The organism is Streptomyces sp. SID5464, assembly GCF_009862985.1.
GTDB classification, from domain to species: Bacteria; Actinomycetota; Actinomycetes; order Streptomycetales; family Streptomycetaceae; genus Streptomyces; species Streptomyces chartreusis_D.
Map to the genome: position 1 here is coordinate 16050 of NZ_WWIQ01000079.1, position 94882 is coordinate 110931.

Annotated in this window: 80 protein-coding genes; 44 read left to right on the forward strand and 36 right to left on the reverse strand. The window is 71.8% G+C overall.

Annotated elements, in window-relative coordinates:
- Positions 1-125 precede the first annotated feature (125 nt).
- The gene (locus GTY47_RS39590; RefSeq protein WP_010042419.1) at positions 126-947 is read right to left on the reverse strand and encodes a GntR family transcriptional regulator; all 822 of its coding nucleotides are present in this window, start codon (positions 945-947) and stop codon (positions 126-128) included.
- A 156-nt stretch (positions 948-1103) separates the two neighbouring features.
- On the opposite strand from GTY47_RS39590, the gene GTY47_RS39595 reads away from it, so the two are divergent.
- Positions 1104-1955: a (2Fe-2S)-binding protein gene (locus GTY47_RS39595; protein WP_010042422.1), complete on the forward strand. Its 852-nt coding sequence runs from the start codon at positions 1104-1106 to the stop codon at positions 1953-1955.
- Positions 1956-2268: 313 nt separating this feature from the next.
- Positions 2269-3309, forward strand: a complete 1041-nt coding sequence (locus GTY47_RS39600; protein WP_010042423.1) for a DUF2637 domain-containing protein — start codon at positions 2269-2271, stop codon at positions 3307-3309.
- A gap of 87 nt (positions 3310-3396) precedes the next feature.
- On the opposite strand, the gene GTY47_RS39605 is transcribed toward GTY47_RS39600, so the two are convergent.
- Both GTY47_RS39605 and GTY47_RS39610 read right to left on the reverse strand, forming a co-directional pair.
- Positions 3397-3879, reverse strand: a complete 483-nt coding sequence (locus tag GTY47_RS39605) for an ATP-binding protein (RefSeq protein ID WP_202459193.1) — start codon at positions 3877-3879, stop codon at positions 3397-3399.
- A 431-nt stretch (positions 3880-4310) separates the two neighbouring features.
- Positions 4311-4925 (reverse strand): hypothetical protein, encoded by a 615-nt coding sequence (locus tag GTY47_RS39610; protein WP_010042427.1) that lies wholly within the window; start codon positions 4923-4925, stop codon positions 4311-4313.
- A 233-nt stretch (positions 4926-5158) separates the two neighbouring features.
- Between GTY47_RS39610 and GTY47_RS39615 the strand changes: the two genes are divergently transcribed.
- On the forward strand, positions 5159-6433 hold the full coding sequence (locus GTY47_RS39615; protein WP_010042429.1) for a helix-turn-helix transcriptional regulator: 1275 nt from the start codon (positions 5159-5161) through the stop codon (positions 6431-6433).
- A 21-nt stretch (positions 6434-6454) separates the two neighbouring features.
- Here GTY47_RS39615 and GTY47_RS39620 read toward each other — a convergent pair whose 3' ends face one another.
- Entirely contained in the window at positions 6455-8197 is a 1743-nt protein-coding gene (locus GTY47_RS39620) for a pyruvate dehydrogenase (protein ID WP_010042432.1), read from the reverse strand.
- 66 nt (positions 8198-8263) lie between these two features.
- A complete protein-coding gene (locus tag GTY47_RS39625) occupies positions 8264-9892 on the reverse strand; it encodes a protein phosphatase 2C domain-containing protein (protein WP_102514769.1) in 1629 nt (542 codons plus the stop codon).
- Between the two features lie 212 nt (positions 9893-10104).
- Here GTY47_RS39625 and GTY47_RS39630 point away from each other — a divergent pair, with 212 nt between their 5' ends.
- Positions 10105-10587 carry a DUF456 domain-containing protein gene (locus GTY47_RS39630; RefSeq protein ID WP_029181357.1) on the forward strand — a complete coding sequence of 161 codons (483 nt, stop codon included), beginning with the start codon at positions 10105-10107 and terminating at the stop codon, positions 10585-10587.
- A gap of 10 nt (positions 10588-10597) precedes the next feature.
- On the opposite strand, the gene GTY47_RS39635 is transcribed toward GTY47_RS39630, so the two are convergent.
- The 7 genes from GTY47_RS39635 to GTY47_RS39665 all read right to left on the reverse strand — a co-directional run bounded on the left by GTY47_RS39635 (position 10598) and on the right by GTY47_RS39665 (position 18408).
- Positions 10598-11083, reverse strand: coding sequence for a methylated-DNA--[protein]-cysteine S-methyltransferase (locus tag GTY47_RS39635; RefSeq protein ID WP_010042439.1), 486 nt, complete (start codon positions 11081-11083; stop codon positions 10598-10600).
- Positions 11083-12498 carry an AlkA N-terminal domain-containing protein gene (locus tag GTY47_RS39640; RefSeq protein WP_010042441.1) on the reverse strand — a complete coding sequence of 472 codons (1416 nt, stop codon included), beginning with the start codon at positions 12496-12498 and terminating at the stop codon, positions 11083-11085. The genes GTY47_RS39635 and GTY47_RS39640 overlap by 1 nt, the downstream gene beginning before the upstream one ends.
- Positions 12499-12574: 76 nt before the next feature.
- Complete coding sequence (locus tag GTY47_RS39645) at positions 12575-12823, reverse strand: hypothetical protein (RefSeq protein ID WP_010042443.1); 249 nt, start codon at positions 12821-12823, stop codon at positions 12575-12577.
- Positions 12824-12896: 73 nt separating this feature from the next.
- Positions 12897-14003 carry a ribosome small subunit-dependent GTPase A gene (rsgA, locus tag GTY47_RS39650; RefSeq protein WP_029181358.1) on the reverse strand — a complete coding sequence of 369 codons (1107 nt, stop codon included), beginning with the start codon at positions 14001-14003 and terminating at the stop codon, positions 12897-12899.
- A gap of 203 nt (positions 14004-14206) precedes the next feature.
- Entirely contained in the window at positions 14207-15697 is a 1491-nt protein-coding gene (locus GTY47_RS39655) for a cellulose-binding domain-containing protein (RefSeq protein WP_010042447.1), read from the reverse strand.
- Between the two features lie 236 nt (positions 15698-15933).
- Positions 15934-17259: a radical SAM protein gene (locus GTY47_RS39660; RefSeq protein WP_010042448.1), complete on the reverse strand. Its 1326-nt coding sequence runs from the start codon at positions 17257-17259 to the stop codon at positions 15934-15936.
- A gap of 141 nt (positions 17260-17400) precedes the next feature.
- Complete coding sequence (locus GTY47_RS39665; RefSeq protein WP_010042449.1) at positions 17401-18408, reverse strand: hydroxyacid dehydrogenase; 1008 nt, start codon at positions 18406-18408, stop codon at positions 17401-17403.
- Between the two features lie 180 nt (positions 18409-18588).
- Here GTY47_RS39665 and GTY47_RS39670 point away from each other — a divergent pair, with 180 nt between their 5' ends.
- Positions 18589-19848, forward strand: a complete 1260-nt coding sequence (locus GTY47_RS39670) for a D-arabinono-1,4-lactone oxidase (protein WP_010042450.1) — start codon at positions 18589-18591, stop codon at positions 19846-19848.
- Position 19849: 1 nt separating this feature from the next.
- Here the strand turns inward: GTY47_RS39670 and GTY47_RS39675 are convergent, their stop codons facing one another.
- Positions 19850-20200, reverse strand: a complete 351-nt coding sequence (locus tag GTY47_RS39675) for a helix-turn-helix domain-containing protein (protein ID WP_029181359.1) — start codon at positions 20198-20200, stop codon at positions 19850-19852.
- Positions 20201-20336: 136 nt separating this feature from the next.
- On the opposite strand from GTY47_RS39675, the gene GTY47_RS39680 reads away from it, so the two are divergent.
- The 9 genes from GTY47_RS39680 to GTY47_RS39720 all read left to right on the forward strand — a co-directional run bounded on the left by GTY47_RS39680 (position 20337) and on the right by GTY47_RS39720 (position 32505).
- Positions 20337-21098, forward strand: a complete 762-nt coding sequence (locus tag GTY47_RS39680) for an ANTAR domain-containing protein (RefSeq protein WP_040903481.1) — start codon at positions 20337-20339, stop codon at positions 21096-21098.
- Between the two features lie 1191 nt (positions 21099-22289).
- Positions 22290-23537 carry an ROK family transcriptional regulator gene (locus GTY47_RS39685; RefSeq protein WP_029181360.1) on the forward strand — a complete coding sequence of 416 codons (1248 nt, stop codon included), beginning with the start codon at positions 22290-22292 and terminating at the stop codon, positions 23535-23537.
- Between the two features lie 220 nt (positions 23538-23757).
- Positions 23758-25020, forward strand: coding sequence for a sugar ABC transporter substrate-binding protein (locus tag GTY47_RS39690; protein ID WP_010042457.1), 1263 nt, complete (start codon positions 23758-23760; stop codon positions 25018-25020).
- Positions 25021-25040: 20 nt separating this feature from the next.
- Complete coding sequence (locus GTY47_RS39695; RefSeq protein ID WP_010042460.1) at positions 25041-26006, forward strand: sugar ABC transporter permease; 966 nt, start codon at positions 25041-25043, stop codon at positions 26004-26006.
- The gene (locus GTY47_RS39700; RefSeq protein ID WP_010042462.1) at positions 26003-26887 is read left to right on the forward strand and encodes a carbohydrate ABC transporter permease; all 885 of its coding nucleotides are present in this window, start codon (positions 26003-26005) and stop codon (positions 26885-26887) included. Before GTY47_RS39695 ends, GTY47_RS39700 begins: the two co-directional genes overlap by 4 nt.
- Positions 26888-26899: 12 nt before the next feature.
- Positions 26900-29770, forward strand: a complete 2871-nt coding sequence (locus tag GTY47_RS39705) for a glycoside hydrolase family 2 TIM barrel-domain containing protein (protein ID WP_010042464.1) — start codon at positions 26900-26902, stop codon at positions 29768-29770.
- 126 nt (positions 29771-29896) lie between these two features.
- The gene (locus GTY47_RS39710) at positions 29897-30892 is read left to right on the forward strand and encodes an ATP-binding cassette domain-containing protein (RefSeq protein WP_010042466.1); all 996 of its coding nucleotides are present in this window, start codon (positions 29897-29899) and stop codon (positions 30890-30892) included.
- 1 nt (position 30893) lies between these two features.
- The gene (locus GTY47_RS39715) at positions 30894-31697 is read left to right on the forward strand and encodes an ABC-2 family transporter protein (protein WP_010042469.1); all 804 of its coding nucleotides are present in this window, start codon (positions 30894-30896) and stop codon (positions 31695-31697) included.
- A gap of 1 nt (position 31698) precedes the next feature.
- Positions 31699-32505 (forward strand): ABC-2 family transporter protein, encoded by an 807-nt coding sequence (locus GTY47_RS39720; RefSeq protein ID WP_010042472.1) that lies wholly within the window; start codon positions 31699-31701, stop codon positions 32503-32505.
- Here the strand turns inward: GTY47_RS39720 and GTY47_RS39725 are convergent.
- A complete protein-coding gene (locus tag GTY47_RS39725; RefSeq protein WP_010042474.1) occupies positions 32495-33790 on the reverse strand; it encodes an MFS transporter in 1296 nt (431 codons plus the stop codon). The genes GTY47_RS39720 and GTY47_RS39725 overlap by 11 nt on opposite strands.
- A gap of 239 nt (positions 33791-34029) precedes the next feature.
- On the opposite strand from GTY47_RS39725, the gene GTY47_RS39730 reads away from it, so the two are divergent.
- Positions 34030-34806 carry a hypothetical protein gene (locus GTY47_RS39730; protein ID WP_010042476.1) on the forward strand — a complete coding sequence of 259 codons (777 nt, stop codon included), beginning with the start codon at positions 34030-34032 and terminating at the stop codon, positions 34804-34806.
- Positions 34807-34818: 12 nt separating this feature from the next.
- Here the strand turns inward: GTY47_RS39730 and GTY47_RS39735 are convergent, their stop codons facing one another.
- The gene (locus tag GTY47_RS39735; protein ID WP_010042478.1) at positions 34819-35199 is read right to left on the reverse strand and encodes a hypothetical protein; all 381 of its coding nucleotides are present in this window, start codon (positions 35197-35199) and stop codon (positions 34819-34821) included.
- 102 nt (positions 35200-35301) lie between these two features.
- Here GTY47_RS39735 and sigJ point away from each other — a divergent pair, with 102 nt between their 5' ends.
- The 4 genes from sigJ to GTY47_RS39755 all read left to right on the forward strand — a co-directional run bounded on the left by sigJ (position 35302) and on the right by GTY47_RS39755 (position 39235).
- Positions 35302-36216 carry an RNA polymerase sigma factor SigJ gene (gene sigJ / locus GTY47_RS39740; protein ID WP_029181361.1) on the forward strand — a complete coding sequence of 305 codons (915 nt, stop codon included), beginning with the start codon at positions 35302-35304 and terminating at the stop codon, positions 36214-36216.
- A gap of 122 nt (positions 36217-36338) precedes the next feature.
- A complete protein-coding gene (locus tag GTY47_RS39745; protein WP_010042482.1) occupies positions 36339-37658 on the forward strand; it encodes a jacalin-like lectin in 1320 nt (439 codons plus the stop codon).
- A 22-nt stretch (positions 37659-37680) separates the two neighbouring features.
- Positions 37681-38271, forward strand: a complete 591-nt coding sequence (locus tag GTY47_RS39750; protein WP_010042483.1) for a TetR-like C-terminal domain-containing protein — start codon at positions 37681-37683, stop codon at positions 38269-38271.
- Positions 38264-39235, forward strand: coding sequence for a phosphotransferase (locus tag GTY47_RS39755; RefSeq protein WP_010042485.1), 972 nt, complete (start codon positions 38264-38266; stop codon positions 39233-39235). The genes GTY47_RS39750 and GTY47_RS39755 overlap by 8 nt, the downstream gene beginning before the upstream one ends.
- A gap of 22 nt (positions 39236-39257) precedes the next feature.
- On the opposite strand, the gene GTY47_RS39760 is transcribed toward GTY47_RS39755, so the two are convergent.
- From GTY47_RS39760 to GTY47_RS39770, 3 genes are all read right to left on the reverse strand, one after another.
- Complete coding sequence (locus tag GTY47_RS39760) at positions 39258-40064, reverse strand: isocitrate lyase/phosphoenolpyruvate mutase family protein (RefSeq protein WP_010042488.1); 807 nt, start codon at positions 40062-40064, stop codon at positions 39258-39260.
- A gap of 62 nt (positions 40065-40126) precedes the next feature.
- Positions 40127-41848, reverse strand: coding sequence for a DUF2264 domain-containing protein (locus GTY47_RS39765; RefSeq protein ID WP_010042490.1), 1722 nt, complete (start codon positions 41846-41848; stop codon positions 40127-40129).
- An 82-nt stretch (positions 41849-41930) separates the two neighbouring features.
- Positions 41931-42974 carry a rhamnogalacturonan acetylesterase gene (locus GTY47_RS39770; RefSeq protein ID WP_010042491.1) on the reverse strand — a complete coding sequence of 348 codons (1044 nt, stop codon included), beginning with the start codon at positions 42972-42974 and terminating at the stop codon, positions 41931-41933.
- A gap of 190 nt (positions 42975-43164) precedes the next feature.
- Between GTY47_RS39770 and GTY47_RS39775 the strand changes: the two genes are divergently transcribed.
- Positions 43165-44826 (forward strand): rhamnogalacturonan lyase B N-terminal domain-containing protein, encoded by a 1662-nt coding sequence (locus GTY47_RS39775; protein ID WP_010042492.1) that lies wholly within the window; start codon positions 43165-43167, stop codon positions 44824-44826.
- A 15-nt stretch (positions 44827-44841) separates the two neighbouring features.
- Here the strand turns inward: GTY47_RS39775 and GTY47_RS39780 are convergent, their stop codons facing one another.
- Positions 44842-46251: an RICIN domain-containing protein gene (locus tag GTY47_RS39780; protein ID WP_010042493.1), complete on the reverse strand. Its 1410-nt coding sequence runs from the start codon at positions 46249-46251 to the stop codon at positions 44842-44844.
- 1 nt (position 46252) lies between these two features.
- Positions 46253-47350 (reverse strand): glycoside hydrolase family 43 protein, encoded by a 1098-nt coding sequence (locus GTY47_RS39785; RefSeq protein ID WP_010042494.1) that lies wholly within the window; start codon positions 47348-47350, stop codon positions 46253-46255.
- A 286-nt stretch (positions 47351-47636) separates the two neighbouring features.
- Here GTY47_RS39785 and GTY47_RS39790 point away from each other — a divergent pair, with 286 nt between their 5' ends.
- The gene (locus tag GTY47_RS39790) at positions 47637-48596 is read left to right on the forward strand and encodes an expansin EXLX1 family cellulose-binding protein (RefSeq protein ID WP_010042495.1); all 960 of its coding nucleotides are present in this window, start codon (positions 47637-47639) and stop codon (positions 48594-48596) included.
- Between the two features lie 89 nt (positions 48597-48685).
- Entirely contained in the window at positions 48686-50800 is a 2115-nt protein-coding gene (locus GTY47_RS39795) for an autotransporter-associated beta strand repeat-containing protein (RefSeq protein WP_010042498.1), read from the forward strand.
- Between the two features lie 3 nt (positions 50801-50803).
- Here the strand turns inward: GTY47_RS39795 and GTY47_RS39800 are convergent, their stop codons facing one another.
- Genes GTY47_RS39800 through GTY47_RS39810 form a run of 3 tightly spaced genes read right to left on the reverse strand, consistent with a single transcriptional unit; the run spans position 50804 to position 54192 of the window.
- Positions 50804-51631 carry an MOSC N-terminal beta barrel domain-containing protein gene (locus GTY47_RS39800; RefSeq protein WP_010042501.1) on the reverse strand — a complete coding sequence of 276 codons (828 nt, stop codon included), beginning with the start codon at positions 51629-51631 and terminating at the stop codon, positions 50804-50806.
- Between the two features lie 41 nt (positions 51632-51672).
- On the reverse strand, positions 51673-52788 hold the full coding sequence (locus GTY47_RS39805) for an aminoglycoside phosphotransferase (protein WP_010042503.1): 1116 nt from the start codon (positions 52786-52788) through the stop codon (positions 51673-51675).
- A 9-nt stretch (positions 52789-52797) separates the two neighbouring features.
- The gene (locus GTY47_RS39810) at positions 52798-54192 is read right to left on the reverse strand and encodes an amino acid permease (RefSeq protein ID WP_010042505.1); all 1395 of its coding nucleotides are present in this window, start codon (positions 54190-54192) and stop codon (positions 52798-52800) included.
- Positions 54193-54323: 131 nt separating this feature from the next.
- On the opposite strand from GTY47_RS39810, the gene mmuM reads away from it, so the two are divergent.
- Positions 54324-55235 (forward strand): homocysteine S-methyltransferase, encoded by a 912-nt coding sequence (gene mmuM, locus GTY47_RS39815; protein ID WP_010042507.1) that lies wholly within the window; start codon positions 54324-54326, stop codon positions 55233-55235.
- Between the two features lie 156 nt (positions 55236-55391).
- The gene (locus tag GTY47_RS39820) at positions 55392-56489 is read left to right on the forward strand and encodes a LacI family DNA-binding transcriptional regulator (protein ID WP_010042509.1); all 1098 of its coding nucleotides are present in this window, start codon (positions 55392-55394) and stop codon (positions 56487-56489) included.
- On the opposite strand, the gene GTY47_RS39825 is transcribed toward GTY47_RS39820, so the two are convergent.
- From GTY47_RS39825 to GTY47_RS39855, 7 genes are all read right to left on the reverse strand, one after another.
- Complete coding sequence (locus GTY47_RS39825) at positions 56442-58058, reverse strand: carboxylesterase family protein (RefSeq protein ID WP_010042510.1); 1617 nt, start codon at positions 58056-58058, stop codon at positions 56442-56444. The genes GTY47_RS39820 and GTY47_RS39825 overlap by 48 nt on opposite strands.
- Positions 58059-58181: 123 nt before the next feature.
- A complete protein-coding gene (locus GTY47_RS39830) occupies positions 58182-59429 on the reverse strand; it encodes an alginate lyase family protein (RefSeq protein ID WP_010042512.1) in 1248 nt (415 codons plus the stop codon).
- 26 nt (positions 59430-59455) lie between these two features.
- Positions 59456-62797, reverse strand: coding sequence for an alginate lyase family protein (locus GTY47_RS39835; protein WP_040903484.1), 3342 nt, complete (start codon positions 62795-62797; stop codon positions 59456-59458).
- Between the two features lie 19 nt (positions 62798-62816).
- A complete protein-coding gene (locus tag GTY47_RS39840) occupies positions 62817-64601 on the reverse strand; it encodes an Ig domain-containing protein (protein WP_010042525.1) in 1785 nt (594 codons plus the stop codon).
- A gap of 43 nt (positions 64602-64644) precedes the next feature.
- Positions 64645-65508 (reverse strand): carbohydrate ABC transporter permease, encoded by an 864-nt coding sequence (locus GTY47_RS39845; RefSeq protein WP_010042526.1) that lies wholly within the window; start codon positions 65506-65508, stop codon positions 64645-64647.
- Positions 65505-66500, reverse strand: a complete 996-nt coding sequence (locus GTY47_RS39850; RefSeq protein ID WP_010042527.1) for a sugar ABC transporter permease — start codon at positions 66498-66500, stop codon at positions 65505-65507. Before GTY47_RS39850 ends, GTY47_RS39845 begins: the two co-directional genes overlap by 4 nt.
- Positions 66497-67846, reverse strand: a complete 1350-nt coding sequence (locus tag GTY47_RS39855) for an extracellular solute-binding protein (RefSeq protein WP_010042528.1) — start codon at positions 67844-67846, stop codon at positions 66497-66499. The genes GTY47_RS39850 and GTY47_RS39855 overlap by 4 nt, the downstream gene beginning before the upstream one ends.
- Before the next feature lie 500 nt (positions 67847-68346).
- Here GTY47_RS39855 and GTY47_RS39860 point away from each other — a divergent pair, with 500 nt between their 5' ends.
- The 9 genes from GTY47_RS39860 to GTY47_RS39900 all read left to right on the forward strand — a co-directional run bounded on the left by GTY47_RS39860 (position 68347) and on the right by GTY47_RS39900 (position 79129).
- On the forward strand, positions 68347-69360 hold the full coding sequence (locus tag GTY47_RS39860) for a hydroxyacid dehydrogenase (RefSeq protein ID WP_010042531.1): 1014 nt from the start codon (positions 68347-68349) through the stop codon (positions 69358-69360).
- A 1067-nt stretch (positions 69361-70427) separates the two neighbouring features.
- Complete coding sequence (locus GTY47_RS39865) at positions 70428-71516, forward strand: LacI family DNA-binding transcriptional regulator (RefSeq protein ID WP_010042533.1); 1089 nt, start codon at positions 70428-70430, stop codon at positions 71514-71516.
- A 389-nt stretch (positions 71517-71905) separates the two neighbouring features.
- The gene (locus GTY47_RS39870; protein ID WP_010042535.1) at positions 71906-73243 is read left to right on the forward strand and encodes an extracellular solute-binding protein; all 1338 of its coding nucleotides are present in this window, start codon (positions 71906-71908) and stop codon (positions 73241-73243) included.
- Positions 73244-73251: 8 nt separating this feature from the next.
- On the forward strand, positions 73252-74136 hold the full coding sequence (locus tag GTY47_RS39875) for a sugar ABC transporter permease (protein ID WP_029181363.1): 885 nt from the start codon (positions 73252-73254) through the stop codon (positions 74134-74136).
- Complete coding sequence (locus tag GTY47_RS39880; protein ID WP_010042541.1) at positions 74136-75050, forward strand: carbohydrate ABC transporter permease; 915 nt, start codon at positions 74136-74138, stop codon at positions 75048-75050. Before GTY47_RS39875 ends, GTY47_RS39880 begins: the two co-directional genes overlap by 1 nt.
- A gap of 124 nt (positions 75051-75174) precedes the next feature.
- A complete protein-coding gene (locus GTY47_RS39885) occupies positions 75175-76773 on the forward strand; it encodes a glycoside hydrolase family 43 protein (protein WP_010042547.1) in 1599 nt (532 codons plus the stop codon).
- A 202-nt stretch (positions 76774-76975) separates the two neighbouring features.
- Positions 76976-78019 carry a substrate-binding domain-containing protein gene (locus tag GTY47_RS39890; RefSeq protein ID WP_010042550.1) on the forward strand — a complete coding sequence of 348 codons (1044 nt, stop codon included), beginning with the start codon at positions 76976-76978 and terminating at the stop codon, positions 78017-78019.
- A gap of 106 nt (positions 78020-78125) precedes the next feature.
- Positions 78126-78548, forward strand: a complete 423-nt coding sequence (locus GTY47_RS39895; RefSeq protein WP_010042552.1) for a RidA family protein — start codon at positions 78126-78128, stop codon at positions 78546-78548.
- A 149-nt stretch (positions 78549-78697) separates the two neighbouring features.
- On the forward strand, positions 78698-79129 hold the full coding sequence (locus GTY47_RS39900) for a helix-turn-helix transcriptional regulator (RefSeq protein WP_010042554.1): 432 nt from the start codon (positions 78698-78700) through the stop codon (positions 79127-79129).
- Between the two features lie 48 nt (positions 79130-79177).
- Here the strand turns inward: GTY47_RS39900 and GTY47_RS39905 are convergent, their stop codons facing one another.
- From GTY47_RS39905 to GTY47_RS39915, 3 genes are all read right to left on the reverse strand, one after another.
- Positions 79178-79717, reverse strand: a complete 540-nt coding sequence (locus tag GTY47_RS39905; RefSeq protein WP_010042556.1) for a peptidoglycan-binding protein — start codon at positions 79715-79717, stop codon at positions 79178-79180.
- A 282-nt stretch (positions 79718-79999) separates the two neighbouring features.
- Positions 80000-80323, reverse strand: coding sequence for a hypothetical protein (locus GTY47_RS39910; RefSeq protein WP_010042559.1), 324 nt, complete (start codon positions 80321-80323; stop codon positions 80000-80002).
- Between the two features lie 333 nt (positions 80324-80656).
- Complete coding sequence (locus GTY47_RS39915) at positions 80657-81064, reverse strand: SRPBCC family protein (protein ID WP_010042562.1); 408 nt, start codon at positions 81062-81064, stop codon at positions 80657-80659.
- Positions 81065-81189: 125 nt separating this feature from the next.
- Here GTY47_RS39915 and GTY47_RS39920 point away from each other — a divergent pair, with 125 nt between their 5' ends.
- The gene (locus GTY47_RS39920; RefSeq protein ID WP_010042564.1) at positions 81190-81594 is read left to right on the forward strand and encodes a VOC family protein; all 405 of its coding nucleotides are present in this window, start codon (positions 81190-81192) and stop codon (positions 81592-81594) included.
- Here the strand turns inward: GTY47_RS39920 and GTY47_RS39925 are convergent.
- Entirely contained in the window at positions 81574-82263 is a 690-nt protein-coding gene (locus GTY47_RS39925; protein ID WP_010042565.1) for a helix-turn-helix domain-containing protein, read from the reverse strand. The genes GTY47_RS39920 and GTY47_RS39925 overlap by 21 nt on opposite strands.
- 109 nt (positions 82264-82372) lie before the next feature.
- Positions 82373-83344 (reverse strand): AraC family transcriptional regulator, encoded by a 972-nt coding sequence (locus tag GTY47_RS39930; RefSeq protein WP_078602879.1) that lies wholly within the window; start codon positions 83342-83344, stop codon positions 82373-82375.
- A gap of 81 nt (positions 83345-83425) precedes the next feature.
- Here GTY47_RS39930 and GTY47_RS39935 point away from each other — a divergent pair, with 81 nt between their 5' ends.
- A complete protein-coding gene (locus GTY47_RS39935; protein WP_010042567.1) occupies positions 83426-84271 on the forward strand; it encodes an NmrA family transcriptional regulator in 846 nt (281 codons plus the stop codon).
- A gap of 471 nt (positions 84272-84742) precedes the next feature.
- Here the strand turns inward: GTY47_RS39935 and GTY47_RS39940 are convergent, their stop codons facing one another.
- Positions 84743-85897, reverse strand: coding sequence for a YihY/virulence factor BrkB family protein (locus GTY47_RS39940; RefSeq protein ID WP_029181365.1), 1155 nt, complete (start codon positions 85895-85897; stop codon positions 84743-84745).
- Between the two features lie 109 nt (positions 85898-86006).
- Here GTY47_RS39940 and GTY47_RS39945 point away from each other — a divergent pair, with 109 nt between their 5' ends.
- The 9 genes from GTY47_RS39945 to cysC all read left to right on the forward strand — a co-directional run bounded on the left by GTY47_RS39945 (position 86007) and on the right by cysC (position 94830).
- On the forward strand, positions 86007-87641 hold the full coding sequence (locus tag GTY47_RS39945; RefSeq protein ID WP_029181366.1) for an acyl-CoA dehydrogenase family protein: 1635 nt from the start codon (positions 86007-86009) through the stop codon (positions 87639-87641).
- 266 nt (positions 87642-87907) lie between these two features.
- Positions 87908-89200, forward strand: coding sequence for a GAF domain-containing protein (locus GTY47_RS39950; protein WP_231911108.1), 1293 nt, complete (start codon positions 87908-87910; stop codon positions 89198-89200).
- A 173-nt stretch (positions 89201-89373) separates the two neighbouring features.
- Positions 89374-90702, forward strand: a complete 1329-nt coding sequence (locus GTY47_RS39955; protein WP_010042578.1) for a hypothetical protein — start codon at positions 89374-89376, stop codon at positions 90700-90702.
- 44 nt (positions 90703-90746) lie between these two features.
- The gene (locus tag GTY47_RS39960; RefSeq protein WP_010042579.1) at positions 90747-91319 is read left to right on the forward strand and encodes a GNAT family N-acetyltransferase; all 573 of its coding nucleotides are present in this window, start codon (positions 90747-90749) and stop codon (positions 91317-91319) included.
- Positions 91320-91445: 126 nt separating this feature from the next.
- Entirely contained in the window at positions 91446-91529 is an 84-nt protein-coding gene (locus tag GTY47_RS42010; protein ID WP_310887545.1) for a putative leader peptide, read from the forward strand.
- A 130-nt stretch (positions 91530-91659) separates the two neighbouring features.
- Positions 91660-93357, forward strand: a complete 1698-nt coding sequence (locus GTY47_RS39965) for a nitrite/sulfite reductase (RefSeq protein WP_010042580.1) — start codon at positions 91660-91662, stop codon at positions 93355-93357.
- Entirely contained in the window at positions 93354-93533 is a 180-nt protein-coding gene (locus tag GTY47_RS39970) for a hypothetical protein (RefSeq protein ID WP_010042581.1), read from the forward strand. The genes GTY47_RS39965 and GTY47_RS39970 overlap by 4 nt, the downstream gene beginning before the upstream one ends.
- On the forward strand, positions 93530-94240 hold the full coding sequence (locus tag GTY47_RS39975) for a phosphoadenylyl-sulfate reductase (RefSeq protein ID WP_010042582.1): 711 nt from the start codon (positions 93530-93532) through the stop codon (positions 94238-94240). The genes GTY47_RS39970 and GTY47_RS39975 overlap by 4 nt, the downstream gene beginning before the upstream one ends.
- A complete protein-coding gene (gene cysC, locus GTY47_RS39980) occupies positions 94237-94830 on the forward strand; it encodes an adenylyl-sulfate kinase (protein WP_078602880.1) in 594 nt (197 codons plus the stop codon). Before GTY47_RS39975 ends, cysC begins: the two co-directional genes overlap by 4 nt.
- Positions 94831-94882 lie beyond the last annotated feature (52 nt).

Below are 94882 nucleotides of genomic sequence, written 5' to 3' on the forward strand. Positions count from 1 at the left end.
CGGGGTGCCGCTGCGCCCACCCGTGCCGCCCTTGGCAGCACGACTGCCCGCAGCTGGGGCGCAGCGGTCGGACACCCTCCGGCGCGGCCCCCACGCACAAGCCGGCCGCAGGCGCAGACGCGCGCTCAGCCGGCACCCGCGAAGTGCTCCCCCACCAGCGCCCGCACGACCTCGAGGTCCTGGGCGATCAACGCGTCCAGCAACGCCGTGTGTTCATGCGCGTCCGCCACCAGATCGGCCCGGCCCCGCATCCCCGGCCCGCTCCCCACCAGGGGCCACTGCGCCCGCCGGTGCAGGTCCTCCGCGATCTGGACCAGCTGCTCGTTCCCGGACAGGGACAGCACCGCCCGGTGGAACCCCCGGTCGGACTCCGCGTAGGTCGCGCGGCAGCCGGAGGACGCCGCGCGGACCGTCGCCTCGGCGAGGGGACGCAGCTCGGCCCAGCGCTCCGCCGACACCGTCCGGGCCAGCCGCAGCATCACCGGCACCTCGATCAGCGCCCGCACCTCGGCCAGCTCCGCCAGTTCCCGCGCTCCCCGCTCGACCACCCGGAACCCACGGTTCGGCACGACCTCGACGGCACCCTCCAGGGCCAGCTGCTGCATGGCCTCCCGCACCGGCGTCGCCGAGACCCCGAACCGCTCGCCCAGCACCGGCGCCGAGTACACCTCCCCGGGCCTCAGCTCCCCGGCCACCAGCGCGGCCCGCAGCGCATCCACGATCTGCCCGCGCACCGAGGACCGCTGAACGACGGCCCGCCCCCGCAAAGCAGCCGGCGGGACCGGCTCACTGTGCGTGTGCTCACCTCGCACCACCTCGGCACCGGCTCCGGGCCTCACCCGACCCGCGTCCGCCACCCCGGGCTGCCGCGGCACCCGGACCTGGCCCTCCGGCACCTCCCCCCTCGGCACCCCCGCCCCGGCGGAGCCCTGCGCGCCCTGCTTCACGGCTCCTCCTCCGGACGTATCGGTACTTGGGGTCATTACGGCGGGTTGTTACTCGTCCGTCAAGCACCATAAGCGCACCGGCCGCCAGTTCAAATCCCAGCGATCTTCGGTAAGGTAAGCCTTACCTTCAAACGACCCACGTGGACCGGTGATCACATGCCCCTGCCCCCTTCGGCCCTCTCCGGCGCGTACGCCCGTCTGGCCGAGGTCATCCCGGGGCTGGCCATCACCGAACTGACCGCCGCGGACGAGACCCCCCAGGGCGGCAACTGGACCACCGCCGCCGCGCTCGCGGAAGCCGGCCCCGGCCTCGACGCCTTCCTGTCCTGGGACGACGCCCAGATCCGCCGGGACTACGACCGCCAGGCACGGCCCGACGTGATCGCCAGCTTCGGCCTGCACCGGTACGCCTGGCCCGCCTGCCTCCTGATCACCGTCCCCTGGTTCCTGCACCGCCGCGTACCCCGCTACCCGGTGACGCACGTCTCGTACGACCGCACCGCCCCCGCCCACCCCGTCGGCCACCTGGCCGTCCGCCCGGCCGGCTTCGCCTGCCTGCCCGGCGACGAGGCAGCCGCGCTGCCCGGCGCCCGGGTCGTCCCGGACGAGGAGGCGCTGCGGGCCGAGGTGCGGTCGGCGGTCGCGGAGCACCTGGAGCCGGTCCTGGCCGGTTTCGGACCCCGGATGCGGCGCCGCGGCCGGGCCCTGTGGGGTATGGCGACGGACGAGATCGTCGAGGGGCTCTGGTACGTCGCCCAGCTGCTCGGCGAGATCGAGGAGCGGCGCGCGATGCGCGAGCTGGAGCTGCTCCTGCCGGGCGCGACCAAGCCGTACGTGGGCACGGCGGCCTTCCGCGAGCTGACCGGCCCCGGCGGCGAGCCGCTGCGCACCCGGGACCGCGCGAGCTGCTGCATGTTCTACACCCTGCGCCCCGAGGACACCTGCGCCACCTGCCCGCGCACGTGTGACGCCGACCGGGTCACCAAGCTGCTGGCCACGGCCGGTTGAGCAACCCCGGGCAGACACGGACGGAGCACCCCCGCCTCCCCGGTAAGATCATCACCGAACCGGCCACCCACATGCCCGCAGCCGATTCACAACTTCCTCACGTGTCACGGGAACTTTCCGGGGAACCACCCGTGCGGGTAGTCTTCTTCGAACTCAACTCTCGCCCCTCAAGCGGCAGTTCGAGCAGAATGTCGCCCTGGGCAATCCCTTGCACTTCCTTGGCGGCCTCTTGCCCCGAAACCCCCTGAGGGCCGGTGGGATTGGGCCACTATGGCGGGCGTTACGCCCTATCCCAATGCAAGGGACCACCCAGATGAGACTGACCGACATATCGCTGAACTGGCTGCTTCCGGGCGCCGTGCTTCTCCTGGGCATGCTGGCGGCGGTGGCGGTGCTCGCGCGCGGCAAGCGCTCCTCGGTCAAGGACACGAGCGCGGACGATTCCTGGGAGCGCAGCGAGGAGCGTCGCAGACGCAAGGAGGCCCTCTACGGCACCGTCTCCTACGTCCTTCTGTTCTGCTGCGCGGCCGTCGCCGCCGCGCTCTCCTTCCACGGCCTGGTCGGCTTCGGCGAGCAGAACCTCGGCCTCTCCGACGGCTGGCAGTACCTCGTCCCGTTCGGCCTGGACGGCGCGGCGATGTTCTGCTCCGTGCTCGCGGTGCGCGAGGCCAGCCACGGTGACGCGGCGCTCGGTTCGCGGATACTGGTATGGACGTTCGCGCTCGCCGCGGCCTGGTTCAACTGGGTGCACGCGCCCAGGGGCGTCGGCCACGACGGCGCCCCCCACTTCTTCGCCGGCATGTCCCTCTCGGCGGCGGTCCTCTTCGACCGTGCGCTGAAGCAGACCCGCCGGGCCGCCCTGCGCGAGCAGGGCCTGGTGCCGCGCCCGCTGCCGCAGATCCGCATCGTGCGCTGGCTGCGGGCCCCCCGGGAGACGTACAAGGCCTGGTCGCTGATGCTTCTGGAGGGTGTGCGCAGCCTGGACGAGGCCGTCGACGAGGTGCGCGACGACAAGCGCAAGAAGGACGAGGCCCGGCAGCGGCGGCGCGACCAGCAGCGCGTGGAGCGCGCCCAGTTGAAGGCGATCAGCCGCGGTCACCGCGGCCACTTCGGCCGTGGTGGCGGCCGGCAGCTGGAGGTGCAGGTGGAGCGCGGCTCCTCGCAGGTCTCCGCGGAGCCTGCCATATCCGCGCCGGAACAACTGCCCGTCCGCTCGCGTCCCTCCCTTCAGCCCGTTCGTCACGGAGCTGACCCGGTGACCGTCGATCTCACCGCGGAGGACGACACGCAGGCTCTGCCGCGTCTCGACTCCCTGGAGCGCAAACTCAAGGACCTGGAGCAGCAGTTCGGCTGACCGAGCCGCGCAGAGAAAGCGCCGGGAAGGGGCGTGGCCTGCGGGCCGCGCCCCTTTCGCCGTTCCCCTCTCTCCGCGCTGCTCCGTTCACGCCGCCTCGGTCTCCAGCTCGAACCAGACGGCCTTGCCCACTCCGTGCGCCCTGACGCCCCAGGCGTCCGCGAGGGACTGCACCAGGAACAGGCCTCTGCCGTTCGTACCGTCGTCGGCGACCGGTACGCGCAGCCGGGGTCTGCGGGCCACGAAGTCCCGTACCTCCACCCGTAGTCCACGGGGTCCGACGGTGGCCGTCAGGACCGCGTCGTGGTCGGTGTGGACGATCGCGTTGGTGACGAGTTCGCTGGTGAGCAGTTCCGCGACGTCCGATCGTGCGGTCCTCCCCCACTGCCCGAGCAGCTCTCGCAGGGCCCGGCGCGCCTCCGGCACGGCCCGTAGGTCCGCCCGCCCGAGCCTGCGCCTCAACTGAGGCGCCGCCGCCTGCTCCGTGACGTCTTCGGACTTGTCCTCCACCGTCTTCGCCGAGAAGGCCCCGATCGTTATGGGACCGCCTCCTCGTGCCTGCCTCTCCATGACCCCCGCCCGCGCGCCGATGTCGGTTCCCCTCCTGCTCGAACACGTTCACGGGGATCCATGCCCCGTCGGGCACGTGGCAGTCATGTCGGTTCGTCAACGACCGGGTGTTCGGCCATCCGGCCGGGACCGGCGGGCCGGGCGGCGGGGCCCTGAGCCGTACGGCGGCGCGGAGGAAGGGGACAAGAGGGTAGCCGGTGGGCGCCCCGCCGCGGATCCTGACCGCCGGAGATCGGACGAACTGCCGATGGCCGGCTGCCGATCCTTCCGTACGCGGCGAAGGCGTGGGGCTGCTGGTCCCGGTGCCCGCCGGCCTGGTGAAGTTGGCCGAAGTACGACGGTCCTCCCGGGGTTCCCGGCCGGTACGGGGCCGCCCTCCCCACCCCCGTGACGGGAGGACGGCCCCGGTCCTTTCCTTGGTGGCCGCCCGGTCAGTACAACTTGTCGACGGCGGTGGTCGTCGTCTTCTTGAAGGCGGCCACGGGCGCGTCGTCGAAGTCGCCCATCTGTCCCCACTCCACGACGGTGACGGTCCTGCCGTCCCGTCCGACGGACAGCAGCGCGATGTCCGTGGCCCCCCAGGACGTCTCGGTGTGCAGTCCGCGGACGCGGGCGCCCTCCTCGACCGGCAGCGAGCCGTAGTCCCGGCCCTCGGCCCGGACGTCCGGTGAGGACTCCTCGATACGGTCGGCGCAGGTGCGGACCGCGTCGTCGAAGCGCTTGGCGAGGGCCTTGGCCTTGGCGGCGGAGCCGGTCACGACGGTGACCTGTACGGCGCTGGTCTCCAGCTCGGTGCGGAACGCCCGGTGCCGGTAGTCGTATCCGGGCAGCTCCGCCAGGCAGGAGCCGAGCTCCTCCGGGAACCCGTCGGTGACCGGTCCGGCGGTCCAGCCCGAGGTCGGGTGCGGCGGCAGTTCGGAGGCCGACAGGAACCTGGGCGAGGCCTTCGGTGCGGCGCCGGCCGGCGGTGCCGTGAGGACCGTGCCGGCCGCGAGGGCGGCGACGGTGAGGGCGGTGAGCGCTCCTGCTCGGGTGCGCATGGGCATGGGTGTCCCCCCGTGGGTGAATGCGTGGATGTCGGATGCCGCCGCGACGCCGGTTGGTCGGCCCGGCCCTGGTCGGTGCGGCACCAAGAGCATCAGCGGTCACAGCAGGCGGGCGCAACAGCCCGCGCCCGATCCGGCGCGGTGGAACCATCCCAGCCCGTTTGACGTGCAGGTACGTGGGGTGCCTGGGATGCCCTCCGGGCCGGGTCGGACCGCACGAGGACGGGGGAACGGTGTCGGTACAGGAGGACGTCGACGACGTCGGGGAGTTCGCGGCGCTGCTGCGGGCGCTGAAGGAGCGCACGGACCGCAGTTACGGCTCACTGGCCCGCCGCCTGAACATGAACACCTCGACCCTGCACCGCTACTGCGCGGGCGAGGCGGTCCCCCTCGACTTCGCCCCCGTGGAGCGTTTCGCGGCCCTCTGCGGGGCGACTGCGGAGGAACGCCTGGAACTCCACCGCCGCTGGCTCCTGGCGGTGGCGGCACGCAGGCGGCCGCGTACGGAGACCGCGGCGGGTGACCCGGTCGCCGTACCGGGCCCGGACAGCGACCGGGAGGCCGGGCCGACGACCCGCCCCTGGTACCGCCGCAGACGCGTCGCGGTCGGTCTGGCCGCTGCCTGCGCGTTGCTCGCGACGCTCGGGAGCCTGTCCGCGCTCCCGGACGGGCGGCGGTCGTCCGACGACCGTGTCCGTACGGCCGGGCCCGCCCCGACCGGCACGACGGAAGCCGGGGCACCGAACCGGGACAGCCCCTCACCCACCCCTCCGAGCAGTTCCCCCACCGGCGAGCGGCCTTCCCCCTCCGCCACCCCGAAGAAGAAACCGTCCCCCGCACCCTCCACCCCGGGTGCCGGCCCGCCCACCGGCGCCGGCGGAGCGACCCCCGGCACACCCCTCACCTGGTCCGCCAACTCCCAGGCCTGGAAGCTCGGCTGCGGGCACGACTACGTCATAGCCAAGCCACCGGAGCAGGTGCCCCCACCCCCGGCACCGCAGGACGCGGGCACCTGGGCGGCCACGCAGGCCGCGGTGCACGGCGGCGAGACGCTCGTCGAACTGTCCGTACAGGGGCGAACGGACACGGCCGTCGTCCTGGAGGCGCTGCGCGTGCGCGTCGTGGGGCGTACGGCGCCCGCGCAGGGCAACGCCTACGCCATGGACCAGGGCTGCGGCGGTTCGATCACCCCGCGCCACTTCGACGTGAACCTGGACATGGACCGCCCCATCGCCCGCGCGGTCGCCGGGAACGATGCCGGCACACCGATCCCGGCGGTGCGCATGCCGTACCGCGTCTCCGCGCGGGACCCCGAGGTGCTGCTGGTGACCGCCCGGACCGGGACGTGCGACTGCCGCTGGTTCCTGGAGCTGGAGTGGTCCTCCCAGGGCCGCAGGGGCACCGTCCGCATCGACGACGCCGGCCGCCCGTTCCGCACCAGCGGCATCAAGGAACTGCCCCGGTACATGTACGACACCTCGGCACGCCGGTGGACGCCCTACCGCTAGCGCTCCAGGGACCGGCCACCCCTAGAGCCGGGGCACGTTGCGCAGGTTGGAGCGGGCCATCTGGACCATCCGGCCGACGCCGCCGTCCAGCACCATCTTGGAGGCGGACAGGGCGAACCCGGTCACCATCTCCGCCTTGATCTTCGGCGGGATGGACAGGGCGTTGGGGTCGGTGACGACGTCGACGAGGGCCGGTCCCTTGTGCTTGAAGGCGTCCTTCAACGCCCCGGCGAGGTCCTTGGGCTTCTCGACGCGTACCCCGTGGGCACCGCAGGCGCGGGCGACGGCGGCGAAGTCGGGGTTCTTGTTGGTGGTGCCGTAGGACGGGAGTCCGGCGACCAGCATCTCCAACTCGACCATGCCGAGGGAGGAGTTGTTGAAGAGGACGACCTTGACGGGGAGGTCGTACTGCACCAGCGTCAGGAAGTCGCCCATCAGCATGGAGAAGCCCCCGTCGCCGGACATCGACACGACCTGCCGCCTCCGGTCGGTGAACTGTGCGCCGATCGCCATGGGCAGCGCGTTGGCCATCGAGCCGTGGGAGAAGGAGCCGATGACGCGGCGGCGGCCGTTGGGTGAGATGTAGCGGGCGGCCCAGACGTTGCACATGCCGGTGTCGACGGTGAAGACAGCGTCGTCGGAGGCGACTTCGTCGAGTACGGACGCCACGTACTCGGGGTGGATCGGCACGTGCTTGTCGACCTTGCGGGTGTACGCCTTCACCACCCCCTCCAGCGCGTCGGCGTGCTTCTTCAGCATCCGTTCGAGGAAGCGGCGGTTCTTCTTCTCCTTCACGCGCGGGGTCAGGCAGCGCAGCGTCTCCCGTACGTCGCCCCACACCGCGAGGTCCAGTTTCGAGCGGCGGCCGAGGTGTTCGGGCCGGACGTCGACCTGGGCGATCTTCACGTCGTCGGGGAGGAAGGCGTTGTACGGGAAGTCGGTGCCGAGCAGGATCAGCAGGTCGCACTCGTGGGTGGCCTCGTAGGCGGCGCCGTACCCGAGCAGCCCGCTCATGCCGACGTCGAACGGATTGTCGTACTGGATCCACTCCTTGCCGCGCAGCGCGTGCCCCACCGGGGACTTGACCTTCCCGGCGAACTCCATGACCTCGGCGTGCGCACCGGCCGTGCCGCTGCCGCAGAACAGGGTGATCCTGTCGGCTTCGTCGATCATTTCGACGAGCCGGTCGATCTCGGCGTCGCCGGGGCGGACCGTCGGCCGGGAGGTGACGAGGGCGGTCTCGGCGGCCTTCTCCGGGGCGGGTTCGGCGGCGATGTCGCCGGGCAGGGAGACGACGCTGACGCCGGAGCGGCCGACGGCGTTCTGGATGGCGGTCTGGAGCAGCCGGGGCATCTGCTTCGGGCTGGAGATCAGCTCGCTGTAGTGGCTGCACTCACGGAACAGCTGGTCGGGGTGGGTCTCCTGGAAGTAGCCGAGGCCGATCTCGCTGGACGGGATGTGGGAGGCGAGGGCGAGGACCGGGGCCATGGAGCGGTGGGCGTCGTAGAGGCCGTTGATGAGATGGAGGTTGCCGGGCCCGCAGGAGCCGGCGCAGGCGGCGAGCTTGCCGGTGATCTGGGCTTCCGCCCCGGCGGCGAAGGCGGCGGTCTCCTCGTGCCGGACGTGGATCCAGTCGATGGCGGAGTTGCGGCGTACGGCGTCGACGACCGGGTTGAGGCTGTCGCCGACGACTCCGTAGAGGCGTTTGACTCCGGCGCGGGTCAGGATGTCGACGAACTGTTCCGCGACGTTCTGTTTGGCCATGTCTCTCGTCTGCCCCTTCGGTCTCCGGGGATCCCTCCGGGTTCCATCAAGTCACACGGGAAGCCGTCACGCCTCCCAAACGGCCGCGGCCGTACGGTCGTCCGCGTAACCCTTGACCCGTACTTGGGAGTCCGCGAGGAACGCGGCGAGTCCGGGCGGCTCGGGGCGGGACCACCGCTCGGCGAGGTAGTCGCCCAGTTCGGGTTCGCCGCGCAGCGGGTCGGCGAGGCCGCCGCTGCACACGAGGAGCGTGTCACCCGGGCGGGCGACGGAGGTACGGAAACGGAAGGGTTCGCGGGGTGGTTCCGGGGCCGGTTCGTAGGGGCTGGGCGGGGTCGGGATGCCGAGGTCCATGGTGAGCCGGTCGCCCTCGGGGGTCTCGGCGGGCGGCGATCCGAACCCCACGACGGGTTCGCCCTTGACCTCGGGGACCTGCGGTTCGATGTCCTGCCACTCGCCGTCCCGCAACCGGAACAGCCCGCCGGGCCCGACGCCGAAGAAGACACGCGTACGGCACTCGGGGTCGGCGGACAGCAGCAGACAGCGCAGGCCGGCCGCGTACTCCTCCGGGGCGACGCCCTGTTCGGCGGCGCTGGCGCGGAGCTTGCCGAGGCTGCGGTCGGTGAGGCGGTGCAGCCCGGACTTGAGGTCGCCGCGCCGCCCCGCCCTTATGTCCTCCACGAGCCGAGCGTGACTGCGCCCGACGGCCCGCCCGATCCAGTGACAGGCCTCTGCGGCGGCCCGGTGCGCCCCCGGCGTGGCCCGGGCCCCGGTCGCCATCGCCACCAGCAGCAACGCACGCTCGCCGGTGCCGAACCGCGCGGTCAGCAACGAGTCCCGCCGCGGCTCCCCCCGGTACCGCGCGGAGTCCCCCCGTACGGACACGGCCCGCAACGTGCAGGCCCCGTACCGGGCTCCGTCGAGCACGGTGTCCGCGACGAGGTCGTCCAGGTCGTCGGGGTCGGCGAGCGGCAGGGCCGTCGGTTCGGCGTCGTAGGTGGGCGGCCGCGAGCCGACGTGGCCGCGGGGCCGGGGGGAGGACGCGGGGCGCTCGAACCTGGGTTCGGGTTGCTCGGGCGGGAGATCGGCGGGCGGCGGATCGGCCGGGGCGGGGGACACGGTCCCGCCGGGGCAGGACTCGGCTGTCGGCCCCGTGGTGGGACCCCTGGGCGGGGCGCCGGCCGTGCTGGAGCGGGCCTCGGGGCTCGGCCGGAAGGGAGGGGCCGAGGGGGGCGGGGGGACCGTCGGTGGGTCGGAGGACGTCCCCGAGGCCGGGATCGTCGTCCCGGGAGTCTCCCCCGGACTGTCCGAGGGGCTGCCGGGCCCGGCCGGTGCGACCGCACCATCCGTGGGCGTCCGCTCTCGTCCCTGCCCTGGCCCCGCGGTCGGGAAAGCCGTCGGGAAAGTCACCGGTCCGGTGGGCCGTGCCGGCGGTGGTTCCCAGGGGGCGCGCCGTGGTGACGGACCGGAGGCACGTGGGCTGTCCATGAGGTCGTCGGCACCGGCCCGAGGCGCCGGAACCACCGGCTCGGAGACGGGAACGCCCCGGTCGCCCACCGCCCCCGCCGCCGAGGCGAAGCGGTCGTCGAGGGAATCGGGTGCGGGTGTGGGGCCCGTGTCGCCGGTGGAGTCGTCGTACAAGTGCCCCCACCAGTCGTCCTCGGGACCGGTGGGCCTTCCCCCCTGCTGGCTCATGCCCCTGATTGTCCACCGCACGGGCCGGATGAAAACGGGGCTTGTGGAAAAAACCGGCCTCTCACGGCACCACGAACGGCGCGTCGAGTGAGCCGTAGAACGGTCATGCGATATGGCGACGTCCCGGCGGCCACGAGCGGCTGACCTGCGGGTCTGGACCACGACTACGCTTGTGACCTGCACCTTCTCCCGTGTTCCGGCAGTCTGGTGAGATGGGAGTGTGGGACCTCCTGCTGGTCGGGCTGGTCATCCTGTTCGGTCTGTGCGGAGTGCTGCTGCCCGCGGTGCCCGGTTCGTTGCTGGTGTGGGCCGCGGTCATGTGGTGGGCGCTCAAGGACCCGCAGCCCGTCGCCTGGTGGATCCTGGTGGGAGCCACGGTCCTGATGCTGGTCTCCCAGGGAGTGCGCTGGGCCCTGCCTCCCCGGCGGCTGCGGGCGAGCGGCGCCACCCAGCGCATGCTGGCCTACGCCGGGGCGGGATCCACCCTCGGCTTCGTCCTGCTCCCCGTCATCGGCGCGATCCCCGGTTTCCTGGCCGGCATCTACCTCGCCGAACGCCTCCGCCTCGGCCGCCACGCCGAGGCCGTCGCGACCGTGCGCACGGCGATGCGCTCGGGCGGTTCCAGCGTGCTGGTGGAACTGTTCACCTGCCAGCTGATCGCGGCGGCATGGGTGGGGGCCGTTTTCGGGGCGTGAGAGCGCACGCTCACAGCACCCCTTCGTGCGTCAGCAGCCGTACCTTGCGCTCCAGGCCGCCCGCATAGCCGGTCAGTGTCCCGTCGGCCCCGATCACCCGGTGGCACGGTCGGACGACCAGCAGCGGATTGGCGCCGATCGCCCCGCCGACGGCCCGTACGGCCGCCCTGGGCGCTCCGATGCGCGCGGCGATCTCGCCGTAGGTCACGGTCGAGCCGTACGGGATGTCGTCCAGCGCGGCCCAGACCTTCTCCCGGAAGACGGAGCCGTCGGTGCGCCAGGTCAGCCGGAATTCCTTCAGTTCCCCGGCGAAGTAGGCGGCGAGCTGCTCCTCGGCCTCGCGGAACAACCCCCGGTCCTGCCGCCAGTCGTCCTGCACCACGCGTCCGCCCTTCTGCCCGGGCACGGACAGCGAGGTCAGCGCGCCGTCCGGGGCGGCGGTGAGGAGCAGCGACCCGAGGGGGGAGGCCACGTTCGTCCAGTACGTCGAGGTCATCACAACTCCCACTTCCCTGCTGCGCGCAGGTGGTTCAGGGCGTACGAGCGCCAGGGGCGCCAAGTGTCGGGGACGTCGGCGCCGGGTGGGGCCACGTCGGGGTCGCCGAGGGCGCGGGTGCGGATCTCGGCGATCGTGCGGGCGTCCAGGCCGGGCACCGCCCGCAGGGCGTCCTGCGCGTCGTCCCGGTCGGCGCCCGGGTCCAGGCGTACGGCGTGGTCGGCGAGGGCGGCGGTGAGCGCGCCGAGGGTGCCGCCGGGTTCGGAGCCGGCGAGGACGGCCGGCTCGGGGAAGAGGTGGGTGAGGCTGCCACAGGGGGCGTCGAGGGCCTTGCCGTACCGCCGTACGAGCCGTTCCGCCTCGGCCCTGCCGACCAGTGCGCGTACCGCGAGTTCCTCCGGGTCGGCGGTGCCCGGCGAGCGCAGGCCGGGCCGGGCGGCGACCAGGGGTGCGAGGTCCGGGTCGGCGCCGAGGCGCTCGTCGACGGCGTAGGGGTCGGCGTCGAGGTCGAACTGCCGCCGCAGCCGCTGCACGGCGGTGGTGAGGTCGCGGGGGTCGGTGAGGTGCAGCCGGGCGTCGAGCCAGCCTCCCGGGTGGGCTCCGGACCTGGCCTTGGCGGTGCGGGGGCGTTCGTCGACGGCGACGATGCCGGTGCCGTACGGGAGGCGGAGCGTACGCCGGTAGGTGCGCGCGCCGGGCGGGCCGCCGACCTCTTCGATTCCGGGCACGGCCTCGCGTTCCAGCAGGTCGAAGACGGGGCCGGCCTGGTAGGGGCCGCGGTGGGCGAGCCGGAGCGGGATGCCGGCGTTCGGGGTGGCCGTGCGTCGGGCCCGGCCGCTCTTCGGTGCGGCGGCGGCGCGCAGCTCGCTCGGGGTCGACGCGTACACGGCCCGGACGGTGTCGTTGAACTGCCGCACGCTGGCGAAGCCCGAGGCGAACGCGATCTCGGTGATCGGCAGGTCGGTGGTCTGCACCAGGACGCGGGCGGTGTGGGCCCGCTGGGCCCGGGCGAGCGCGACGGGCCCGGCGCCGAGTTCCGCGGTGAGCTGCCGCTGCACCTGCCGTGCGCTGTAGCCGAGCCGTCCGGCGAGCCCGGCGACGCCCTCGCGGTCGACCACGCCGTCGGCGATCAGCCGCATGGCCCGGCCCACCACGTCCGCGCGGACGTTCCACTCGGCGGAGCCGGGCACGGCGTCCGGGCGGCACCGCCGGCAGGCCCGGAAGCCCGCGCCCTGCGCGGCGGCGGCCGTGGCGAAGAACCGTACGTTGGCCCGCTTCGGGGTGACCGCGGGGCAGCTCGGCCGGCAGTAGATGCCGGTCGTCTCGACGGCGAAGAAGAAGGCGCCGTCGAAACGCCCGTCACGACTGCGTACGGCTTCGTACCTGGGGTCTTCCCTCGTGTCCTCGTCCCTCACGGTGTCCAGTCTCCGCCGTCGGCGGGCCTGCCGCTGGCGGAAATCGGACACGACGCTCCGGAGGCCGCTCCCGGTGCTACGGGACGTAGAACTGGGTGTCGTAGTACCAGTCGTCGACTCCGTTGAGCCGCAGCCGGCCGGCCACCACGCAGATGGACTCGTTGCCGACACGGACGGTCGGCGCGAGGCATCCGCGGGTGAAGCCGGGGTTGAGCGTGGACCTCGCGCAGTCCACGTTGCTGCCGAAGTTGCTGCTCACCGCGCCGCCGCTCACCGCCTGCCAGTTCTGCGCGGCGGCGACCACACCGAGAGCCTTGAAACGCATGCCGCCCCCTTGATCCGAACATGCGACCGCCCCTCGGGCGGCCGTTGATCATATCCGGTCGGCCGCGCGCCGGCTACGAACGCCAGTGCGGTCCGCGCTTCGCCTCCATCGCGGCCCTTCCGATCGCGCCCTTGCGCTTCCAGTCCTTGCGGATCTCGGCGCGGAGCCGGGCGTCCGTCTTGGCGACGATGCGCTGGTTCTCCCGCAGGAGCTTGCGGTAGCTGTGCAGCCGCCGCTCCGGCAGGTCGCCGTCCTCGACGGCCGCCAGCACGGCACAGCCCGGCTCGGCCTCGTGCGCGCAGTCGTGGAAGCGGCACCGCTCGGCCAGTTCCTCGATCTCGGAGAACACCTGCCCGACGCCGGTCTCGGCGTCCCAGAGCCCCACGCCCCGCAGTCCGGGCGTGTCGATCAGGACGCCCCCGCCGGGCAGCGCGAGCAGGTTGCGGGTGGTCGTGGTGTGCCGGCCCTTGCCGTCGACGTCCCGGGTGGCCTGGACGGCCATGACGTCCTCGCCGAGCAGCGCGTTGGCGAGGGTCGACTTGCCCGCGCCGGACTGCCCGAGCAGCACGGACGTCCCCCCGCCGACGATGGCCGCGACCACGTCCAGCCCGTCCCCGTCGACGGCACTGACCGGCACCACGGGCACGCCGGGCGCGCTGGTCTCCACGTCCTGGACGAGGTGGGCGACGGTGCCGGTGTCCGGCACGAGGTCGGCCTTGGTGAGGACGACGACGGGCTGCGCCCCGGACTCCCAGGCGAGCGCCAGGAACCGCTCGATACGGCCGAGGTCGAGCTCGCCGGCGAGGGGCACGGCGACGATGGCGTGGTCGACGTTGGCCGCGAGGATCTGTCCCTCGGACCGCTTGGAGGAGGTGGAGCGGACGAACGCCGTGCGGCGCGGCAGGTACGCGCGGACGTAGCGCGGGTTCCCGCCGGGTTCGACGGCGACCCAGTCGCCGGTGCAGACGACCCGCATCGGGTCGTGCGGCGTGACGAAGGCGGTGTCGGCCCGCAGTACGCCGTCGGCGGTGACGACGTCGCACTGCCCCCGGTCGACCCGGATCACGCGTCCGGGCAGGAGTCCTTCGGTGTCGTACGGGGCGAATTCGTCCGCCCACGCGTCGTCCCAGCCGTAGGGAGCGAGCGCGGAGGAAACGGATGCGGCAGAGCTGGAAGTCAAGGGTGACCCTTTCCGAGGTCGGCCCCGGCCCGACAGTCGGTCGGATCAGCCGGCGGCCACGGAGGTGGACTTGATGAACTGGATGCGGGCAGCGCTCATCGCAATGACAGCCATCGGTCAACACCTCCTCGGTCCTCGGCTCTTCGTGAGACTCGGGTCTTCGTGGAACCGCCGTCACGCTATCCCGTCACGGCTCAGTCGCGTCAACTGCTTTTCGCGCAGTCCTGGCCGTTCAGTGTGAAGTCGTACGGCGGGGAGTTCTTGCCGTGCCAGGAGGACAGGAAGCCGAAGGCCAGGTCGCCGCCCGCGGGGACCGACTTGTTGTAGTCGGCGGCGGTGGCGGTGACGCGGGAGCCGTCCTGGGAGACGGAGGCGTCCCACATCTGGCCGACCTGCTGGCCGTCGCGGAAGGACCAGGACACGCGCCAGGAGTCGAGGGGCTCGCTGCTGGTGACGGTGACGGTGGCCTGGAAGCCGTCGGGCCACTGGTTGACCAGGTCGTACTCGACCCGGCAGGTGGGCTTCTCGCTCTCGTCGTCTCCCGTGGGGGCGGAGGTGCCCTGTGGTTCCGTGTGGCGGCTCCTGCCCTCCGGCTTGGCGGGCTTCTCCGACTTGCCCGTGTTCTCGGTGGCGTTGTCGGCCGGCTTGGAGGTCGCGGGAGGCAGGTCGGGGGCGGACGGCAGGGGCGGGTCGGGGTTGGGGTCGGCCACCGGCTGGCGGCCGGCGTCGCCGCGTGCCCCGAGGTCGTCGCCGGAGCCGCCGAAGGGCATCATCGAGACGCCGAGCGCGAGGACGGAGACCAGGACGGCGGCGACGAGCAGGCCGTTGCGGGCGACGCGTGCCTTCTGCTCCCCGTCCTCCGGTTCTCCCGTCGCCTCGTCCGCCGCGTCGGGCCGGCCGGCGCCGAGCCGTACCTCGGCGGCGCGGCGGCGGCGCTCCAGGTAGGCGAGGCCGCCCCAGCCGATCACCCCGCCGGCCAGTGCCCCGGGCAGTCCGCCGCCGTGCAGCCGCAGACAGGCGGCGGCCTCGGCGCACTGGACGCAGGTGGCGAGGTGCCGGGAGAGGTCGCCCGGGGCGTCGGCGGCCGAGGAGCGGGTGACGGCGTCCAGCAGCCGGGCGTAGCTGCGGCACCGGGCGTCCATCGGGGTGTCGAGGTGGTTGCGGTGGCAGCGGTCCCGGAACAGGGTGCGCACCTGCTGGAGTTCGTCGGCGGCGGTGGCCGGGTCGAGGCCCAGGCGGCGGGCGACCACGGACAGCGGCAGCGCCTCCACCTCGGCCAGCCACAGCAGTTCGGCGTCGGCCTGCTGGAGGTCGCGCAGGCCGCGCAGCGCGAGCGGGCGCTTCAGGGGCGGGCCGGTGTAGCGGGCGGCCTTGTCCGAATTGAGCCACAGGCGCAGGTCGGGGTCGAGCTTGTGGCCCTGCCCCTCCTCTTCCCAGGCTGCGGCCGTGGTGCGTACGGCGGTCAGCAGCAGGGGTATCCGGGGCAGCCGGGCCGCGCGGCGGCCGGCGCTTCTGACCGGGCCGGTTTCGGCCGCACGGGCCTCGCGCGTGCCCTGCGCGAACGCCTCGCGGCCCAGCTGTGCGGCGGCGGTGGAGCCGGACGTGCACAGATCGGCGTACGCGAGGACCGCGTCCCAGCACTCGGAGAACAGCGCGGCCTCGGCGGCGTCCTGAGGGGTCGGCAGGTCGGGCATGGGTCTCCTGCATCCACGAGCGAGGCCAACTCACCACATCGGCAATGGAGTTGGGGGGAACCTCGCGGCAGGGAGAGAGCTTTTCACGCCACCCACACAACTGACAAGCGCCCTGTTCAGATGTCAGAACAGGGCGGCGGGGCCCCCTCGGCTCCGGCCTTTGCATGCCGTACGGGCACGGCCGCCCTGTGACTCAACGTCGTACCGCAATGAGGGACGACGTCATCGAAGCGTTATCAAACAGCGGTGGGTTCGTCCGCCGGCAGGCTGTCCATGAAGGAGCTGACGGAGAAGACCGCGTTGCCGGCGCCGGGGGGACCGTAGCCGGGGGGCGAGGAGAGGCCGAAGTCCTCCATGGTCTGCCGGTAGGCCTGGAGCAGGCGGATGTGGTACTCCAGCGGCGCGCCCTGGGGGTTGGCCTTGCCCAGCGGCGTCGTGGGCTCCGGGCACCAGGTGGTGAAGCGGGGCGTGATGCCGTGCGACATGAAGAAGCGCAGGCCCTCGGTGGTCGAGTCGATGGCCTCGTCGACCGTCTTGAAGCCGAACGGCTCGGCCATCTCCACGCCCGCCACGAAGTTGGGGATGACGTTGCGCGCGCCGAAGATCTCGGCCGAGTCGAGGATGCGCTTGTGCCACTCGTCGCGGCCGACGTAGCGCTCCTTGCCCGGGCAGTACATCTTGAAGAGGTACTCGTCCCACACCTCGTAGTTGGGGTGGTAGATCTGCACGCCGTAGTCCTTGAAGCGCTGGACGTCGTCGCGCGGCAGCGCCTGGGCCACGACCTTGCCGATCCAGCGGCCGGGGAAGCGCTCCTCGATGGCCTTGGCGTAGTGGCCGTAGAAGTCGGCCTCGTCACGGCCGGAGACCGTCTTGGTGATGGCGCCGCCGGTGAGGGTGTAGGCGGTGGAGGCCTTCGCCGTGTCGTAACGGTCGATGATCTCCAGGGCCTCCAGGACCTCCTCGACGTCCTTCACACCGGTGTACGGGCGCCCGGCGGCCTTGTGCTGGCGCCAGTTGTGGTTGATGTCGCAGTACTGGCACTCCTCCTTGGCGCCGAAGTACTGGCAGACCCGGAAGACGGTCAGGTAGATCAGGTAGCCCCACTGGATGGTCGGGGCCACCTCCATGACCGACTTCCCGTTCGCGAGGGTGTGCCGGTAGTACTCGGGCATCGGCGGCACGCCGACGTCGGAGATCCGCTTGCCGTCGAGGTAGAGGCCGAGCACGCCGTCCTCGTCGGCGGCGACGCGGTACGGCGAGGACGGGTTCACCCGCACCGAGACGACGGTCCGGCGCAGGTCGTACGGGCCGCCGGTGAGGATGATCTCCTCGGGCGGCCGGCGCAGCGCGGCCTCGCCCAGCTCGGGCAGGGTGCTGTGGTCGAAGGAGAAGATGAAGTACGACTTCGGCTTGACCTCGCCGCCCTCGTTGTCGCTGAGCGCCGACGGGTCGAAGGCCACGCCGCCCCGGAGCAGGTCCTCCTTGAAGACGGCCTCCCGCGGGACGTGCGGGAATCGCTCCATCAGATCCTCGACCAGCGCGGTACGGCTGCCGCTGCCCATCCCGTCTCTCCTCCCGGTTCGGACGTACGACTCCTCACGGTATGCCCATGGGTGTGCGAGGCCGGTACCGGGTCCCCCTGAGCCGGAAGAATGCCGCGTTTACTGGTTTTCCTGACGGTTTATCCGACCGTTTCACGGCCGTCAGGCCGCGCGCTCCAGCGCCGCGAGGTCGACCGCGTACGCCGGTTTCCCCCCGGTCAGCAGCCGTTCCGCCTCCTCCGCGACCGTCCGGCCGAGGCGGGCCAGCTCGTTGCCCTGGGAGCCCGCGAGGTGCGGGGTGACGAAGGCTCCGGGCAGGTCGTAGAGGGGCGAGTCGGCGGGCAGCGGCTCGGGGTCCGTGACGTCGAGGATCGCGCTCAGGCGCCCGGCGCGCAGTTCCGCCACGAGGGCGTCGTGGTCGACCAGGGCGCCGCGTGCGGTGTTGATCAGTACCGCCCCGTCGGGCATCAGGGCCAGTTCGCGGCGGCCGATCATGTGGTGGGTCTCGGGCGTCTCCGGGGCGTGCACGGTGACGATGTCGGACGTGCGCAGCAGGTCGTCCAGCGGCAGCAGGGGGACGCCGAGCGCGGCGGCCTCCCGCTCGTCGACGTACGGGTCGGTGAGGGCGGGCCGCAGGTCGAAGGGGCGGAGCAGTTCGAGGACGCGGCGGCCGATGCGGGAGGCGCCGATGATCCCGACGCTGCGGCCGTAGTTGCCGATGCCGGGGACGACACCCCAGCCGGAGGAGGTGCGGGTGGCGCGCATCCGGTCGCGGGCGGCGAGGACGTCCTTCCCGGCGAGCAGGATCATGGCGAGCGTGTACTCGGCGACCGGCAGCGCGTTGGCGGCGGCGGCCGAGGAGACGGCGATGCCGCGGCGCCAGATCTCGGGGGTGGCGAAGGACTTGACCGAGCCTGCCGAGTGCAGCACGGCGCGCAGCCGGGGAGCCGCGTCGAGGACCGCCTCGTCGAGCCGGGGACAGCCCCAGCCGGTCACCAGGATCTCGGTCCGGGCCAGCACGTCGCGCACCCCCGGGTCGGTGAAGTCCCGCGCCACGAGCGCCGGATCGATGTCCACGGACTCCCGCAGCCGGGCCAGCACCTCGGGCGGGAAGACCTGCGGCACGTTCTCGGCGGTCATGGCGAACAGTGCCTGGGGGCGCTGGCTCAAGGAGGTGACCTTCCGGCTCGGAGAAGGGCTGGGGCGACTCGTCGGAACACTGGTAGAAAACGCTCTCTACCGCCTCTCCACGGTAGACCGGGGCGGGCGGCAGCGGCAACGGACGGCGCCGGGGTAGGTTCCGGCGGGGGGCTTTCCCGGCCCCCCGCTGCCTCGGGGAAGGAAGACGCGATGGACGGGACCGTGACCAACTGGGCGGGGAACATCACCTACGCGGCCAAGGAACTGCACCGGCCGGGCTCGCTCACCGCGCTGCGCGCGCTCGTCGCGGACAGCGACCGGGTGCGGGTGCTGGGCAGCGGACACTCGTTCAACGAGATCGCCGAGCCGGGCGCCGAGGGCGTCCTGCTGTCGCTCGCCGAGCTGCCCCCGGAGGTGGACGTCGACACGGCGGCCCGCACGGTCCGGGTCGGCGGCGGCGTGCGCTACGCGGAGCTGGCCCGCCGGGTGCACGGCGAGGGCCTGGCGCTGCCCAACATGGCGTCGCTGCCGCACATCTCGGTGGCCGGGTCGGTCGCGACCGGCACTCATGGCTCGGGCGTGCTCAACGGCCCGCTGTCGGCGGTCGTGCGCGAGGTGGAACTGGTCACGGCGGACGGTTCGACGGTGACCATAGGACGGGACGAGGAGCGGTTCGGCGGGGCCGTCACCGCCCTCGGGGCGCTGGGTGTCGTCACCGCGCTCACCCTCGACCTGGAGCCGGCCTTCGAGGTCGAGCAGCACGTGTTCACGGAGCTGCCCTTCCAGGGGCTGGACTCAGGGACGTTCGAGACGGTGATGGCGACGGCGTACAGCGTCAGCCTTTTCACGGACTGGCGCGCGCCGGGCTTCCGGCAGGTGTGGCTCAAGCGGCGCTCCGACCAGCCGCTGCCCGCCTTCCCGTGGGCCGCTCCCGCCACCGAGAAGATGCACCCCGTGCCGGGTATGCCCGCGGTCAACTGCACCGAGCAGTTCGGTGTGCCGGGGCCGTGGCACGAGCGGCTGCCGCACTTCCGGGCGGAGTTCGTCCCGAGCAGCGGGGCGGAGTTGCAGTCGGAGTACCTGCTGCCGCGCGGGCACGCCGTCGAGATGCTGCACGCGCTCGACGCGATCCGGGAGACCCTCGCCCCCGTCCTCCAGACCTGCGAGGTGCGCACGGTCGCCGGCGACGACCAGTGGCTGAGCCCCTCCTACGGCCGGGACACCGTGGCGGCGCACTTCACCTGGGTCGAGGACACGGCGGCGGTGCTGCCGGTGGTGCGGCGGGTCGAGGAGGCGCTGGAGCCGTTCGGGGCGCGTCCGCACTGGGGGAAGGTGTTCACCCTGCCGGCGTCCGCCCTGCGCGGGCTGTATCCGCGGCTCGGCGATTTCCGGGCGCTCGCGCGGGAGTTGGACCCGGAGGGGACCTTCGCCAACGCCTTCGTGCGGGATGTGCTGGGGGACACGCCCTAGGTCAGGTCGTGGCGTGCGGCCGGCTGTGGTCGCCGGGGGTCGTGGCGCGGTCGGCCTCGTCCTTGACGAGCAGGGAGAGCAGCGACGCCACGGTGAGACCGGCCTCGGCGGGGTGACGCAGCACCTTGGCGGGGTCGATCCGGTAGGTGTTGGTGCGGCCCTCCCTGGTGTGGGAGAGATAACCGTCCTGCTCCAGGTCGGCGATGATCTTCTGGACGGCGCGTTCGGTGAGCCGGCAGTGGGCCGCGATGTCCCGGATACGGGCGCTGTGGTTGTCGGCGATGGCCGCCAGCACCCGGGCATGGTTGGTGAGAAACGTCCATCCGGTGTGTGGCTCGGGTACTCCATCCATGCCCCAACTCTACCGACCAGGCGTACACGTATTCAAAAACACGTACTGCGTTTCATGTATTGGTTGACGGGTGTGGGGTAGAGGGGCAACGCTGGAAAGACGGAGGCACGGCGAACGGACAAGGGAGAACAGGGCCATGCCGGACCCTGCGCGGTCTCATACGCAGGAGGGCGCCGTATCCGCGGCGGGCGACAGCGCGCCGACGGAGATCCCGCCGTGCATGGCGACCATGGACGTCGTACCGGACGGCGACCGGATGACCGTCACCGTGTGGGGTGAACTCGACCTGGGCAGCCGGCGGCTGCTGCCGGATCTGCACGACATCCTCACGCTGTCGGGCAGCGGCATCGACCTGCGGCTGGACGCGATCGGGTTCTGCGACTGCTCCGGGCTCAACATGCTGCTGGACCTGCGCATGCGCGCCCTCGACCAGGGCAAGACGGTCGCCGTCCGCTCCAGCGGCCGCGCGGTCGAGCGCCTGCTCGACCTGACCGGCACCCGGGCGCTGTTCGCGGTCCCGGGCCCGCACGAGGACGCCGTAGGCCCCACCGCCGCCGCGCCCGGCCCGGGGGCGGCCGACGACCAGGACCTCCGCGCCGAAGTCGCCCAGCTGCGGCGGGCGATGCAGACCCGGCCGACCATCGACCTGGCCCGCGGCATCCTGATGGCCTCCTTCAGCCTGAGCCCCGAGGCGGCCTGGAGCGTGCTGGTCAGGACCTCCCAGAACACCAACACCAAGCTGCACCATCTGGCCCGGGACCTGGTGGGCACGATCCACGGCAGCACGCTGCCCGAGCCGGTGCAGCAGCAACTCGCGGCGGCCGTAGCGAGCACGAGCCCCCGGACCGAGGCGACGGCGTGCCCGGCGACCGGAGCCGCGGCGGAGGACAGCGACTGACGCACACACCGGCGCGCACCCGCCCCGCACGCCCCCGGTTTGGCAGGCACCCGGCCCGGGTCGGCGGGCGACTCACTCGGGCCCTCCCCAAACAGCTCGGCGAGCGGGTCGCCGGGGGCCGTCCTCGGCGGGACCGGGCCGAATGAGGTGGCCGGCCCGACCCGCGCAGACTCGGCCCGCACGTGCGGCGGCGCCAGGCACCCATCTCCGGCCTGGGTCGGCGGGCTACTGGAGCTCTCCGCACAACAGCTCGGCGAGCGGGTCGCCCGGGGGCGCCGGGGCCGATTGCGAGGGGCCGGCCCGCGCACACTCGGTCCGCGCACGCACCCGACCCACGCGCACCCGGCCGGTGCACCCCCGGCCGACGCACACCGGCCCGCACGCGCGGCGGCGCCAGGCGGCCGTCCCCGGCACGGGCCGGCGGACGGCTCACTCCAACCCTCCGCAAACAGCCCGGTGAGCGGGTCGCCACGGGGCGCTCGGCGAGACCGGGGCCGATTGCGAGGGGCCGGCCCGCGCACACTCGGTCCGCGCACGCACCCGACCCACGCGCACCCGGCCGGTGCACCCCCGGCCGACGCACACCGGCCCGCACGCGCGGCGGCGCCAGGCGGCCGTCCCCGGCACGGGCCGGCGGACGGCTCACTCCAACCCTCCGCAAACAGCCCGGTGAGCGGGTCGCCACGGGGCGCTCGGCGAGACCGGGGCCGATTGCGAGGGGCCGGCCCGCGCACACTCGGTCCGCGCACGCACCCGACCCACGCGCACCCGGCCGACGCACACAGGCCCGCACGCGCGGCGGCGCCAGGCGGCCGTCCCCGGCACGGGCCGGCGGACGGCTCACTCGAACCCTCCGCAAACAGCCCGGCGAGCGGGTCGCCGGGGGCGTCCTCGGCGGGGCCGGGGCCGGTGAGAGCCAGCCCGCACACCCGGGTCCGCACGCATCCAGCCTCACGCCTCGCCCGCGCATCCCGCACACCCCGGACATACCCCCAGCCCTCGCCTGAGGCATCCTGAGCACGCTGGTGGTCGGGGCCATCAACCGGCCACCCCGTGCCCTCACCAGCCGCGCACTTTATAAAGCCCCTTTCCTAACCCCTTGTCGAAAGTCCCGGCAGCCCATAGCCTTGCGCCGCGCCGGTGCCGATGTCGACCCGGCCCGAGCCGGCCTGGGAAGGGATGGGCACCCCGGTGAAGCGCACGTCACGTGACATCCGCACCGCGAACCGCTACGAGGTGCTCCGCCAGATCATCGCCGAGTCACCGACTTCCCGGCAGGAGCTGGCGGCAGCCACCGGCCTCAGTCTCGCCACGGTCGCCACACTCGTCGGCGAGCTGCTCGACCTCCGCATGATCACGGAGGTCGGCTTCGAGGACTCGGCCGGCGGCCGCCCCCGGGGCCTGGTGGCGGTCAACTCCTCGGGCGGCGCGCTGATCGGCGTCGACATCGCCGAGACGTACGTCCACGTCGAGCTGTTCGACCTGGGGCTGAACGTCCTCGCCCGCGCCGAGGAGGACGTCCGCGCCAGCGAGAGCCTGCCGGAGCAGGTCGTGGGCCATGTGGCCACCGCGGTCGGCTCGGTGGTCACCCAGGCCGGCATCGAGGGCGCCCGGGTGCTCGGGGTCGGGGTGAGCGTGCCGGGGCAGGTGGACCGCGCCACCGGCACCTCGGAGTACGCGCCCAACTGGGACTGGCACGACGTACCACTGCTCGACCTGCTCACCGAGCACATCGCCTATCCCCTGTACCTGGACAACCCGCTGCGCGCCAGCGCGGTGGCCGAGTTGTGGTTCGGGGCCGCGCGCGGACGGGGGAACGCCGTCGTGGTCAACCTCGGGACCGGCGTCGGCGCCGGGCTCGTCCTGGGCGGCGGACTGCACCGCGGCGTGAGCAACAGCGCCGGCGAGTGGGGCCACACCACGATGGTGCTGGACGGACGCCTGTGCCGCTGCGGCAACCACGGCTGCGTGGAGACGTACGTCGGCGCGCGCGGCATCATGCTGAACCTGCGCGAGATCGGCCCCGACAGCGCGCTGCTGCACCCGGACGACCAGACGGCGACCATCGACGCCCTGGCCCGCGGGGTCGCGGCGGACGACCCGGTGGCCCGCCGGGCCGTTCAGGAGACCGCGCGCTATCTGGGCGCCGGCGTCGCCGACCTGGTGAACCTGTTCAACCCCGAGATCGTCGTGCTGAGCAGCTGGGTCGCCCGCACCCTGGGCGAACCGCTGCTGCACGAGGTGCGCGAGGCCGTCGCCCGGCACGCGCTCCCGCGGCCGCTGGCCGCCACCGAGATCGTCCTCTCCCCGATCCCCACCGACCCGGTGTGCCTGGGCGCGGCCACGTTCGCGCTCGAAGGCGCGCTCCAGGCCGTCGGGCAGAGAAACGGCACACGCACCACCCGCGCGAGGAGCCGCACCACCGCTCCACCCTCGTAGCGGCGGAAGCAACTCCTCCGCCACCCCCGCTCGTTCGAAATCGCGAACCGGACACAACGCTTCGAACAGACTTCGTCCAACCCCTTGCCGAAGCCTTAGCCGAAGCTCTAGCGTCCCGCACCGCACCTCTCTTTGAGCCATCTGGCGCGAGCCCCCGGGCCGTGAGCCATCAGGCAGTGAGCCGCAGAGCCGCAGCCGCACTCGAGACAAGGACGTCAGCATGTCGGCATCGAGCAACATGAACTGGGACCGCCGAAACGTACTGCGGGCCGCGATGGGCCTGGCCGCCGCCGGCGGGCTTGCCGCGTGCGGCAGCAACACCGGCCGGAGCAGCGGAGGTTCGGGCGACGGCCTCGTCCAGTACTTCCACGCGTACGGCGAGGCCGGCGTCGAGCAGGCCGTCAAGCGGTACGCGAAGGCGTACAAGGACGCCAACGTGACCACGCAGTGGATCACCGGCAACAACTACGAGCAGAAACTCTTCGCGGCACTGCTCACCAAGAACGCGCCCGACGTCTTCGAGTTCCACCCGCAGATCCAGCTCATCAAGAGTGGTCAGGTGGCCGACCTGACCGACATCATCGAGCCGGTCAAGGACGACTTCAACCAGGCCGACATCAAGTCGCACACGGTGGACGGCAAGATATACGGCGTCCGGATGATCGACGACCCGCAGTTCCTCTTCTACCGGCCTTCACTGTTCAAGAAGGCCGGGGTCGAGGTGCCGACCACCCTGGAAGAGCTGATCGAAGCCGCCGACAAGCTGACCACCAGCAAGGTCAAGGGCATCTTCCTCGGCAACGACCTGACCTCGATCGACCGCCCGCTGATCTGGTCGGCCGGCGCCGACACGCTCACCGCGGACAACAAGCCCGCCTTCAACACCGACGCCGTCGCCGAGGGCCTCAAGCAGCTGCGCGGTCTTTTCACCAGCGGCAACCTGCTCCTCGACGCCCCCGCCGACTCGTGGGACCCGTCGGCCTTCATCCAGGGCCTCACCGCGATCCAGTGGTGCGGCATGTGGGCCATGCCGGCCATGCAGAAGGCACTCGGCGACGACATCGGCATCTTCCCGTTCCCGAAGGTCGGCTCGGCCGGCAAGCAGTCGGTCTACAACGGCGGCTGGTCGATGTTCGTCAACGCCAAGAGCAAGAACGTCGAGGCGGCCAAGGAATACGTGAAGTGGCTGTGGATCGACCAGAAGCAGTACCAGGAGGACTTCGCCACCTCCTACGGCTTCCACATCCCACCGCGCGCCTCGCTCGCCGCGTCCGCGACCAAGCTGAAGTCCGGTCTGCCGGCCGAGGGGGTCAAGCTCTTCAACGAGTTCGGCCACTTCGACAACATCGGCTGGACGCAGGCCATGATCGCCGCGTTCTGGGACGTGATCGCCAACACCGTCCGCAAGAACGGCGACCCGAAGGCCCAGCTCGACGCGTGTGAGAAGAAGGTCAACGCCGAACTCAAGAAGCTCTTCGGATAGACCACCGGACGGATCTCGACATGTCGACCACCACCACACGCGGGGTCGCCCAGCCCGCCCCGGCCAAGGTCTCCAAGACCCGGCCGAGGCGGGGCCTGAGGGCGAACAGCACCTTCAACTTCTGGCTATTCACCGGGCCGTTCCTGATCGGCCTGGTGATATTCGTCTTCGTGCCGATCGGCTGGAGCATCTGGCTCAGCTTCTTCGAGGCGCGCTTCACCGTGACGCCGAGCGAGTTCGTCGGTTTCGACAACTACAAGCAGATCCTGACGGACACGAACTTCCGGAACTCGCTGGTCACGTTCACCGTGTTCGCCGCGTTCATCGTGCCCGCCACCTGGGCCCTCTCGCTGGGTCTGGCACTGCTGGTCAACCGGCTGCGGTTCATGCGGGCGTTCTTCCGGTCGGTGTTCTTCCTGCCGACCGCGGTCAGCTATGTCGCCGCCGCGCTGATCTGGAAGATGTCCATCTTCAACGGCGTCCGCTTCGGTCTGGCCAACACGGTCCTCGGCTGGTTCGGCATCGACAACATCGCGTGGCTGGCCAACCCCGACCCGCCCTGGTACTGGCTGGTCATCGTGACCGTCCGCCTCTGGCTCCAGTCGGGCTTCTACATGATCCTGTTCATCGCGGCGCTGCAGAACATCCCGCGGGAGCTGTACGAGGCGGCCGCCATCGACGGCGCCAAGCCGGGCTGGCAGACTTTCCGGCACATCACCCTGCCCCAGCTCAGGGCCACCTCCACCGCGGTGATCCTGCTCCTGCTGGTCGCCGCGTACCAGGCCTTCGACGAGTTCTTCAACCTGCTCGGCAAGGCCACCTGGGGCCAGCCCCCACTGGTCGAGCTCTACAAGATGGCCCTCGGCCAGAACCAGAACTACGGCGCGGGCAGCGCGGGCGCGGTCGTGCTGACCCTGCTCATCTGCGTCGTCACACTGCTCCAGGGCAAGATCATGGGCTTCGGAAGGGGTGAGGAGTCCAAGTGACCACCACAGCACCCGACATCAGCAAGGTGACGAAGCCGGCCAAGGTCAGGCGCGGCGGCGGCGTCATGGGCAGCACCGGTCTGTACATCGCGACGGGCGTCGCCGCCCTCCTCTTCCTGATCCCCTTCTATCTGATCGTCCGCAACGCGCTGATGACGGACCCGGAGATCACGGGTGAGAGCTGGAAGTGGTTCCCCACTTCCATCCAGTGGGGCAACGTCACCGAGCCGTTCGACGACGTCACCGTCGACTTCGCGCAGTCCCTGTGGAACTCCGTGGTCGTCGCCGTCCTCCACACGGCGGGAATCCTGCTGATCTGCTCGATGGCCGGCTACGGCCTCGCCCGCATCCCGTACAAGCACGCCAACAAGGTGTTCTACGCCGTTCTGGTGACCCTGATGGTTCCGACGGCGGTCACCTTCGTGCCGAGCTTCGTGCTGGTCTCGTCGCTCGGCTGGGTGGACAGTTACCGGGGTCTCATCATCCCGGGCCTCTTCAGTGGTTTCACGTGCTTCCTGTTCCGGCAGTACTTCCTGGGGTTCCCGAAGGAGCTGGAGGAGGCGGCGCGCGTGGACGGGCTCGGCTACTGGGGCGCCTACTGGCGGATCGTCGTGCCGAACTCGCTGAACTTCTTCGCGGCCATCGCCACGATCACCTTCATCAACGGCTGGAACTCCTTCCTGTGGCCCCTGGTCATCGGCCAGGATCCCAGCGCCTGGACAGTCCAGGTGGCGCTGTCGTCATATATGACGAACCAGACCGTCAACTACCACCTGATCTTCATGGCGACCGCCATCTCGATCCTGCCCCTGATCTTCGTCTTCCTCTTCCTCCAGCGCTGGCTGGTGCAGGGGATCGCCCAGACCGGCATCAAGGGCTGAGCTAGGAGACCGATGTCTTTCCGCACGACCCCATCCGTCGACTACGTCGAGGACGTCTCCCCGGGCAGCGGGGCCCTGCCGCCCCGCGCCTGGTACGCGGCCTCGGACGCGCAGTCCCTGTCCCTGAACGGCAGCTGGCGCTTCCGGCTGTCGGCGACCGTCGACGCCGAGGACGACTCGTTCGCCGAGGAGGGCTACGAGGCCGGGGACTGGGCCGAGGTCACGGTCCCCGGGCACTGGGTCCTCCAGGGTGACGGGGCGTTCGGGTCCCCGATCTACACCAACCACCTGTACCCCTTCCCGGTGGACCCGCCGCACGTCCCGACCGAGAACCCGACCGGTGACCATCTGCGCGTCTTCGACCTGCCGTCCGACTGGCCGTCGGACGGCGGGGCGGTGCTGCGGTTCGACGGGGTCGAGTCCTGCGCCCGCGTCTGGCTGAACGGCACGGAGCTCGGCGAGTTCAAGGGCTCCCGGCTGCCGCACGAGTTCGCGGTCGGGCACCTGCTGAAGCCGGGCGGCAACGTGCTGGCCGTGCGCGTGCACCAGTGGTCGGCGGGGTCGTACCTGGAGGACCAGGACCAGTGGTGGCTGCCGGGCATCTTCCGTGACGTCACCCTGCTGCACCGCCCGGCGGGCGGCGTGGGCGACTTCTTCGTGCACGCGTCGTACGACCACACCACCGGCGAGGGCACCCTGCGCGTCGACTCCGACGTCGACGGGCGGGTGACCGTCCCCGCCCTGGACATCGATGTCGCCACCGGCGAGACGGTGACGGTGGCCGTCGAGCCGTGGACGGCCGAGACGCCGAAGCTCTACGACGGTGTGCTGGCCACCGAGGGCGAGCGGGTGCCGCTGCGGATCGGCTTCCGCACGGTCGTCCTGGAGGACGGGCTCGTCAAGGTCAACGGCAGGGCCGTCCTCTTCAAGGGCGTCAACCGGCACGAGTGGCACCCCGAGCAGGGCCGCGCGCTCGACCTGGAGACCATGCGCGAGGACGTGCTGCTGATGAAGCGGCACAACCTCAACGCCGTGCGCACCTCGCACTACCCGCCGCACCCGGCCTTCCTCGACCTGTGCGACGAGTACGGCCTGTGGGTCATCGACGAGTGCGACCTGGAGACCCACGGCTTCACCGAGCAGGACTGGCGGGACAACCCGGTCGACGACGACCGCTGGACCCCGGCCCTGCTCGACCGTGCGGCGCGGATGGTCGAGCGGGACAAGAACCACCCGTCCGTCGTGATCTGGTCGCTGGGCAACGAGGCCGGCACCGGGCGCGGGCTCACCGCCATGGCCGAGTGGATCCACGACCGCGACCCCGAGCGGCTGGTGCACTACGAGGGCGACTGGAACTGCCGCGACACGGACGTCTACTCGCGGATGTACGCCTTCCACGACGAGGTCGAGAAGATCGGGCAGCGGCTCGACGGCGGTACGCACAGGCGCCGCGAACTGCCGTTCATCCAGTGCGAGTACGGGCACGCCATGGGCAACGGCCCGGGCGGGCTCGCCGACTACCAGGAGCTGTTCGAGAAGTACGAGCGGCTCCAGGGCGGGTTCATCTGGGAGTGGATCGACCACGGCGTCAAGCACGCCGAGCTGGGCTACGCCTACGGCGGTGACTTCGGCGAGGAGCTGCACGACGGGAACTTCGTCTGCGACGGGCTGGTCTTCCCGGACCGGACGCCGTCGCCGGGCCTCGTCGAGTACAAGAAGGTGATCGAGCCGGTCCACATCGAGGGCGACGGCGCGAACGGCATCGTGCGGATCACCAACAAGCAGGACTTCGCCGACCTGTCCGCGCTGGCCTTCGAGTGGTCGTGCCAGGTGGACGGGGAGACGGTCGAGTCGGGTTCGCTGTCGGTGCCGGCGCTCGCGCCGGGTGAGAGCGCCGAGGTGAAGCTGCCGGAGCCGCCCGTGGACGGCCGGGGCGGCGAACGGCAGTGGACGGTGCGGGCGCTGCTCGCGGACGACACGTCCTGGGCCGCGAAGGGTCACGTCGTGGCCTGGGGGCAGTTCGCCGCGGGGGCACGGCCGCTGCCGTCCTTCCCCGCGACCGACCGGCCCGTGCGCGACGGGAACCGGTTCACCCTCGGCCCGGCCGCGTTCGACGCCCGCACCGGTGCGCTGCTGTCGATCGGCGGGGTCGAGGTGAGCGCCCCGCGGCTGGACGTGTGGCGGGCGCCGACCGACAACGACGACGGCGCGGAGTGGCAGACCGACACCCGCTACGGAACGCTGTGGCGCACGCTCGGCCTGCACCGCATGCGGCACCGCCTGGTCTCGGTCGAGGCGGGCGACGACGCGCTGACGGTCCGCACCCGGGTGGCGCCGGCCGCCCGCGAGGTGGGCCTGGACACGGTGTACCGCTGGACGTCCGACGGCGAGCGGCTGCGGCTGTCCGTGTCGGTGACGCCGGAAGGCGACTGGACGGTGCCGCTGCCCCGGCTCGGCGTCCGGTTCGGGCTGTCGGAGGCCGACTCCGTGGAGTGGTTCGGCGGCGGCCCGGGCGAGGCGTACCCGGACACCCGGGCGGCGTCCATGGTGGGCCGCTGGCAGTCGACGGTGGACGGGCTGCAGACGCCGTACGTCCGCCCGCAGGAGAACGGCGCCCGCGCCGACGTCCGCTGGGTGGAGCTCGGCGGTCTGCGGATCGAGGGAGACCCGGAGTTCTGGTTCACCGCGCGGCGCTGGACCACCGAGCAGCTGGACGCGGCGCGGCACCGCACCGACCTCACGCCCGGCGACACGGTGTGGGTCAACCTCGACCACGGACAGCACGGCATCGGCTCGCAGTCGTGCGGCCCGGGTCCGCTGCCGCAGTACTTCCTGAAGGCCGAGCCGGCTCAGTTCGCGTTCGTGTTCTCGACCACCAGGTAAGAAACCCGATTAATCGATTGACCAATTGATCGACATTCCGACAGTGTCGGGACGTCATCCGCGGCCGGTCGGCCCTCGAAGCCGACCGGCCGCACTGCTTTCCCCACAAGGAAGTTGGTGGGTCGGTTGAATGTCGCCATCGAGGTCCGCGGGTTGACCCGGACCTTCCACACCACCGTCCGCCGCCCCGGTTTCCTGGGCGCCGTCAGATCCCTGGTCAACCCGGAGCGGGTCGCCAAGCACGCCGTCACCGACATCACCTTCGACGTGGCCCCGGGCGAACTCCTCGCCCTGCTCGGCCCGAACGGCGCCGGCAAGTCCACCACCATCAAGATGCTGACCGGCATCCTCACGCCCACGTCCGGCGAGGCCCGGGTCGCGGGCGTGGTGCCGTACCGGGAGCGCGAGCGCAATGCCCGCAACGTCGGCGCGGTGTTCGGGCAGCGCACCCAGCTGTGGTGGGACCTGCCGGTGCGCGAGTCGTTCGCGATCCTGCGGGACATCTACGAGGTGCCCAAGGCCGAACACGCCGCCCGGCTGAAGGAGTTCGACGAGATCCTGGACCTGTCGTCCTTCTGGGACACCCGGGTCCGCCACCTCTCCCTGGGCCAGCGGGTGCGCAGCGATCTGGCCGCCGCCCTGCTGCACGACCCGCCGGTGGTGTTCCTGGACGAGCCGACCATCGGCATGGACGTGGTGGTCAAGGAGCAGGTGCGGGAGTTCCTGCGCCACCAGGTCGAGCAGCGCGGCCGTACGGTGCTGCTGACCACGCACGACATGACGGAGGTCGAGCGGCTCGCCGAGCGGGTGGTGCTGGTCAACCACGGCCGGCTGGTCCTGGACGGGACGCTGGACGAGATCCGCCGGAAGTTCGGCTCGACCTGGCAGGTGCGGGCCACGCTCGCCGACCCGCACGCCGAGGTCGTACCGCCGCCCGGCATCACGCTGCTGCGGCGGGGTGGCGCGCAGGTCGTCTTCGGCCCCGACGGGGCGGACGCGCCCACCGTCCAGCAGGCGTTGAAGGCCGTGATCGAGCGGTTCGAGGTCACGGACATCGCCCTGGACGAGGCGGACCTGGAGGACGTCATGCGGGCCGCGTACGCGCATGCCGGGGAGGTCTGACATGGCCGTGCTGCACGCCTGGCGCGCCGCCCGGGTCACCCCGCTCGGCGAGCTGAGCGCCCCGCCCCGGATGACCGCCGTCGCGCTCCGGCTGGCCGTTCAGGTGGTGCTGGTCTGGTCGCTGTGGCGCGGCCTGTACGCGCAGACCGGCACCACCGCCGGGCTGAGCCGCGACCAGGCGGTGACCTACGCCGTGCTGGCCGTCCTGGCGTCCCGGCTGCGGGAGCTGGACCAGTACGCGGGCCGGGACACGGTCCTCCAGCACATGCACTTCGGCACGATCGTCTACTGGTACCTGCGGCCACTGCCGCCGCAGCGCTACTACGCCGTGCGGGCCGCCGGCGAGCAGCTGTACGGACTCGCGTGGGCGCTGACGGGTTACCTGATCTGCCTGGCCGCGGGGGTGGTCGAGCCGCCCCGCTCGGCCTCGGTGGCCGGGGTGTTCGTGGTGAGCATGCTGCTCGGCCAGTGGGTCCTGTACTACGTCATGCTCGTGCTCGACCAGTTGTGCTTCTGGACGGTCCGCAACACCGCCGCGATGCTCATCCTGCTGTTCGCGCAGAACCTGCTGTCCGGGGTGTACGCGCCGCTGTGGTTCTTCCCGGACTGGTTCGTGACGATGAGCGCCTTCCTGCCCTTCCAGGCCACGCTGAGCGTGCCGCTGTCGCTGTACGTGGGGCGGATCCCCCTGTCCGACGCGGCCTTCCAGCTGTCCGTGCAGGTGGTGTGGGTGGTGGTGCTGGCGCTGTTCACCCGGCTGCTGTGGCGGCGGGCCGCCCGGCGCGTGATCTCGCAGGGAGGCTGAGATGTCGGTGAAGGCTCTGCGGATCGTGTGGCGCGTCACGGCGCTCAACTTCCGCGCGCAGATGGAGTACCGCACCGAGTTCCTGCTGATGATCGCCATCGGGGCGATCTGGCAGGTGTCGGTGATCGTGTTCGCCACGGTGCTGTTGTCCCGGTTCGCCGGGATGGGCGGCTGGGACAGCTCGGACGTGCTGCTGATCCCGGCGACCCGCATGCTGGCGCACGGTCTGTTCGTGCTGTTCCTCGGGCGGATGCACTGGGCCGGCCGGCAGATCCAGGAAGGCCGGGTCGACATCTACCTGATGCGCCCGATGCCGGTCCACCGGCAGATCCAGCTGGCCTTCTTCCCCACCAACGCCATCGGGGACCTGACGGTCGCGGCGGGTCTGATGGTCGGGGCGCTGTCCCGCAGCGACCTGGACTGGACGGCGGGCCGGATCACGTACCTGGTCGCGGCCGTGCTGGGCGGCATGCTGCTGGAGGCGGCCCTGTTCACGGTCGTGGCGAGCGCGTCCCTGCGGTTCCCGGCCGCCGACATGTGGGGCCGCTGGCTGGAGGAACTCCTCGGCACGTTCGGCAGCTACCCGCTGAACGTCCTCCCCAAGGCGGTGGGCGGCTTCCTGACCTACGGGCTCCCGCTCGCGTTCGTCGCCTACTTCCCGGCGGCGGTCCTCACCGGCCACGGCCACACCACGGGCGTGCCGTACTGGCTGGCGGCGGCCTCACCGCTGCTCGGGCTGCTGGCGTACCTGGGGGCGCGGCTGCTGTGGCGGTGGAGTCTGCGGCACTACACCGGGGTCAACGGGTGAGGTTCCGGCCAGATCCGCGGATCGGGGTGAACAGGGCCGTCACGGCGAGCAGGACGCAGGTCGCTCCGGCGACCAGGGCGACCGGTGTCGTGCCCTGTTCCTCCGCGGCCCAGGTCAGCACGGCCGCGCCGATGGGCGCCGCCGCGTACTGAAGCGTCCAGAAGGCGGAGGTGACGCGGCCCAGGAGGTGTTCGGGGGTGACCTCCTGGCGCAGCGACAACGAGCAGGTGCCCGCCATGCCGACGCAGGCGAGGAAGGCGGCGCTCAGGGCCGCGACGGCCGGGACGTCGCGGGCCCAGCCGAGACCGGCGAAGGCCAGCCCGCACACCGCGACCGAGCCGGTCCACGTCGCGCCGAAACCCAGGCGGCGGCGGACCCGGGCCACGAGCAGGGCGCCGGTGATGGTGCCGAGCGCGCCGACCGCCATGACGGTGCCGACCGCTTGGTCGTCATGGCCGAGGTCGTGCTTGAGGTGGTAGATGACCAGGTCGTTCAGGCCGAGGGTGAGGAAGCTGAAGACGAAGAGGAGGGCGGTGAGCGAGCGCAGCACCGGGTGGCCGTGGAGGAAGGCGATGCCGGTGCGCAGGTCCTGCCACAGGCCCGCGCCGCGGCCCGGGTGCTCGTCCGGGGCGCGCTTGCGGAACCGTACGAAGAACAGGCACGCGGCCGACACCCCGAAGCTGGCCGCGTCCACACCGACCGCCGCGGCCGGGCCGGACCAGGCGGCGACCAGTCCCGCGCACAGCGGCCCGAGGACCCCCGCGGCGGCGGCCGTCGCGTTCAGCCGCCCGTTGGCCTCCGTGAGTCGCCCGGTGCCGACCAAACCTCGCACGACCGTGACGTAGCCGACCGCGAACAGCATCCCCACGGCCTCGCACAGCGGCAGCACCACGTACAGCAGCCAGATCTGCGGGCCGAACAGCCACACCAGCGGGATCACCCCGTACAGGCCCATGCGCACGAGGTCGCAGGCGATGAGCAGCCGGCGCCGGTCCACCCGGTCCACCACGGCCCCGGCGAACACCGCCGCCACGACCGAGGCGGCCCCGCCCACCGCCGTCAGCAGCCCCATCCGCGCGACCGACCCCGTGGCCTGAAGCACCAGCAGGGGCAGGGCGATCAGCGCGAAGGAGTCGCCGAGCACGGAGAGCGTCTGCGCGGTCCAGAAGATGCCGAAGTCCCGCTGCCGCCACAGCGGTCGGGTGCCGGGTAAGCCCTGGTCGGCGGCGTCCGGGGCGGTCCCGCCGCCGGGTTCGTCCTCACGCCGCGCCGCGCCGTACGTCATGCCCGCCTCCCCCCCCTGTCCCGGCCCCCTGGCTGCCCGGCAACCTTACGGCTCCCCCGTCGACCGAGGGTGTCGCACCCGCGCCCTCGACATCGCCGCGGGAGCGCAAGAAATCGCTACCGGCGTGCGGTGCGGACGGGGTAGCGTCCGCACCGTGAGGTGATCTCTCCCGCGGTGTCCCGGACACCGCAGACGCGAACCCGACCCGTACCCCTGACGTTCCGCGGGGAGACATCACCATGCACATCGCCTTGGGCGACACTCCTGACGACACGCTGGCCGCCTTCACCGCACGGGCGGCCGCCGATCCCGGCGTCGTCGGACTGGTCCTGAGCGGCTCCCAGGTCCACGAGGGCATGCCGACGGTCCACTCCGACTACGACCTGCATGTGATCCTGCGGGACCAGCACGCCTCGCCGATCGCCGGGTTGGACTGGTTCCGTTCCGCGCACCTGGACCTCGTGGTCATCGAGCTGGCGGAGTTCCGCACCCGCGGCATGCCCGGCCGGCCGGACCACTTCGCGCGCTACTCCTACGTCCACGCCAAGGTACTGCTCGACCGGCTCGACGGTGCCATCGCCCGGATCCTCGACGAGAAACGGACGCTGGGCGAAACCGAGGCCCGGGCCGCCGTCGACGGCTGGCTCGACGCGTACGTCAACCAGACCTACCGCTCCCTGAAGAGCTACCGCGACGGCCGCCCCGACATGGGCCACCTGGACGCCGCCGAGTCCGTCCCCTACGCGCTGGAGGTGCTCTTCGCCCTGCACCGCCGCGTCCGGCCGTACAACAAGTACCTCCGGTGGGAGCTGGAGCGGCAGCCGCTGGGCGAGCCCCGCTGGGACGCGAGCCGGCTCCTGCCGGTCGTCCGCCGCATCCTGGCCGACGGCGACCCGCCCACCCAGCGGGCCCTCTTCGCCGGCGTCGAGGAGACGGCACGGCGGGCCGGCCACGACCGGGTGCTCGACTCCTGGGGCGCGGATCTGGAGCTGCTGCGTCACCCACGTCGCCCATGAGTCACCCCGACCTCAGCGCCGGGCCAGCGCCAGCACGCTCAGACCGAACATCAGGACCCCCAGGGGCAGATGGACCGACGGGACGTGCGCGATGCCGAGCACGACCTGGACCGAGGCGAGCACGAGGAAACCCGACGCGTGCCAGACGGGCCGGGGCGAGCCGCCGCCCGGCTTCCACGCCAGTACCGCCGCGAGCAGGTACAGCATCGACGCCCCGTACATCACGCGGGCTCCGGCACTGTGCAGCGTCTCTCCGTAGGACGAGGTCAGCAGCAGTCCGGCGGAGACCGCCTGAAGGAAGATGGTCAGGGTCTGAAGGGCGATCGCGATCCGCAGGAACGCGGAGCCGCGCTGTGCGCCCGCCGTCGCCGTCGCCGTCACCTGAGTGGCCATGTCACAGTTCCCCTTGTCCGCCCTCGGGCAGTGGATCGATAAGGTCTCACCAGCCCGACGACGCGGGCCCGCGAAAGGTAAGGCGAGGGGGCGGCCGGAAGCATGGGGAGTGCCGGGGCCGGGACGGACGGGACAGCCGGAGAGCGGCGCCAACTGATGAATGTCGCTTACCGGTTGCTCGGTTCGGTGACCGAGGCCGAGGACGCCGTGCAGGACGCCTACGCACGCTGGTACGGGCTGCCCCGCAGTCGGCGGGAGGAGATCCTGTCCCCGGGCGCCTGGCTGACGACGGTCACCGGCCGCATCTGCCTGGACCTGCTCGGCTCGGCGCGGGCCCGCCGTGAACGCTATGTCGGCGCGTGGCTGCCCGAGCCGCTGCCCGACCGCACCGAGTGGGACCGCGCGGGCGGCGCCGCCCCCAACGGGCCCGCGGACCCGGCCGATCAGATCGTCCTGGACGAGTCGGTGTCCATGGCCTTCCTCGTCGTCCTGGAGTCGATGACGCCCGCCGAGCGGGTGGCGTTCGTCCTGCACGACGTCTTCCGGTATCCGTTCGCCGAGATCGCCGGCGTGCTCGGCCGGACTCCCGCGGCCTGCAAGCAACTGGCGGCCTCCGCCCGGCGGCGGGTGGGCGCCGCACGCGCTCCGGTGCCGGCGACCGGTCGGGCCGACGTGGTGCGGCAGGTCAAAGAGGCCTGGGAGACCAAGGACATCGCAGCCCTCGTCGGTCTCCTCGACCCGGCCGCCGTGATGACCGCCGACGGCGGCGGCATGGTCGGCACCGTCCTGCGCCCGGTCGAGGGCGGCGCCCGCATCGCCCAGTACATGGCCGCCATCGCCGACAAGGCTCCGGGGCTCGAACTCCTGGAGCGGACGGTCAACGGCGGGCCGGGCCTGGTGGCCCTGCGGGCCGGCCTCGTCATGACCGTGGCCGCGTTCGACGTCTCCGACGGGCGCGTCACCCGGATCTGGGCGGTCCGCAACCCGGCGAAACTGCGACCGTGGGCGCGGTCGTAGCCCGGTCCGCCGTTTCATCTCCCACTGTTTCCCCCATGTCCCTTGCGCATCACCCGAGTTGGCGTCGAACCTGAACATCGTTCATGTCCCGCTCCGCCTCCCCTACCGGAGACACCCCCACCATGAGACGACTCCTCGGCACCCTCGCCGCCGCCGCTCTGACCCTCACCGGACTGACCGCGACCTCCGCGGCGCCCGCCGCCGCCGCGGACTCCGGCTCCTTCAACGTGCTGACGTACAACATCGCGGGCCTCCCCCTCGGGCTCGGCGACAGCGACCCCGAGACCAACACGCCGCTGATCGGGCAGCGGCTCGGGCCGTACGACATCGTGAACGTGCAGGAGGACTTCAACTACCACGCCTCGCTGTACGCCAACGACAAGCACCCGTACCGCACGGCGACCAGCGGTGGCGCGGCCTTCGGTGACGGGCTCAACACCCTCTCCGACCACCCCTTCGAGGACTTCCAGCGGGTGAAGTGGAAGGACTGCACGGGCACCAACTGCCTGACGCCCAAGGGCTTTTCGCTGGCGCGGGTCAGGATCGCGGAGGGCGTCTTCGTCGACCTGTACAACGTGCACACCAACGCCGACTCGACCGACGACGCGCTCGCGGCACGCCGGGCCAACGTCGAGCAGCTCTCGGACTTCATCCAGGAGAACTCGGCGGGCAACGCGGTGATCGTCATGGGGGACACCAACACGCGGTACACCCGCACCGGCGACAACATCCGCACCCTGCTGTCCGAGAACGGCCTGACGGACGCGTGGGTGAAGCTGGTGAAGGGCGGTACGCCCCCGGCCCAGGGCGGCGACGCGCTGGTCTGTGACGCGGCGGCGCCGGCGAACGACTGCGAGGTCGTGGACAAGGTCCTCTACCGCGGCAGCAAGCTGCTGACCCTGACCGCGACCCGCTACGCCAACGACTGGAAGGCCTTCCTCCGCTCGGACGGCAAGCACCTCTCCGACCACTTCCCGCACACGGTCGACTTCTCCTACACCCTCAACCCCTCCCTGCGCGCGAGCGACTTCTTCGGCGGCCCGCACGGCACGGCCTTCAACGACGCGGACGACCTGCCGGCGAACCCCGCTCCCCGCACCCTCACCCTGCGCGGCGGCACCCGCCTGGACGCGGTGTCCCTGACCCACGACGGCGGGACGGCCCTCACCCACGGCGGCACGGGCGGCACGGCGGCCTCGCTGACACTGGCCCCGGGCGAGCACCTGACCTCGGTGAGGCTGACGCAGGGCCAGAAGGACGGCCGTACCCGGATCTTCTCGGCGACCTTCACGACGGACCGGAACCGCACCCTGTCCGCCGGCACGGCCACGTCCGACGCGAAGACCTTCACGGCCCCCTCCGGCTGGCGGATCGTGGGCTTCACGGGCCGCGCGGGCGGTGAGATCGACAAGCTGGGGGTGGTGTACGCGCCGATCCGCTGAGCTCGTACTACGCTCTTCCCTCATGCCCAGAGCCGGCCTCACGCCCGACCGCCTCGTCGCCGCCGCGGCCGACCTCGCCGACGAGGCCGGCCTGGACCACGTCACCCTCTCCGCCCTGGCCCGCCGCTTCGGGGTGAAGGACGCGAGTCTGTACACCCACGTCCGGAACCTGAAGGACCTGCGCACCCGCCTGGCCCTCCTCGCGGGCGGCGAGATGATCGACCGGATCGCGGCGGCGGTCGAGGGGCGGGAGGCCGGCCGGGACACACTCGGTGCCTTCGCCGGCGCCTACCGGGCCTACGCCCTGGAACACCCCGGCCGGTACGCGGCGACGCAGCTGGCCATCGACCAGGACCTCCTCACGGACTCCCCCGCGATGCGCCGCACGGCCGACGTCACCTACGGCATGCTCCGCGCGTACGGCCTGGAGGAACCCGACCTCACCGACGCCGTGCGCCTGCTGCGCAGCACCTTCCACGGCTACTGCGCCCTGGAGTCCACCGGCGCCTTCGGCGCGCCCCGTGACGTACAGGCGTCCTGGGACAGGGCGATCGACGCCCTGCACGTACTGCTTCGGAACTGGCCCCACGAGAAGAGGACAACCGATGCGTGACACAGCCGGCTCCATAGCGGAGACCTACACGCTCGGCACCGGCCCCTGGACGATGACGCCCGTCACCCGGGGCGCCCTGGGCCAGATCTGGAAGCTTTCCGGAAACGGCTCCTCCTGGGCCGTGAAGGAGCTCCTGTTCGGCTGTGACGAAGCCCAGGTCCGGCGCGAGGCCACGCTCCGGGACTGCGCGGCGGACCTGGGCATCGCCTCGCCCCGGCTCCACACCAACCGCCAGGGCGCGCACGTCTCCCGGCTCGGCCCCTCGGGCGGGTCGTACGTGAAGCTGTACGACTGGGTCGACGGCACCCGCGCGGACGCGTCCGACCCGGACGTCCTGGACTGGTTCGGCCGGGCCATGGCCCTGCTGCACCAAGCCGGTGAGGGCGCCGTCGAGACGCCGGGCGACTGGTACGAGCGGTGTCCCGACGACGCGGACTGGGAGGACGTCCTGAAGAAGGTGCGGGACGCCGGCCTGCCGTGGGCGGACGAGCTGGGCGGGTTCATCGCCACGTCGGCGCCCCGGCTGGCGCACTGGGTGACTCCGTCGGCCCCCGGCGGCCTCGTGACCTCGCACCTCGACCTCCAGCCCCAGAACGTCCTGGTCGGCCCGGCCGGGCCGGTCCTGCTCGACTGGGACAACGCCGGGCCGATCTCGGCGGAACGGGAGTTCGCGCGTGCCGTGTACGTGTGGTCGGGCCGCAACGAGGCGGACATCGCATCCGCCCGACGCCTCGCGCGGGCCTACCGCGATGCCGGGGGCCGGGCCCGGGTCACGGGCCCGGAGTCGTTCTCCATGCTCTTCGCCACGGACCTGAACTACATCCATGTGCAGGCGGAGTGCGCCGTCGATCCGGCGGTGACCGCGGCGCAGCGCGAGTTCGCGGGCCGGCAGGTCGTCACCTGCCTGCGGAGCCTGCCGGACCTCGCTGCCGTATCGCGGCTGGTCGCCGCGCTCGACACCTGACGGAGGCGGCCTACGCAACGACCTACGGATCGGCCAGCGGAACCATCTGACGGGCCACTTCCCCGTACGAGGGTGTCGGGCCCGTCGGCGTCCGGCCGGCCCGGATCTCCGCCGCCGCCTCCAGGGCCGCGCCCAGTGCCCGCCGGTACAGCAGCGAGCCGAGGCTGATCCGGCGTACGCCGGCGTCGGCGAGGTGAGCGACGGCGGGGCCACCCGGCGAGTAGAGGACGTTGAGGGGGGCGTGCACCCGGCGCACCAGGGCGGCGATCCGCCGCAGGTCGGTGAGGCCGGGGACGAACACGCCGTCCGCCCCCGCCTGCTGGTAGGCGTCGAGCCGGGTGAGCGTGTCCGAGGCGTCGCCGTCGCCGAGCCAGTGGGTGTCGGTGCGGGCGTTGACGAAGAGGCCGGGAGCGGCCTTCTTGACCGCGGCGATCTTCGCCGCGTGCCGGTCGACGGGCCCGAGTCCGTCCTCCAGGTTGATGCCGACGACTCCGACGGCGTACAGCTCGCGCGCGAACTCCGCCACCTCGTCCGGGTCGTCGCTGAAGCCGCCCTCGGCGTCGACGGACAGCAGCAACGGCTCCGAGCCGAGGGCGAGGGCCAGCCGGAGCGTCTCCTCCCGGGTCGCCCCCTCGCCGTCGGGCAGTCCCGCGGCCGCGGCCACGCCGAGGCTCGTCGTCCCGATCGCCCGGAACCCCTGCCCGGCGAGCGCCCGCGCGGACGCGCAGTCCCAGGCGTTGGGCAGCAGGAGCGGCTCCCCGACGTGGTGAAGGCCGGCGAAGGCGGTGCCGGCCCCCGGGTGCGGTGTCTGCTTCGGGTGAGCGGTCATGCGGCCAACGCTAGGTGCCGATCACTTCGGCGCGGACCGAAGTGCCGCCGGCAGAGGCCGGCTCATGCCGTGAGCGGCGCGACCTCCACTCCCGAAGCATCCAGCCTGGCCCGCACCCCGTCCCCGTCGCTCCAGCGGACCTCCAGCGCCCCGTCCTCGTCCGTCCGTACACCGGCCAGCTCCGCCAGCGGGACCGGGTGCGGCTCCCCCGTCAGCCGGGCCAGGGCGACGAAGAGGGTGGCGCCCTCGCCGGTGACGCCGGTGAGGGCGTCGTCGAGGCCTGCCACGGGCAGGAGTTCGGCCCGCAGGCCCGCCCCCGCCGGCCAGCCGGTCACCCGCACCGGCGTCCCGGCCTCCGTCCCCGTCACCAGGTGCGCCCGCACCTCCGCCGCCCCGCGCGCCAGCACCACGCTCGTCACCCGGGCTCCCCCGCCCGCGGTGTGCCGCGAGGCCGCCCAGCCCTCGCCGACGCCCAGCGGCCGAATGCCGGTGCGGCTCGGGTCGTCGCCGATGATCACGCTGTTGTCGTACGACAAGGAGGACGAAGCCGACGAGGCCGACGAGGACGGGGCCGTCACGGTCGAGTAGGCAAGCCGCGTGTAGTACGGGTCGTAGCGGACGTCCTCGCTGCCGTGGTTGTGCAGGCGGACCACGCCGTCGGTACGGGTGGACTGCAGCAGCCAGTTGGGCGGGCCGACGGGGGTGACGGAGTCCGCGCGTTCGACCGGGGCGGGTTCCTCCGCCGCCGTCCACACCTCGTGGCCGGGCGGCAGGAGCAGGCCGAGGAAGCCCTTGCTCGCCCAGTACGGGGAGGCCGGGCCCGAGTAGCCCTGGAGGACGGACTCGTCGGGGCCGTGCCAGCCCAGGGACAGCAGGCCCCGCTCGTCGACCGCGCCCCGGTCGAGGAAGTAGCGCAGTGCCCCCGAGGCCAGGCGCCGGGTCTCGCCCGGGGAGAGGGGCGTACGGCCGGTCAGCGCGCCCAGCCACAGCGGTGCCGTCGTCGCGAAGCGGTACGTCAGGGACCGGCCCTGGTGCAGGGGGGCGCCGTCGCCGCCGAACAGGCGGGCGTAGTCGGAGAGGTGGCGTTCGAGCCGCTCCCCGTACAGGTCCAGCAGGCGCTCGTCCCGTTCCAGCCAGGCGTGCAGCACCGGGTAGAGGTGCATCGCCCAGCCGTTGTAGTAGTCGAACTTGCGGCCGTCGCCGTCGGTGTACCAGCCGTCGCCCACGTACCACTGCTCGATGCGCTCCAGGCCGCGGTCGATCGCCGCGCGGGACGCGTCCGGCTCGTGTCCGATCTCGGCCAGGAAGCCGCCCACCGTGACCGGGAACAGCTCCCAGTTGCAGGGCCACGCCTCGGCGGTGAGCGCGTCGCCGAGCCAGCCCGCCGCCCGCTGCCGCACGCCGTCGTCCAGCCGGTCCCACAGCAGCTCCCGTGTCAGCCGCAGGGCGAGTGCGATCGACGCCGCCTCCACCAGGGGCTGGCTGCGGTCCTCGATGCGGGGCCAGACGCCCGAGACGCCGGCGGCCAGACCGTCGGCGTAGCGCTCCAGGGCCTTCTCGTCGCGGCGGAAGGCGGCCAGCAGCAGGGTGCGGGCGTAGCCCTCCAGGCCGTCGGAGAGGCGGCCCGACCAGCTGGTCCGGTCGCCGGGCAGGTGGTAGAGCGCGCGGTCCTCGCTCGCGTACGGCTCGACGGCGGTGAGCAGGGCGTCGGCCGCCGCCTCCCAGTGGGCGCGGGTGTAGCCGGTGAACGAGGAGGCCGTGCGGTCGTCGGGAGGCAGCTGCATCGCGTCTCTTTCGTGCTGGGACAGGTCGTCGGAACGGTCTGGACCTGGAGCGCCCCGGTTCCGGTCGGGGCGCCCCAGGGGTTCATCCCACCCGCACCTTGCCCTTCGGCACCAGATGCCGGGTGACGAGTTCGTCGCGGACGAGTTGCGCGTAGGCCGTCGCACCGCGCACGGAGGTGTGCGTGTTGTCCCGCTTCTCGTTGTAGAGGTACAGGGACTTGGAACCCTCCACGCCCAGGGACTCGACGAGCGCCTTCGTCTTGGCCGTGAGGTCGATCAGGGGCACGTCCTGCGCGGCGGCGACGGAGCGGGTGACCGCCGGGTGGTCGACGCCCAGGCCGTTGACCAGGAGCGCGGTTCCGTTGTTCAGCGTGCCGTCGGTGTTGAACCAGCGCCGCACGATGGGAGTGACAAGGACCGGCTGTCCGCCCCGCTCCCGGACGCCCGCCACCAGGGTCTCCAGGTTGGCCCGGTAGGTGGCCTCGTCCGTGGTCTTGTCGTTGTGGGCGAGCTGGACGAGGACCAGGTCGCCGGGGCGGATCAGGGGCCGTACGGTGGCCCACAGCCGCGGGTTCCCCAGATACGTGACCGTACTCTCGCCGGAGTCGGCGTAGTTGGCGACGGACACGCCCCGGCGGAGGTACTGGGGCAGTTGCTGGCCCCAGCCGGAGTACGGGTCGCCGGGCTGGTCGCAGACGGTGGAGTCGCCGACCAGGAAGATCTGTCGGTCGTGTCGGGCCGGGCTGACCTCGACGCCGGCCAGGGCGGGGGCGGTACCGCCGATGCGCAGGTCGAGGCCGGGGGTTCCGTCGGGGCCCGTGGGCTCGCCCTCCGGGGTGCGGACGTTCACGGTGAAGCTGCGGGTGACGCGCTCGCCCGCCGGTGCGGCCGTCTCCGGCAGCAGGGACCGGCGGGTCTCGCCGCTGATGCTGGTGGCGGACGCGGCCTTTCCGCCGAGCAGGACCCGCACGTCGTACGTGCCGGGCGGGACGTCGAAGTGGCAGGCGCTGTCGGTGCAGTGCGCGAGGCCGGGCCTCCCGCTCCCGTCGCCCGCGTGGGCGGGTACGGCGGACAGGGCGGTGCTCAGCGTCACGGCCGCCAGCACGGCGATGTTGAAACGTCTCACTCGCAACTCCTCCGTCACGGTGACAAGACCTGGCGGCTGAACGTATCGCCTCCGGCAAGCGCTTTCTAGCCTTCGACCCGATTTCGCAAAGATGCTGCCCCCCATGATGCGAAAGCCCTTTCGCGAAATCGATTCAACTGTCACTCTCGCTCACACCTCAGCCCCCCACCTCCCGAAGGAGCCACCCCCCATGCCCGGATCCGCGAACAGACCGGTCGGCCGCCGCGCCTTCGTCCTCGGCGCCACCGCCGCCGCCGGCACGGCCCTCACCGGCACGGCGCACGCAGCCGGCTTCGGCTGGAGCGACGACGGCTCGGCCTACGTCGTCGACACCGGCGCCCGGCTGGTCTTCAAGGTGAGCAAGTCCACCGGCGACCTGACCTCCCTGGTCTACCGGGGCACGGAGTACCAGGGCTACGGCGGCATGAACTCCCACATCGAGTCCGGCCTCGGCGCCTCCACCGTCAGCATCAGGCAGTCCGGCTCGACGATCCTGGTCTCGGTCACGCACGGCACGCTCAGGCACTACTACGCGGCCCGCAGTGGCGAGAACAACGTCTACCTGTGGACGAACAAGGCCGACACGTCCGTCTCCGCGACCCGGTACATCGTGCGCGTGAAGAAGGGCGCGTTCCTCAACGACGAGCCCGACTCGTACACGTACGCGCCCACCGCCATCGAGGCCTCGGACGTGTTCCGGAAGTCCGACGGGCAGACCCGCTCCAAGCACTACGCCAAGCGGCGCGTCATGGACTACGACTACATCGGCTGGTCCGCCGGCGGCGTCGGTCTGTGGATGGTGCGCAGCAACCACGAGAAAGCCTCCGGCGGCCCCTTCTACCGATCGCTGCTGCGCCACCAGAGCGCGGACGGCGGCGGCCTGTACGAGATCCTCTACTACGGGCAGAACCAGACCGAGGACCAGCGTTTCGGCCTCCAGGGCCCCTACGTCATCGCCTTCACCGACGGCGGCGCGCCCTCGTCGGCGCTGTTCCCGGGCACGCTGACCACGCCGTGGGCCGACTCGCTCGGCATCGCCGGGTACGTGCCGGCGAGCGGCCGGGGCAAGGTGGCGGGCGTCGGGATGTCCGGGCGGGACACGGCGTACCCGTACACCGTGGGGATCGCCAACGCGGCGGCCCAGTACTGGGGGTCGGCGCGTTCCTCGGACGGTTACTTCTCCCTGTCCGGTGTGCTGCCGGGGACGTACACCCTGACCGTCTTCAAGGGCGAACTGGCCGTGTACACCACGTCGGTGAGCGTGTCGGCAGGCGGCACGACCACGCTGAACACGATCGCGATCCCGTCCTCCAACGATCCCTCCGACGCGAGCGCGATCTGGCGGATCGGCGACTGGAACGGCACGCCGGCCGGGTTCAAGAACGCGGACCTGATGACGTACGCGCATCCCTCCGACGTACGGGCAGCGTCCTGGACGGGGAACGTCGTCATCGGCAACGGCGAGACCGCGGCCTTCCCCTGCTACCTCTGGAAGGACGTCAACAGCGGCATCCTCGTGTACTTCCGGCTGACCGCGGCCCAGGCGGCGACCGCGCACACCCTGCGCATCGGCGTGACGACGGCGTACGCGAACGGCCGCCCCCAGGTCACCGTGAACGACACCTGGACCTCGGCCGTCCCCTCCCCGCCCACCCAGCCGAACACCCGGTCGCTGACCAACGGTTCGTACCGCGGCAACAACCACACGTTCACGTACAGCGTCCCGGCGTCCGCCTGGAAGACGGACGCCGGTCAGTACAACGTGCTCAGTATCGACGTGGTGAGCGGGTCGGGGACGACCGGCTTCCTCAGCGCCGGGACGGCGGTCGACGCGATCGACCTGCTGGCCTAGGCGCACGCGGGGTCGTCAGGTCCCGCGCGTCCACTGCTGGTTGGTTCCGCCGTTGCACGTGTACGTGATGAGCGCGGCGCCGTTGGCGGTGGACGCGCCGTTCACGTCCAGGCACTCGCCGGACGCGCGCGACTTGACGTTCACGTACGAGCCGGTGGTGGTCAGCGACCACTGCTGGCTCGTCGCGGAGGAGCAGTTCTCCTGGGTGACCGTGCTCGCGTTCTCCTGCACGCACAGGGAGCTGTTCCTGACCATCAGCTGGTAGTAACCGCTTCCGACGGACTTGAACCAGTACTTCTGGTTGCCGCCGCCGTTGCAGTCGTACTGCTTGAGCTGGGCGCCCGCCCAGAGCGACTGGCTGGTCACGTCCGCGCACTTGGACGAGTGGCGGGCGACGAGGGTGTTGTAGGTGGCGCTCGTGCCGGAGACGGTCCCGGCGGCCGTGTCGATGGTGACCTCCGGCGACCAGGACATGGCCATCGTGGTCGAGTCGGAGAAGGTCAGCGGCAGCCAGACGTACCGCGAGTCGTTGACGGTCCCGCCGAAGGAGTTGCCCCACCGGTCACCCATGTAGAGGTACGAGGTGCCGGAACCGCCCTGGACCGGCAGTACGTACGCGGTCTGCGAGCCGTACGTCGTCGAGTCGCCGATGTTCTTCATGGCCGACCAGGGTCCGGCGATGTTCGTGGCCGTGGCGTACTGCTGCTGGTTGGGGTTCCAGCCGGTGGCGCCCGAGGTCAGCATGAAGTACACGCCGCCCCGCTTGAACAGGGCCGGCGCCTCGCGGTGGCCGCCCGGCCAGGGGTTGGCGACCAGGCTCGCGATGCCGGTGTAGTCGGCGGTGAGGCGGTAGATCTGGAGGTCGTAGTTCTCGCGCGCGGCGGAGATCATGTACCCGGCGCCGTCGGTGTCGACGAAGACCGTGATGTCGCGGGACATGTGCTGGCCGAGCGGGCGGAAGCTGCCCTTCCAGGTGTAGTTGCCGTCGACGGTGTCGGAGACGGCGACGGCGGCGCGGGCCTCGCTGTAGTCGGTGCCGTTCTCCTTGTGCATCCACATGACGAACTTGCCGGTGGACGCGTTGTACATGACCTTCGGCCGCTCGATGTTGGCGGTCGCCAGTTCCGGGTCGCTGGCCTCGGTCAGGACGTGGTTGCGGAACTCCCAGTTCTTCAGGTCGGTCGAGCGGTAGGCGTCGACGTACCGGAAGGTGTTGTCGGCGTTGCGGTGCTCGCCGAACCAGTAGTAGTAGGAGCCGACCTTGATCACCCCGCCGCCGTGCGCGTGCACGGGGTTGCCCGAGCTGTCGGTGAACTGGGTGCCGTTGGTGATGGTCTGGGGCGCGGCCTGGGCGGGGCCGGCGGTGGCGAGGGTGCCGAACACGCCCAGGCACAGGGCGAGGAGGACCGCGTACGCGCGTCTCATCTCAGCCACCCGCCTGCACGGTGTCGGCGACCGGGATGCCGAAGTCCGGGGTGCCGTCCGGCTTCCAGCCGAGCTTCTGGATCCGGGTGTGGCGGTTGGGGTCGTTCAGCGGGTCGCCGTTGATCTCCTTGTACTGGCGGGCGTGGTAGACGAGGACGTCAGTGCGGCCGTCCTCGGCGACCGTGAAGCAGTTGTGGCCGGGGCCGTACTGCTTGGTGGTGTCGTTGCTGGTGAAGACCGGCGTCGGCGACTTGGACCAGCTCATGGGGTCCAGGAGGTGGCTGTCGGCGTCGGCGGTCAGCAGGCCCATGCAGTAGTTGAAGTCGGTGGCACTGGCCGAGTACGTCATGAAGAGGCGGCCGTTGCGCTTGAGGACGTACGGGCCCTCGTTGACCTTGAAGCCGATGCACTCCCAGTCGTACTCGGGGGTGGAGAGCCGCACCTGCGGGCCCTTCAGGGTCCAGGGGTTCGCCATCTCGGACAGGAAGATGCCGGTGTTGTTGTCCATGCCGGGCTCGTGCTGTGCCCAGGCGAGGTAGCGCTTGCCGCGGTGGGTGAAGGTGGTGGCGTCCAGGGAGAACGTCTCCCAGGCCGTCTTCACCTGGCCCTTCTCCACCCAGGTGCCCTTGAAGGGGTCGGGGTGGGCGTTCTCCAGCACCCAGATGCGGATCGCCCAGACGTCCTCGGCGGGCGCGGAGGCGAAGTAGATGTACCACTTGCCGCCGATGCGGTGCAGTTCGGGCGCCCAGATGTGCGCGCCCATGTCGCCGGTGGGGTGGGCACGCCAGATCACGGACTCGGCGGCCGTGCCCAGGCCGTTCAGGGTGCGGGAGCGGCGCAGGATGATGCGGTCGTACTCGGGGGCGGTGGCGGTGAAGTAGTAGAAGCCGTCCTTGTGCCCGTGGATGTGCGGGTCGGCCCGGTTGCGGACGAGCGGGTTCACGAAGGGGGCCGGCTTCGGGGGCCTGGCCCCCGTGGCGGCCTGGGCCACCCCCGGGACGGCGGGGACGGCGGCCAGGGCGCCGGCGGCTGCGGCGCCCTTCAGCAGCAGTCTGCGGCTGGGGACTTCGGGCAGTGCGTGGTCGCGGTCGCGGCTCATGCGGAGGGGCCTGCCTCTCACTGGGGGACACACGGCGTTGTCTGATGCGTCGTCTGACATTTCGAACACCATCTGTCATTACGAACGCCGAAAAGGTAAGAGTGTGCCACGAGGAGGTCAACGGGTCTGACGGGACGAAGACGACCGGGTCCTTGGAAGACAGGGACGGCCGGGTTCTGAAAGGGGCGGCGATACGGATTTCCACTTACCCGGCAACCTTTCCGGCCCCGGCGACCACTGGTGAGTCGACAACGCGCATTCTCCTGAACCACGTAAGGACTCAGCCGTGGCATCCCGTTCCCACCGCCGTCCCCTCCGCAAGCGGCGCAGGGCCCTCGTCTCCGCCGTCGCCGTGGCAGCGGTGGGACTCCTCGTGTCCCTGGTGATGGCGCTCCGCCCCGGCAGCGAGCCGAACACCGTGCAATCCGCTGCCGCGTCCGCCGCCGGCCACCAGTCGGGTCCCCCGGCCACGGCACCGGGACGGAAGCCCGAACCAAAGGCCAAGCCGAAGCCGAACCCGTCCACGGCGTCCCCGACTCCGACGCCGGCCGCCACCACCCCGTCGGCGCGGCCCTCGCCCACCAGCGCCCCGCGGTCCTCACCGCGGCCGGTGTCCGGCACGGCACCGCTGGCGGGCCGAATCCAGCCCCAGGTCACCTACAAGGGAGTCGCCACCCACTACGACGCCGCGGACGGCGACGGCGCCTGCCTGTACGGCCCGAGCCCCGACCTCATGGTCGCGGCGATGAACCACACCGACTACGAGACGTCCAAGGCGTGCGGGGCGTACATCCTCGTCCGCGCGGCGAACGGCGCCTCCGTCACGGTCCGGATCACCAACGAATGCCCGCTGCCCTGCGCCCCCGGGCAGCTCGACCTCAGCAAAGAGGCCTTCGCCAAGCTCGCCGGCCTCTCCGCCGGCCGGATCCCGATCACCTGGAGCCTGCTGAGCCCCGGCACGTCCGACACCGTCTCGGTCCGCTACAAGACCGGCTCCAGCAGCAACTGGTGCGGCATCCAGGCGCTGGGCCACCGCAACCCGCTGGCCCGGCTGGAGGTCAGGACCAGCAGCGGATGGAGCCGGCTGACCCGTACCGAGTACAACTACTTCCTCTCCCCCGACGGCACCGGCTGCGGCGGCCCTCTGCGGCTCACCGACATCTACGGCGAACAACTCACCGTCGACGGCGTCGCACTCCGCCCGGACGCCGTCCAGCCGACCCGCGTCCAGTTCGCCCGGCACTGAGCGGTCCGCAGAAGGACGATGTCGGGAGCGGGTGAACGGTGACGGTCGATTTTCTGTTATCGGCCGCCCGCCGCCCGCGTCTCCGTCACGTGCGCAGCCTCACCCACACCACAGCAACGGCCGCCGGCGTCCTCGCGACGGTCGCCTCCCTGCTCGCCGCTCCCCCGGCGGTGGCGGCCGGGCCCCGGGACGTCACCGCCGACGTGCTGGCCGACCGGGACGTGACGCTCACCGGTGACACCGTCGTCACCGTGCCGCCGGGGACGACGACGTACGACGGCGTGTTCCGAGGCGAGGGCACGCTCACGGTCCGCGGCAGCGGGACGCTGGTCCTCACCCGGGACAGCGACTTCACGCTCCCGGAGTCCCGGCGGCGGCAGCGGGTGCGGACGCTGGGCGGGAACCACCCGTACGTCACCGTCACCCGCCCCGACCCGTCGGCGGTCACCTTGGAGCGCGGCGCGACGCTCCAGTACGGCGACGGCGGTACGACGGGACTGATCGGCCACTTCCCGTACAACACCCCGGCGTTCCGCCTCAACCAGGACAACATCAGGGTCGACGGCACCCTGCGGCTGTCGCTGAGGAGCGCGTACAACCTGGGCACCATCAGCGGCTCCGGGCTGATCACCCAGCCGAGGTTCCTCTGGGGCACCTGGGACCTGTCGGGCACGCACTCCTTCTCCGGGGTGATCGACAACGGCACGCAGCTGAACGCCGGCCGCCCGGAGTACGCGACCTCACTCCCGAACGTCCGCAAGGTCCTCAACCAGGGCACCTGGACCGTCGACACGCCCCTGGGCCGGACCGTCACGATGGGCATGGACTTCTACCAGCGCGAGTACGGCAGCGACATCAACGTCCAGTCGCGGCCCGGCGGCAAGGTGATCCTCACCGGCCAGTACAGCTGGTCGGACCGGGGCGGTGACAGCGACCCGTCGCTGAGCGACCCGGCCCTCAACTGGATGCCCGCCCGCAAGAACGTCAACAAGCGCGGCACCAATATCAAGGGCGCGAACGTCCAGTGGGGCGACGGCACCACGGACAAGATCTTCATGCCGGGCACCGCCGAGACGGTCTACATCAACCTCCTGGCCGCCCGCTCCCGTTCCCGCCTCACCCTCGACTACAACGGCCCGGTGACGCTCGGCGCTCCCATCGGCGGCGGCGACACCCTCTCCGCCCCCGGCGCCGGTGACATCGTCATCGCCGGGACCCCCGGCAACGACGTGACCTTCGCGGCCGTCCAGTACTACGACGGCTCCACGACGGTTCAGAAGGGGGCGGTACTGCGTCTGGGCAGCGGAAAGCGCGGCGGGGACGGCGGGCTGTACACGGCGGGCGCCCACTACAGGGTCGTCAACAACGGCTCACTCGTCCTGCGCAACACGAACCGGCCCCTCACCCTCTCCCGCATCGGCGGCAGCGGCTCGCTCACCCCGTCGGGAGCCGCTACGACGACACTGGCCGGGCCCGCCGTCACGTACACCGGGACGACCACCGTCTCCAAGGGCACACTGGCCCTGCGCAAGGGCGCCACGCTCTCCCGCAGCAAGGCCGTACGGCTCGCGGCCGGGGCCCGGCTGGACGCGGGCCCGGCAGGCGTGCGCGTCGCGACCGCGCTCACCGGCAAGGGCACCGTCGCCGGAGCGGTGACGAACGACGGTGCCGTCACGACCGGCCTCACCGTGAACGGCGCCTACACGCAGAGCCCGAAGGGTTCGCTGATCCTTCGGGACGGGCCGTTGAAGGTGACGGGTGCCGTACGGCTGGCCGGGGACCTCGACGTGTCGGACGTGGGAAGCCGGGCCCGGTCCGGCCGGTCCGGCACCCCCGTTCGTGAAATCACCGTCCTCGACCACCGGGGCGACGGCAGGACCTCGGGGACGTTCAAGGGGCTGCGGCAGGGCGCCCGTCTGAAGCTCGGCGACACCACCTACCGCATCGACTACCGGGCGGGAGACGGGAACGACGTCGCCCTGACGGCCGGAACCACCCCGAGCCCCTCCGCCACCGTGCCCGGGGCGTCCGCGTCCGGCGCCGTGGGGCCCCGGAGCGCCGGGGCGGGCGAGGACGTCGGCTTCGGCTGGTGGCCGTACGCACTCGGGCTGGCCCTCGCTGTCAGCCTCGCCGTACCGATGGCGAGGCGACGCGGCCGGCGCCACCGAGGCGGCGGCCGGCATGCGGCCCGCGCGCGGCAGTGAACCTCACTGCTCGGACTCCCCCCACGACGTGACGACCGCGTCGTCGCCGACGGACACCCTGCCGGGCCGCAGCACGGCGAACTTCGCGCCGAAGGCGACGCCGCCCTCGGCCGCGCGCCGGTAGCCGGCGAGGGTGCGCAGCGGTTCCGGGCCCGCCCTGGCCCCGGATTCCTGCTCGACCAGGGTGACGGCGCAGCGGATGGCGAGCTTGGCATAGCCCAGTTCGGTGTCGCCGATACGGAGGTGTCGGGCACGGTCCTCGGTGTGCGGTTCGTCCCAGCCGTCGAGCACGATGTTGGGGCGGAACCGGTTCATGGGCAGCGGGCCTGTGCCACGTTCGCCCAGTTTCCGGTCGAGGAGGCCGAGGGTGGAGCGCGAGACGACGTGCAGGGCGCAACTGTCGGCGTAGCCGGAGGTGCCGGGTGTCAGACCGTCCGTCACCCGGTCGTGTTCCGGCGGTACGCGCACGAGCCGGCTCCGGGCGCGCAGCACCTCCGAAAGCCAGTCGGCTGCCGCGTCGCCCTGGTCGATGCCCCGGTAGGCGGTCCCGAACAGGTCCACTGTCCGCCGGGTGCCGGTGGTGTCCACAGGGACGTGCAGGGCTTCGGTCCCCGGCGCGCTGAGCGTGAGGCGTTCGCCGTCGGCGGTGACGGCGGGCCGGATGACGGCCAGCCGGGGGTCCCGGCGCTGGGTCCGGTACACGCCCTCTTCGCTGACGACCATGAAGCTGCGGTCGTGCACCAGTCCGGCGGAGGTCAGCAGCGCCTCGGTCGCCGATGTCCCGGCGCATCCCTTGACGGGGTAGTACGACAACTCGACGACCCGGGCCATGCCCTTCCCTTCTCCCGGCAACGAGCGTGAGGCGCCCGGTGTCAGCGGCCGCTCGGCGCCTGCGGAAAGCCGAGCTGTGGTGCCAGCAGCCGGGCCTCGGCCGCCCGGTCGGCGAGGAAGGCGAGGGCCAGGGCGCGTTCGCGGTAACGGAGCGGGGCGGGGACGGTGCCCCGGCCGCCGTAGGCCGGCTGCTCGTCGCCCGCCCGGGCGAGCAGCAGTGCGGTGAGCCAGTCGTACTTCACGGCGGAGGCGCACACGCCGAGCCGTACGAGCCGTTCGTCGCCACGCCAGCCGCTCTCGCGCAGGCCGTGCAGGTAGGCGTCGTACGCCGCCTTGGCCAGGCCGGGGAGGTCGGCGGCGGGGACGAACAGGTCGAAGACGCAGTCGGGGAGGTAGTTGCCGAGGTCCTCGCCGAGCGCGCCGTCCCCGGCGAACGCCCAGTCGAGGACGACACTGTCGCGGCCGTCGGAACGGACGTTGGCCGGCCACTGGTCGAGATGGCTAAAGGCGCGCGGCAGGGACTCCATGACCGTGAGGAACCACTCGCGGTCGTGGTGGAGGCGGACCATGTCCTCGCGCAGGCCCGCCGGGAAGTGCTCCCGGACCAGGGGGTGTCGCCAGGCCTCGTCGTCATCGAGCAGGTCCTGGCCCGTCGTCCTGCCGGCCGTGTAGTCGCGCAGGAAGCGCTGCGACAGCCACGGCCGGTCCTCCCCCGCACCCACCGCGCCCTGCGCGGCCCCGAGCCGGTACGCGTGCTCGACGTGCCGGGCGAGCGGCCAGGCCGTCGCCGGTTCGCCCGGCACGTCCTCCAGCCACAACGCCAGGTCGCCGTCGGGGCGTTCGGCGCAGGCCAGCAGCCGGGGCGCGCGCAGGCCGTGCGGCTGCCAGACCTGGGCGAGCCCCGACCGGTAGACGTACGCCTCGCGGCGCCAGAAGTTCCAGTGCCGTGGGTCGTTGGAGGCGGCCCAGGTGACGCTGGTCTCCTTGGTCCGCGTCAGCACCTTCAGTACGGCCGAACGCCCGCCGGCGGTGACTCGCCACACTCCGGCCGTGACGCCGTTCCACGGGTTGTGCGTGAGCGGCTCGAACACCGCCTTCCCCGCCGGGACTCCCAGGACCTCACGTACTTCGGCATCAGCGACAGCGACCTCGGGCATGCCCCGATGCTATGCCGCAGCCTCCGCCTTGTCCGTCGCCTCCGCCTTGTCCTTGCGTCCCCGCAGCCACACGTACACCGGGATCCCGGCGAACAGGAACAGCACGCCCTGGTACACGGCGGCGTATCCGGCGCCCGCGATCAGCCAGAACGAGAAGCCGAAGGAGAGGACGGCGACGGACAGGTCGCGGACCAGGCCCGCCGGGCGGACGCGGTCGCGGGTGCCGCGGGCCAGCCAGTACAGCTGGGCCGCCGCGGACAGCAGGTACGGCACGCAGCCGGTGAACGTGGTGATCAGGACGAGGACGCGGAACGTGGTGTCCGGGCCCGCCGTGTAGTTGAGGGCGATGAGGAGCGTGCCGAGCACCGCGCAGGCCCAGACGCCGAAGCCCGGCACGCCGCCCTTGCCGACCCGGGCGAAGGGCGCGGGGAAGAGACCGTCACGCGCGGCGGCGTACGGCATCTGCGCGGCCATGAGGATCCAGCCGTTGAGGCAGCCGGTGATCGAGACGACGGCGACCAGGGCGACGGCCGTGCCGCCCCAGGAGCTGCCGGTGAGGGCGTTCACCGCGTCGGCGAACGGGGCGCCCGAGTCGACGAGCCGACTGTGCGGGACGAGACCGAAGACGGCGACGGTGCCGAGGATGTAGACCAGGGCCGAGGCCAGCGTGCCGAGGACGCTCGCCCGGGCGACGGTGCGCTCGGGGTCGCGGACCTCGCCCGCGCTGACCGCGGCCGACTCGACGCCGAGGAAGCTGTACAGCAGCAGCGCGGCGGAGGCGGCCAGCGCGCCGGAGACGCTCTGGCCGGAGGCGTTGAACGGGCCGAAGTTGTCCGTGTCGACGAAGAACAGGCCGATGGTGGCCAGCAGGAGCAGCGGTACGAACTTCAGGACCGTGGAGACGACCTGCACCGTGCCGACCCAGCGGGTGCCCGCGAAGTTGGCGGCGGCGGGCAGCCAGAGAGCGGCCATGGCGACGACGGCCTGGAGGACGTGGTTGCCGTGCAGAGGTATCAGGACGTCGACGTAGCCGACGACCGCGACGGCCAGGGCGGCGATGCTGACCCAGCACATCGTCCAGTACGACCAGGCCGACAGGAACCCGGCGAACTCGCCGAACGCGTCCCGCGGGTAGACGTACAGCCCGCCCGTGACCGGGCTGCGGCGCGCCAGACTGCCGAAGAGCAGGGCGAGGGCGACCGCGCCGACCGAGAGCACCACGAAGGCGAGCAGGCTGACCGTGCCGTAGGGGGCGACGGTGGCGGGCAGGGCGAAGATGCCGCCGCCGATGATGTTGCCCATGACGAGGGCCGTGGCGGCGGCGAGGCCGAAGGTGCGGCGGGGAGGGGGCGCCGGGGCCGGCTCGACGGGTTCGGCGGCCTCGGCGGGGCTGGGGACGGTCATGGGCGTTCCTGACGAGCGGAGAGGGGGAGGGCCGTGATCGTAACCCGCCATCCCACATGCTGGGCGACCTGTTCATGTACTGGACACAATCGGCTGGGGTCCGCGCCCGGATCTGGACTACGGTCGTCCGTATGACCAGCACCCTCACCCTCGCCGAAGCCCTCGCCGCCGGGACGGTCGTCCTCGACGGCGGCATGTCCAACCAGCTCGAGTCGGCCGGGCACGACCTGAGCGACGAGCTGTGGTCGGCGCGGCTGCTCGCGCAGCGGCCGGAGGCGATCACCGAGGCACATCTCGCCTACTTCCGGGCGGGCGCGGACGTGGCGATCACGGCCAGCTACCAGGCCACCTTCGAGGGCTTCGCCAAGCGCGGGATCGACCACGACCGGGCGGCCGAACTCATGGCGCTCAGCGTCGAGTTGGCACGGGAGGCGGCCCGGCTCGCCCGCGTCCCCCGCCCGCTGTGGGTGGCGGCCTCGGCCGGCCCGTACGGGGCGATGCTCGCGGACGGCTCCGAGTACCGGGGGCGCTACGGCCTCACGGTCGACGAACTGGAGCGCTTCCACCGCCCCCGCCTGGAGGTGCTGGCCGCAGCCCGCCCCGACGTGCTCGCGCTGGAGACGGTCCCCGACGCCGACGAGGCCGCCGCCCTGCTGCGGGCGGTGCGCGGGCTCGGGGTGCCGGCCTGGCTGACGTACTCCGTCGCCGGTGGCCGCACGCGCGCCGGGCAGCCGCTGGAGGAGGCCTTCGCCCTGGCCGCCGACGCGGACGAGGTGATCGCGGTCGGCGTGAACTGCTGCGCGCCCGAGGACGTGGACACCGCCGCCGCGACCGCGGCCCGGGTCACCGGCAAGCCCGTCGTCGTCTACCCCAACAGCGGCGAGACCTGGAACGCCGACGCCCGCGCCTGGACCGGCCGTTCCACCTTCACCGCCGGTCAGGTGAAGGGCTGGCAGCAGTCCGGCGCCCGCCTGATCGGCGGCTGCTGCCGGGTGGGCCCGGAGGCGATCTCGGGCATCGCGGGAACGCTGGGGGCGGCATAAGGAGCGACGTGCCGCCGCCGGGGCACCAGTCCGCGCACAACCCTCCTCCCGTCCCCGCCCCGCTGCTAGCCTCCGTCCAGGGAACCGGTTGCCATGGCGTTGCCGCAGTTCCCGAGGGGTGGGTGCGGACCGGCGCCCGGGAGAGACGAGGCAGTCATGACGAGGAAGAGCGGGGACGCGAGCCGCAGCACCATCCGGGACGTGGCGGCCCGCGCGGGGGTCTCGGCGTCGACGGTGTCACGAGTGCTCGGCGGTGTGTACCCGGTGAGCGCGGCGACGCGCGGACGCGTCATGCGGGCGGTCCGTGAGCTGGACTACGTCGCGGACGCGCGGGCGAAGGCGATCGCGGGCGTCGCCACGCCCACGCTGGCGTTCGTACTGGAGGACATCACCGGCCCGTCGTTCGCGCACATGGCGCACGGCGTGGAACGCGAGGCGACCCGTCTCGGCCACCTCTGCCTGGTGTGCAGCACGGAGGGCGACGTCCGGCACGAGCTGGAGTTCGTCGAGATGATGCGCGCCCAGCGCGCCGCCGCCGTGATCCTGGTCGGCGGCACCGCCGACACGCCCGAGTACCGCGAACGCACCCACCGCATGGCCGACTCCCTCGCCTCGGCCGGTTCCCGCCTGGTCCTCTGCGGCCGACCACCGCTGGACCCCGGTGCCCCGGTGACGGTCATCGAGTACGACAACGAGGGCGGGGCCTACACCCTGGTCGCCCACGTCCTCGCCCAGGGCCACCGCAGGGTGCTGTTCCTCGGCGGCCGGGCGGACCACACCACGGCGCTGGGCCGCGAACGCGGTTATCTCGCGGCCCACCGGGCCCGGGGCCTGACCCCCGACCCGTCCCTCCTCCTGCACGGCGACTTCACCCGCGACGCGGGCCACCGCCTCATGCAGCAGGCCCTCAAGGACGGCCTCGACTTCACGGCCGTCGTGGCCGCCACCGACATGGTCGCGGCGGGCGCCCTCACCGCCCTGCACGAGGCGGGCCTGACCGTCCCCGGCGACGTCTCCCTCGCGGGCTACGACGACATCTCCTTCGCCCGCGACCTGCACCCGGCCCTCACGACGGTCCACGTCCCCTACGAGGAACTCGGCCGCCTCGCCGTCCGCACAGCCCTCGAACACACACCGGGCGCCCCGGACGAACACCTGCTGCTGGGCACCCACGTGGTGGTGCGGGACTCGGTGGGTCCGCCGCCGTCAGTGCCGGCGGAGCGCGCCGGTGCGGCGCAGTCGCCGTACGGCTGAGCGCAGTTCCGCACTGCGGCTGGGCGAACCGTCGGCAGGGGCCGATGCCGGTGTGGATTCCTCGGGCGGGACGGCGGCGTCGGTCGCGTCGGTCGCCCAGAGGGCGAGTTCGCGGTCCCGGGGGCCGTACGCCGTGTAGGCCAGGCCGTTCTCGGCGTCCGGTGCGCGGTCTCCGAAGATCCGCACCGGGTGCGCCTCGTCCCAGCGCTCCCAGCCCGGGTCGCCGTCCGTGGCGAAGCGCACCCAGGCGGCGTGCATCTCGTCGGCCAGTTCCTGCGGGGCGCCCTCTCCGGCCAGTTTGCGGGCCTCCGGGACCTCCCCGGTGTCGAAGACGAAGCCGAGCTCCAGCGCGTGGCAGGAGCCGAGGTCGGGGAGGTTCGAGGGCCAGGCGAACTCGTAGACGTACGACGGTTCCCTACGGGCGTCGGCCAGGCGGTGCAGGGGCATGCGGAGGAGGTGGTCGGTGACCAGCTGGCCCACGATCTCCGCCGGGCCCGCCTCGGGGTGCAGGGCGCGGTAGCCGCGCGGGACCTCGCTGCCGCAGTGGCAGCGGGCCATGGCCCCCGCGAGGGCGACTGCTCCGAGGCGGTCGACGCGGTCCAGCAGGCCGCCCGGCACCAGCCACAGCCGGTACTCGTCGCGGGTCCAGCCCAGCAGCAGTTCGACGCCCGGGGCGGCGCCGCCCTCGGTGAGGGCCTCCAGGGGGTCGCGCGGGACGGTGTCGCCGTCGATGACGATGCCGAAGGCGGGGCCGCCGACCACCGGGCTGCTGAGCCTGCCCACCTCGGCCTGGGTGTGCAGCAGGAGGTCGCGGTCGACGGCGGCGAAGGCCTCGGCGGTGGCGGGGATCTTCAGCCGGGAGGCCATGCGGCGCACCATCCGCCGTACCTTGGCCCGCTCGGACGCCTCCGGCGGCCCGCTCTGGAGGACCGCCCGCCGCACCAGCCCCTGCGTCTGCGGGGCGGCGATGAGGGCGCCGATGCTGATCGCCCCGGCGGACTGACCGAAGAGAGTGATGCGGCCCGGGTCGCCACCGAAGGCCTCGATGGCCTCGTGCACCCAGGTCAGGGCGGCGATCTGGTCGCGCAGGCCGGGGTTCGGGGGCGTGTCCGGGAACAGTCCGTAGCCTTCGACTCCCAGTCGGTAGTTGACCGAGACGCACACCACGCCGTCGCGGGCGAAGGCATGGCCGTCGTAGACGGGGACGGCGGACGAACCCCTGGTGAGGGCGCCGCCGTGCAGCCAGAGAAGGACGGGGAGCCGGGCCCCGGGGTCCGGCTCCGGGGTCCAGATGTTGAGGTTGAGGCAGTCGTCGCCCGGCACGACCGGGTCGGACAGGTAGTGCGCGAAGGCCTCGGAGTACGGGGGCTTCGGCGGGGTGGGGCCGAAGGCACCGGCGTCGTGTACGCCGTCCCAGGGCGGGAGGGGCACGGGCGGGCGGAAGCGGCGGGGACCGAAGGGGGGCGCGGCGTACGGGATGCCGCGGAAGACCGCGACTCCCCGCTCGTACCGGCCGCGTACGGCCCCGTACGGGCTCCTGACCACGGGATCCGTCCGGCCTGCCGTCATACGCCCACCAGCCCTTCGCCGCGCTCGTGCACCGGGAACACCAGAGCACCACATCGCCCATCGGTATTCCGGTGCACGAGCCGGCTTGACCGCTATTTGGCGGACTCTTGGGCAGCGGACACGCTATTTGGCGTACATCAGGGTGCCGAAGCCGAGCTGGTCGAAGCCGCCGCTGGTGGTGCCGTAGTCGCCTCCTCCGCCCTCGGGGGCGACGGAGAAGCACATCTGGGCGATGTACTTGTCGTCGAGGAGCAGGCGCCGCCCGTAGTGGTAGTGGAGCATCGCCCACACCGGGCGGACCTGGCCGCGGGACCCGGAGCCGATCACGGTCTGTGACTGCTGGGAGCAGTTCTGGCCGCTGCCCCACGTGTAGGTCGTGTAGGGCACGTTCATGTTCAGGTTGTACTTGGCGACGTACTGGGCGGCCTTCATGAAGCGGCGGCCGTCGTAGGAGTAGAGGTCGTCGCCCTGGTTCCACGCCATCTCGCAGAGGGCGCCCATCTGCCCCATGCCCATGACGGTGTGGCCCTGGTCGCGGCCGGACTCCTGCCACTGGCCGAGGTCGTAGCCCTCGACGCCCGAGTACAGGAACGGCACCGCCCGCTGGATCTGGCCGTTGCCGCCGCCGCTCTTGAAGTAGGTGACGGCCTGGTCGTACTTGGCGCCGTCGTCGCACAGGATCCCGATGGCCATGATCGAGGCCATGTTGCACAGGTCCCAGTTGGCCCAGTAGTTGGTGATGCAGGCGTCGTTGTGCTCGCGGAGGAACCGGTCGTTCAGCGGGTAGAAGACGTTGAGCATCATCGTCTTGAACCGGCCCAGGTCGAACCCGGCGTAGCCGCGCATGAGCTCGGCGACGTTCGCGAACTGCCAGCCGTAGAGGCCGGCGGCCAGGTACCGGTCGGCGTTTCCGGTGATGCTGGTGAGCGTGGCCGACCAGGCGTTGAGGATGCGCACCGCGCAGTCGGCGTTCGCGGCGGTGCCTCCCACGTGCCAGCGCAGCGCGTTCTGGTAGGCGGCGTGGATGTCGTTGTAGAGCTGGGGGTAGTTCTCGCCGGTGCCGCCGCGGATGATCGTGGCGGTGGGGCGGGGCGTCCAGGTGGACACCGAGTGGGAGTTGGCGGTCAGCCTGCGCCAGCCGGAGGCCCACGGGTCGTCGCCCGCGGCGACCCTGACCTTGGCGCGGTTGATGTCGCCGGCGTTGTGCAGCATGCCGGGGTGGGTGAAGGTCGCCGGGGCCGCGTCCGCCGTGGTGGCGGTGGCGGTGGCGCCGAGGGCGAGGGCCGCGGTGAGGCCGCCGGCGGTCTTGAGCAGACCGCGGCGGCTCACCCGGCCGCCCTCGTGGTGCGCGTGGGGGGACGTGCGGCTCATGTGGGGGTCTCCCATCCGTGGCGGGATTACATGGAGGTGATGCTCACCTCGTCGAACTCGGTGGTGCTGCGGGCCAGGGGGTCGCGGGAGCAGACCACGAGGCCCACGTAGTAGGGGGCGTCACCGAAGCCGGGGATGTCTCCTTCGGCGAGGGGGGTCCAGGTGGCGCCGTCGTCGGACGAGACGGATGCGGTGAAGTGCGTCCCGGTGCGCTTCAGCCGCAGCAGGCAGGGGGCGGTGACCGCCGCGTTGCCCGTGAACGTGGACTTGCCGGCGACGGTCGGGCGCAGCATCAGCTGGGCGCTCGTGCCGCCGGTGACGATCGTCCCGGCCGCCTGGTCGAACGGCGACAGGGACTTGGCCATGAGCAGGCCGACCCGGTCGCCGGTGGCACCGGCGCGGGAGACCAGACGGGTGGTGACCTGGCAGTCACCGGTGACGGGCCGTCGTACGAACTGGCCGGTCATGCCCTGGTTGTTGACGGTGAGGTCGGTTCCGGCGCCCCGCACCACGAAGGTCCCGTCCTCGTGGGCGGTGCTGCCGGGGGTCCGGACGGCGACCACGCCGAGGGTGCCGTAGGCGCGGTCGTCGAGGACGACGTCGCCGAGGTCGCCGTAGGTCCAGGGCGCGGGCGGCGGGGTGCCGACCGTGAGGGTGAGGGTGCCGGCGGCGTCTCCGGCGGCGTTGCCCGCGGTGATGGTGACCTTGAACTCGCCCGTCCGGGTGGGCGTTCCGGAGATCAGGCCGGTGCGCTTGTCGACGCGCAGGCCGTCGGGCAGCCCGTCCGCGGCGAACCGTATCGGTTCGTGGGAGGCGCGCAGGAGGTGCTTGAAGGGCACGCCCTTGTTGGCGAAGGTGGTGGTGGCGGAGGTGAGTCGCGGCTTGGAAGGCGTCGGCATCGTCGACGTGGCGGACTCCGACAGGGGGCCGCGTCCGGCGCAGTTGGTCTTGGCGACGGCGTAGTGGTACGTCGTGCCGGGGGTGCCGGTGGCGTCGGCGTACCGGAGGCGGGTGCCGAAGCCGACCGCGCCGATGCCGGTGGCGATCGTCTCGTAGGGGCCGTCGGCCGCGGTGGCGCGCAGCACCCTGTAGCGGGCCGAGAGGTCCGGGTCGGTCCAGGCCAGCTCGACCGCGTCGGCGCCCGCGGTGGCCCGCAGGTCGCCGGCGGGCAGGGCGGGGCGGGGCACGGACCAGACCTCGCCGGCGGTCCGGGAGACGACGCTGACGTTGTCGAAGGCGCCGGTGCCGGTCTCGGCGTAGTCCTCGTCGACGCCGAGGCAGGAGGTGAGGCTGAGACCGACGTAGGCGGTGTTTCCCAACTCGACATCGCTGGAGCCGACTTCGGTCCAGCGGATGCCGTCCGGGGAGATGGCGCCGGTGCAGCGGTCGCCGCGGCGGGTCACACGGACCCAGTACGGCATGCGCAGCCGGTAGCCGTCGCCCGCGCCCTCGACGTACGGGGCCGTCAGCGGGGTCGCCGACTCGGGCAGGGCGCCGAGGGAGGAGATCGGGAAGGCGGCGCTCGTCGTGATCGACTGCTGCTGGGAGGGCGGCACGGGTGTGCTGCCGGTGCCCTTGACGGCGGCTCCCGCCTTCGGCCGTACGGACCACACGCCGCTCCAGGTGTGCAGGGGCAGGCCCTGGATCAGCATGGCGGCGTGGGCGGCGTCCGCGTCCAGGCCGGCCCGTACGGTCACGCCGATCCTGGAGTACTGGGAGCTGAGCGGATACACGATCCGCGCGGTGATCGTGCCGTCGCCGCGCAGCGGCAGGTACGCCAGGCGGTGGGTGTCGGCGGTGCCGGACGCCTCCAGCACGAACCGCTCGCCGTCGAACACGGCCGAGCCGGGGATCCTCACGTCCCCGACGTCCCGCGTCGCCCAGGGGTCGGGCAGCCCGGGGACCGCCGCCGCCCAGGCGGAACGGGTACTGGTGCCCTGGGAGTTGGTGGCCGTGACCGTGTAGTAGGAGGGCCTGCCCGGGCGGGCGTCACGGTCGGTGTACTCCGGCTTGTCGAGGCCCGTCGCGATCGTCTCGTACGGACCGTCGGCGCCGGTGGCCCGCAGGACCGTGTACGACTCGGCCCACGCCGACGGCAGCCAGGCCACGGTGACGGACTTGTCGCCGCCCACCGCCGTGACACCGGCCGGAGCCGTGGGCTCGGCTGCGGCGGGGGGCTTCGTGCCGGCGAAGGTGAGGGTGCCCCAGCTCGGCAGGTCGTCGTTGCTGCCCTCGACGACCCGGGCGCCGCCCGTGCCGCGGAAGACGGCCGCCTTGGTGTAGGGGGTGTCGAGGCCCCGGACGCCCGCGTAGTGCGCGTAGGCCATCTCGTAGATCGGGGGCAGGTTTCCGCGCCCGACGGCGGAGACGGACGTCTTGATGTACTTGCCGGTGCGGTCCAGGTCGGGGACGAACGGTACGTCCCCGCCGAGGTTGTAGCGGGCGGCGTACTCGACGTTCTTCAGCAGCCGGTTGTCGTCGAAGGCGTACAGGTCGACGCCCTGGTTCCAGGCGACCTGCGCGGCGTCCGCGAGCAGGCCGACGGCGAGCTGTTCGTGGCCCTGGTCGCGGCCGGACTCCTGGCCCTGTCCCGCCTCGGTGACGATGCGGTGCGGGACGCTGCCGTTGCCCGCGCCGGTGGCGGCGAAGCGCAGTGCGTCCTCGAAGAGGGTGGGCTCCTCGCAGAACACTCCGATGGCCAGGACGGACTGAATGGACGTCAGGTCCCAGTTGCCGTTGGCGTAGAGCATGTAGCCGGAGACGGCCGGGTACCACACGTGCAGGAAGGACTCCTCGCAGCGCGCGACGTCCTCCTTGGCCCAGCCGTCGTAGCCGCTGTGCCGCAGCAGTTCGGCGGCGTTGACGAACTTGAAGGCCTGGAGCCCGGCGCCGAGCGGGCCGTCGGCCCCGGTGACGGCCGTCAGGGACGCCGACCAGGCGTTGAGGATGTCGCGGGACTTGTCGGCGTACGCCCTCTCCCCCGTGACGCACCACATCAGCGCGGTCTGGTAGGCGGCCGCCGAGTCGGCGACGGCCTGGTTCTGGAAGTTGGTGGGGCCGCGGCCCCAGGAGGTGATCTGGCCGGTGTTCTGGACGGCATACGTCGCCTTCGAGCGCGCGTGGGCGGCGAGGGCGAGGTAGCCGTCGTAGACCGGGGATTCCTTCGCGGCGACCGCGGCCTTCATCCGGGCCAGGTCGTCGGCGCTGTGCAGCAGTCCGGGGTGCGTGAAGGCGCGGAGCCGGGTCTTGTCGTCCTGGGCCCACGCCGCTGCGCCGGCGGCGGACAGCAGTCCGCCGCCGGCCGCGACCACGAGCCCTGCCGCACCGAGGAAGGACCGTCGGCTGAAAGGATGCACGGGTGACTCCATGGTTCTGAAAAGGGCCGCGTCACGCGTGCTGGACGCTGAGCGTGAGGGTCTGCGTCGCGGTGCCCACGCTGTTGGTGGCCGAGACGGTGACCGTGAAGGTGCCGACGTTGTCCTCGGCGGTACCGGAGATCAGACCGGTGGCGGTGTCGATGTCCAGGCCCTTCGGCAGCCCGTCGGCGTTGAACGACGTCGGCAGCTCGCCGGCCGTGATCAGGTAGTTGAAGACCTGGTTCTTGGTGGCCGTGGCCTTGTCGGCGCTGGTGATCGCGGGCTTGTCGGTGGACGTGGCCTCGGTGGAGTTCAGGAACCGGGGGTTGATCACGTGCTCGTTGGCGTACGCCGGCATCATGTCGGTGAACTTGTACCAGCCCGGCTTCTTCATCCCGTTGCCGATGAACTTGCCGTTGATGACGAGGTTCTGGAACGTCACGTTCTTGATGGCGTGGTCCGCGTCGTAGCCGACCATGACGGACGGGTTGGCGTGCGTCCCGGTGTAGGTCATGTTCCGGATGTACACGCCGTCGATGCCCCGCCCGACGGAGGTGTTGTACGACTTGTTGAACATGACCCGCATGTTGATCAGCTGGCCCCAGCGGAAGTCCTCCACCCGGATGTCCTGGGCGCGGACGTTGCGCAGCAGGTTGCTGTCGCCGGGGTTGAGCGCGATGCAGCCTTGGTAGTCCATCTGCGGTTCGCGGTGGTCCAGGACGTCGATGTTGCTGAAGACGAGGTTCTCGATGGTCTCCGGCTTGTCGGTGTTGCCGTGCGTGCCGACGTTGATCGGGTGCGCCACGTCCGCCCAGAGGGTGGAGTTGCGGACGGTGATGTTGCGGCAGTCGCCGTAGTACTCCCAGCGGTGGGCGTAGATCGCGATGCAGTCGTCGGAGTTGCGCATCCAGACGCCGTCGATGAGGACGTCCTCGCTGGAGAAGACGTCGATGCCGTCACCCCACTGGCCGTGGCTGTAGGAGTGCAGGTTGCGGACGGTGACCTGCTTCGACTGGCCGACGGTGACCGAGTAGCCGCTGCTCGGGTTGAGCACCATGATGCCGTCGATCTCGATGTTCTTCGAGTACTCGACCAGGATGCCGTTCGCCGTGTTGTACAGCACGCCGCGGCCGATGATCCGGGCGTTCTCCACCTCGTGGAACTCCACCCGGGAGGTCAGCACCGCGCCGCCGGCCAGGTAGAGCGTCTTGCCGCTGGGCACCTTCACCACGTTGTCGGTGGTCTTGTGCAGGCCGGGGCCGAAGTAGATGACGTCGGGGTCGTCGGGGCCGGGCGCGTTCGACTCGATCGGGTTGGCGTGCAGTTGCAGGTTGTTGAAGAGGTCGCCGTCGATCTCGATGGAGAGGTTGCGCGGCTCGGTGAGGGTGAAGGTCACCGTGGCGCCGTCCACCGTGAACGGGATGTCGTAGGACAGCGGGCGGATCCGCGCGGTGCCGATGGTGCCCTTGGAGGAGGTGACGGCGACCTCGACGGTGCCCTTGAAGTCGAACGTGGCGACGGAGGAGTTGAAGACCGGGCCGCTGCCGGTGTTCGCGTCGATCTGCTTCGCTCTGGCGCGGTAGACGGGCACCGTCCGCCATTCCCCGCCCGGCGTACGGGCCTTGACGGAGTAGCTCGAGTTGGTGGGGACCCCGCTCGGGATGGGGTAGACCACCAGCTTGTTCGTCGATGCGGGTCCGTCCGCCGCTCGTGCGGCGCCGGTTGCCGCTCCGATCAGTGAGTAGGCGGCGACGGTGGCACCCGCGGCCTGGAGAACGGTGCGCCGGGACAGGCCGGTGCTCAGGGCGTCGTTCATGGAGAAGGTCCTTCAGTATGAGAGAGGTGAGAGATACAGCAGGTCACTTGAGGCCGGTGGTGGACATCCCCGCGACGAAACCGCGCTGGGCGACGAGGAAGACCAGCAGGATCGGCACGACGTACATCACGGAGGCCGCGGCCTGGAGGTTGGTGACGGGCGTTCCGGCCGACGTCACGTAGGTCGTCATGACGGCGACGGCCAGCGTCGACTTGTCGGTGGACAGCAGCAACTGCGGGGCGATGTAGTCGCCCCAGGACCAGGTGAAGGCGATCACGAAGCTCGCGGACAGCACCGGCCAGGACTGCGGGAGGAAGATCCGCCAGAAGATCGTGCCGTAGCCGCAGCCGTCGACGATCGCGGCCTCCTCCAGCTCACGGGGCAGCCCGGCGAAGAACTGCCGGAAGAGGAAGACCAGATAGGGGGCGGCCGCCAGTCCCCAGAACACCCACGGCCAGTACGTGTCGACCATGCCGAGCTTGGCGAAGATCAGGTAGGTCGGCAGCAGGGTGATCATCTGCGGCAGCATCATCGAACCGATGAGGATGCCGAACAGCGTCTTCTTGCCGGGCGCGTCCAGGCGGGCGAAGCCGAAGCCGACCCAGGCCGAGCTGAGCGTGACGAGCGTGGCGTAGATCAGGGCGATGATCAGGGAGTTGCGGGCGTAGCCGAGGAAGTCGATCAGATGGAAGGCGTCGGCGAAGTTGTGCCACTGGACGTGGGTGGGCAGCCAGTGCACGGGGGAGGCGGCCAGTTCCGCGGGGTTCTTCAGGCCGGAGAGGACGAGCCAGCCGAAGGGGCCGATGAACAGCCCGGTGAGGGCGACGAGGACCGTGTAGAGGACGAGGCGGTTGACGCGCACCCGCACCCTGGGCGCGGAGTTCGGGGGCAGGCTGGTGGCGGTCACTTCTTCGCCTCCGGGTCGACGTTGTAGAACACCACGCCGGACGTGAACTTGAAGATGAGTCCGGTCACGATGAGGATCAGAACGAAGAGCAGCCACAGCAGTGCGGAGGCGTAGCCGTAGCGGCCGAGCGCGAAGTACTGCGAGAAGACGTGCATCATGTACAGGTAGTTGGACTGCGGCAGGGCGGTGACGCCGGCCGTGGTGCCGTCCGGTGACAGCAGCAGCGGCATGATGGTCTGCACGGAGGCGATCACGCCGGTGACCGTCTGGAAGAGCAGCACCGGCGACAGCAGCGGCACGGTGATGCTGCGGAAGGTCCGCCAGGCACTCGCCCCGTCGATCCGGGCGGCCTCGTGGAGTTCCCGGGGCACGTCCTGGAGGCCCGCCAGCGAGATGATCATGATGTTTCCGGCGGCCCACAGCACACTCATCAGCAGCACGTAGCGGGCGTAGGGGTCGGCGAGCCAGCCCAGCGCGTCGAAGCCGAACAGGGTGATGACGCCGTTGGCGGCACCGGAGTTCTGGTCGAAGAGCGCCTTGAAGGTGAGGCCTACACCGACCGGCGGCACCACGGCCGGCAGGTAGAGCAAGGTGCGGAACAGCCCGCGCGCCTTGATCGGCCGGTTGACCAGGACGGCGAGCCCGAGCCCGGCAATGATCGACAGGGGCACCGACGTGATCGCGAACAGGCCGGTGCGCCCCAGGGAGTTCCAGGTCTGCGGGTCGGAGAACAGCTCGGAGTAGTTGCCGACGCCGACGTAGCGCCAGTGCGGCGAGATGCCGTCGTACGTGGTGAAGCTCAGCCACAGCGCGTACGCCATCGGCACGATCGTCAGCAGCAGGAAACCGAGGATCCAGGGCGAGGTGAACAGGTAGAAAGCGCGATGCCTGCGGGCGGTCATGGACAGCCGGGGCCGGCGGGCCGGCGTGGTGCGGCCGGCACTCGTGGCCGGGCCGGTCCGCCCCGTGACCGATATCTGGTCGACCGTCATCCCACCTGCTCCTTACCGCGCTTGAGCTGCTCGTTCATGGCCGAGTTCAGGCGGCCCGCCAGGGCGTCGACGGACATCCGGCCGTTCATCGCGGCCGGAGCCTCCTGGTTGAAGAGGGCGTAGAGCGAGTCCGCCGTGGCGTAGGGGGTGTAGGCGATCACCGAGAAGTGCTTCAGCTCGGCGTTCTGCACCTTCAGCGCCCGCTTCTGGTAGTCCTCCTGGGCGGGCATCAGCGGGCGCAGGGACTTCAGGGTGGGGATGCCCCACCCGCTGGAGGCGCGGGCCTTGGCGGGTCCCTCGCCGAAGAACCACTCGAAGACCCGCCAGGCGGCGTCCTTGTTCTTCGCCTTCTTCGGCATCCACAGTCCGGTGCCGGCCTGGCAGGGGCTGATCCGCTGACCGCCTTCGAACTTGGGAGCCGGGGCGAGGCGGGCGAGTGGCGCCAGCTTCTTGTCCGCGTTGATCAGGCCGCCGAGCCAGTAGCCGGAGTTGGACATGGCCATGCGGTTCGCCTGGAACGTGGGCCCGTCCCAGGCGTTGGGGTCCGGCTGGATGATGCTGGGGCCGACCCGGGTCCGGCCGTACTCGATGTACCAGTTCAGCGCCTTGCGGGCCTCGGGGGTGGTGAAGTCGACCCGGGAGAAGTCGTCGCTGAACAGGCTCCCTCCCGCCGCCACCGTCAGGCTCGCCAGGAGGTTGGGGGTGGACACGCCGTTGTAGCTGCCGCCGAAGACGGTTGTCTGGCCGCTCTTGCGCCGGGTGAGCCGTTTGGCGTTCTCCAGCCACTCCTCGAAGGTGACCGGCTCGGTCTCGGGCGGGTAGTCGACGCCCGCCTCGTCGAAGAGGGCGGTGTTGTACCAGAACATGGAGTCCTGGGAGAAGTCCTTCGCCATGCCGTAGCGGGGGCCCTTGCCCTGGGTACGGCCGTCGAAGCGCCACAGGTCGTTGACCGGGTCCAGGTCGTCGACCCTGAGGACGCCGCTCCTGGCGAAGTAGGGGTCCAGGTCCTCCATCACGTCCCGCGCCGCGAAGTAGGGCGCGTCGGTGGCGCCGACACCGCGGACCAGGTCGGGTGGGGCGCCGTTGGTCATCATGCCGATGAGCTTGGTGATGTCGTAGCGCACCGTGACGATCTTGACGCCGATGTCCTTCTGGGCCTGTCTGACCAGCTCCGGGGAGATGTCGTCGGGCTTGACCATCAGCGTGACCGTTTCGCCGCCGCCGCTGACACCGCCGGAGACCTGCATCGCACAGCCGTTCAGCGCCACCGCGCCGGTCGCGGCGCCGGCCGCGGACAGGGCGAGGAAACGGCGGCGGCTCAGGGAAGCACCAGCATGTGGGTGCATGAACGCACCACCTCCTTGCTTGTCCGGCCCGCTCGGCAACCGGTTGTTGTGCGTGGGGCAGAGCTTCTTGCGGTCGGGATGGCGCGTCAAGAGCCTTGACGAATTTTCGAAAAGACTGTGTAACCTCGGCTTCATCAGCCAGAGTGCCGATGAGCCCTGTTTTCGGGCGTTGTGATCGAGCCGTCCACGGACGACCGGACCGCCCTGACCAGGGACGTCCGAGAACTCCCATTGGCAGCAACTCGGGAACCGGTTGCCGTCGCGCTTGTCCGGGTGCTCACGTGCCGACAGCGGTGCGGTCCGGCTCCGTCACCGCTCGCTGAAACATCGGTAATCGATTTCCAGAACCTGCCCATGCCGAGCTGCGCCGAAGGGTCGGCGACTTCGACCTCACACACGCACCGGGCGCCCCGGCCCTGTCGATTGACCGACGCTTCCCGTCGGTCCTACGGTAGAAGACGCTTTCTGAAACTGTTTCTATCCTCTGCTCCAGGAGAGTCATGCCCAGCCCTCAACTGCCGCGGGCCGTGTTCGCGATGGACCCGGTACACCTCCCGCTGCTCTTTCCTCCGCCGCTGATGGAGCGGCTGAGGCGCACGGCCGACATCGACCCCGGGTTGGTCGTGCGGGACTTCACCGATCCGGCCGCGGCCGCCGCCCTGGCCTGTGCCGAGGTGCTGATCACCGGCTGGGGCTGCCCGCACCTGGACGCCGGCGCCCTCGCGGCGGCCCCGAAGCTGGACGCCGTCCTGCACGCGGCCGGCTCCGTGCGCTCCCTGGTAGGCGACGTCCTGTGGGAGCGCGGCGTGAAGGTGTCCAGCGCGGTGACGGGCAACGCCCTGCCCGTCGCGGAGTACACGCTCGCGATGATCCTGCTCGTGGGCAAGGACGCCTTCGACCACCGCGAGCGCTTCCGCCGCACGCACACCTACCCGGGTCCCGCGCAGACCGCGGCGACCGGCAACCTCGGCCGCCGGGTGGGTGTCATCGGCGCGTCCCGGGTGGGCCGCCGGCTGCTGGAGCTGCTGCGGCCGTTCGACCTCACCGTCCTGCTGCACGACCCGTACGTGAGTGCGGCCGAGGCAGCCGCCCTCGGTGCCGAGTCGCTGTCGCTGGAGGAGCTGCTCAGACACAGCGACATCGTGAGTCTGCACGCCCCCGACATCCCCGAGACCCACCACATGCTCGACCGCGACCGGCTCGCCCTGGTGCGCGACGGCGGCGTGCTCATCAACACGGCCCGCGGCGCGCTGGTCGACCATGACGCGCTCGCCGACGAGCTGGTCTCCGGCCGGCTCAGCGCGGTCCTCGACGTGACGGACCCGGAGCCGCTGCCGGCCGGTTCCCCGCTGTACGACCTGCCCAACGTGTTCCTCACCCCGCACATCGCCGGCTCACTGGGCAACGAACTGGAGCGGCTCGGCCGCATCGTCGTCGAGGAACTGGAACGCCTGGTGGCCGGCCTGCCGCCGGCCCACGAGGTGCGGCACGCGGATCTCGCGCGGGTGGCGTGACGGCTGGGTGGGGCGGCGGCGGGGGCCGCCTGCGCGGCGGGGCGGGGCGTCGGGATTGCCGGGGGGCGTCAGGGCGGGGTGTCGGTACCGCCGGGGACGCGTCAGGGCGGGGGGCCGGGACCGCGGGGGACGCGTCAGGGCGGGGGTGCCGGGACCGCCGAGGGCGCGTCAGGGCGGGGGGCCGGGACCGCCGAGGGCACGTCAAGGCCAGGGCGTTGGGACTGTCGGGGGCGCGGCAGGCTGGGCGTGCGGACCGCCGACGCGGCAGCGCGTCCTGGTTTGCGCCACGGCGGCGAGCCCGACCTGGGGCACGGCAGCGCGGTCGGCTTACGGCGCGTGCGAACTGCGGCGCGGCAGGGCGGCGGGGGCCGACCGCGTCACGGTGATCGGCCTGGCCCAGGGTCCGGCAGCGCGTCCAGCGGGCGAGAGTGCGACGAGCCGGGACCAGAGCAAGGCGACCGGCCGGCCCCGAGGCCGGGCAGCCCACCCGCACCTGGGCTCCGCAGCGCGTCCAGCCTGCGGCACAGCGACGAACCCGAACCAGGACACAGCGACCGGCCGGACCCAAGGCCAGGCAACCCACCCGCACCTGGGCCCCGCAGCGCGTCCAGCCTGCGGCACAGCGACGAACCCGAACCAGGACACAGCGACCGGCCGGACCCAAGGCCAGGCAGCCCACCCCGGACGGGTTGCCCAGCAGGCCGTCCACCCTGCGTCACTGCAGCGCGCCCGGCCCTCAGCAAGGCGACCTCCTGCTCCCCCCGGCAGACAGCCCACCCAGCCCACGGCACGGCACCCACCCAGCCCACGGCACGGCACCCCACCCAGCCCGCGGCACGGCACCCCACCCGGCGAGGGGCACGGCGCGCATCCAGCCGTCGGCACGGCACCCCAGCCCGGACCGGTTGCACGGCAGCCCGTACAGCTCGAAGCACGTCGGCAGGGTCCTCCAGCCCCGCCGTCCACAAGGCCTCCAGCCCTGGAGTAACGATGGGATACGGTTTCCGCACGGGTGGGGGCACAGCCCCGGCGCCGGATCGAGCCACGACGGTGAAGGAGCCGCAAGGGTGAGTCAGCGCAAGGCGACGAGCGACGCCGGACGGGCGACCATTCGCGACGTCGCGGAGCGGGCCGGCGTCTCCGTGGCCAGCGTCTCACGGGTGCTGTCCGGCAACTACCCGGTGTCGGAGGAGCTGCGCCGCAGGGTGATGAAGGTGGTCCGCGACCTGGACTACGTCACCAACGCCCATGCTCGTTCGCTCGCCGGCGGCGGCACACCGACGGTGGCGATCCTCATCAACAACATCACCGGCGCCGCCTTCGCACATGTCGCGAAGGGCGTCGAGGGCGCCGCCACGCTGCGCGGCTGGCTCTCCCTGGTCGGCACGACGGGCGACGACCCGGAGCGGGAGCTGGCCCTGGTGAACCTGATGCGCCAGCAGGGCGTGGCGGCCGTGATCCTGCTCGGCGGCGCGTACGACTACGACGAGTACCAGCTGCGCATGGCCCGCTTCGCCCGCTCCCTGGACGCGGCGGGCTCGCACCTCGTCCTGGTGGGCCGGCCCCCGCTGGAGGGCGACGTCCCGGCGACCACCGTCGACTACGACAACGAGGGCGGCGCCTACGCCATGGCCAGCCACCTGCTGTCGGCCGGTCACCGGCGCGTCCTGGTCCTGCCGGGGCATGCCGAACTGACCACGGCGCAGGGCCGGTTGAGGGGAGCACAACGGGCCTTCGAGGCGTACGGCGTGCCGTTCGACGCGGGCATGGTCCGGCACGGCCCGTACGACTACGAGCACGGCTACGAGGCCGTCGAGGCGGCCCTGCACGACACGCCGGACTTCACCGCCGTGCTCGCGGGGACGGACGTGGTCGCGGCGGGCGCCATGCAGGCGCTGCGCGCGGCCGGTCTGCGGGTGCCCGAGGACGTCTCGATCGTCGGCTACGACGACATCCCGCTCGCGTCCCAGCTCACTCCCCAACTGACGACCGTGCACGTGCCGTACGAGGAGATGGGCCGCGTCGCGCTGCGCGCGGTGGCCGACCGGCGCGAGGGCGGCGCGGGGCGCCGCAAGAGCGCCGACGGCGATCATCTGGTGCTGGGTACGCATGTCGTGGTCCGCAACTCGGTGCAGCCCCGGGGGCAGCACGGATAACGACCAGAGGTCGTTACGTAACCGTTTTCCAGGGACTTTGCGGCCCGTTCGACGTTTCGGCGGCGCACCCGCCGAGGCCCTGGACCGGCGTGTCCGAGACCGCCTTGACCTGCGTGTATGCGAGGCCACGCGCGAGCGTCCGCCGCCTGTCCGGAGATGACCGGGCGGACGATCCGCCGTAACAAATTTCCGCGCGCCTCTTGCTAAGAGCCGAGCCAGCCGCCTACCGTCCCAGCAACCGCTTACTACAGCTTCTGCTTCTGCTTCCGCTTGGCCGAACCCCCCGCAACCGCGAGCCGACGGTTTCCGGCCGCCGTTCCTGGCCAGCACAACCGAGCCGCTGCCGTCCTCTCGTTCTGAGAACGCCTATTCCGAAGGATCACGGTCAGATGAACTTCACCAGCCCCCGGAGAAGGTTCGCCTCCGCCGCTGTCGCGGGCATCGCGCTGACAGGTCTGCTCTCCGCCTGCGGCGGATCCGGCTCGGGCGACGACGCCGCGTCGAAGTCCGGCCCGGTCACCCTCCCCTTCTGGGGCTGGGCCAACGGCCAGGAGGCGGTCGTCAAGGCGTTCAACGCGTCGCACAAGGACATCCAGCTGAAGTACACCAAGGTCACCGACCAGCTGACCATGCAGAAGCAGCTGACCAACGCGGTGAAGGCCGGCAACGCCCCCTGCCTGGTGCAGAACACCGCCGAGTACGTGACCAGCTGGGTCTCGCAGGGCGCGCTCGCCGACATCACGGGTTACGTCGAGGGCGAGAAGGACAAGTTCAACACCGGCGCCTGGGCGAGCGCGCAGGTGCAGGGCAAGCTCTACGGCGTGCCCACCAGCTCGGCGCCCCAGTTCACGATCTACCGCACGGACATCTTCCAGAAGTACGGCCTGAAGCCCCCGGCGACCTGGGACGACTTCATCGCCGCGGGCAAGGAGCTGAAGAAGCACGGCATCAAGATCACCAACTACGCCGGTGAGGACCCGAGCACCCTGGAGGTGCTCGCCATGCAGGCCGGTGCGCACTGGTACTCGATCGACGGCGACGCCTGGAAGGTGGACTTCCAGGACGAGGGCACCCTCAAGGCCGCGAAGGTGATCCAGGAGATCATCGACAACGACCTGAACGCCAAGCTGTCCTTCGCCGACTACGCGGCCGTGCAGCGCAGCTACGACACCGGCGCCACCGCGACCCGGCAGATCTCCACCTGGCAGATGGCCGGCATGGTGCAGAACTTCACCAAGTCCTTCGGTGACTGGGCCCTGGCCCCGTGGCCGACGTACAAGGGCGAGGCGCCCAAGACGCCCGCGGGTACCAACCTGACCGGCGGCGTGACCCTGGTGACCAAGCAGTGCAAGAACCAGGAGCAGGCGGCGCATGCCGCGCTGTGGATGTCGACGAACCAGGACGCCGTCAAGACGATGGCGAGCCCGGAGACGGGCAACGGCGTGATGCCGGCGCTGGCCGACAGCAAGGCCTACGTCGGTGAGTCGATCTCGCAGAAGCTGCTCGGCAGGAACTACGAGCCGGCGCAGAAGGTCGTGACGGACAGCCTGGGCACCGTCACCACCGACTGGACCTTCGGGCCCAACTGGACCGCGATGTTCACCGAGCTCCAGGCGGGCTGGGCCAAGGTCGTCAACAAGGAGCAGACGGTCACCGACCTGCTCGCGCACATGCAGCAGTGGACGGTCAAGGACCTGAAGTCCCGCGGTATCAGCGTCAAGGGCTGAGGCATTCGATGATTCGCTCCATGCGCTGGAAGGGTGCCGCGTTCACGGTGCCCTTCCAGCTCGGCTTCGTCTTCCTGTACCTCCTCCCGATCGGCTACGCCGTCTACGAGTCGCTGTTCACGGAGAAGCAGTCCGGACTCGGGCTCGGCGGCGCCACGACGGAGTTCGTCGGGCTCGACAACTACACGCAGGGCCTGACGGACTCGGCGTTCATGAACTCGATCCTGCGGGTGGTGCTCTTCGCCTGTGTGCAGATCCCGTTCATGCTGCTGACCAGCCTGCTGCTGGCGCTGTTCCTGGACGCGGTCACCTCCAGGGTGGCGAGCCGGTTCCGCATCCTGCTGCTGGTGCCGTACATGATCCCTGGCGTGGTCGCGGCGATCGTGTGGGTCAATCTCTACAGCCCGGACGTCGGCCCGCTCACCCCGATCGGCAAGGCCCTCGGGTTCGACTGGAACTTCTTCGCGCCGTCGATGGTGTGGCCGTCCATCGGCAACCTGCTGACCTGGCACGGCATCGGCTACAACATGGTGATCATCTACTCGGCGCTCCAGGGCGTGCCCCGCGAGCTGTTCGAGGCGGCCCGGCTCGACGGCGCCTCCGAGCTGCGGATCGCGCGCAGCATCAAGATCCCGTACGTGCGCGGGGCGCTGGTACTCACCGGTCTGCTGTCGATCATCCAGATGCTCCAGATCTTCAACGAGCCGGCGCTGTTCCGGAACATCACCCCGCAGACGGTCAGCGACAGCTTCACCCCGATCATGATCATCTACAACCAGGCGTTCAACGCGGGCAACTACAACTACGCGGCGGCCCTGTCCGTGCTGCTCGCCCTGATCCTGGGCGTGGCCTCCTTCCTCTTCTACCGGCTCACCTCGAAGGAGGCCGACTGATGGTGCTGACCGAGCACACCACCGAGCGGCCCCCCGTCCGCAGCGTCCGGCGCCTGACCCGCCCGGACGCGGCCTCCCGCGGGCGGGGCGGTCAGCGCTTCCTGCTGGTCGGGCTGATCCTGGCCAGCGTCTACAGCCTGTTCCCGGTGTGGTGGCTGATCGTCGCCGCGACCAAGGACCGCACGGCGCTGTACCAGAGCAACGGCCTGTGGTTCTCCGGCTGGCACCTGTGGGACAACCTGCAACAGGTGTTCACCTACCAGGACGGCATCTTCCTGCGGTGGACGGCCAACTCGTTCCTGTACGCCGGGGTCGGCTCGCTCGGCGGCACGCTGATCGCGCTCGCCACCGGTTACGGACTGGCCCGGTTCGACTTCCCCGGCCGCAACGCGATCTTCGCGTGTGTCGTGGGCTCGTTCCTGATCCCGATCGCCCTGCTGACGCTCCCGCTGTACCTGCTGTTCTCGGCGCTCGGCATGGTGGACACCCCGTGGGCGATGCTGATCCCGTGTCTGATCAACCCGTTCAGCGTGTACCTGGCCAAGGTGTACACCGAGGCGACGATCCCCTACGAGCTGCTGGAGGCGGCCCGGATCGACGGCGCCGGCGAGCTGCGGATCTTCTTCAGCATCGTGCTGCGGATGATGACGACGGGCGGCGCGACGGTGTTCCTGCTGGCGTTCGTGAACACCTGGAACGCCTTCTTCCTGCCGCTGACCGTGCTGCGCGGCAAGGAGAACTGGACGCTCAACCTGGGCCTGTACAACTGGACCGGCACCCGCCTGGAGTCGGGCATCGACCTCACGGGCCTGGTGCTGACGGGCGCGCTGCTGTCCATCGTGCCGATGGCGATCATGATGGTCGCGATGCGCCGCTACTGGCGGACGGGCGTGACGCTCGGCGCCCTCAAGTGATCGGCGTCCTCGAGATGTTCGGCCCCCTCAAGTGATCTCCCTCGCCTCTCCCTGACTCCCGGGGGCCGCAGGTGACCCTGACTCCCTGCGGCCCCCGGGTGCCCGTCCCTCCCGGAGCCCCCACGTGACCCTCCTGCACAACCCCGTCCTCCGCGGCTTCGCCCCCGACCCCTCCCTGATCCGGGTCGGCGACTGGTACTACGTGGCGACCAGCTCCTTCGAGTGGTTCCCGACGATCCCGGTCCACCGTTCCCGCGACCTGGCCCACTGGGAGTACGCGGGGCACGTCCGGGGCGCGGCCCCCGGCGGCTCGTTGGCCGGGGTGCCCGACTCCGGGGGCATCTGGGCGCCGTCGCTGAGCTGGGACGGGGAACGGTTCTGGGTGACGTACACCGTCGTGCGCTCGGTCGGCACGCCGTACTTCGACCTGGACACGTACGTCTCGACGGCCACCGAGGTGAGCGGCGCATGGAGCGCGCCGCGCCGGGTGGCGAGCCACGGCTTCGATCCGGCCCTGTTCCACGAGGACGGCAGGCTGTGGCTGCTGAACCTCCAGAACGACCACCGGCCGGGCGGCCGGAGGTTCGCCGGGATCGTCGTCACGGAGCTGGACCGGGAGACCCTGGCGCCCCTCGGGAGGACGCGTCTGCTGCTCCAGCACGACCGGCTGATCGAGGGACCGAAGCTGCTGCGGCACGCGGGCTGGTACTACCTGGTGCTCGCGGAGGGCGGCACGGGCTGGGAGCACGGGGTGCGGGTGGCCCGCAGCCGGGAGCTGACCGGGCCGTACGAACTCGACGAACGGCCCTTGCTGACCACCCGGGACGACCCGGGCGTGCCGTTGCAGAAGGCCGGGCACGGCGAGCTGGTCGAGACGCCGGACGGGCAGTGGCTGCTCGGCCATCTGACGGCCCGTCCGCTGCACACGCCGCAGGGCCGCCGCTGCCCGCTCGGCCGGGAGACCGCGATCCAGGCGGTGACCTGGGACGCGGAGGGCTGGCCCCGGCTGCGGCAGGGCGGTTGGCATCCGGCGGTGGAGGTCGACGTGCCGACGCGGCCGCACCCGCTGCCCCCTGCTGCCCCGCCCGAGGGTCTGTCCTGGCCGTGGAGCTCCCTGCGCGAGCCGCCGGACCCGTCCTGGGCCGACACGACGTCCCGGCCCGGCTGGATCCGGCTGCGCGGCCGGCACGGGCCGGAGTCCCGCTGGGCGAGCAGCCTGCTGGCCCAGCGCGTCACCGAGCACCGCGCCGAGGCCGAGGTCACCGTCGAGGCGCGGCCGGTCACCTTCACCCAGGCCGCCGGGCTGGTGCTCTGGTACAACCCCGAGGCGTATCTCAGCCTGGACCTGACCTGGGCGGAGCCCGAGGGCGAGCGGCAGTGCGGACAGCAGTGGCGGGGCACGTCCGGGACGGGGGGCCGTACGGTGCTCAGCCTCGTGGAGCGTGACGAGGGGGACACACGGCAGGTCGCCGTCGTGGACGTTCCGGTGGCGGCGGCCGTGACGCTGGGAGTGACGGTCGAGGGGGCCGAGGCACGCTTCTGGCATGTCCGGGACGGGGCGCGCACCTCGATCGGCCCGGCCCTGGACTTCAGCCGGCTGTCCGACGACCACGGGTCCCGGCTGCGCTTCACCGGTGCGATGGCGGGCATCCACGCCCGGGACCTCGTCGACGCGGCGTTCACGGCGGACTTCACGGGGTTCCGCCTGACCTGTTCCGGCTGACCTTCACACCCGACTGATCACGTTGTTCGGGGTTTCGAAAGTTTTGACCGGCGAGAACCGGTGAATTCACTTGTCTTCCCGCCGTCCTGCGCCCCACCTACAGTAGGAAGCGCTTTCTGCCCGGTCGGACTCCGGACCGCCGTGAGCAGCGCTGGTCGAAACTTTCCACGGCCCTCGGGCGGGCCGGAGAGGTGGGTTCCCGATGGTCCGTACGGCGAGTGCGAGTGCGACGGCCGGTCCGACGCTGGCGGTCGTGGCCCGCGAGGCGGGGGTGTCCGTGCCGACCGCGTCGAAGGTGGTCAACGGCCGGGAGGACGTGGCGCCCGAGACACGCCGCCGTGTCACCGAGGCGCTCGACCGGCTCGGCTATGTGCGCAGACCCCGGTTCGACGCGTCGAAGGCACCCCGGCTGGTCGACCTGGTCGTGCACTCGCTGGAGAGCTCCTGGTCGGGCGCGGTGCTGCACGGGGTGGAGGAGGCGGCGCACGACGCGGGCCTGGAGGTCGTGGTGTCGGCGGCCCTGACCCGGACCCGGGCCGGCCGGCCGGAGCGCGGCTGGCTGGACAAGCTGGTCGCCCGGGGCTCCTCCGGGGTCCTGTTCAACCTCGCCGAGCTGAGCGATTCCCAGTACGCCTGGCTGGAGCAGCACCGCATCCCGTTCGTGATGATCGACCCGGTCCAGGAACCGCCGGAGGGCGTGGCGTCGGTGGGCGCGGCGAACTGGCAGGGCGGTCTGACGGCCACGGAGCACCTGCTGTCCCTGGGCCACGAGCGCATCGCCGTCATCGCCGGTCACCGGCGCACGATGTGCAGCAGCGCCCGGGTCGCCGGTTACCGCTCGGCGCTCGCGTCGGCCGGGGTCCGGCACCGTGCCGAGTACGTCCGGCACGCGGGCTTCGACGAGGGCCTGGCCCGCCGCCGCATGCTGGAACTGCTCGACCTGCCCGAGCCGCCGACGGCCGTCTTCGTCTGCTCGGACCGGATGGCCCTGGGGGTGTACGAGGCCCTGGCCGAGCGGGGGTTGAGGGTCCCGGACGACGTCAGCGTGGTCGGCTTCGACGACCTGCCCGAGGCGCGCTGGGCCTCCCCCGCGCTGACCACGGTCCGCCAGCCGCTGTCGGAGATGGCGGCGACGGCCCTGCGGTCGCTGCTGCGCCTGATGGACGGCCACCACCCGGAGAGCACCCGGACGGAACTGTCGACGCGCCTGGTGGAACGGGCGAGCACCACCGCGCCGCGCTGCTAGGGGGTGCCCAGGGACGGAATGCCGTACAGGCGTGGGGAGTTGGGGATGAGTGCCAGGGTCGCCGCCGGTGTGCGGCGGCCGTACTCCGCGAAAGGACAGCCCGGTCATGACGCGCGACTCGCGCACGATCACCAACCCGGCCACCCTCCACGACCCCACGCCGTTCGGCTACAGCCACGCCGTCTCGGCACCGGGTGAAACCGTCTTCATCGGAGGCCAGTACGCCTCCGACTCCACCGGCGCCCCCGTGCCCGGCGACTTCGCCGCGCAGGTGGAACTGGCCTTCGACCGGCTGCGATCGGCGTTGGAGGGGGTCGGGCTCGGTTATGAACACGTCGTACGTCTCGGCACGTTCATCGTGGACCACGACCTCGGCAAGCTGGAGATCCTCGGCAAGGCGCTGCACGCGCGCTTCGGCGAGCGGCTCCCGGCGCAGACCTTGAGCGGGGTCGCCTCGCTGGCGCTGCCGGGAATGCTGTTCGAGGTCGACGCGGTGGCGGTACGCCCCGGCGCACCGTACGCCGAGTGACGGTCGCCCGATCGGTGGTCGCACACCCCTGACGCGCGCCGCGCGCCCGTCGCGGTGGGGAACTGGCCGGAACCGACCGGCGTCGAACGATGCGGCGGGGAGGGGCCGTTGTCCGGGGCGGGGCGGCGGCGGGCAGTTGGGGGACGACCATGACACGCTGGCGGCCGCTTCCGGACGCACTGCCGAGGGAGGCACGGCACCTGGTCGCGCAACTGCGGGGCCTGAAGGACCGCACGGGTCTGAGCCTGGCCGAGCTGGCGCGGCGGACGGCGTACAGCAAGTCGTCGTGGCAGCGGTATCTCAGCGGGGCCAAGCAGCCACCGAGAGGAGCGGTGCAGGCGCTGTGCCGGGTGGCGGGGGCGGACCAGGCGCGGCTGCTTGCGCTGTGGGATCTGGCGGACCAGACGTGGCCGCACGGCGTGGCGGTGCCGGTGGAACCGGCCGGGCAGGCGGTGGACACGGCGACGCCGCCGCCCGGCGCCGAGTACCGGCGGTGGCGGGCGGCGGCGTTGGTCTCCTTCGCGGTCATCGTGGTGCTGCTGGCCGGGCTGCTGTGGGTGCTGCCGGCGAGGAGCGGGTGAGGGCGCGGGTCCATCCGCTCCGGCTCCCGCTCCCCGGCGGCGGTGGTCTCAGCCGAGGGTGCGGTAGTGGGCGTTCTTCCAGGGCCCGACGTTCTTCAGCTTCACCTGGTACTTGCCGCTCACGCGCTTGAAGTTGACGTTCCGCGCGTCGCCCTTGTACTGGACGATGTTGCCCGGGAGGCTCTGCAGCCGGGTCTGGGCGAAGTCCCAGCTCTCGCTGACGACGACACCGTCGGTCTCCGGCAGGTTGTGCCGGCTCTGCCACCACTGCGTGGCCGACTCGGTCTCCGGCCCGAACGAGCCGTCGATCTGGCTCTTCTTGAAGGGCCGCCACTCCCCCTCGTCGTCCTCCCACAGGGCACCGTCCGCCCACAGGACGGCCTCCCACAGGGCGATGGCGTTGCCCCTGGAGTACGCCTCGACGCCGAGGTTCTCCTCGTCCTCCCAGTCGTTGCCGACGGCACCGCCGCCGTCGATTCCGAAGTAGGCGGGCGCGGCGTTGGCGGCCGGCGCCAGGGCGATTCCGGTGGCCCCGGCCCCCAGCAACACGGCCGTCACCATCGCCATGGCCCGATTGCGCATGCTCATGCGGTCTTCCTTTCCGAACCGCCGTCACCCGTGGGTTCCCCCTGGGGCGGCTCGTCTCATCCGGCACGGCACAGCCTCACGGGCCGGGGGCGGCCGGAGCGAGCTTTCCCGCCGTACGCGGACCGCCCAGGGACGGTTCACGGGCGGGGCGGCGGCGTCCCGGCGGAGGATGGGACGCGCGGGACCTGCATGGGCCGGGGCGGGACGCATCCACGCGACCGCGCCGACGAATTCCGCTTCGACGGCCGCCTGAGGAGGTGTCCGACGGCGGGCGGGCCGTGGTCAGCCTGCGAGGTACTCGAGGTCGAGGTGGTCGGAATGCCCGGCCCAGGAGAGGGAGAACTTCCAGCAGCCCGGCTTCGGCAAGTCGACGAGGGAAGGGCCGGGCCCTCCGGTGACCGAGCGGGTCACCACTTCGTTCGTGCCGGTGAGGCGGGCCTTGATGGTCAACCGGTCGTCAGGGCCCGCGTCGGCGGCCCCCTCAGTGTCCTTCGCCACCCAGAGGATCTTGTTCTCCCGGCCCTCGGCTGCCGGCGCGTGATACGGGTATCCGAAGAGGATCGCGGCGATTTCCCCCTTGTCGCCGATGATGTGGCGCTGTGACACGTCTCGCGGGAATCCCTTCCGCGCCCACGAGGGAAGGGAGCCCTGCGTCACGGCGGGGCGGCAACTCCCCGTCCCGTTCGCCTCGGTGCCGCTGCAACCACTTGCTGCGAGCACCGCGGCAGTCGCCAGAGCAATGAGCGCCCCGGGCACGGAGGGGCCGCCCGGGCGCCGCACGCTCGGTCGACGCAGGCGTACGGGCATCCCGGCTCCGATGCGTTGTGGCGACTCACCCGGCGAGGCCCGGCGGGTCGAGTTGAACCTTGAATGACAAGAGGGCACTGTTCCACGGGTTCCGAAGGCCGGGGAAGCTGCTATCCGGCCAGGCCGGATGTCTCATGAGCGTTCCATCAGCCGCTTGAGGGCCGTGAGGTCGGCGGTCACCGCACGTGCGTCGCGGTGGAAGTCCTCGTCGCTCATCCAGGGCTGCCGGCGCAGGGTGAACACCACCTCGCAGCCGGGGCCGTCCGCGAGCACCCGCATCGGGTTGTGGACGGTCTCCCCCGAGGGCAGTGTGACGTCGTGGTCGAGCACGCCGAAGTCGTTCCGGGGCGTGAAGTCCACCACGACCCGCCCCATGGGCGACTCCCCCACCCACCGGCCGTCCACCAGCTCGATGGAACGGGCCAGTCCGGGAGCCCAGCCGGGGACGTTGGCGGGGTCCGAGACGTAGTCGTAGACCTCCTGTGCGGGCCGGTCGATGGGGATGCCGAGGTGCCTGGATTGCCGTGTCGTGGTCGTCATGGCGGCGACGTTACGGGCCTGCCCGGGGGGGCGTCTTGAACGGATCGGACACGGATCGGGCACCGCGCCGACCGGTGTCCGATTCCTTCAAGACCGGGCGTCGCCGGCCTGCCTACGGTGATCCCATGACTGCACGATTCGATGCCATCGGCCTGGTCGTCTCCGACATGGCCGCCTCCGTCGCCTTCTACCGCCGGCTCGGGTTCGCCTTCCCCGAGGGCGCCGAGAGCCTGCCGCACGCCGAGGCCGGGCTGCCCGGCGGGTTGCGGCTGATGCTCGACACCGGGGAGACGGTCCGCTCCTTCCGGCCCGGGTGGCAGCCGCCGGCGGACGGCGGCCGGACCTCGCTGGCCCTGCGGTGCGACGGGCCGGAGGAGGTGGACGCGCTGTACGGGGAGCTGGTGGGCGCCGGGTGCCGGGGTGAGCTGAAGCCCTGGGACGCCTTCTGGGGGCAGCGGTACGCCGTGGTGCTCGACCCGGACGGCAACGGGGTGGACCTGTTCGCTCCGCTAGCCGCGGCGGGCGAGTAGCTCCCCCAGCGGCAGGCCCGCCAACTCCCTGACGTCCCTGGCGAGATGGGCCTGGTCGGCGTAACCGGCCCGGGCGGCCGTGTCCGCGAAGGGCACGCCGTGCCGGGCCAGCGCGAGGGCGCGGCGCAGCCGCAGGATCCGGGCCAGGGTCTTGGGGCCGTAGCCGAACGCGGTCAGCGAACGGCGGTGCAACTGGCGTGCCCCGAGGCCGAGTGCGTCGGCGGTCGCGGCGACCGGCCGGCCCGCGCCGAGGGCGGTCACGACCTGCCGCAGCAGCGGATCCGGCGGATCGGCACCGGCCGCCCGCCGCAGGGCGAGGTCCTCGAGTCCGCTCGCCGGGTCGGGGGCCGCGTTCACCCGTGCCGCCAGTCGCCGTACCTCCGAGGCCGGCCACAGATCCGCCAGCTCGACCCGGCGGTCGCGCAGCTCGTGCGCCGGTACGCCGAGCAGGGCCGGGGCCGTGCCCGGGTAGAAACGGATGCCGGCCCAGGTGCCGGTCTCGCCGCCGGTGAGGTACGCGTGCGTGTCGGGCCCGGCGACCAGCAGCCGCCCCTCGTGCCACAGCAGGTCCATGCACCCGTCGGGCAGCACGCGCCCCGCCCCGTCCCGCTCGGGGGCATTGCTCCACACGACCGCTCCCGTCAGCCGTGACGCCCGCTCCACGTACACGTGGGCCAGGCTACGCCGCGGGCCGCGCGGGTGCCGCGAGCGTCCCGGGCCGGGCCGACCCCACCGCCGCCGACCAGGGCGCCCGGCCAGGGCACCGCGGCTCCCGCCGCTACGCCGACCGCCCCCGGTACTCCACCGGGCTCACCCCGTACACCCGCTTGAACGCCGTCGACAGGGCGAACGCGCTGCCGTACCCCACCCGGCGGGCCACCGCGTCGAGTGTGTCCTCGGAGTCGCGCAGGCGGTCGGCGGCCAGGGCGAGGCGCCAGCCGGTGAGGTACGTCATCGGGGGCTCGCCGACCAGGGCGGTGAAGCGGCGGGCGAGTGCGGCACGGGACACCCCCGCCTTGGCGGCGAGCGCGGCGACGGTCCACGGGTGGGCGGGGTCGTCCTGGAGCAGGCGCAGGACACCGCCGACGACCGGGTCGGCCAGGGCCCGGTACCAGGCGGGGGCCTCCGCCTCGGGGCGGGCGAACCACGCGCGCAGCGCGGCGATGACCAGCAGGTCCAGCAGACGGTCCAGGACGACCTCCTGGCCCGGCTCGTCCCGCACGATCTCCTCGGCGACGTACGGGGTGAGCGGACAGTCCCACACGTCGGACGTGAGGGCGAGCAGCGGCGGCAGCGCGTCCAGCAGCCGGCCGCTGATCTCGCCCTGCATCGGGTACGTGCCGATCAGCATCACCGTGGCGCCGTCGAGCCGGTCGCCCCAGGTGCGCACGCCCAGGTCCATGGAGCCGTTCAGGGGGCGGCCGTCGGGGTGGCGGCACTCCTGGCCGGGAAGGATCAGCGCCTGCGGTGCCGTACCGGGGTCGTCCGCGCAGGTGTACGGGTCCGGGCCGCGGGCGATGGCGAGGTCCCCGGCCCGCAGCCGTGTCCGCTCGCCCCGGTCGGGCAGGACCCAGGCCTCGCCGCGCACGACGAGCATCACGGTGAGCGGCGCCCGGTCCTCCACGCGTACCGCCCACGGCGGGTCGAAGCACGCCCTGGTCATGAACGCGCCCCGGGCGCGGGGGCCCTCCAGCAGCCCTGCGAGGGGGTCCCCCGGCCTGAGCGTGTTCGAGCGTGGGGGCGCGTCCATGGGATCAGCGTAGACGCGGTCGTATGGGAATGAGCCGTTCAGCGATGGTTCCGCGCGGTGTACGGCAGTTGACTCGACGGCATGACGAACACGACACGGGACACGCAGGGCATGACGGTTGTGGTGACGGGCGCCTCGGGCCGTACGGGCAGCCGCGTGGCACGGGCGGCGAAGGCGGCCGGGCTCACGGTACGGGCGGCGTCGCGGGCGACCGGTTTCGACTGGTGGGACCGCTCGACCTGGGCGGACGCGCTGCGCGGCGCCGATGCGGCCTACCTCGCGTACCCCTCGGACGTCGGTGCGCCGGGCGCCGCCGAGGCGGTCGGGGACCTCGCGCGGGAGGCGGTCGGGCTCGGGGTACGGCGGCTGGTGCTGCTGTCCGGGCGCGGCGAGGATCAGGCCCTGCCCACCGAGGAGGCGCTGCACGCGTCGGGGGCGGAGTGGACGGTCCTGCGGGCCGCGTGGTTCGCGCAGAACTTCAGCGAGGGGCCGCTGGTGGCGGAGCTGCGGGAGCGCGGGGAGCTGGTGTTCCCGGCCGGTGAGGTGCGCGAGCCGTTCCTCGACGTGCGGGACATCGCGGACGTGACGGTGACCGCGCTGACCACCGGCGACCGGTACGCGGGCCGGACGGTGGCCCTCTCCGGGCCGCGCCTGCTCACCTTCGGCGAGGCGGTCGCGGAAATCGCCGAGTCGACGGGCCGCCCGCTCGGCTACCGGGCGGTGTCGACACAGGACTACGGCGAGACGCTTCTCGGCTTCGGCGTCCCGCCGCAGGAGGTCGCAGCCCTGACCGAGATATTCGACACCCTCCTCGACGGCCGCAACGCACACCTGTCGGACGGCGTGCGGGAGGTCCTGGGCCGCGCGCCCGGGGACTTCTCGGACTTCGTGCGGGAGGAGACGGCGGCGGGAACGTGGCGGGCGTGACGACGACGGGCCGCCGCCGGGCCGGACCCGGGAGACGAGTGACGCTGCGTCGCCTGCCGGCGAGCACGCGGGGCCCCGGAACACGAGCCGACGGCGACCCGAGTGAGGCGACGTCGGCGGGCCGCCGCCGGCACCGGCCACGGCCAGGCCGGGCCCCGCGGAGCGAGTGACAGCCAGCGACAGGCGCACCGGCCATGGACACGCGGAGTCTCGGAGGCACGCCGGCGGTGGCCCGCCGGCCAGGGGTGAGTGACGGTGTGTCGCCCGCTGACATCCAGCGCCAGCCGCCGGCGAACCGGACACCGGAAGGCGCGTCGAGGGCCGACCGCCCCCAGGGCGGGCGGGGCGCGTCGTGGGCAGGTCGCCGCCCGGACCGGCCGCGGCGGCGATGCGGCGCGACCGCAGTTCCGGCGGGCCCGCCGGAGCGCGTGCCCGTTGCGGCCCCAGCGGCCGCGGGAACACGCAGGCCCGTCACTTGTCGGCGGGCGGTGGTGGTTCGCCGTTGGAGTGGGCAGGGCCCTTCGTGTGGGTGCTCTTCACATGGGTCCGCAGGCGGGCCGTGACGTCCTCCGGGGGCAGGAAGCGGGACCAGCGTTCCGGGAACTCGGAGGGCATGTCGGGGTCGGACTCGCCCGCGGCGGCGGCGCGGGCCACGTACTCGGCGACCTGCGCCTGCCGCAGGCGTTCGTTGGCCTCGCGGGCGGCAGCCGTCGCGGCGGCCGGCCAGACCCGGTCGATGGCGGCGTTGACCGCGGCCCCGACGAGCACGGCGAACGCGGACACACCGATCCACAGCAGCACGGCGACCGGCGCGGCCAGGGAGCCGTAGATCGTCGGGCCCTCGACCGTGCTGGTCAGGTAGATCCGCAGCAGGAAGCTGCCGAGGACCCACATGCCGAGGGCGACGAGCGCGCCGGGCACGTCCTCGATCCACGGGGAGCGGACGGGGACGGACACGTGGTAGAGCGTGGTCAGGAAGGCGATGGACAGGAGGATGACGACCGGCCAGTACAGGACCTGGACGACCGTCGTCGACCACGGCACGATCCGCACCACCGCGTCCGGCCCGGCCACCATCAGCGGCAGCGCGATCGAGCCGATCAGCAGGGCGACGATGAACAGCGCGAAGGCCATCAGGCGGGTCTTCACGATGCCCCGGACGCCGTCGAGGCCGTACATGACGGTGATGGTGTCTATGAAGACGTTCACCGCGCGGGAGCCGGACCACAGGGCGAACAGGAAACCGATGGAGATGACGTCGGGCCGGCCGCCCTTCATCACGTCGTGCAGGATCGGCTCGGCGATCTGCCGCACGCCCCGGTCGGACAACACCGTGCGGGCGGCCTCCAGGAGGTTGGCCTGGAGGCTCTCGATCGTGTCGGCGCCGGTCCAGGCGTCGACGTAGCCGAGCAGTCCGATCATGCTCAGCAGCAGCGGCGGAACCGACAGCAGCGTGAAGAACGCGGCCTCCGCCGCCAGGCCCAGGATGCGGTACTCGATGCAGGAGTTGACGGTGTCCTTGAGCAACAGCCAGGCGGTCCTGCGCTTGGAGACGTTCCGGTAGAGAGCACGCGCCCGGTGGAGGCGCCCGGAGGGTGTGTCGGGGGTTTCACTTGCTGGCTGCACCCCCTAACGGTATCCGTCGCGCCTGACCGTACTCACCCTCAGGCCGGTCCGGGGCATCCGGCCCTCGCCCCTTGGTGACCAAGGTGCCACCGCGGGGTACTTTCGCAGCATGGCTGGCAGCACCCACTCCGTGAACAACCAGGTCCCGCCGCTGGTCGGGTACGACGTCTTCTCGGCCGACCGGGCCCTCACGGCGGCGGTCGAACGGCATCTGGATCCCGGCCTGCGCGACGAGGTGCTCGGCGAGCTGTCGGCGCTCGGGCGGACCTCCGGCTCCGCCCAGGTGCAGGAGTGGGGGGCGCAGGCAAACGAGAACCCGCCCCGGCTGCGCACCCACGACCGGTACGGCCACCGGATCGACGAGGTCGAGTTCCATCCGTCCTGGCACCGGCTGCTCGGCAAGGGCGTCTCGGCCGGTCTGACCGCGGCCTGGGACCGGCCGGCCGGGCATCTGCGGCGGGCCGCCGCCTTCCTGGTGTGGACGCAGGTCGAGGCCGGCAACGGCTGCCCGCTGTCGATGACGCACGCGGCGGTGCCCGCCCTGCGCACCGACCCGGACCTGGCCGCCGAGTGGGAACCGCGGCTGACGTCCATGGTCTACGACCGTGAGCTCAGGCCCGCGCACCTCAAGGCCGGGGCGCTGTTCGGGATGGGCATGACGGAGAAGCAGGGCGGCAGCGACGTACGGGCGGGCACGACGTCCGCGCGGCCGCTCGCCGAGGACGGGACGTACGAACTGACCGGGCACAAGTGGTTCTGCTCCGCGCCGATGTCCGACGGTTTCCTGGTGCTGGCGCAGGCGCCGGGCGGGCTCACCTGCTTCCTGGTGCCGCGGGTGCTGGCGGACGGCACGCGCAACGTGTTCCTGCTGCAGCGGCTCAAGGACAAGCTCGGCAACCGGTCGAACGCCTCGGCCGAGGTCGAGTTCGACGGGACCTGGGCGCGCCGGGTCGGCGAGGAGGGGCGCGGGGTGCGCACCATCATCGAGATGGTGGCGGCGACCCGGCTCGACTGTGTGCTGGGCTCGGCGGGGCTGATGCGGCAGGCCGTGGCGCAGGCGGTGCACCACTGCACGCACCGGGAGGCGTTCGGCGGGAAGCTCGTCGACAAGCCGCTGATGCGCAATGTCCTCGCCGACCTCGCCATCGAGTCGGAGGCGGCGACGACGCTGGCGCTGCGGCTCGCGGCGGCCTGTGACGACGGCGGCGAGCAGGAGCGGGCGCTGCTGCGGATCGCGGTGCCGGCGGCCAAGTACTGGGTGACCAAGCGGTGCCCGCCGGTGGCGGTGGAGGCGGCCGAGTGCCTGGGCGGCAACGGCTACGTCGAGGAGTCCGGGCTGCCCCGGCTGGTGCGCGAGTCGCCGCTCAACTCGATCTGGGAGGGTGCGGGCAACGTCCAGGCCCTCGACGTGCTGCGGGCGTTGCAGCGGGAGCCCGGTGCGCTGGACGCGTATCTGCGGGAGGTCGGGCAGGCGCGCGGCGCCGATCACCGGCTCGACGGGGCCATCAAGAACCTGCTGACCGAACTCGCCGATCTGCAGGGCGTGGAGGGGCGGGCGCGGCGGCTGGCGGAGCGGCTGGCGCTGGTGCTCCAGGGGTCGCTGCTGGTCCGTTTCGCGCCACCGCAGGTCGCCGACGCGTTCTGCGCGGCGCGGCTGGGCGGCGACGGGGGCGCGGCGTTCGGGACGCTCCCGCACACGCTCGATCTGGCGTCGGTGGTGGAGCGGGCCCGGCCGGTGGCCTGATCCGGGCAGCCGAAGCGGGGGTGGTGCTGCGCCGACACGGCACCACCCCCGCCGCACTGGCCCGTTCGAGCCACTGAACGCCGCTCGGGACGGCGCCGCTCAAGTTTCAGACACGGCCGGGCGGTCCACCAGGGTTGCAAGGGGTTGCAACTTGCTGCTGACTGTCTGCGGACTGTGCGCGCCCCTGTGGGGCAGGCGGCACTATGAGACGGTCAGTCGGAAAGGGCTTCACGCCCGGGCCCGCAGCCCTTGTTCCTGGAGGACCAGTGGCGCACTCACCGATGAACGTCACGCAGCTCGCCGCCGCGGACACCACGCGTGCGGCCCGGGTGCTCAGCGAGGTCCGCTCCGCCCGGCTGTCCGGGCAGCCCGCCCCCGTGTCACCGCGCCGGGTGATCGAGCAGTCCTGGGAGCGCATGCTGCGCAGCGGTGTCGATCCTGACCACGACTTCCGGGCGGATCTGCTGTCCCGCGAGGAGGTGCAGCGGCGGCGCGAGACGTCGGTACTGCGCCATGTGCTGCCGGTGCTGCGGGAGGGGCTGCTCGGGTTCGCGGACGTCGCCCACCACATCATGGTGGTCGCCGACGAGGAGGGCCGGGTGCTGTGGCGGGAGGGCAGCGCGCCGGTGCTGCGCAAGGCCGACGGGCTCGGTTTCGAACTCGGCGCGGACTGGCGTGAGGACGTCGTCGGCACGAACGGTCTGGGCACCCCGGCGGTGGTGCGCCGGCCCGTGCAGGTCTTCGCCTCCGAGCACTTCGTGCGCTCCCAGGCCGGCTGGACCTGTGCCGGCGCTCCGCTGACGGATCCGCGGGACGGCCGGCTGCTCGGCGTGGTGGACGTGAGCGGTCCGCTGGAGACGATGCATCCGGCCACGCTCGCCTGGGTGGACTCGGTCGCGAAACTCGCCGAGGCCCGGCTGCGGGAGAGGCACCAGGAGTCGCTGGAGCGGCTGCGCGCGGTGGCGGCGCCGGTGCTGGCCCGGCTCGACGGGCGTGCCCTGGTCGTCGACCGGGACGGCTGGACCGCCGCGGTCAGCGGGACGCCGTACACGCGGCGCGTGGCCCTGCCCAAGTCCCTGTCGCCGGGCCCGAGGTGGGTGCCGGCGCTCGGGCTGTGTTCCGTGGAGCCGCTGGCCGGGGGCTGGCTGCTGCGGGCGGCCGCCGACGAGCCGGTGCCGCGCGGGGCGACCAGGATCGTGCTGGACCTCAGGCAGGCCCGCAGATGGACGGTGGCGGTCTCCGGCGGCGCGGGCTCCTGGACCCGCGAACTGAGCCCCCGGCACGCCGAGTTGCTGTACCTCCTCGCCGTCCACCGCACCGGCCGCAGCGCCTCGGACCTGGCCGGCGACGTGTTCGGTGACCCGGCCCGCACGGTGACGGTACGCGCCGAGATGTCGCGAGTGCGGCGCTACCTCGGCGCGTTCCTGGAACACCGGCCCTACCGCTTCGCCGAGGACGCCGAGGTCGAGGTGGTCCTCCCGGACGACCCGAACGACCTGCTGCCGCACTCGACGGCACCGGCGGTGGGGAGGCTGCGCAGCTCCGCACCGGCCCCCTGAGGTTCACGGGACGTGCCGTCCGTCGGCCCCCACGGGTGCATCTTGCGCATATTTGCAAGGTCTTCGCCCCCCGCCCCGCCCACCTGCCGTAGCATCCTCCACGGGCCACCCCACCTGCTCCTCCGTCAACGTACGGACCGCAAGGCGCAGTTGGCCCGCCTCGGGAGGACGTTATGAAGCATCGTGGCAGACACCGGCGGCGCAGGCGGGGCAGGGCGCTGCGTGGCGTCCTGGCCGGGACGGCTCTCGCGCTCACCGCCGCCGCCACTCTGATCAGCGCCTCGCAGGCCACGGTCGCCGACGCGCCCGGGGCCCTGAAGCCGATCGGCGTGTCCGCCGGGGCCGGGCGGCTGGAGCTGGCCGAGCACCGGGTGCCCGGGCCGTGGCTCGACCGGCTGACCTCGGAGATGGGCCGGCCCGTCGGTGCCGGCACGGTGCTGGACAGCGCCGACCGCACGCTGCGGAACGCGGCCGGCTGCCCGACCGCCGAGAAGCACACCCTGCCGGTCGAGCCGGCGGCCACGCGCGCGTACTGCTTCGGCGGCGCCGACACCCGGGGCTGGCGGCCCGGCGCGGTCACCACCTCGGGCGACGCGGACGACGACGGCCGCTGGGGCGGGAACCGCGTGATCCTTTCCGGCTGGACCCGCGGCGGCGCCGGGGGCGGCTCCATGGACGGCCCCGCCCCCGAGCAGGGCCTGGCCAAGGTCGCCTTCGTCGACGCGAACGATCCCGACCGGCTCCGCTACACCTGGGCCCTGCTGGCCGTCCCGGTGGACGGCGGGCGGGACTACCGGGGGCTGGTCTCCCCGCTGTCCGGCATGGTCTGGTACCAGGACAAGCTGCTGGTGACGACCCGCGAGGGCGACCGGGACGCGCTGTACGTCTACGACATGGACCGCATCCAGCGCGCCACGGTCGACTCGGACGCGGTCGGCCGGGTGCGGGGCGGCTGGTCGGCGTACGGCTACCGGTTCGTACTGCCCGCGGTCGCCTCGTACGCCCTGCCCGGCGGGGACGACGTGCCGCACCCGGCCGCCGTCTCCCTCGACCGCAGCACCTCCCCCGACAGTCTGGTGGCGAGCGAGTGGGTGCCCGCGGACGGCGACCGCCGCACCCGGCTGTGGCGTTACGCGCTGAGCCGGGACCCTGCCCGGTCCGGCCTGCTCGCCACGGACTCCTCGGAGCACGCGGACCCGGTCGAGGCGTACGAGACGAAGACGGCCGACGTGCGGGGCGTGCTGTCGTACCGCTCGGGCTGGTACCTCGACCGCGCGGCGGGCACGCCCGGGGGGCACGGGACGCTGTGGCGCCAGGACACGAAGGGCGCGCGGGCGGCGGAGTGCGCGACGGACGAGACGCGCCACTGCTGGAGCGGCCTGTCGGGTTCCCTGTCCTACTGGGAGGAGACGGGTGAGCTCTGGTCCCAGTCGGGGCGGATGCTGTTCGCGCTGCCGCTGGCGTCGGTGGACAGGGCGCTGGGCCGACCGGCAGACCGGTAGGCCACGATCGACAGACCAGTGGGTCAGATGGTTTTCTGGCCCGCATGACCACCATCACCGTGACCACCTGGTCTCTGGAGCAGACCGCCCCGACCGACCTGCTGCCGGCCGCCGCGCCGGACGGGGACGTCCGGATCGTCCGCTCCGAGGTGCCCTCGCCCGAGTTCAGCCGGTACCTGTACGTCTCGGTCGGCGGCGACGTCCGCTGGACGGACCAGCTGGGCTGGTCGTACGCGCGGTGGCTGGAGCACCTGGAGCGCCCCGGGGTGGAGACGTGGGTGGCGTACGACCGTGGCACGCCCGCGGGGTACGTGGAGCTGGAGGCGCAGGACGACGCGGTCGTGGAGATCCTCCACTTCGGACTGCTCCCCGCTTTCCGCGGCCGGCGCATCGGCGGGCACCTGCTGTCGTACGGCACGGCCCGTGCCTGGGACCTCGCGGACCGCTGGGCGGGACTGACGCCGACGAAGCGGGTCTGGCTGCACACGTGCAGCAAGGACGGCGAGCACGCGATGGCCAACTACCAGCGCCGCGGGTTCAAGCTGTTCGACACCAAGGTCGAGGAGGAACCGGACGTCACCGCTCCGGGGCCGTGGCCTGGGGCGTTCCCCGTCTGACCTGGTCGGACACCCCGGGACGGCCCGGTGTGACCAAGGACACTCACGTCTTGGATACCGAGACATGAGTGTCCGAATCTTGGACGAAGCTGGACTGTGTCCAGATCGCCGTGACACGCTTCCGTCATGCCTGGAACTGGGATTGCCTTGGTGAGTCGACGCCACGTCGACCTCGGCCGCATGTCCAGCGCCATCTGTCCGGCGCGCTGAGAGTACTCACGCAGCGCCCGACATCTCCCTTTCTCGTCTCCTCCCCGCGCAATGACGCGCCCCTATGCCCATGCGCCCGCATGCGCAGGTCAGAGCCGCTTTCCCGCCTGTCCCGAAGGACGTATCAACCATGGCCGCCACCCCGCAGAAGCCTGCCGCCGCGACTCCCCGCCGCAAGGTGAGCCGTCACCGCGGTGAGGGTCAGTGGGCCGCGGGGCACCACACCCCGCTCAACGGCAACGAGCAGTTCAAGAAGGACGACGACGGTCTCAATGTGCGGACACGCATTGAGACGATCTACTCCAAGCGGGGCTTCGACTCGATCGACCCGAACGACCTGCGCGGCCGGATGCGCTGGTGGGGCCTGTACACCCAGCGCCGTCCCGGGATCGACGGCGGCAAAACGGCGGTCCTGGAGCCGGAGGAGCTGGACGACGAGTACTTCATGCTGCGCGTCCGCATCGACGGCGGTGCGCTGACCACCCGGCAGCTCCGGGTCATCGGCGAGATCTCGCAGGAGTTCGCGCGCGGCACGGCCGACATCACCGACCGGCAGAACGTGCAGTACCACTGGATCCGGATCGAGGACGTGCCCGAGATCTGGAACCGGCTGGAGGGCGTCGGCCTGTCCACGGTCACCGCCTGCGGCGACACCCCGCGCGTGATGATCGGCTCGCCCGTCGCCGGGATCGCGGCGGACGAGATCATCGACGCCACGCCGGCGCTGGAGGAGATGAAGCGCCGCGTCCTGAACAACAAGGCGTACTCGAACCTCCCGCGGAAGTTCAAGACCGCGATCTCGGGCTCGCCGCTGCTGGACGTGGTGCACGAGATCAACGACGTCGCGTTCGTCGGCGTCGTCCACCCCGAGCACGGCCCGGGCTTCGACGTGTGGGTCGGCGGCGGCCTGTCCACCAACCCCAAGCTGGGCGTGCGGCTGGGCACCTGGGTGCCGATCGACGAGGTCCCGGACGTCTACGAGGGCGTCATCTCGATCTTCCGTGACTACGGCTACCGCCGGCTGCGCAACCGGGCCCGGCTGAAGTTCCTCGTCGCCGACTGGGGCGCGGAGAAGTTCCGGCAGGTCCTGGAGGACGAGTACCTCAAGCGCAAGCTGGTCGACGGCCCGGCTCCCGAGCAGCCGGTCCAGCAGTGGCGCGACCACATCGGCGTGCACCGGCAGAAGGACGGCCGCTTCTACGTCGGCTTCGCCCCGCGCGTGGGACGCGTCGACGGCGCGACGCTCACGAAGATCGCCGACCTCGCGGAGGCCCACGGCTCGGGCCGGGTGCGCACCACCGTCGAGCAGAAGATGATCGTCCTCGATGTCGAGGAGGACAAGGTCGAGTCGCTCGTCGAGGACCTGGAGGCACTCGACCTGACCGCCCGGCCGTCCTCGTTCCGGCGCGGCACCATGGCCTGCACCGGCATCGAGTTCTGCAAGCTCGCCATCGTCGAGACCAAGCAGCGCGGCTCGCAGCTCATCGACGAGCTGGAGCGCCGTCTGCCGGACTTCGACGAGCCGATCACCATCAACCTCAACGGCTGCCCGAACGCCTGCGCCCGTATCCAGGTGGCGGACATCGGTCTCAAGGGCCAGCTGGTCGTCAACGACCAGGGCGAGCAGGTGGAGGGCTACCAGGTGCACCTGGGCGGCGCGCTCGGCCTGGAGGCGGGCTTCGGCCGCAAGGTGCGCGGTCTGAAGGTCACCTCCGACGAACTGCCCGACTACGTCGAGCGCGTCCTGAAGCGGTTCCAGGCGGAGCGCGAGGACGGCGAGCGGTTCGCCACCTGGGCGGCCCGGGCCAGCGAGGAGGCCCTTTCATGAGCGAACGAGCGGCCCCCTTCTACTGCCCCTACTGCGGTGACGAGGACCTGCGTCCGAGCGAGGCGGGACACGGCGCGTGGGAATGCGCGGCGTGCAGCCGAGCCTTTCAGCTGAAGTTCCTCGGGCTGCTGGCCCAGGGGCTGAAGCGATCCGACACCGGAGGGGCACAGATATGACCACGGTTCAGGAACGACGCACCTCCGAGGACCTCAAGGCACTCGCCGAGCAGGCGGGCCGCGACCTCGAGGACGCCTCCGCGCTGGAGATCCTCCAGTGGGCGGCCGAGACGTTCGGCAAGCGCTTCTGCGTGACCTCCTCGATGGAGGACGCGGTCGTCGCCCACCTCGCCTCCCGGGCGATGCCCGGCGTCGACGTCGTCTTCCTCGACACCGGCTACCACTTCGAGGAGACCATCGGCACCCGTGACGCGGTCGACGCCGTGATGGACGTCAACGTCATCACGCTCACGCCCCGCCAGACGGTCGCCGAGCAGGACGCGGAGTACGGCCCCAGGCTGCACGACCGCAACCCCGACCTGTGCTGCGCGCTGCGCAAGGTCCGGCCGCTGGAGGAGGGCCTGAAGAACTACCAGGCCTGGGCGACCGGGCTGCGCCGCGACGAGTCCCCGACCCGGGCCGGCACCCCGGTCGTCGGCTGGGACGAGAAGCGCCAGAAGGTCAAGATCTCCCCGATCGCCCGCTGGACCCAGGACGACGTGGACGCCTACGTCACCGAACACGGCGTCCTGACGAACCCGCTGCTGATGGACGGCTACGCCTCCGTCGGCTGCGCCCCCTGCACCCGCAGGGTCCTTGAGGGCGAGGACGCGCGCGCCGGCCGCTGGGCGGGCCGCAGCAAGACCGAGTGCGGGCTGCACGGATGACCGCGCCTCGGACACAGACTCCTCAGAAGACTCAGACGATTCAGGAGACCGACGTGACGACCGGAGCCACCGTCTGGCTCACGGGTCTGCCGAGTGCCGGCAAGACCACCATCGCCTACGAGCTGGCCGGCCGGCTCCGCGCCGAGGGCCACCGCGTCGAGGTGCTCGACGGCGACGAGATCCGCGAGTTCATCTCGGCGGGCCTCGGCTTCAGCCGCGAGGACCGGCACACCAACGTGCAGCGCATCGGCTTCGTCGCCGAACTGCTCGCCCGCAACGGCGTGCTCGCCCTCGTCCCGGTCATCGCGCCGTACCAGGACAGCCGCGAGGCGGTGCGCAAGCGGCACCAGACGAACGGCACCGCGTACGTGGAGATCCACGTGGCGACTCCGGTGGAGGTGTGCAGCGAGCGGGACGTGAAGGGTCTGTACGCCAAGCAGGCCGCGGGTGAGCTGAAGGGCCTGACCGGGGTCGACGACCCGTACGAGGCGCCCGAGTCGCCCGATCTGCGCATCGAGTCGCAGAACCAGACCGTGCAGGAGTCCGCTGCGTCCGTGTACGCCCTGCTCAGCGAAAGGGGACTGGCATGACGACCGCCGCCACGGTTTCCGAGGAGACCGACAGCCCGTACGCCCTCTCCCA

Bases quoted from the DNA above. Each gene is read 5' to 3' on its own strand.
- GTY47_RS39595 (WP_010042422.1), top strand. From the start codon at position 1,104: ATGCCCCTGCCCCCTTCGGCCCTCTCCGGCGCGTACGCCCGTCTGGCC.
- GTY47_RS39600 (WP_010042423.1), top strand. From the start codon at position 2,269: ATGAGACTGACCGACATATCGCTGAACTGGCTGCTTCCGGGCGCCGTG.
- GTY47_RS39605 (WP_202459193.1), bottom strand. From the start codon at position 3,879: ATGGAGAGGCAGGCACGAGGAGGCGGTCCCATAACGATCGGGGCCTTC.
- GTY47_RS39610 (WP_010042427.1), bottom strand. From the start codon at position 4,925: ATGCCCATGCGCACCCGAGCAGGAGCGCTCACCGCCCTCACCGTCGCC.
- GTY47_RS39620 (WP_010042432.1), bottom strand. From the start codon at position 8,197: ATGGCCAAACAGAACGTCGCGGAACAGTTCGTCGACATCCTGACCCGC.
- GTY47_RS39625 (WP_102514769.1), bottom strand. From the start codon at position 9,892: ATGAGCCAGCAGGGGGGAAGGCCCACCGGTCCCGAGGACGACTGGTGG.
- GTY47_RS39630 (WP_029181357.1), top strand. From the start codon at position 10,105: ATGGGAGTGTGGGACCTCCTGCTGGTCGGGCTGGTCATCCTGTTCGGT.
- GTY47_RS39635 (WP_010042439.1), bottom strand. From the start codon at position 11,083: ATGACCTCGACGTACTGGACGAACGTGGCCTCCCCCCTCGGGTCGCTG.
- GTY47_RS39645 (WP_010042443.1), bottom strand. From the start codon at position 12,823: ATGCGTTTCAAGGCTCTCGGTGTGGTCGCCGCCGCGCAGAACTGGCAG.
- GTY47_RS39655 (WP_010042447.1), bottom strand. From the start codon at position 15,697: ATGCCCGACCTGCCGACCCCTCAGGACGCCGCCGAGGCCGCGCTGTTC.
- GTY47_RS39660 (WP_010042448.1), bottom strand. From the start codon at position 17,259: ATGGGCAGCGGCAGCCGTACCGCGCTGGTCGAGGATCTGATGGAGCGA.
- GTY47_RS39670 (WP_010042450.1), top strand. From the start codon at position 18,589: ATGGACGGGACCGTGACCAACTGGGCGGGGAACATCACCTACGCGGCC.
- GTY47_RS39675 (WP_029181359.1), bottom strand. From the start codon at position 20,200: ATGGATGGAGTACCCGAGCCACACACCGGATGGACGTTTCTCACCAAC.
- GTY47_RS39680 (WP_040903481.1), top strand. From the start codon at position 20,337: ATGCCGGACCCTGCGCGGTCTCATACGCAGGAGGGCGCCGTATCCGCG.
- GTY47_RS39690 (WP_010042457.1), top strand. From the start codon at position 23,758: ATGTCGGCATCGAGCAACATGAACTGGGACCGCCGAAACGTACTGCGG.
- GTY47_RS39695 (WP_010042460.1), top strand. From the start codon at position 25,041: ATGTCGACCACCACCACACGCGGGGTCGCCCAGCCCGCCCCGGCCAAG.
- GTY47_RS39705 (WP_010042464.1), top strand. From the start codon at position 26,900: ATGTCTTTCCGCACGACCCCATCCGTCGACTACGTCGAGGACGTCTCC.
- GTY47_RS39715 (WP_010042469.1), top strand. From the start codon at position 30,894: ATGGCCGTGCTGCACGCCTGGCGCGCCGCCCGGGTCACCCCGCTCGGC.
- GTY47_RS39720 (WP_010042472.1), top strand. From the start codon at position 31,699: ATGTCGGTGAAGGCTCTGCGGATCGTGTGGCGCGTCACGGCGCTCAAC.
- GTY47_RS39725 (WP_010042474.1), bottom strand. From the start codon at position 33,790: ATGACGTACGGCGCGGCGCGGCGTGAGGACGAACCCGGCGGCGGGACC.
- GTY47_RS39730 (WP_010042476.1), top strand. From the start codon at position 34,030: ATGCACATCGCCTTGGGCGACACTCCTGACGACACGCTGGCCGCCTTC.
- GTY47_RS39735 (WP_010042478.1), bottom strand. From the start codon at position 35,199: ATGGCCACTCAGGTGACGGCGACGGCGACGGCGGGCGCACAGCGCGGC.
- sigJ (WP_029181361.1), top strand. From the start codon at position 35,302: ATGGGGAGTGCCGGGGCCGGGACGGACGGGACAGCCGGAGAGCGGCGC.
- GTY47_RS39745 (WP_010042482.1), top strand. From the start codon at position 36,339: ATGAGACGACTCCTCGGCACCCTCGCCGCCGCCGCTCTGACCCTCACC.
- GTY47_RS39750 (WP_010042483.1), top strand. From the start codon at position 37,681: ATGCCCAGAGCCGGCCTCACGCCCGACCGCCTCGTCGCCGCCGCGGCC.
- GTY47_RS39755 (WP_010042485.1), top strand. From the start codon at position 38,264: ATGCGTGACACAGCCGGCTCCATAGCGGAGACCTACACGCTCGGCACC.
- GTY47_RS39760 (WP_010042488.1), bottom strand. From the start codon at position 40,064: ATGACCGCTCACCCGAAGCAGACACCGCACCCGGGGGCCGGCACCGCC.
- GTY47_RS39765 (WP_010042490.1), bottom strand. From the start codon at position 41,848: ATGCAGCTGCCTCCCGACGACCGCACGGCCTCCTCGTTCACCGGCTAC.
- GTY47_RS39775 (WP_010042492.1), top strand. From the start codon at position 43,165: ATGCCCGGATCCGCGAACAGACCGGTCGGCCGCCGCGCCTTCGTCCTC.
- GTY47_RS39780 (WP_010042493.1), bottom strand. From the start codon at position 46,251: ATGAGACGCGCGTACGCGGTCCTCCTCGCCCTGTGCCTGGGCGTGTTC.
- GTY47_RS39785 (WP_010042494.1), bottom strand. From the start codon at position 47,350: ATGAGCCGCGACCGCGACCACGCACTGCCCGAAGTCCCCAGCCGCAGA.
- GTY47_RS39800 (WP_010042501.1), bottom strand. From the start codon at position 51,631: ATGGCCCGGGTCGTCGAGTTGTCGTACTACCCCGTCAAGGGATGCGCC.
- GTY47_RS39805 (WP_010042503.1), bottom strand. From the start codon at position 52,788: ATGCCCGAGGTCGCTGTCGCTGATGCCGAAGTACGTGAGGTCCTGGGA.
- GTY47_RS39810 (WP_010042505.1), bottom strand. From the start codon at position 54,192: ATGACCGTCCCCAGCCCCGCCGAGGCCGCCGAACCCGTCGAGCCGGCC.
- mmuM (WP_010042507.1), top strand. From the start codon at position 54,324: ATGACCAGCACCCTCACCCTCGCCGAAGCCCTCGCCGCCGGGACGGTC.
- GTY47_RS39820 (WP_010042509.1), top strand. From the start codon at position 55,392: ATGACGAGGAAGAGCGGGGACGCGAGCCGCAGCACCATCCGGGACGTG.
- GTY47_RS39825 (WP_010042510.1), bottom strand. From the start codon at position 58,058: ATGACGGCAGGCCGGACGGATCCCGTGGTCAGGAGCCCGTACGGGGCC.
- GTY47_RS39830 (WP_010042512.1), bottom strand. From the start codon at position 59,429: ATGAGCCGCACGTCCCCCCACGCGCACCACGAGGGCGGCCGGGTGAGC.
- GTY47_RS39835 (WP_040903484.1), bottom strand. From the start codon at position 62,797: ATGGAGTCACCCGTGCATCCTTTCAGCCGACGGTCCTTCCTCGGTGCG.
- GTY47_RS39840 (WP_010042525.1), bottom strand. From the start codon at position 64,601: ATGAACGACGCCCTGAGCACCGGCCTGTCCCGGCGCACCGTTCTCCAG.
- GTY47_RS39850 (WP_010042527.1), bottom strand. From the start codon at position 66,500: ATGACGGTCGACCAGATATCGGTCACGGGGCGGACCGGCCCGGCCACG.
- GTY47_RS39855 (WP_010042528.1), bottom strand. From the start codon at position 67,846: ATGCACCCACATGCTGGTGCTTCCCTGAGCCGCCGCCGTTTCCTCGCC.
- GTY47_RS39860 (WP_010042531.1), top strand. From the start codon at position 68,347: ATGCCCAGCCCTCAACTGCCGCGGGCCGTGTTCGCGATGGACCCGGTA.
- GTY47_RS39870 (WP_010042535.1), top strand. From the start codon at position 71,906: ATGAACTTCACCAGCCCCCGGAGAAGGTTCGCCTCCGCCGCTGTCGCG.
- GTY47_RS39875 (WP_029181363.1), top strand. From the start codon at position 73,252: ATGATTCGCTCCATGCGCTGGAAGGGTGCCGCGTTCACGGTGCCCTTC.
- GTY47_RS39880 (WP_010042541.1), top strand. From the start codon at position 74,136: ATGGTGCTGACCGAGCACACCACCGAGCGGCCCCCCGTCCGCAGCGTC.
- GTY47_RS39890 (WP_010042550.1), top strand. From the start codon at position 76,976: ATGGTCCGTACGGCGAGTGCGAGTGCGACGGCCGGTCCGACGCTGGCG.
- GTY47_RS39895 (WP_010042552.1), top strand. From the start codon at position 78,126: ATGACGCGCGACTCGCGCACGATCACCAACCCGGCCACCCTCCACGAC.
- GTY47_RS39900 (WP_010042554.1), top strand. From the start codon at position 78,698: ATGACACGCTGGCGGCCGCTTCCGGACGCACTGCCGAGGGAGGCACGG.
- GTY47_RS39905 (WP_010042556.1), bottom strand. From the start codon at position 79,717: ATGAGCATGCGCAATCGGGCCATGGCGATGGTGACGGCCGTGTTGCTG.
- GTY47_RS39915 (WP_010042562.1), bottom strand. From the start codon at position 81,064: ATGACGACCACGACACGGCAATCCAGGCACCTCGGCATCCCCATCGAC.
- GTY47_RS39920 (WP_010042564.1), top strand. From the start codon at position 81,190: ATGACTGCACGATTCGATGCCATCGGCCTGGTCGTCTCCGACATGGCC.
- GTY47_RS39930 (WP_078602879.1), bottom strand. From the start codon at position 83,344: ATGGACGCGCCCCCACGCTCGAACACGCTCAGGCCGGGGGACCCCCTC.
- GTY47_RS39935 (WP_010042567.1), top strand. From the start codon at position 83,426: ATGACGAACACGACACGGGACACGCAGGGCATGACGGTTGTGGTGACG.
- GTY47_RS39945 (WP_029181366.1), top strand. From the start codon at position 86,007: ATGGCTGGCAGCACCCACTCCGTGAACAACCAGGTCCCGCCGCTGGTC.
- GTY47_RS39955 (WP_010042578.1), top strand. From the start codon at position 89,374: ATGAAGCATCGTGGCAGACACCGGCGGCGCAGGCGGGGCAGGGCGCTG.
- GTY47_RS39960 (WP_010042579.1), top strand. From the start codon at position 90,747: ATGACCACCATCACCGTGACCACCTGGTCTCTGGAGCAGACCGCCCCG.
- GTY47_RS42010 (WP_310887545.1), top strand. From the start codon at position 91,446: ATGCCTGGAACTGGGATTGCCTTGGTGAGTCGACGCCACGTCGACCTC.
- GTY47_RS39965 (WP_010042580.1), top strand. From the start codon at position 91,660: ATGGCCGCCACCCCGCAGAAGCCTGCCGCCGCGACTCCCCGCCGCAAG.
- GTY47_RS39970 (WP_010042581.1), top strand. From the start codon at position 93,354: ATGAGCGAACGAGCGGCCCCCTTCTACTGCCCCTACTGCGGTGACGAG.
- GTY47_RS39975 (WP_010042582.1), top strand. From the start codon at position 93,530: ATGACCACGGTTCAGGAACGACGCACCTCCGAGGACCTCAAGGCACTC.
- cysC (WP_078602880.1), top strand. From the start codon at position 94,237: ATGACCGCGCCTCGGACACAGACTCCTCAGAAGACTCAGACGATTCAG.